Source organism: Rhodobacter sp. P1_C2 (assembly GCF_056406375.1).
On record NZ_JBFUAG010000005.1, the window covers coordinates 1 to 110,332 of the forward strand.

Annotated in this window: 107 protein-coding genes and 2 tRNA genes (1 of these 109 cut by a window edge); 51 read left to right on the top strand and 58 right to left on the bottom strand. The window is 67.2% G+C overall.

All coding sequences use genetic code 11. From position 1 onward, the window contains the following. Positions 1 to 69: 69 nt before the first annotated feature. Complete coding sequence (locus AC1DZT_RS09095) at positions 70 to 597, bottom strand: DUF2087 domain-containing protein (protein WP_478006305.1); 528 nt, start codon at positions 595 to 597, stop codon at positions 70 to 72. Positions 598 to 742: 145 nt separating this feature from the next. Continuing rightward, entirely contained in the window at positions 743 to 1,330 is a 588-nt protein-coding gene (locus tag AC1DZT_RS09100; RefSeq protein ID WP_478006306.1) for a DNA-3-methyladenine glycosylase I, read from the bottom strand. Between the two features lie 124 nt (positions 1,331 to 1,454). Between AC1DZT_RS09100 and AC1DZT_RS09105 the strand changes: the two genes are divergently transcribed. The 5 genes from AC1DZT_RS09105 to yddG all read left to right on the top strand — a co-directional run bounded on the left by AC1DZT_RS09105 (position 1,455) and on the right by yddG (position 6,723). Beyond that, positions 1,455 to 2,297, top strand: coding sequence for an EAL domain-containing protein (locus AC1DZT_RS09105; RefSeq protein WP_478006307.1), 843 nt, complete (start codon positions 1,455 to 1,457; stop codon positions 2,295 to 2,297). Between the two features lie 220 nt (positions 2,298 to 2,517). Then, a complete protein-coding gene (locus AC1DZT_RS09110) occupies positions 2,518 to 3,693 on the top strand; it encodes an acetyl-CoA C-acetyltransferase (protein WP_478006308.1) in 1,176 nt (391 codons plus the stop codon). 109 nt (positions 3,694 to 3,802) lie between these two features. Beyond that, complete coding sequence (gene phbB / locus AC1DZT_RS09115) at positions 3,803 to 4,528, top strand: acetoacetyl-CoA reductase (protein ID WP_478006309.1); 726 nt, start codon at positions 3,803 to 3,805, stop codon at positions 4,526 to 4,528. Between the two features lie 141 nt (positions 4,529 to 4,669). Then, positions 4,670 to 5,845, top strand: a complete 1,176-nt coding sequence (locus AC1DZT_RS09120) for a sugar-transfer associated ATP-grasp domain-containing protein (RefSeq protein ID WP_478006310.1) — start codon at positions 4,670 to 4,672, stop codon at positions 5,843 to 5,845. Continuing rightward, on the top strand, positions 5,842 to 6,723 hold the full coding sequence (gene yddG / locus AC1DZT_RS09125) for an aromatic amino acid exporter YddG (protein ID WP_478006311.1): 882 nt from the start codon (positions 5,842 to 5,844) through the stop codon (positions 6,721 to 6,723). Before AC1DZT_RS09120 ends, yddG begins: the two co-directional genes overlap by 4 nt. Here yddG and AC1DZT_RS09130 read toward each other — a convergent pair. The 3 genes from AC1DZT_RS09130 to AC1DZT_RS09140 all read right to left on the bottom strand — a co-directional run bounded on the left by AC1DZT_RS09130 (position 6,704) and on the right by AC1DZT_RS09140 (position 7,942). Further along, positions 6,704 to 6,868 (bottom strand): DUF465 domain-containing protein, encoded by a 165-nt coding sequence (locus AC1DZT_RS09130; RefSeq protein WP_478006312.1) that lies wholly within the window; start codon positions 6,866 to 6,868, stop codon positions 6,704 to 6,706. The two genes, yddG and AC1DZT_RS09130, sit on opposite strands and share 20 nt — an antisense overlap. A 100-nt stretch (positions 6,869 to 6,968) precedes the next feature. Then, complete coding sequence (locus AC1DZT_RS09135; protein ID WP_478006313.1) at positions 6,969 to 7,721, bottom strand: tRNA1(Val) (adenine(37)-N6)-methyltransferase; 753 nt, start codon at positions 7,719 to 7,721, stop codon at positions 6,969 to 6,971. Then, a complete protein-coding gene (locus AC1DZT_RS09140; RefSeq protein WP_478006314.1) occupies positions 7,718 to 7,942 on the bottom strand; it encodes a putative signal transducing protein in 225 nt (74 codons plus the stop codon). Before AC1DZT_RS09140 ends, AC1DZT_RS09135 begins: the two co-directional genes overlap by 4 nt. A 60-nt stretch (positions 7,943 to 8,002) precedes the next feature. Between AC1DZT_RS09140 and AC1DZT_RS09145 the strand changes: the two genes are divergently transcribed. After that, complete coding sequence (locus AC1DZT_RS09145) at positions 8,003 to 9,001, top strand: polyprenyl synthetase family protein (protein WP_478006644.1); 999 nt, start codon at positions 8,003 to 8,005, stop codon at positions 8,999 to 9,001. Between the two features lie 91 nt (positions 9,002 to 9,092). Here AC1DZT_RS09145 and AC1DZT_RS09150 read toward each other — a convergent pair whose 3' ends face one another. Then, complete coding sequence (locus tag AC1DZT_RS09150; protein WP_478006315.1) at positions 9,093 to 10,085, bottom strand: hypothetical protein; 993 nt, start codon at positions 10,083 to 10,085, stop codon at positions 9,093 to 9,095. 20 nt (positions 10,086 to 10,105) lie between these two features. Further along, complete coding sequence (gene greA / locus AC1DZT_RS09155) at positions 10,106 to 10,576, bottom strand: transcription elongation factor GreA (RefSeq protein WP_478006316.1); 471 nt, start codon at positions 10,574 to 10,576, stop codon at positions 10,106 to 10,108. A 246-nt stretch (positions 10,577 to 10,822) separates the two neighbouring features. Between greA and AC1DZT_RS09160 the strand changes: the two genes are divergently transcribed. The 3 genes from AC1DZT_RS09160 (at position 10,823) to AC1DZT_RS09170 (ending at position 15,243) form a co-directional block, all read left to right on the top strand. Further along, positions 10,823 to 12,475 (top strand): electron transfer flavoprotein-ubiquinone oxidoreductase, encoded by a 1,653-nt coding sequence (locus tag AC1DZT_RS09160; protein ID WP_478006317.1) that lies wholly within the window; start codon positions 10,823 to 10,825, stop codon positions 12,473 to 12,475. A 121-nt stretch (positions 12,476 to 12,596) separates the two neighbouring features. Beyond that, entirely contained in the window at positions 12,597 to 14,405 is a 1,809-nt protein-coding gene (locus AC1DZT_RS09165; RefSeq protein WP_478006318.1) for a tetratricopeptide repeat protein, read from the top strand. Then, positions 14,395 to 15,243, top strand: a complete 849-nt coding sequence (locus AC1DZT_RS09170) for a 4-(cytidine 5'-diphospho)-2-C-methyl-D-erythritol kinase (RefSeq protein WP_478006645.1) — start codon at positions 14,395 to 14,397, stop codon at positions 15,241 to 15,243. The genes AC1DZT_RS09165 and AC1DZT_RS09170 overlap by 11 nt, the downstream gene beginning before the upstream one ends. On the opposite strand, the gene AC1DZT_RS09175 is transcribed toward AC1DZT_RS09170, so the two are convergent. From AC1DZT_RS09175 to AC1DZT_RS09200, 6 genes are all read right to left on the bottom strand, one after another. Beyond that, entirely contained in the window at positions 15,240 to 15,884 is a 645-nt protein-coding gene (locus tag AC1DZT_RS09175) for a GNAT family N-acetyltransferase (RefSeq protein ID WP_478006319.1), read from the bottom strand. The two genes, AC1DZT_RS09170 and AC1DZT_RS09175, sit on opposite strands and share 4 nt — an antisense overlap. Next, the gene (mobA, locus tag AC1DZT_RS09180; RefSeq protein ID WP_478006320.1) at positions 15,881 to 16,486 is read right to left on the bottom strand and encodes a molybdenum cofactor guanylyltransferase MobA; all 606 of its coding nucleotides are present in this window, start codon (positions 16,484 to 16,486) and stop codon (positions 15,881 to 15,883) included. Before mobA ends, AC1DZT_RS09175 begins: the two co-directional genes overlap by 4 nt. Before the next feature lie 72 nt (positions 16,487 to 16,558). Continuing rightward, positions 16,559 to 17,185, bottom strand: a complete 627-nt coding sequence (locus AC1DZT_RS09185; protein WP_478006321.1) for a hypothetical protein — start codon at positions 17,183 to 17,185, stop codon at positions 16,559 to 16,561. Between the two features lie 65 nt (positions 17,186 to 17,250). Then, on the bottom strand, positions 17,251 to 17,385 hold the full coding sequence (locus tag AC1DZT_RS09190) for an aa3-type cytochrome c oxidase subunit IV (RefSeq protein WP_478006322.1): 135 nt from the start codon (positions 17,383 to 17,385) through the stop codon (positions 17,251 to 17,253). A 144-nt stretch (positions 17,386 to 17,529) separates the two neighbouring features. Beyond that, positions 17,530 to 18,564 (bottom strand): MBL fold metallo-hydrolase, encoded by a 1,035-nt coding sequence (locus AC1DZT_RS09195; protein ID WP_478006323.1) that lies wholly within the window; start codon positions 18,562 to 18,564, stop codon positions 17,530 to 17,532. Beyond that, on the bottom strand, positions 18,561 to 20,249 hold the full coding sequence (locus AC1DZT_RS09200) for an acyl-CoA dehydrogenase family protein (RefSeq protein WP_478006324.1): 1,689 nt from the start codon (positions 20,247 to 20,249) through the stop codon (positions 18,561 to 18,563). Before AC1DZT_RS09200 ends, AC1DZT_RS09195 begins: the two co-directional genes overlap by 4 nt. 108 nt (positions 20,250 to 20,357) lie before the next feature. On the opposite strand from AC1DZT_RS09200, the gene AC1DZT_RS09205 reads away from it, so the two are divergent. The 3 genes from AC1DZT_RS09205 (at position 20,358) to AC1DZT_RS09215 (ending at position 23,561) form a co-directional block, all read left to right on the top strand. After that, the gene (locus tag AC1DZT_RS09205) at positions 20,358 to 21,299 is read left to right on the top strand and encodes an L-threonylcarbamoyladenylate synthase (RefSeq protein WP_478006325.1); all 942 of its coding nucleotides are present in this window, start codon (positions 20,358 to 20,360) and stop codon (positions 21,297 to 21,299) included. A gap of 92 nt (positions 21,300 to 21,391) precedes the next feature. Beyond that, positions 21,392 to 23,389, top strand: a complete 1,998-nt coding sequence (locus tag AC1DZT_RS09210; RefSeq protein WP_478006326.1) for a hydantoinase/oxoprolinase N-terminal domain-containing protein — start codon at positions 21,392 to 21,394, stop codon at positions 23,387 to 23,389. Between the two features lie 95 nt (positions 23,390 to 23,484). After that, a tRNA-Met gene (locus AC1DZT_RS09215) sits at positions 23,485 to 23,561 on the top strand. Positions 23,562 to 23,808: 247 nt separating this feature from the next. Here the strand turns inward: AC1DZT_RS09215 and AC1DZT_RS09220 are convergent. Beyond that, the gene (locus tag AC1DZT_RS09220) at positions 23,809 to 24,720 is read right to left on the bottom strand and encodes a LysR substrate-binding domain-containing protein (RefSeq protein WP_478006327.1); all 912 of its coding nucleotides are present in this window, start codon (positions 24,718 to 24,720) and stop codon (positions 23,809 to 23,811) included. A gap of 103 nt (positions 24,721 to 24,823) precedes the next feature. Between AC1DZT_RS09220 and AC1DZT_RS09225 the strand changes: the two genes are divergently transcribed. Further along, complete coding sequence (locus AC1DZT_RS09225; RefSeq protein ID WP_478006328.1) at positions 24,824 to 25,981, top strand: acyl-CoA dehydrogenase family protein; 1,158 nt, start codon at positions 24,824 to 24,826, stop codon at positions 25,979 to 25,981. Between the two features lie 154 nt (positions 25,982 to 26,135). On the opposite strand, the gene AC1DZT_RS09230 is transcribed toward AC1DZT_RS09225, so the two are convergent. From AC1DZT_RS09230 to AC1DZT_RS09275, 10 genes are all read right to left on the bottom strand, one after another. Then, entirely contained in the window at positions 26,136 to 26,774 is a 639-nt protein-coding gene (locus tag AC1DZT_RS09230; RefSeq protein ID WP_478006329.1) for an NrsF family protein, read from the bottom strand. Next, a complete protein-coding gene (locus AC1DZT_RS09235; RefSeq protein ID WP_478006330.1) occupies positions 26,771 to 27,379 on the bottom strand; it encodes a sigma-70 family RNA polymerase sigma factor in 609 nt (202 codons plus the stop codon). The genes AC1DZT_RS09230 and AC1DZT_RS09235 overlap by 4 nt, the downstream gene beginning before the upstream one ends. Further along, on the bottom strand, positions 27,376 to 28,161 hold the full coding sequence (locus AC1DZT_RS09240; protein WP_478006331.1) for an HvfC/BufC N-terminal domain-containing protein: 786 nt from the start codon (positions 28,159 to 28,161) through the stop codon (positions 27,376 to 27,378). Before AC1DZT_RS09240 ends, AC1DZT_RS09235 begins: the two co-directional genes overlap by 4 nt. Then, on the bottom strand, positions 28,148 to 29,023 hold the full coding sequence (gene bufB / locus AC1DZT_RS09245; protein ID WP_478006332.1) for an MNIO family bufferin maturase: 876 nt from the start codon (positions 29,021 to 29,023) through the stop codon (positions 28,148 to 28,150). Before bufB ends, AC1DZT_RS09240 begins: the two co-directional genes overlap by 14 nt. A gap of 59 nt (positions 29,024 to 29,082) precedes the next feature. Then, positions 29,083 to 29,313, bottom strand: coding sequence for a BufA1 family periplasmic bufferin-type metallophore (locus tag AC1DZT_RS09250; protein WP_478006646.1), 231 nt, complete (start codon positions 29,311 to 29,313; stop codon positions 29,083 to 29,085). 236 nt (positions 29,314 to 29,549) lie between these two features. Then, positions 29,550 to 29,966: a thioredoxin family protein gene (locus tag AC1DZT_RS09255; RefSeq protein WP_478006333.1), complete on the bottom strand. Its 417-nt coding sequence runs from the start codon at positions 29,964 to 29,966 to the stop codon at positions 29,550 to 29,552. Between the two features lie 11 nt (positions 29,967 to 29,977). Next, a complete protein-coding gene (locus AC1DZT_RS09260) occupies positions 29,978 to 30,691 on the bottom strand; it encodes a cytochrome c biogenesis CcdA family protein (RefSeq protein ID WP_478006334.1) in 714 nt (237 codons plus the stop codon). Positions 30,692 to 30,799: 108 nt separating this feature from the next. Continuing rightward, entirely contained in the window at positions 30,800 to 31,345 is a 546-nt protein-coding gene (locus AC1DZT_RS09265) for a DoxX family protein (RefSeq protein ID WP_478006335.1), read from the bottom strand. Positions 31,346 to 31,692: 347 nt separating this feature from the next. Continuing rightward, positions 31,693 to 32,544, bottom strand: a complete 852-nt coding sequence (locus AC1DZT_RS09270) for an extensin-like domain-containing protein (protein ID WP_478006336.1) — start codon at positions 32,542 to 32,544, stop codon at positions 31,693 to 31,695. Next, on the bottom strand, positions 32,541 to 33,491 hold the full coding sequence (locus tag AC1DZT_RS09275) for a L,D-transpeptidase family protein (protein ID WP_478006337.1): 951 nt from the start codon (positions 33,489 to 33,491) through the stop codon (positions 32,541 to 32,543). The genes AC1DZT_RS09270 and AC1DZT_RS09275 overlap by 4 nt, the downstream gene beginning before the upstream one ends. Positions 33,492 to 33,729: 238 nt before the next feature. On the opposite strand from AC1DZT_RS09275, the gene AC1DZT_RS09280 reads away from it, so the two are divergent. From AC1DZT_RS09280 to AC1DZT_RS09290, 3 genes are all read left to right on the top strand, one after another. Further along, the gene (locus tag AC1DZT_RS09280; protein WP_478006338.1) at positions 33,730 to 35,052 is read left to right on the top strand and encodes an RsmB/NOP family class I SAM-dependent RNA methyltransferase; all 1,323 of its coding nucleotides are present in this window, start codon (positions 33,730 to 33,732) and stop codon (positions 35,050 to 35,052) included. Positions 35,053 to 35,387: 335 nt separating this feature from the next. Beyond that, on the top strand, positions 35,388 to 36,155 hold the full coding sequence (locus tag AC1DZT_RS09285; RefSeq protein ID WP_478006339.1) for a CatB-related O-acetyltransferase: 768 nt from the start codon (positions 35,388 to 35,390) through the stop codon (positions 36,153 to 36,155). Between the two features lie 101 nt (positions 36,156 to 36,256). Beyond that, entirely contained in the window at positions 36,257 to 37,111 is an 855-nt protein-coding gene (locus AC1DZT_RS09290; RefSeq protein ID WP_478006340.1) for a CE1 family esterase, read from the top strand. Positions 37,112 to 37,159: 48 nt separating this feature from the next. Here AC1DZT_RS09290 and AC1DZT_RS09295 read toward each other — a convergent pair whose 3' ends face one another. From AC1DZT_RS09295 to AC1DZT_RS09360, 14 genes are all read right to left on the bottom strand, one after another. Further along, positions 37,160 to 37,906 carry an SDR family NAD(P)-dependent oxidoreductase gene (locus AC1DZT_RS09295; RefSeq protein ID WP_478006341.1) on the bottom strand — a complete coding sequence of 249 codons (747 nt, stop codon included), beginning with the start codon at positions 37,904 to 37,906 and terminating at the stop codon, positions 37,160 to 37,162. A gap of 18 nt (positions 37,907 to 37,924) precedes the next feature. Next, positions 37,925 to 38,872, bottom strand: coding sequence for a carbohydrate kinase family protein (locus AC1DZT_RS09300; protein ID WP_478006342.1), 948 nt, complete (start codon positions 38,870 to 38,872; stop codon positions 37,925 to 37,927). A gap of 9 nt (positions 38,873 to 38,881) precedes the next feature. Continuing rightward, positions 38,882 to 39,865 carry an ABC transporter permease gene (locus AC1DZT_RS09305; RefSeq protein ID WP_478006343.1) on the bottom strand — a complete coding sequence of 328 codons (984 nt, stop codon included), beginning with the start codon at positions 39,863 to 39,865 and terminating at the stop codon, positions 38,882 to 38,884. Positions 39,866 to 39,879: 14 nt separating this feature from the next. Then, entirely contained in the window at positions 39,880 to 40,875 is a 996-nt protein-coding gene (locus AC1DZT_RS09310) for an ABC transporter permease (RefSeq protein WP_478006344.1), read from the bottom strand. After that, entirely contained in the window at positions 40,872 to 42,386 is a 1,515-nt protein-coding gene (locus AC1DZT_RS09315; RefSeq protein WP_478006345.1) for a sugar ABC transporter ATP-binding protein, read from the bottom strand. Before AC1DZT_RS09315 ends, AC1DZT_RS09310 begins: the two co-directional genes overlap by 4 nt. Before the next feature lie 113 nt (positions 42,387 to 42,499). Further along, positions 42,500 to 43,465, bottom strand: a complete 966-nt coding sequence (locus tag AC1DZT_RS09320) for a sugar ABC transporter substrate-binding protein (RefSeq protein WP_478006346.1) — start codon at positions 43,463 to 43,465, stop codon at positions 42,500 to 42,502. Positions 43,466 to 43,550: 85 nt separating this feature from the next. Then, complete coding sequence (locus AC1DZT_RS09325; protein WP_478006347.1) at positions 43,551 to 44,210, bottom strand: class II aldolase/adducin family protein; 660 nt, start codon at positions 44,208 to 44,210, stop codon at positions 43,551 to 43,553. A gap of 5 nt (positions 44,211 to 44,215) precedes the next feature. Beyond that, positions 44,216 to 44,995, bottom strand: coding sequence for an SDR family NAD(P)-dependent oxidoreductase (locus AC1DZT_RS09330; protein WP_478006348.1), 780 nt, complete (start codon positions 44,993 to 44,995; stop codon positions 44,216 to 44,218). 207 nt (positions 44,996 to 45,202) lie between these two features. Further along, a complete protein-coding gene (locus AC1DZT_RS09335; protein ID WP_478006349.1) occupies positions 45,203 to 46,045 on the bottom strand; it encodes a GntR family transcriptional regulator in 843 nt (280 codons plus the stop codon). A 26-nt stretch (positions 46,046 to 46,071) separates the two neighbouring features. Beyond that, on the bottom strand, positions 46,072 to 47,280 hold the full coding sequence (locus AC1DZT_RS09340; protein WP_478006350.1) for an MFS transporter: 1,209 nt from the start codon (positions 47,278 to 47,280) through the stop codon (positions 46,072 to 46,074). Between the two features lies 1 nt (position 47,281). Continuing rightward, a complete protein-coding gene (locus AC1DZT_RS09345; RefSeq protein WP_478006351.1) occupies positions 47,282 to 47,731 on the bottom strand; it encodes a MaoC family dehydratase in 450 nt (149 codons plus the stop codon). Continuing rightward, positions 47,731 to 48,150, bottom strand: coding sequence for a Zn-ribbon domain-containing OB-fold protein (locus AC1DZT_RS09350; protein WP_478006352.1), 420 nt, complete (start codon positions 48,148 to 48,150; stop codon positions 47,731 to 47,733). The genes AC1DZT_RS09345 and AC1DZT_RS09350 overlap by 1 nt, the downstream gene beginning before the upstream one ends. Next, positions 48,147 to 49,307 (bottom strand): thiolase family protein, encoded by a 1,161-nt coding sequence (locus tag AC1DZT_RS09355; protein WP_478006353.1) that lies wholly within the window; start codon positions 49,305 to 49,307, stop codon positions 48,147 to 48,149. The genes AC1DZT_RS09350 and AC1DZT_RS09355 overlap by 4 nt, the downstream gene beginning before the upstream one ends. Next, the gene (locus AC1DZT_RS09360) at positions 49,304 to 51,262 is read right to left on the bottom strand and encodes an acetoacetate--CoA ligase (RefSeq protein WP_478006354.1); all 1,959 of its coding nucleotides are present in this window, start codon (positions 51,260 to 51,262) and stop codon (positions 49,304 to 49,306) included. The genes AC1DZT_RS09355 and AC1DZT_RS09360 overlap by 4 nt, the downstream gene beginning before the upstream one ends. Before the next feature lie 95 nt (positions 51,263 to 51,357). Between AC1DZT_RS09360 and AC1DZT_RS09365 the strand changes: the two genes are divergently transcribed. Next, positions 51,358 to 52,539 carry an acetyl-CoA C-acetyltransferase gene (locus tag AC1DZT_RS09365; RefSeq protein ID WP_478006355.1) on the top strand — a complete coding sequence of 394 codons (1,182 nt, stop codon included), beginning with the start codon at positions 51,358 to 51,360 and terminating at the stop codon, positions 52,537 to 52,539. A gap of 6 nt (positions 52,540 to 52,545) precedes the next feature. Here the strand turns inward: AC1DZT_RS09365 and AC1DZT_RS09370 are convergent, their stop codons facing one another. Beyond that, positions 52,546 to 53,223: a DsbA family oxidoreductase gene (locus AC1DZT_RS09370; RefSeq protein WP_478006356.1), complete on the bottom strand. Its 678-nt coding sequence runs from the start codon at positions 53,221 to 53,223 to the stop codon at positions 52,546 to 52,548. A 415-nt stretch (positions 53,224 to 53,638) separates the two neighbouring features. On the opposite strand from AC1DZT_RS09370, the gene AC1DZT_RS09375 reads away from it, so the two are divergent. From AC1DZT_RS09375 to AC1DZT_RS09400, 6 genes are all read left to right on the top strand, one after another. After that, positions 53,639 to 54,481: an alpha/beta fold hydrolase gene (locus AC1DZT_RS09375; protein WP_478006357.1), complete on the top strand. Its 843-nt coding sequence runs from the start codon at positions 53,639 to 53,641 to the stop codon at positions 54,479 to 54,481. A gap of 193 nt (positions 54,482 to 54,674) precedes the next feature. Next, positions 54,675 to 56,009, top strand: a complete 1,335-nt coding sequence (locus tag AC1DZT_RS09380; RefSeq protein WP_478006358.1) for a c-type cytochrome — start codon at positions 54,675 to 54,677, stop codon at positions 56,007 to 56,009. Positions 56,010 to 56,021: 12 nt separating this feature from the next. After that, on the top strand, positions 56,022 to 56,507 hold the full coding sequence (locus AC1DZT_RS09385; RefSeq protein WP_478006359.1) for a (2Fe-2S)-binding protein: 486 nt from the start codon (positions 56,022 to 56,024) through the stop codon (positions 56,505 to 56,507). Further along, positions 56,504 to 58,720 (top strand): xanthine dehydrogenase family protein molybdopterin-binding subunit, encoded by a 2,217-nt coding sequence (locus AC1DZT_RS09390; protein WP_478006360.1) that lies wholly within the window; start codon positions 56,504 to 56,506, stop codon positions 58,718 to 58,720. Before AC1DZT_RS09385 ends, AC1DZT_RS09390 begins: the two co-directional genes overlap by 4 nt. Beyond that, positions 58,710 to 59,900, top strand: a complete 1,191-nt coding sequence (locus AC1DZT_RS09395; protein ID WP_478006361.1) for an HlyD family secretion protein — start codon at positions 58,710 to 58,712, stop codon at positions 59,898 to 59,900. Before AC1DZT_RS09390 ends, AC1DZT_RS09395 begins: the two co-directional genes overlap by 11 nt. Before the next feature lie 8 nt (positions 59,901 to 59,908). Further along, positions 59,909 to 61,480: an MFS transporter gene (locus tag AC1DZT_RS09400; RefSeq protein ID WP_478006362.1), complete on the top strand. Its 1,572-nt coding sequence runs from the start codon at positions 59,909 to 59,911 to the stop codon at positions 61,478 to 61,480. A 102-nt stretch (positions 61,481 to 61,582) separates the two neighbouring features. Here the strand turns inward: AC1DZT_RS09400 and AC1DZT_RS09405 are convergent, their stop codons facing one another. Then, on the bottom strand, positions 61,583 to 62,476 hold the full coding sequence (locus AC1DZT_RS09405) for a LysR family transcriptional regulator (protein WP_478006363.1): 894 nt from the start codon (positions 62,474 to 62,476) through the stop codon (positions 61,583 to 61,585). Between the two features lie 90 nt (positions 62,477 to 62,566). On the opposite strand from AC1DZT_RS09405, the gene AC1DZT_RS09410 reads away from it, so the two are divergent. From AC1DZT_RS09410 to AC1DZT_RS09420, 3 genes are read left to right on the top strand one after another with little or no spacing between them, the layout of a single operon-like run. Continuing rightward, positions 62,567 to 62,965 (top strand): VOC family protein, encoded by a 399-nt coding sequence (locus tag AC1DZT_RS09410; RefSeq protein WP_478006364.1) that lies wholly within the window; start codon positions 62,567 to 62,569, stop codon positions 62,963 to 62,965. Between the two features lie 13 nt (positions 62,966 to 62,978). Next, positions 62,979 to 63,650, top strand: coding sequence for an SDR family oxidoreductase (locus AC1DZT_RS09415; protein WP_478006365.1), 672 nt, complete (start codon positions 62,979 to 62,981; stop codon positions 63,648 to 63,650). An 18-nt stretch (positions 63,651 to 63,668) separates the two neighbouring features. Beyond that, on the top strand, positions 63,669 to 64,763 hold the full coding sequence (locus AC1DZT_RS09420; RefSeq protein ID WP_478006366.1) for an alkene reductase: 1,095 nt from the start codon (positions 63,669 to 63,671) through the stop codon (positions 64,761 to 64,763). Between the two features lie 23 nt (positions 64,764 to 64,786). Here the strand turns inward: AC1DZT_RS09420 and AC1DZT_RS09425 are convergent, their stop codons facing one another. After that, positions 64,787 to 65,581: a helix-turn-helix transcriptional regulator gene (locus AC1DZT_RS09425; RefSeq protein WP_478006367.1), complete on the bottom strand. Its 795-nt coding sequence runs from the start codon at positions 65,579 to 65,581 to the stop codon at positions 64,787 to 64,789. Positions 65,582 to 65,743: 162 nt separating this feature from the next. On the opposite strand from AC1DZT_RS09425, the gene AC1DZT_RS09430 reads away from it, so the two are divergent. Genes AC1DZT_RS09430 through AC1DZT_RS09460 form a run of 7 tightly spaced genes read left to right on the top strand, consistent with a single transcriptional unit; the run spans position 65,744 to position 72,595 of the window. Then, positions 65,744 to 67,240, top strand: a complete 1,497-nt coding sequence (locus tag AC1DZT_RS09430) for a sugar ABC transporter ATP-binding protein (protein ID WP_478006368.1) — start codon at positions 65,744 to 65,746, stop codon at positions 67,238 to 67,240. A gap of 18 nt (positions 67,241 to 67,258) precedes the next feature. Next, complete coding sequence (locus AC1DZT_RS09435; RefSeq protein WP_478006369.1) at positions 67,259 to 68,314, top strand: ABC transporter permease; 1,056 nt, start codon at positions 67,259 to 67,261, stop codon at positions 68,312 to 68,314. 56 nt (positions 68,315 to 68,370) lie between these two features. Further along, positions 68,371 to 69,483 (top strand): ABC transporter substrate-binding protein, encoded by a 1,113-nt coding sequence (locus AC1DZT_RS09440; protein WP_478006370.1) that lies wholly within the window; start codon positions 68,371 to 68,373, stop codon positions 69,481 to 69,483. 56 nt (positions 69,484 to 69,539) lie between these two features. Continuing rightward, positions 69,540 to 70,457, top strand: coding sequence for a polysaccharide deacetylase family protein (locus AC1DZT_RS09445; RefSeq protein ID WP_478006371.1), 918 nt, complete (start codon positions 69,540 to 69,542; stop codon positions 70,455 to 70,457). A gap of 51 nt (positions 70,458 to 70,508) precedes the next feature. Beyond that, positions 70,509 to 71,729 (top strand): L-2-hydroxyglutarate oxidase, encoded by a 1,221-nt coding sequence (lhgO, locus tag AC1DZT_RS09450; protein WP_478006372.1) that lies wholly within the window; start codon positions 70,509 to 70,511, stop codon positions 71,727 to 71,729. Continuing rightward, complete coding sequence (locus AC1DZT_RS09455) at positions 71,719 to 72,036, top strand: NIPSNAP family protein (RefSeq protein WP_478006373.1); 318 nt, start codon at positions 71,719 to 71,721, stop codon at positions 72,034 to 72,036. The genes lhgO and AC1DZT_RS09455 overlap by 11 nt, the downstream gene beginning before the upstream one ends. 16 nt (positions 72,037 to 72,052) lie before the next feature. Then, positions 72,053 to 72,595, top strand: coding sequence for a DsbA family protein (locus AC1DZT_RS09460; protein WP_478006374.1), 543 nt, complete (start codon positions 72,053 to 72,055; stop codon positions 72,593 to 72,595). Between the two features lie 9 nt (positions 72,596 to 72,604). On the opposite strand, the gene AC1DZT_RS09465 is transcribed toward AC1DZT_RS09460, so the two are convergent. The 3 genes from AC1DZT_RS09465 to AC1DZT_RS09475 form a co-directional block, all read right to left on the bottom strand. Next, entirely contained in the window at positions 72,605 to 73,723 is a 1,119-nt protein-coding gene (locus AC1DZT_RS09465) for an oxidoreductase (RefSeq protein ID WP_478006375.1), read from the bottom strand. Positions 73,724 to 73,725: 2 nt separating this feature from the next. Then, positions 73,726 to 75,264, bottom strand: a complete 1,539-nt coding sequence (locus AC1DZT_RS09470) for an aldehyde dehydrogenase (protein ID WP_478006376.1) — start codon at positions 75,262 to 75,264, stop codon at positions 73,726 to 73,728. Positions 75,265 to 75,325: 61 nt separating this feature from the next. After that, positions 75,326 to 76,405, bottom strand: coding sequence for an amidohydrolase family protein (locus AC1DZT_RS09475; RefSeq protein WP_478006377.1), 1,080 nt, complete (start codon positions 76,403 to 76,405; stop codon positions 75,326 to 75,328). Between the two features lie 330 nt (positions 76,406 to 76,735). On the opposite strand from AC1DZT_RS09475, the gene AC1DZT_RS09480 reads away from it, so the two are divergent. Together AC1DZT_RS09480 and AC1DZT_RS09485 are read left to right on the top strand one after the other, a co-directional pair. Continuing rightward, positions 76,736 to 77,980: an FAD binding domain-containing protein gene (locus tag AC1DZT_RS09480; RefSeq protein WP_478006378.1), complete on the top strand. Its 1,245-nt coding sequence runs from the start codon at positions 76,736 to 76,738 to the stop codon at positions 77,978 to 77,980. A gap of 39 nt (positions 77,981 to 78,019) precedes the next feature. After that, positions 78,020 to 78,691 carry a TetR/AcrR family transcriptional regulator gene (locus AC1DZT_RS09485; RefSeq protein ID WP_478006379.1) on the top strand — a complete coding sequence of 224 codons (672 nt, stop codon included), beginning with the start codon at positions 78,020 to 78,022 and terminating at the stop codon, positions 78,689 to 78,691. A gap of 42 nt (positions 78,692 to 78,733) precedes the next feature. Here the strand turns inward: AC1DZT_RS09485 and AC1DZT_RS09490 are convergent, their stop codons facing one another. From AC1DZT_RS09490 to AC1DZT_RS09500, 3 genes are read right to left on the bottom strand one after another with little or no spacing between them, the layout of a single operon-like run. After that, complete coding sequence (locus AC1DZT_RS09490; protein ID WP_478006380.1) at positions 78,734 to 79,966, bottom strand: FAD binding domain-containing protein; 1,233 nt, start codon at positions 79,964 to 79,966, stop codon at positions 78,734 to 78,736. Positions 79,967 to 79,981: 15 nt separating this feature from the next. Further along, positions 79,982 to 81,289, bottom strand: a complete 1,308-nt coding sequence (locus AC1DZT_RS09495) for a TRAP transporter large permease (protein WP_478006381.1) — start codon at positions 81,287 to 81,289, stop codon at positions 79,982 to 79,984. Between the two features lie 18 nt (positions 81,290 to 81,307). Beyond that, the gene (locus AC1DZT_RS09500) at positions 81,308 to 81,817 is read right to left on the bottom strand and encodes a TRAP transporter small permease (protein ID WP_478006382.1); all 510 of its coding nucleotides are present in this window, start codon (positions 81,815 to 81,817) and stop codon (positions 81,308 to 81,310) included. 127 nt (positions 81,818 to 81,944) lie between these two features. Here AC1DZT_RS09500 and AC1DZT_RS09505 point away from each other — a divergent pair, with 127 nt between their 5' ends. After that, the gene (locus AC1DZT_RS09505) at positions 81,945 to 83,036 is read left to right on the top strand and encodes a C4-dicarboxylate TRAP transporter substrate-binding protein (RefSeq protein ID WP_478006383.1); all 1,092 of its coding nucleotides are present in this window, start codon (positions 81,945 to 81,947) and stop codon (positions 83,034 to 83,036) included. Between the two features lie 59 nt (positions 83,037 to 83,095). Next, positions 83,096 to 83,530 carry a cupin domain-containing protein gene (locus tag AC1DZT_RS09510; protein WP_478006384.1) on the top strand — a complete coding sequence of 145 codons (435 nt, stop codon included), beginning with the start codon at positions 83,096 to 83,098 and terminating at the stop codon, positions 83,528 to 83,530. 209 nt (positions 83,531 to 83,739) lie between these two features. Here the strand turns inward: AC1DZT_RS09510 and AC1DZT_RS09515 are convergent, their stop codons facing one another. Continuing rightward, complete coding sequence (locus AC1DZT_RS09515; RefSeq protein ID WP_478006385.1) at positions 83,740 to 84,468, bottom strand: Crp/Fnr family transcriptional regulator; 729 nt, start codon at positions 84,466 to 84,468, stop codon at positions 83,740 to 83,742. Between the two features lie 130 nt (positions 84,469 to 84,598). Here AC1DZT_RS09515 and AC1DZT_RS09520 point away from each other — a divergent pair, with 130 nt between their 5' ends. Next, entirely contained in the window at positions 84,599 to 84,937 is a 339-nt protein-coding gene (locus AC1DZT_RS09520) for a hypothetical protein (protein ID WP_478006386.1), read from the top strand. An 89-nt stretch (positions 84,938 to 85,026) separates the two neighbouring features. On the opposite strand, the gene AC1DZT_RS09525 is transcribed toward AC1DZT_RS09520, so the two are convergent. Continuing rightward, positions 85,027 to 85,851, bottom strand: a complete 825-nt coding sequence (locus AC1DZT_RS09525; RefSeq protein WP_478006387.1) for a response regulator — start codon at positions 85,849 to 85,851, stop codon at positions 85,027 to 85,029. 95 nt (positions 85,852 to 85,946) lie between these two features. On the opposite strand from AC1DZT_RS09525, the gene AC1DZT_RS09530 reads away from it, so the two are divergent. From AC1DZT_RS09530 to AC1DZT_RS09550, 5 genes are all read left to right on the top strand, one after another. Further along, a complete protein-coding gene (locus AC1DZT_RS09530; protein WP_478006388.1) occupies positions 85,947 to 86,102 on the top strand; it encodes a NepR family anti-sigma factor in 156 nt (51 codons plus the stop codon). Continuing rightward, on the top strand, positions 86,102 to 86,683 hold the full coding sequence (locus AC1DZT_RS09535) for an RNA polymerase sigma factor (protein ID WP_478006389.1): 582 nt from the start codon (positions 86,102 to 86,104) through the stop codon (positions 86,681 to 86,683). The genes AC1DZT_RS09530 and AC1DZT_RS09535 overlap by 1 nt, the downstream gene beginning before the upstream one ends. Further along, positions 86,680 to 88,497 carry a histidine kinase dimerization/phosphoacceptor domain -containing protein gene (locus tag AC1DZT_RS09540; RefSeq protein ID WP_478006390.1) on the top strand — a complete coding sequence of 606 codons (1,818 nt, stop codon included), beginning with the start codon at positions 86,680 to 86,682 and terminating at the stop codon, positions 88,495 to 88,497. Before AC1DZT_RS09535 ends, AC1DZT_RS09540 begins: the two co-directional genes overlap by 4 nt. A 180-nt stretch (positions 88,498 to 88,677) precedes the next feature. Beyond that, positions 88,678 to 88,875 carry a CsbD family protein gene (locus AC1DZT_RS09545; RefSeq protein WP_478006391.1) on the top strand — a complete coding sequence of 66 codons (198 nt, stop codon included), beginning with the start codon at positions 88,678 to 88,680 and terminating at the stop codon, positions 88,873 to 88,875. Positions 88,876 to 88,884: 9 nt separating this feature from the next. Continuing rightward, positions 88,885 to 89,409, top strand: coding sequence for a pyridoxamine 5'-phosphate oxidase family protein (locus tag AC1DZT_RS09550; protein WP_478006392.1), 525 nt, complete (start codon positions 88,885 to 88,887; stop codon positions 89,407 to 89,409). 225 nt (positions 89,410 to 89,634) lie between these two features. Here the strand turns inward: AC1DZT_RS09550 and AC1DZT_RS09555 are convergent, their stop codons facing one another. Next, positions 89,635 to 90,018 (bottom strand): hypothetical protein, encoded by a 384-nt coding sequence (locus AC1DZT_RS09555; RefSeq protein ID WP_478006393.1) that lies wholly within the window; start codon positions 90,016 to 90,018, stop codon positions 89,635 to 89,637. A gap of 339 nt (positions 90,019 to 90,357) precedes the next feature. Between AC1DZT_RS09555 and AC1DZT_RS09560 the strand changes: the two genes are divergently transcribed. Beyond that, the gene (locus AC1DZT_RS09560; RefSeq protein WP_478001250.1) at positions 90,358 to 90,531 is read left to right on the top strand and encodes a DUF1328 domain-containing protein; all 174 of its coding nucleotides are present in this window, start codon (positions 90,358 to 90,360) and stop codon (positions 90,529 to 90,531) included. Between the two features lie 172 nt (positions 90,532 to 90,703). On the opposite strand, the gene AC1DZT_RS09565 is transcribed toward AC1DZT_RS09560, so the two are convergent. Further along, entirely contained in the window at positions 90,704 to 91,957 is a 1,254-nt protein-coding gene (locus AC1DZT_RS09565; protein WP_478006394.1) for a sugar phosphate nucleotidyltransferase, read from the bottom strand. Between the two features lie 285 nt (positions 91,958 to 92,242). Between AC1DZT_RS09565 and glgX the strand changes: the two genes are divergently transcribed. From glgX to AC1DZT_RS09595, 6 genes are all read left to right on the top strand, one after another. Next, entirely contained in the window at positions 92,243 to 94,297 is a 2,055-nt protein-coding gene (glgX, locus tag AC1DZT_RS09570; RefSeq protein WP_478006395.1) for a glycogen debranching protein GlgX, read from the top strand. Between the two features lie 229 nt (positions 94,298 to 94,526). Continuing rightward, complete coding sequence (locus AC1DZT_RS09575; protein WP_478006396.1) at positions 94,527 to 96,509, top strand: AI-2E family transporter; 1,983 nt, start codon at positions 94,527 to 94,529, stop codon at positions 96,507 to 96,509. Positions 96,510 to 96,703: 194 nt separating this feature from the next. Further along, the gene (locus tag AC1DZT_RS09580; RefSeq protein WP_478006397.1) at positions 96,704 to 98,311 is read left to right on the top strand and encodes an FAD/NAD(P)-binding protein; all 1,608 of its coding nucleotides are present in this window, start codon (positions 96,704 to 96,706) and stop codon (positions 98,309 to 98,311) included. Between the two features lie 193 nt (positions 98,312 to 98,504). Next, a complete protein-coding gene (locus AC1DZT_RS09585) occupies positions 98,505 to 99,914 on the top strand; it encodes a sensor histidine kinase (RefSeq protein WP_478006398.1) in 1,410 nt (469 codons plus the stop codon). Between the two features lie 31 nt (positions 99,915 to 99,945). Further along, positions 99,946 to 101,088 (top strand): sugar ABC transporter substrate-binding protein, encoded by a 1,143-nt coding sequence (locus tag AC1DZT_RS09590; protein WP_478006399.1) that lies wholly within the window; start codon positions 99,946 to 99,948, stop codon positions 101,086 to 101,088. Between the two features lie 81 nt (positions 101,089 to 101,169). Then, positions 101,170 to 101,985 carry a transglutaminase-like domain-containing protein gene (locus AC1DZT_RS09595; RefSeq protein WP_478006400.1) on the top strand — a complete coding sequence of 272 codons (816 nt, stop codon included), beginning with the start codon at positions 101,170 to 101,172 and terminating at the stop codon, positions 101,983 to 101,985. A 62-nt stretch (positions 101,986 to 102,047) separates the two neighbouring features. Here AC1DZT_RS09595 and AC1DZT_RS09600 read toward each other — a convergent pair. Then, positions 102,048 to 102,122: transfer RNA gene (locus tag AC1DZT_RS09600), tRNA-Glu, on the bottom strand. Positions 102,123 to 102,220: 98 nt separating this feature from the next. Beyond that, the gene (recJ, locus tag AC1DZT_RS09605; RefSeq protein WP_478006401.1) at positions 102,221 to 103,957 is read right to left on the bottom strand and encodes a single-stranded-DNA-specific exonuclease RecJ; all 1,737 of its coding nucleotides are present in this window, start codon (positions 103,955 to 103,957) and stop codon (positions 102,221 to 102,223) included. 116 nt (positions 103,958 to 104,073) lie between these two features. Here recJ and AC1DZT_RS09610 point away from each other — a divergent pair, with 116 nt between their 5' ends. Further along, complete coding sequence (locus AC1DZT_RS09610; RefSeq protein WP_478006402.1) at positions 104,074 to 106,008, top strand: hypothetical protein; 1,935 nt, start codon at positions 104,074 to 104,076, stop codon at positions 106,006 to 106,008. Between the two features lie 29 nt (positions 106,009 to 106,037). Here the strand turns inward: AC1DZT_RS09610 and glpX are convergent, their stop codons facing one another. The 5 genes from glpX to AC1DZT_RS09635 form a co-directional block, all read right to left on the bottom strand. Then, on the bottom strand, positions 106,038 to 107,015 hold the full coding sequence (glpX, locus tag AC1DZT_RS09615) for a class II fructose-bisphosphatase (protein ID WP_478006403.1): 978 nt from the start codon (positions 107,013 to 107,015) through the stop codon (positions 106,038 to 106,040). A 72-nt stretch (positions 107,016 to 107,087) separates the two neighbouring features. Further along, the gene (locus AC1DZT_RS09620; protein WP_478006404.1) at positions 107,088 to 108,215 is read right to left on the bottom strand and encodes a hypothetical protein; all 1,128 of its coding nucleotides are present in this window, start codon (positions 108,213 to 108,215) and stop codon (positions 107,088 to 107,090) included. Positions 108,216 to 108,264: 49 nt separating this feature from the next. After that, positions 108,265 to 109,563 carry a homoserine dehydrogenase gene (locus tag AC1DZT_RS09625; RefSeq protein WP_478006405.1) on the bottom strand — a complete coding sequence of 433 codons (1,299 nt, stop codon included), beginning with the start codon at positions 109,561 to 109,563 and terminating at the stop codon, positions 108,265 to 108,267. 82 nt (positions 109,564 to 109,645) lie between these two features. Beyond that, positions 109,646 to 109,861, bottom strand: a complete 216-nt coding sequence (locus tag AC1DZT_RS09630; RefSeq protein WP_478006406.1) for a hypothetical protein — start codon at positions 109,859 to 109,861, stop codon at positions 109,646 to 109,648. A gap of 85 nt (positions 109,862 to 109,946) precedes the next feature. After that, positions 109,947 to 110,332, bottom strand: the 3' portion of a protein-coding gene (locus AC1DZT_RS09635) for a pirin family protein (RefSeq protein ID WP_478006407.1). Its footprint extends 526 nt past the window's final position; only the last 386 of its 912 coding nucleotides appear in the window; its start codon lies beyond the right edge, outside the window; it ends in the stop codon at positions 109,947 to 109,949.

Genomic DNA, 110,332 nt, shown 5'->3' on the forward strand with positions numbered 1-110,332 from the left:
CCCCTGCCCAAGGGGAGGTGCGACCTCCCCTTGGAACCCCTGCGGGATATTTCAGCCAGTGTGAAAGGGTCAGGGGGTGAGGCGGGGGTGCAGGGACCGGATCAGGGCGCGGGCCTCGGGGGTCGGGGGGCGTTCGATCCGAAGGTATTCCGTGCTGCCGAGGCTGCGCGAGACGAGGTGAAGTTCGCAAAGGGTGCGGCGCAGGATCGCGGGATCGCCGAAGCGGTGCATCCGGGTCAGGTTCTGGCTGATCTGACCTTCGGTCATCGTCTCGCGCGGGAGGCGGGACCAGAGGGCCCAGAGGCAGAGGTGCTGGATGGCGGTGCGGGCGGGCCAGCTGGTCATCTGGCCGGAGGCGTCAAAGTGGCGCAGCGCGGCCTGGACGCGGGTCAGGTCGGGCGGTGGGCCGGCCGGTCGGGCGAGGCTGTCGCCGGCCTTCTGGCTTGCGCGCAGATGCTGGAAATTGCGAAAGCCCGAGGCGCGGGAGAGCATGTTCAGCAGGCTCAGATGGCCGGGCGGTTCAGGCAGTTCTGCGGCAAGGTGGCGGGCAAAGCCCGACAGGTCTGCGATGGGCAGGGCAATGGTGGTGCGGGTCATGGCATCCTCGGGGTCAGGCCCTGTCGTCTCGCGGGTCACCGGCTTGGCGGGCGGGCCAGGGGAGGGGAGCCTTGGCCTTGCGGGCAGGTTTAGCTGTCCTGTCGGACCGGTGACGCCTGGGTGAACTGCGGACCCATGCCCAAGGCTAGCCCTGGGCGGGCCGGCTGGCAAGGGCTGCGACGCGGGCCTGGGCCTCGCAGGTGACGAGGTGGTCATTGACCAGACCGCAGGCCTGCATGAAGGCATAGACGATGGTCGGGCCGACGAAGGTGAAACCGGCCTTCTTCAGCATCTTCGACATGGCCTGCGATTCTGCCGTCTCGGCCGGGATGTCGCGGCCGGTGGCGGGGCGGTTCTGCCGCGGGGTGCCATCGACGTAATTCCAGAGCAGGGCGGAGAAATCGCCCTTCTCCTGCAGGGCGAGAAAGGCGCGGGCGTTCTTCACCGTGGCCTCGATCTTGCCGCGGTGGCGGATGATGCCGGGATTGGCCAGGGTGGCGAGCACCTGAGGCTCGCCCCAGCTTGCGATGGCCTCGGGGTTGAAGCCGGCGAAGGCTTCGCGGAAATTGTCGCGCTTTTTCAGGATCGTGATCCAGCTGAGACCGGCCTGGAACCCGTCGAGGATCAGCTTTTCCCACAAAGCCCGCGCGTCCCATTCCGGCACGCCCCATTCCTCGTCGTGATAGGCGCAGTAGAGCGGGTCGGTGCCGCACCAGGGACAGCGTTCGGTCATCTCGGCCTCCAAGAACGTCGCATTTGGCGCAAATGCCAAAGTTCACCCGGGCTTTACCCTTTGCGGGCAGATTTGTCACCGGTGGGGCGGCATCCCCGCCGGATTTGGGGTCAGGGGAATTGTGATGCAGCCGGATTATGGCAAACCAAGGATCGAGGCGCGGGTCGGCCTCGCCAGCCCGCTGGGCGTGGCGATTTCGCAGGCCGATCAGGATACGATGCACCTGGTGCAGGAGGCGATCCGCGCGCGGCGGCTTGCGCTGGCCTATCAGCCCGTGGTGCTGGCGCGCGACCCCAAGCGGGTGGCCTTCCACGAAGGCCTGATCCGGGTGATGGAGGCCAATGGAAGGGTCATTCCCGCCGGCGATTTCATCGCGGCGATCGAGGGGCACGAGTTGGGGCGCGAGATCGACTGTGCCGCGCTGGAGATGGGGCTGAAGGCGCTGGTCCAGCATCCCGAACTGCGGCTGTCGATCAACATGTCGGCGCGCTCGATCGGCTATCCGCACTGGATGCGCATCCTCAATGCCGGGCTGGAAGGCGGTCCGACCGTTGGTGAACGTCTGATTCTGGAGATCACCGAAAACTCGGCCATGATGGTGCCGGAACTGGTCATCGCCTTCATGGACGAGATGCAGCGCCATGGCGTGGCCTTCGCGATGGATGATTTCGGCGCGGGTCCGCTGGCGATCCGGCATTTCCGCGATTTCTCCTTCGACATCCTGAAGATCGACGGCCAGTTCATCCGCAAGATCCAGCGCAATCCCGACAACCTGTCGCTGGTCAAGGCGCTGCTGGGCATCGGCAAGAACTTCGACATGTTCACCGTGGCCGAAAGCGTGGAAAGCCGGGAAGAGGCGGATTGCCTGCGCAAATTGGGGGTGGATTGCCTGCAGGGCTATCTTTTCGGCGCGCCGACCGTGCAGCCGCCCTGGGCGCCACAGGCGGCGCAGGCACGCTCGGCCTGAGCGGGCCGGGGCCAGGAGGACGGCCCGGGCGGGCGGCCTGGCGCTGTGCCCGCGGCGGCCGCATTTTGCACCATCGGCAGGCGACAGAACCGGGGCTGCGGCAATTTGATCGGGCGTGAGCGCGCTTCCGAAGTTGCTTTTTCGACCTTTCCCGTCTAGGCCAAACCCAAGAGCGGTGCGGGTGTTCTGCGCCGTGAGGGCATCTGAAAGGGCGAGGAAAATGACCAATGTCGTGATCGTTTCGGCGGCGCGGACCGCTGTGGGCAGCTTCAACGGCGCTTTTGCCGCGACGCCGGCGCATGACCTGGGCGCTGCCGTGATCGAGGCCGTTGTCGCCCGCGCCGGCATCGACAAGGCCGAGGTCAGCGAGACCATCCTCGGTCAGGTGCTGACCGCGGGTCAGGGCCAGAACCCGGCCCGTCAGGCCGCGATCAAGGCCGGTCTGGCCAAGGAAGCCAGCGCCTGGAGCCTCAACCAGGTCTGCGGTTCGGGTCTGCGGGCGGTGGCGCTGGGGGCGATGCATGTGCAGCTCGGCGATGCCGATGTCGTGGTGGCCGGCGGTCAGGAAAGCATGAGCCTGAGCCCCCATGTCGCCCATATGCGCGCCGGCACCAAGATGGGCGACATCGCCTTTGTCGACAGCATGATCAAGGACGGGCTCTGGGACGCTTTCAACGGCTATCACATGGGCCAGACGGCGGAAAACGTGGCCAACCAGTGGCAGATCAGCCGCGAGATGCAGGACCTTTTCGCGCTGGCCAGCCAGAACAAGGCCGAGGCCGCCCAGAAGGCCGGCAAGTTCAAGGATGAGATCATCCCCTTCGTCATCAAGACCCGCAAGGGCGATGTGACGGTGGATTCGGACGAATACATCCGCCACGGCGCCACGCTGGAATCGATGCAGAAGCTGCGCCCGGCCTTCACCAAGGACGGCACGGTCACCGCCGCCAATGCCTCGGGCCTGAACGACGGCGCAGCTGCCGTCCTGCTGATGTCGGAAGAAGAGGCGGCCAAGCGCGGGCTGAAGGTTCTGGCGCGGATCGCCTCCTATGCGACCGCCGGGCTTGACCCCTCGATCATGGGCGTCGGGCCGATCTATGCCAGCCGCAAGGCGCTGACCAAGGCGGGCTGGAATGCCGCCGACCTCGACCTGGTCGAGGCGAACGAGGCCTTTGCCGCCCAGGCCTGCGCGGTCAACAAGGACATGGGCTGGGACCCGGCGATCGTGAACGTCAACGGCGGGGCGATCGCGATCGGCCACCCGATCGGCGCTTCGGGCGCGCGCATCCTCAACACCCTGATCCACGAGATGGGCCGCCGCGACGCCAAGAAGGGCCTCGCCACGCTGTGCATCGGCGGTGGCATGGGTGTCGCCATGTGCATCGAGCGTGCCTGATTGCTGCGCTTGCGTAAAATTGCCGCATGAGCATGGTGCCGCGCAATAATCTTGCGCGGCACTTCTATTTTCGCTAACAGGTCTCTAAGGAAAGTCTAGGGAGGACGGAATGTCGAAAGTGGCTTTGGTGACGGGGGGCTCGCGCGGGATCGGCGCGGCGATCTCGATGGCGTTGCAGGCGGCCGGCTATACGGTTGCGGCGAACTATGCCGGAAATGATGAGGCCGCAGCAGCCTTTACCGCCCAGACCGGCATCAAGACCTATAAATGGTCGGTGGCCGATTACGACGCCTGCAGCGCCGGGATCGCGCAGGTCGAGGCCGAATTGGGCCCCATCGCGGTTCTGGTCAACAATGCCGGGATCACCCGGGACGCGATGTTCCACAAGATGACGCCGCAGTCCTGGAAAGAGGTGATCGACACCAACCTTTCGGGCCTGTTCAACATGACCCATCCGGTCTGGAACGGGATGCGCGACCGCAAGTTCGGCCGGGTGATCAACATCTCGTCGATCAACGGGCAGAAGGGGCAGGCGGGTCAGGTCAACTACTCGGCCGCGAAGTCGGGCGACCTTGGCTTCACCAAGGCCTTGGCGCAGGAAGGCGCGCGGGCCGGGATCACGGTCAATGCGATCTGCCCCGGTTATATCGGCACCGACATGGTGAAGGCGATCGACGAGAAGGTGCTGAAAGAGCGGATCATCCCGCAGATCCCGGTCGGCCGTCTGGGCGAGCCGGAAGAGATCGCGCGGATCGTGGTCTTCCTCGCCTCGGATGACGCGGGCTTCATCACCGGCTCGACCATCTCGGCCAATGGCGGGCAGTTCTTCGTCTGAGCCGTAGCACCGCGCAGCTTTCAACGCCCGCAGCTTCGGTTGCGGGCGTTTTGCATCTGACGCCCCTTGCGGATCATCGTTGCGCGATGCGGGTTTTGCGCGGATAACGTGCGAAACAACCAGATAAAACGGGCAGGTATCATGACGGCAGCAGGTGACACTCCCATCCTCGCGACGGCGGTGAACGAGGGGCTTGACCTTGACCCGGCCAAGCTGCGCATCGCGTGCCAGAAATCCGGGCGCGGCTCGATGGGGCTCGGGATCGAGATCATGCGGGCGGCGCGCGGCAAGACCAAGATGCTGCCGCTGGAATATCTGGGCTATGGGCTGTGGCGCAAGGAGCTGACGCCGGAGGCGAAGGCCACCTATGTCTCGCTGGCCGGGGTCAGCGGGGTGAACGAGCGGCTGACCAGTTCGGACGCCGACCGCATGGCTTTGCTGACGGTGGACAAGCAGTTCACCGCCTTCGTGCTGCAGGGCATGGGCCTTCCGACGCCCGAGGCGCGGGCGATCTACAGCCCGCTTGTGTCCTACGGGCCGGGCCTGCCGCGCCTGACGACGGTGGAGGCGCTGACCGACTATCTCCTGACGCCGGCGCATCTGCCTTTCTTCGGCAAGCCGGTGAACGGATCGCGCGCCCTGGGGGCGATTTCGGTGATGGCTTTGGGGCAGGCGCCGGGCAGCGTGGTGCTGGGCGATGGCCGCGCGGTCGATGCCGGCAAGCTTGCGCGCGAGATCGCCGCAGCCTTCCCGCGCGGCTGGATCATCCAGGAGCTGTTGCATAACACGCCCGAGATGGCGCGCCGCGCCGGGCCGGCGCTGGCCGCGCTGCGCTTTGTGACGCTCTGGCTGAAGGAGGGGCCGGCGCCCTTCTATGTCCTGTGGCGGATCCCGGCCTTGGGGGCGATGACCGATGGCGTGGTGTCGGGCACCAATATCCTGGCCGAGGTCGACCCTGCCACCGGCGTCATCCGCCGCGCGCAATATGGCGACCATCTGACCGGGCATCAGGTGACCAAATCCCTCGTCGATCCCGAGGCGGACCTCGTGGGCTTCGGCCTGCCGGATTGGGCGCGGGTGGTGGCGACCTGTGTCGAGGGGCACCGGGGCTTCCCCGGCCATGGGCTGCTGGGCTGGGATGTGGCGATCACGCCGCGCGGCCCGGTGGTGACCGAGATCAACACCAACCCGCTGCACACGCTTTATCAGCGCACCATCGACGAGGGCTTTCTCTCGCCCGCCCGCAAGGCAAAGCTGGAGGAGGCTGAGGCGGCCCTGAAGGCGCGGCTGGGGCTGTTTGCCGGGGCCAAGGCATGACGCGCGGCAGTGCCACGCTGATCGGGTTCACGGCGGTGCTGATGTGGGCGCTGCTGGCCTTCCTGACCATCGGCACGGCGCCGGTGCCGCCCTTGCAGCTGAACGCGATCTGCTTTGCGCTGGGCGGGGCGATCGGCCTGCTCTGGATGGGTTTCGGGCGCGGCTTCGGCGTGCTGCGCCAGGTCAGCTGGAAAGTCTATGCCTTTGGCACGCTAGGGTTGTTTGGCTACCACCTCTTGTATTTCTCGGCCTTCCGGATCGCGCCCTATGCGCAGACCGGGTTGATCGCCTATCTCTGGCCCTTGTTCATCGTGATCTGCTCGGGCCTGCTGCCCGGCGAAAGGCTGCGTCCCCTGCATCTGGCGGGGGCGGGTCTGGCCTTTGCCGGGGCGGCGGGGATCGTGCTGGCGGGCGGGCAGGGCATGGGGCCGGGGGCGGCGCTGGGCTTTGGCCTGGCCTTCCTCTGCGCGCTGACCTGGGCGGGCTATTCGGTCCTGTCGCGGCTGATGGGCGAGGTTCCGACCGAGGCGGTGACGGTGTTCTGCCTGATGACGGCGCTCTTGTCGGCGGTCACCCATCTGGCGCTGGAAGAGACGGTCTGGCCCGCTGCCACCGCGGGCTGGCTTTCGATCGCGGCGCTGGGCCTCGGCCCGGTCGGGCTGGCCTTCTTCACCTGGGATGTCGGGATGAAACGCGGGGATATTCAGATGCTTGGCACGCTGTCTTACGCAGCACCGCTTCTGTCCACGCTGGTTCTTGTCGCTACGGGCCATGCGGCCCTCAGCCCGGTTCTGGGCCTTTCGGCCCTGGCGATAACCGGCGGGGCAGCCCTCGCTGCCCGCGCCGGCGGTAAGGAGGTTACTGCGTCAGCCGGCTGATTTCCTCCTTCAGCTTCAGCTTCTGCTTCTTCAATTCGGCGATTTCCAGATCGTTCACCGCGGGACGGCGCTGGGCCGCTTCGACCGCGATCGAGAGGTGTTCGTGTTTGCGCTTCAGCTCAGTCACATGTGAAGCAACGCTCATGGGGAACCTCCTATGTCTGTTTCTAAGAATCCCAGTGCAGCACGATTTTTCGAGTCTGTCACGAAATCTTCACGTGAGGCGGGGCTTCCTTGCCGATAAATCAGTTAAACTCGGCGGAAACCGCCGCCCCATTGCGCAGAATGTCATTCGCCCTATGCGTGTAATTCTCGCGGTCGCCGTCATGGGCGGGGCCGTGGTGGATGACGAGGGGGGCGAGCAGCCGGAAAGCCGCCCGTCCGCCCTTCTTCGCCCGCAGAATCACCCGCAGCGCCGGCCGCCCCTCGCGCGCGGCCAAGGGCAGGACGGCGGCCGAGCCCATCCTGGTGCCCAAGGCGCCCAGAACCTCGGGCAGGCCATCGGCGCCGAGGATCATGGTCAGCCAGCCGCCCGGCTCCAGCCGCCGCGCCGCCGCGGTCACCCATTCCCCCAGGGGAAGTTCCGCACGCAAGGCCGTGTCGCGCCCGGCGACTGGCGAGGGCGAGCCGCCGCGTGGATACCAGGGCGGGTTGGCGATGACATGGTCGAAGCCAAGCTTCAGCGCGGCGGGCATGGCGGTCAGATCGCCGGTCACCACCTCCAGAGCCACGCCGTTCTCGGCGGCGTTGCGGCGGGCGAGGGCGGCGTAATCTTCCTGCAGTTCCAGCCCCCAGTGCTGCAGGCCGGGCACGCGGGCGGCGAGGCACAGCGAGGCCGCGCCCACGCCGCAGCCAAGGTCCAGCACCCGCTGCCCCGCCACGGCAGGGCAGGCGGCGGCCAGAAGGACGGCATCGGTGGCGGCCCGGTAACCCTTCCGCGGCTGCCAGAGGTGCAGGCGCCCGCAGAGGAAGGCGTCATGCGTCAGATCAAGCGTCATGCGGGCAGGCTGTCGGCGGGAAAATCGTTGTCGCGCAAGACGCTGCGCGCCACAAAGTGATCGCGGTCCGCCACCATCAAGCGGCGCGGCAGCAGAAAGCCCGAGCCTTCCAGGATGCTCATGTGGACGTCCATTTCAAAGGCCGTTATACCCTCGCCCGCAAGCAGGGCTTGGGCAAAGGCGATCAGGGTCGGGTCATTGGTGCGTAAAAGCAGGCGCATGGGCCAGATTTACGGTGTGCCGGGGCCCGTGTCGAGATGATAGGGAAAGCGATGAACGCGATGAACAAGGGTGTCGATCTGAAGCCGCAGGATGCGCTGGCCGAGGCTTTGGCCGCCGATATGGCGGCGGTCAACCTTCTGATCCGCGACCGGATGGCCTCGCGTCACGCGCCCCGCATCCCTGAGGTCACTGCCCATCTGGTCGAGGCCGGCGGCAAGCGGCTGCGCCCGATGCTGACCCTCGCCGCCGCCCGGATCTGCGGCTATGAGGGCGACAACCACATCAAGCTGGCCGCCACGGTGGAGTTCATCCACACCGCCACGCTTCTGCATGACGATGTGGTGGATGAAAGCACGCAACGGCGCGGGCGGCCGACGGCGAACCTCTTGTGGGACAACAAATCCTCGGTTCTGGTCGGTGATTACCTTTTCGCCCGCAGCTTTCAGCTGATGGTGGAAACCGGCACCTTCCGGGTGATGGACATCCTCGCCAATGCCTCGGCCACGATTGCCGAGGGTGAGGTCTTGCAGCTGACCGCAGCGCAGGACCTTGCGACCGACGAGAGCATCTATCTGCAGGTGGTGCGCGGCAAGACCGCCGCGCTTTTTGCCGCGGCGACCGAGGTTGGCGGCGTGATCGCCGGCGCGCCGGAGGATCACGTCAAGGCGCTGTTCGACTATGGCGACGCGCTCGGCATCGCCTTCCAGATCGCCGATGACATGCTGGATTACGGCGGCTCCTCGGCACAGATCGGCAAGAACACCGGCGACGATTTCCGCGAGCGCAAGGTGACGCTGCCGGTGATCAAGGCCGTGGCCAAGGCCAACGCCGAAGAGCGCGCCTTCTGGACCCGGGTGATCGAGAAGGGCGACCAGCGCGACGGCGACCTTGACCATGCCCTGACGCTGCTGGCCCAAAGCGGCGCGCTCGACGCCGCCCGCGCCGAGGCGCTGGACTGGGCCGCCAAGGCCCGCGCCGCGCTGACCACGCTGCCCGACCATCCGCTGCGCGGGGTCCTGTCAGACCTCGCCGATTATGTGGTCAGCCGGATAAAATAGAAAAACCGCGCCCCCTTTGCCCTCTGTGCAAGTACTCCACGGGGGTCCGGGGGTGTGAAACCCCCGGCGGCCGATGCCGCAGGCCAAGGCCTCAGTCAAAAGTCCCGGTCACCCGCCCGAACAGCATGAAGGCCCGCGCCGTGCGGGTGTCGGAGAGCATGCTCAGTTCCATGTCGCTGGCCCGGGCCTCGATCGCGGCGAGGGCCTTGTCGAAGCTGCGCAGGAAGTGGTGGGCGGCGTCGCGGAAAACCGTGTCCTCGCGCATCCTCGCCGCGGTGAGGGCGAGGCAGGAGCGGTCGCGCACCCCGCCGAGGCCTGCGATGGTACGGCCACGCTCGCCGGCGGCGAATTGGCGCCAAAGCTCAGGGCGGGCGCGGTCGGGGGCGAGGTCGTCCATGTAGATGCCCTCTTGCGCGAGGAGGGTCAGCACATCCTGCGCGGCGCGGATCAGCTTGGCCGTGGTGCGGTCGGCCAGGGCCATGCGCAGGGCGCGGAAGCCTTCGGTATCGTCGGGGCTTTCCGGGAAATGCAGGGCGCGCAGGAAATCGGCCATGGTCAGCGGCGCGGCCTCCACCTCCAGGGGCGTGCCGAGGGCGAGGCCGGGCTGCTCCTCGCCCGGGGCGGCGGGGCGGGGGGCGGCCATCACACTGCGCCGGTCGGCCGAGGCCTGGGTCAGGGCGCTGTTGCGGCGCGAGGCGAAGGCGCCGGCGCTGCCTTGCCGGTCGGGCGCCTCTTCGGGGCGCGGCGTGGTGCGGGCGACGGCGATCTGCTGCTGGGTCGCGGCATAGGAGACGCGCATCTGGTCGGCCGCCGATTGCAGGCGCGCGGCCTCGGCCCGCAGGGCGCGGATCGCCCGCAGGGAGCCCACCGCGAACCAGCAGAGGCCAAGCGGCAGCATCACCACCAGAAGCGTCATCAGGATGCCGACGAAGCCCGCGCCGCTGAGGCCGGACCAGACATAGATCCCGACCGCCAAGAGCCAGAACAGGCTGAAGGCCCCGCCAGCCCAATCGAGGGCATCAGGCCGCGCCGCACCCAGGGGCAGGCGCGTCAGGTCGGGAATCTCTGGTGCAGTATTCGGCATTCTTGCCCCGTATCGTCCGCTCAGACGAAGCGGACGCTCACGATTTCATAGCTCTTCTGGCCGCCGGGGGTCTTGACCTCGACGGAATCGCCTTCGTCCTTGCCGATCAGCGCCCGCGCCAGCGGCGAGCGGATGTTCAGAAGGCCGCGTTCCAGATCGGCCTCGACCTCGCCGACGATCTGGAAGGTCTTCTCCTCGCCCGAATCGTCGTCCGAGACGATGACCGTGGCGCCGAACTTGACCGAACCGGAGAATTTCGACGGATCTATGACCTCGGCCCGGCTCAGCACGGCCTCAAGCTCCTTGACCCGGCCCTCGATGAAGCTCTGCTTCTCGCGCGCGGCGTGGTATTCGGCGTTTTCCGACAGGTCGCCATGTTCGCGCGCCTCCGCGATGGCGCGGATCACGGCGGGGCGTTCCACCGACTTCAGTTGCTTCAGCTCGTCGTCCAGCAGGGTGAACCCTGCGCGCGTCATCGGAATTTTTTCCATCGGCCCACTCATTCAAAGAACAAGGTCACGGCCCTTTTCCCGGACCATGACCTTGCATAAGCTGTCTAGAAAGCCCGATCTCGCCCAGATTGCAAGGGGGCTGGCCGCGAATAAGCGGGGCATTGTCGCACAGGGGACAGAATCTTGCGGCTGCGCTGCAAGGTTTCAGGCATTCGTTGCGCTGCGGCGTTGACGGGTGGAACGCCTTCGGGCAAGGACACTTTGACGCTTTTGCAGGAGATGATCATGGCACAGGACATCGTGCGCGAAGAGATGGAATATGACGTGGTCATCGTGGGCGCAGGCCCCTCTGGCCTGTCGGCGGCGATCCGCCTGAAGCAGCTGGACCCCGATCTGTCGGTGGTGGTGCTGGAGAAGGGCTCGGAAGTCGGCGCGCATATCCTGTCGGGCGCGGTCTTGGACCCGGCGGGCCTGAACGCCCTCTTGCCGGAGTGGCGCACGATGGGCGCACCGATCAAGACCGAGGTGAAGGAGGACAATTTCTTCATCCTCGGGCCGGCGGGCCATATGCGGATTCCGAACTGGCCGATGCCGCCGCTGATGAACAACCACGGCAATTACATCGTCTCGATGGCCAATGTCTGCCGCTGGATGGCGACGGTGGCCGAGGGGCTGGGCGTCGAGATCTTCCCGGGCATGTCCTGTTCCGAGCTGGTCTACGGCGCAAACGGCGAAGTGCGCGGTGTGGTGGCGGGCGAGTTCGGAAAGAACGCCGACGGCACGCCGGGGCCGTCTTATGAACCGGGCATGGTTCTGGCGGGCAAATACGTCTTCCTGTCGGAGGGCGTGCGCGGTTCGCTCGCCAAGGAGGTCATTGCGAAATATGACCTGTCGAAGGGCAAGAGCCCGCAGAAGTTCGGCCTTGGCATGAAGGAAATCTGGGAGATCGATCCCAAGAAGCACCACGAAGGCCGCGTCACCCATACGATGGGCTGGCCCTTGGGCAAGAACGCGGGCGGCGGCAGCTTCATCTATCACCTTGAAAACAATCAGGTCTATGTCGGCTTCGTCGTCCACCTCAACTACGAGAACCCCTATCTTTACCCCTATATGGAGTTCCAGCGCTTCAAGCATCACCCGATGGTGGCCGAGCTTCTGAAGGGCGGCAAGCGGGTGGCTTATGGCGCCCGCGCCATCTCCGAAGGCGGCTGGCAGTCGATCCCGAAGATGGTGGCGCCGGGCGTGGCGCTTCTGGGCTGCACCGCGGGTCTGGTCAACGTGCCGCGGATCAAGGGCAACCACAATGCGATGCTCTCGGGCAAGGCGGCGGCAGAGGCGGCTTACGATGCCATCAAGGCCGGGCGCCGGGGGGATGAGCTTGCGGCCTATGAGACCGAGGTGCGCGGCGGCGCGATCGGGGCGGACCTGAAGAAGGTCCGCAACGTCAAGCCCCTGTGGTCGAATTACGGGCTGGTGGCCTCGCTTCTGGGCGGCGGGCTGGACATGTGGCTGAACACCTTCGGCCTGACCGCCTTCGGCACCCTGCGGCATCGCAAGACCGATGCGGCGGCGACCGGCAAGGCGATCAAGTTCAAGCCGATCGACTATCCCAAGCCCGATGGCGTGCTGTCCTTCGACCGGCTGACCAATATCTCCTTCTCGGCCACCAACCACGACCCGGACCAGCCGGCGCATCTGAAGCTGCGCGACCCCTCGATCCCGATCAAGGTCAACCTGCCGGAATATGACGAGCCGGCGCAGCGCTATTGCCCGGCGGGGGTTTACGAGGTGATCTCGGAAGCCGGCAAGGACCCGCGCTTCCAGATCAACTTCCAGAACTGCGTCCATTGCAAGACCTGCGACATCAAGGACCCGAGCCAGAACATCACCTGGACCACGCCGCAGGGCGGCGGCGGGCCGAACTATCCCAACATGTGAGCCGGGCGCGCGACCGCTTCACCGAAACGTGCGTGTGCGGCCCGGCGTGAATTGCGCCGGGCCGCATTGCCCTTCGGGCCGCAGCCCACTAGCTTGTAGTCCATCGCTGGAGGAGCCCCATATGCCGCGTCCGACCCTGAGCCTTGCCCTGATCCTTGCCATGGGGCTGGTCAGTGGCCCGATTGTCGCCGGGACCACCGCGAAAGAGACCCCCGCGCCGGCGGCTGATTCGGCCAAGGCTGCGGCGCAGGAGCTTCCCGATGGGGCCGGGGCCTATCTCGCCGCACGGCAGGCCGCCACGATGCACGATTTCAAGGCAGCGGCGGAGTGGTTCGCCCGCGCCCTGCAGAACGACCCGCAGAATGCCGCGATCCTCGAAGGGCAGGTCACCTCGCTGATGGCGCTTGGCGATCTGGAGGGGGCGGCCAAGACCGCCGCCGCGCTGCAGGCGACCGGGGCCAAAAGCCAGACGGCGGCGATGATCCTTTTGACCGCCGCCGCCCAGAAGGGCGATTTCGCCGAGGTCCTGCAGGATCAGGCCAAGGGCATGACCATCGGCCAGCTGATGGACGGCCTCGTCAAGGCCTGGGCCGAGGTCGGCACCGGCAAGATGTCCGAGGCGCTGACCAGTTTCGACAAGATCATCGCCACCCCGGGGATGGAGGCTTTCGGGCTCTACCACAAGGCCCTGGCCCTGGCGCAGACCGGCGATTACGAGGGGGCGGAAAAGCTGCTCGACGATCCGCGGGCCCAGGCGGTCAACGGGCTGCGGCGCGGCATCCTCGCCCATGTCGAGATCCTGAGTGCCTTGGAGCGCGGCCCCGATGCGGTGGCGCTGATCGACAAGGTCTATGGCCCGGTGCTGGACGATGGTCTGGCCGATCTGCGGATGAAGCTGTCCGCCGGGGCGCCGCTGCCCTTCGACGTGGCGCGCACCCCGCAGGAGGGGCTGGCCGAGGCCTTCTTCACGCTGGCGACGGCCCTCGCCGATCAGGCGGATGACACTTTCACCCTTCTCAATACCCGCGTCGCCACCGCGCTCAGGCCCGACCATGCCGATGCCCAGCTGATGACGGCGCGGATCTTCGAAAAGCTGCGGCAATACGATCTGGCCGTGGCCGCCTATGCCGAAGTGCCCGAGACCGATGCCGCCTATCCGACGGCAGTCGTGGGTCAGGCCAGCGCCTCGCTCTCGGCCGGGCGGGTCGATGAGGCGGCGGCCCTGCTCAAGGCCCTGGCCGAGAAACGCCCGAAGGACAGCGCGGTCCTGTCGGCCTACGGCGATGTGCTGCGGCGGCAGGATCATTGCGACCTCGCCATCCCGGTCTATGGCCAGGCGATCGCCCTGATCGCCAAGCCGGGCCAGGCCGACTGGCCCTTCTGGTACCGGCGCGGCAGCTGCGAATTTGCCCAAGGCAACTGGCCCGCCGCCGAGGCCGATTACAAGGCCGCGCTGAAGCTGGCCCCGAACGAGCCGCGCCTCTTGAACGAGCTGGGTTACGGCTATGTCGATCGGGGCGAAAACCTCGATGCGGCGCTGGCGATGATCCAGAAGGCGGTCGCCACCGCCCCCGATCAGGGCTTCATCATCGACAGCCTCGCCTGGGCCTATTTCCGGATGGGCCGCTACCAGGAAGCGGTGGAGCCGCAGGAGAAGGCCTCGCTTCTGATGCCGGTCGATCCGGTGGTGACCGACCATCTGGGCGATGTCTACTGGATGGCGGGCCGCAAGCGCGAGGCGGAATACCAGTGGCACCGCGCCCTGTCCTTCCACCCCGAGGACAAGGACGCCGCCCGCATCCGCCGCAAGCTGGAGGTCGGGCTGGACAAGGTCCTGGCCGAGGAAAAGGCCAATCCGCCGGCCGTGGCCCCCGCGCCGGTCAAGGCGCCCGATGCCACGCCTGCGCCTGCGGACGGCAATGGCGGCTGAGGGGTTCTGCGCGCGTCCGGCGCGGGCCAAGATCAACCTCGCGCTGCATGTCACCGGGCGGCGGGCGGATGGCTATCATCTGCTCGACAGTCTGGTGGCCTTCGCCGATTTCGGCGACCTGATCACGGTGGAACCGGCAGAGGGCTTAAGCCTGCGCCTGACCGGGCCGATGGCGGCGGGGCTGAGCGACGGGGCAGACAACCTGGTGCTGCGGGCGGCTGCGGCCTTCGGGGCAGGGCAGGGCGCGCGGATCACGCTGGAGAAACATCTGCCGATCGCCTCGGGCATCGGCGGCGGTTCGGCCGATGCGGCGGCGACGCTGCAGGCGCTTTCGGCGCTGTGGGGCTGTCCCTTGCCGGAGCCGTCGCGGGTGCTGGAACTGGGCGCCGATGTGCCGGTCTGCCTCTCCGGTCGCCCGGCGCGGATGGCGGGGATCGGCGAGGAGATCACGCCCCTGACCCTGCCCGAGGTGCATGTGGTCCTCGCCAATCCCGGGATCGGCCTTGCGACGGCAGAGGTCTTTCGCGCCCTGCAGCGGCGCGATCATCCGGCCTTGCCCGAAGCCCCACCAGAGTGGCGCGATGCCGCGGCTCTTGCCGGCTGGCTGCATCACTGCCGCAATGACCTGGAGCCGCCGGCACGGGGCCTTGCCCCGGTGATCGGCGCGGTGGTGGCGGCGCTGGCGGGGCAGCGGGGCTGCCTTCTGGCGCGGATGTCGGGGTCGGGCGCCACCTGTTTCGGGCTTTTCGCCACTTCTGCCGAGGCGGCGGCTGCGGCTGCGGCGCTTCAGGCCGCAGAGGGCGGCTGGTGGGTGCGGGCCGGGGCGCTGGCGGGTTAGACCCCGCGCAGCATGGTGATGGCGGCGGAAAAGCCGAAGACCGGGCGCAGAAGGCCGATGCTCTGCCGCCGCGTCTCGACAAAGCCGAGGCGGCGGTAGAGCGCCTGCGCCCGCCAGTTGGTATCGACCACATCCAGCCGCACATTGGCATAGCCGCGCGCCCGCGCCTCGGTGCAGACCGCCTGCATCAGGGCGGTGCCAAGGCCAAGGCTGCGCAGATCGGGCTGCACGCAAAGCCCGTCGAGCAGGAAGTTCTCGTCGTCGATCTCATGCGACAGCAGCGCCATGAGGTGGCTGCGCCAGAAGCCGCCGAAATCGCCGTAGACGCGGCGCATCTGGCGGGCGCCACCTGCGGCAAAGCTGCCCTGCGGCGTCTTGAACCCGGCCAGCCCCAGAAGCCGCCCCTCCTGCGAGATGGCGTAAAGCGCATGGTCGGGCCGCATCGCCTGCGCAAGGTAGTCCAGCGCCCGCCGCTCCGGCCCCATGACCAGCCCGAGCTTGCCGCCGAAGGCCTGCCAGTAAAGCCGCCCCGCCTCGGGCATCAGTTCGGCGGGCAGGCCGAGGTGGATGCTGTAGCGGATGCGCTGCGCCTCGCCGCCCGCGCCCGTTCCCTCGGGCCCCGGGCTTGCCGGCCCGCTCACGCCCGGCCCGCCAGCGCCGCCTCGATCCGGGCGAGGTCTTCGGGGCTGTTGGCATTGGTGAAACTGCCGGCGGGAAAGCTTGCAATGCCGGCGTGATGGCGGCGGGCGAAATCGCGGACCCGCGGCACCTCGCCCGAGGCGAGGAAGGCAGCCAAGGGGTCCAGCAGGGCCACGGGCCAAAGCGCATAGGTTGGGTGCAGATCCGCCCCGCTTTGCGCCAGCGCCGGCAGGCCGCCCTCACCGGCCAGAAGCAGGCGCGGCACCAGATCGGGCGGCAGGAACGGGCCGTCGCAGGGGACAGAGACCAGCGCCGTGGCCCCGCGCGGCGCCGCCCAGCGCAGGCCCGCGAGGATGCCCGCAAGGGGGCCGCGCCGTTCGGCCATCGTTGCATCGGGCGCGGCGTCATCGGGCAGGACGGGCAGGCCCAGATCGGCAAAGCGGGAGGGGTCGCCATTGGCCGAGAGGGCCAGCTCTTCGACCTGGGGGGCGAACCGTTCGGCCACCCAATGGACCAGCGGCTTTCCAGCCAGCGGCATCAGCGCCTTGTCAGATCCCATCCGACGCGCCTCGCCTCCTGCCAGAATCACGCCAAAGATCCGCAAGCGCCTGTCCTTATCCTGAGGCCCGTCCGGCCCTCGGGGCCGCGACCTGGTCTTTGACCCCGCCGTTCCGCCTCAGTTCGTGCGGGGCGGCAGGCCCACGGTGGAATCCACGCCGCGCACGACATTTGCGTCGGGCGAGATCGTGCCTTCGACCACGCTGCGCTGCACGCCCGGCAGCTTGGCAAATTCGTTGGCCAGGGCCTTGGGGAAGAAGGTGGTCTTCAGGCTTTCGAAGCCCGGCAGACCCTGCAGCAGGGTCGAGATCGAGTTCGAGCAATAGGCCTTCGGGATCGAGCCCTTCTCGATCGCCGCGGCAATCGCCTGATCGGCCTCGGCCTGGCTGACCAGCACGGTCTGCTCGATCACATAGAAGACGCCATTGGCCTGGAAGGCGCGGTAGGCCTCCAGCACCGGGGGGGTCATGCCGTAATGCAGGTCGTTGCGTTCCGGGGCGAGGCCGTTGGTGACCTCCCAGGTGCCGGCGGGATCGTAAAGCACGCGCTGGCTGCCGTTGATCAGAAGCGCGGAATGCGCGCCCGAGCCGGTGCGGCCGTTGATCGAGGTGATCAGCGTGATGGACGAGGGCGGGCCGGGCGCATAGACGGCGCGGGCCACCTCTTCATCGCTGGCCCATTTGTGGTCGGCCCCGCAGGCAGCCAGAAAAGCCACCGCGACAAGGGGAAAGAGGCGGCGCAGCATGAGGTCACCCGTGTAAATCTGTGATGCGGAGAATAGGGGGGCCGGACGGCCCCGCCGTGAAATGCTTAGGCGTCGGCCAGCGCCATGATGATCAGGACCAGAATCGCGATCACGGCCCCCCAGGAGACCATGCGGATGAAGCCTGCAAAGGTCTTTTCCTGCGCGCGGATGTCCATCTTGCCCGGAACGTAATCGCTCATCTTCCCAGTCCTCACCCTGTCAAACCGTTGATGGTCCTCAGACCTTTCCCCTGCCATTAGCCGATAAGTGCGGGCCTGTCACGAGGTCACGTTGCCTTGTGGCCGGATCTGCGCGGCCCTGGTGCGGCGCTGCCTGTTCGGGCGTCACAGCCCGGTGCTGCGCCAGAGCCAGGCCCCGGCGGGCGACATGTCCCGGCTGACGCGGCCCTGGGTCATCAGGCAGTTCAGATGGGCCATGGTCTCGGCCAGGGCGAGGCTGAAATCCTCGGGCCCAAGTTTGCGGCGAAACATCGTGGCAAAGCAGTCGACCGCGGTGGCGGGGCTGGCCAGATGTGCTTCGAGCCGGTCGAGCGCCCTTTCATGGGCGGCGATCACCTCCTCCAGCCGCAGGGGCAAGCCAGTGAAGGGCAGCTTGTGGCCGGGCAGGACCAGATCGCCCTCCTTCGCATGGGCCTGAAAGCCGCGGCAGGAGGCGAGCCATTCGCTCAGGGGGTCGGCCTCGGGTTCGGTCGGGTAGACGCCGATATTGGGGGTGATCGTGGCGAGGAACTGGTCGCCGCCGAGGATCACCGGGTCATCGAGGCTCCAGAGTGTCGCATGGTCGGGCGCATGGCCCTGGCCCAGCCGCACCAGCCAGCGCCGCCCGCCGGCCTTCAGGATCGTGCCCTCGCTGATCCGGGTGAAGCCGAGCGGCATCGGCGCCACCACGTCGCAGAAGTTGAAGGGCCGTTCGCGGGCGCGGGTGGCCATCGCCCCGGGGTCGACGCCGGCGCGGATCTGGAACTGCAACCCCTCGGGCGAATGCTGGCGCTGTTCGTCCAGCGTCAGCATCCGGGCATAAAGCCAGGCGGTGCGCGAGATGATCAGCTCCACCCCCTGGGTCTGGAACCAGCCGGCAAGGCCGATGTGGTCGGGGTGGTGATGCGTCACGATCAGCCTTGTGACCGGCTTGCCCAGAAGGGTGACCGCCATCAGCCCCTGCCAGATCGCCTTGGTGCGTTTCGAGGAGAGGCCGGTATCGACCAGGGTCCAGCCGTCCGCGTCTTCCAGCGCATAGACATTGACATGGTCCAGGGCCATCGGCAGCGGCAGCCGCATCCAGCGGATGCCGGGGGCGACGAGGACGGATTGAAACTCACCCGGGGCTTCGGGGAAGGGATAGGCGATGGGGTCGCTCACGCGAGAAGGGCCTCCGGGGTCAGATCGTAGAGGTCAGCCGCGCCTTCGCGCGCCTCGGCCAGCCAGGCGGCGTGGCGCGGCAGAAGCCGGGTCACGGCGAAGCGGGCCAGGGGCAGGCGGGCGGGGTCCAGGCCCGCCGCACGCGCGTGGAAATGCGCGCCGAGCACTTGGGCAAAGGCGCGCTGATAGGCCACCGCCGCACCGCCCCGGTTCAGGCTGTCCTGCGCCAGCAGGGCCTCGGTGGCGCTGCGCAGGGCCGTTATCGCCGCCAGCAGCGGCGCGGCAAGTGCGGCGGGCGCGTCCTTGGCCGCTGCTGCCATCTCGTCCAGCAGGGTGAAGGCCATGGCGCCGTCATCCATCATCTTGCGGCCGACGAGGTCGAGCGCCTGAATGCCATTGGTGCCTTCGTAGATCGAGGTCACCCGCACGTCGCGGGCGAATTGCGCAGCGCCGGTATCCTCGATGAATCCCATGCCGCCATGGACCTGGATGCCAAGCTGCGCCACCAGATGGCCGGTGTCGGTGCCGTAAGCCTTGGCCAGGGGCGTCAGGAAGGCCGCACGGGCCTGCCACGCCGCCTCACCCGTAGCACGGCCCATGTCGATGGCCACCGCGCAGGCCAGACCGATCGCCCGGGCGGCGAAGGTTTCGGCCTTCATCTCCATCAGCATCCGGCGCACATCGGCATGGCCGATGATCCCCGCCTCACCCGAGGCGGTGCGGCCCTGCCGGCGTTCCTGCGCGTAGGTCAGCGCCTGCTGAAAGGCGGCTTCCGCACAGGAGACGCCCTGCATGCCGACGCCGAGCCTTGCGTTGTTCATCATGGTGAACATGGCCGCCATGCCCTTGTGCGGCGCGCCGATCATCCAGCCCTTCGCCCCTTCAAAGGCCATGACGGCGGTGGGCGAGCCGTGCAGGCCCATCTTGTGTTCCAGCCGCACCACCTTCAGGCTGTTGGCCGCACCGGGTTTGCCCGCCGCATCGGGCAGGTATTTCGGCACGAGGAAGAGAGAGATGCCCCGCGTCCCCTCCGCCCCGTCGGGCAGGCGGGCGAGGACGAGGTGGCAGGTGTTGGTGCAGAAATCGGTATCGGCCCAGGAGATGAAGATCTTCTCGCCCGTCACCGCATAGGTGCCATCTTCCAGCGGTACGGCCTGGGCGCGGAGTGCGCCGACATCCGAACCCGCCTGCGCCTCGGTCAGGTTCATCGTGCCGTTCCAGGCGCCGGAGATCAGGTTGGGGATGTAAAGCGCCTGGATCTCGGGGCTGGCGTGGTGTTCCAGCGCCTCGATCTGGCCTTGGGTGAGAAGGGGGTTCAGCTGCAGGGCGAGGCAGGCCGAGCCGGTCATCTCGTTCACGCAGGTGGCCAGCGTGATCGGCAGGCCCATCCCGCCATGGGCCTGCGGGGCGGCCATGCCGATCCAGCCGCCCTCGGCCAGGGCGGCGAAACCCTGCGCGAAACCGGGCGAGGTGCGCACCACGCCATTCTCCAGCCTTGCGGGGTGCAGATCGCCCGCGCGGTTCAGGGGGGCGAGCACGGTTTCGGAGAGGCGCGCCGCCTCGGTCAGGATGGCGTCGACCGTGTCGGGCGTCGCCTCGGCAAAGCGTTCGGTCGCGGCGACCCGGTCGAAGCCCATCAGATCGAGAAGCAGGTGATAGTCGGCGAGGGGGGCTTTGTAGGACATGGGCGCTTTCTCCGGTTCGGCTTCACAAGGCGGGCTGCGCGGGGTATGGCAGCACTGGTTTACGCTTACCCCCGCCCGGCTTACCAGCAAGAAAGACGCTGCGTCACGATGGAGACGACCGAGATCCTTTCCCCCGATGCCACGGGCATCGCGCGCGCGGCAGGCCTGCTGGCCGAGGGGCGGCTCGTCGCCTTTCCGACCGAGACGGTCTATGGGCTGGGCGGCGACGCGCGCTCCGATCTGGCGGTGGCGCGGATTTACGAGGCCAAGGGAAGGCCGCGCTTCAACCCGCTGATCGCCCATGTCTCCGACATGGAAATGGCGCGCAGCCTCGCGGTGTTCGATGCGCGGGCCGAGGCTTTGGCGGCGCGGTTCTGGCCCGGCCCCCTGACGCTGGTCCTGCCCCTGCTGGCCGAGGCGGGGCTGTCGCCCTATGTCACCGCCGAACTGCCGAGTGTGGCGATCAGGATGCCGGCGCATCCGGTGGCGCGCGCGCTGATCGGGGCCTTTGGCGGGCCGATTGCCGGGCCTTCCGCCAACCCCTCGGGACGCATCTCGCCCACCCGCGCCGCCCATGTGGTGGAGGGGCTTTCGGGCCGCATCGCCGCGGTGATTGATGGCGGCGCCTGCACGGTGGGGGTGGAAAGCACGATCCTCGGGGTCTTCGATCAGGTCGAGCTTCTGCGCGCCGGGGGCGTGCCCGTCGAGGCGATCGAGGCTTTGACCGGGCCTTTGACCTTGGGCGGCCACGGCCCGAAACCCAATGCGCCGGGCCAGTTGTCCAGCCACTACGCCCCCGAGGCGCCGGTGCGGCTGGAGGCGGCAGACCCGCGGCCGGGCGAGGTGCGTCTGGGCTTCGGCCCCGGGCCTGCGGACCTCAACCTTTCGGCCACAGGTGATCTGGTCGAGGCGGCGGCCAACCTCTTCCACATGATGCGCGAGGCGGACCGGCTGGCGCAGGGCCGCATGATCGCCGTGGCCCCGATCCCGGAAAGCGGCCTCGGCCGGGCGATCAACGACCGCCTGCGCCGGGCGGCGGCGCCGCGATGAGGGCGCTCGCCGACCTTTCGCGTCGCCTTTGGGCCTGTGCCCCGGCCTGATTGGCTTTACCCTTTTCTCTGACCTGATACGGGAATGCGCGAATGGCCTACCTTCTGGGCGTCGATACCGGCGGCACCTATACCGATGCGGTGATCCTTGACGAGACCGCCGATGCGGTGATCGGCAAGGCCAAGTCCTTGACCACGCGGGCCGATCTAGCCATCGGCATCGGCAAGGCGGTGGATGCGGCGCTGGAGGCGGCGGGGGTGGCCCCGGCGCAGATCGCGATGGTCTCGCTCTCGACCACCTTGGCCACCAATGCGCTGGTCGAAGGGCAGGGCGGGCGGGTCGCGCTCATCTTCATCGGCTTTGACGCCGATGATCTGGAACGCGGCGGCCTGACCGAGGCTTTGAAGGGCGATCCCGTGGTGCGGCTGGCCGGTGGCCATTCCCATGCCGGGGGCGAGGCGGCCCCCCTCGACATGGCGGCACTGGAAGAGGCGGTGAGCCGGCTTTCGGGCGATGTGATGGGCTTTGCCGTGGCCAGCCGCTTTGCCACCCGCAACCCGGCACATGAGGTCGCCGCCCGCGACCTGATCCGCCGCATCTCCGGCCGGCCGGTGACCTGCTCGCACGAGTTGTCGGCCAAGCTGAACGGGCCGAAGCGCGCCCTGACGGCGGTCCTGAACGCGCGGCTGATCGGGATGATCGACCGGCTGGTCGCGGCCTGCGAGCGGCATCTCTCTGCCGTGGGCATCGCCGCCCCGTTGATGGTGGTGCGCGGCGACGGGGCGCTGATCTCTGCCGCGATGGTGCGCGAAAGGCCGATCGAGACGATCCTCTCCGGTCCCGCCGCCTCCATCGTTGGCGCGCGCTGGCTGACCGGGGTGCCGGATGCCCTGGTCAGCGACATCGGCGGGACGACGACCGATGTGGCGCTTCTGCGCGGCGGCCTGCCCGAGATCGACCCGGAAGGCGCCCGCGTCGGGGGCCTGCGCACCATGGTCGAGGCGGTGGCGATGCGCACCACCGGGCTTGGCGGCGACAGCGAGGTGCATCTGGTGACCTCCGGCCTGACCGGCGGCCTGCGTCTGGGGCCAAGGCGGCTGATCCCGGTGGCGCTTCTGGCGGTGGAGCATGGGCCGATGGTCCATGCCGCATTGGACCGCTGGCTGTCTTCGGACACGTCGGGAGAGTTCGATGGCCGTTTCGTCTTGCCGATGGCGGGCCAGACCGGCGGGCTTTCGGCGCGCGAGGCGACGGTGCTGGCCCGGGTGACCCAGGCCATGCCGATCTCGCAGGCGCTGACCTCGCGGCTGGAGGTTGCGGCGATGGAGCGGCTGGTGGCGCGCGGTCTGGTGATGATCGCGGGTGTCACCCCTTCGGATGCCAGCCACGCTTTGGGCGGCCTGGCCTCCTGGGATGCCACGGCTTCGGAGAAAGCCCTGAAACTCTTGGCAAAACGCCGCAATGGCGCGGGGGAGCGGATCGCGGCGGATGGCCTCGTCCTCGCCCGCGCCATCGTGGACCAGTTGACGGCGCAGACCGTGGAATGCCTGCTGGAAGCCGCCTTCGACGAAGACGGCGGCTTTGACGAACCCGCCGAGACGCTGGCCCGCCACCCCCTGACCCAGGCCGGCCTTTCCCAGCACCGCGGCGTGGTCGAGGTGTCCTTGCGGCTCGGCGTGCCGGTCGTGGGCCTCGGCGCCTCGGCCCCGAGCTATTATGGCGCGGTGGGCGAAAGGCTCGGCTGCCGGATGATCCTGCCCGAACATGCCGGGGTCGCCAATGCGATCGGCGCCGTGGTGGGGCAGGTCAGCCAAAGGGCGCAGGGCCTCGTCTCCAGCCCCGGCGAGGGGCGCTTCACCGCGCATCTTCCCGAGGGTCTGCAAAGCTTCACCGACCGCGACGCCGCCCTTGCCGCCCTGGAGGCCGCCCTGGTCGCCGAGGCCAGCGCCCGCGCCCGCAAGGCCGGGGCCGAGGATCTGCGCGTGACCACCGCGCGCGACATCCGCGAGGCGATGGTGGAGGGCAATCCGATGTTCATCGAGGCCACGGTGACCGCCACCGCCTCGGGAAGGCCAAGGGTGGCGCATTGAGACCGGCCCCGGCGCAGGGCGCTGCGGCCCCCGCGCCTTTTCCTGTCGATTTCGCCTTGACGCCAAATGCGCGGTCCAGTACCTCCCCGCTCGTTGGCTAGGTAGCTCAGTTGGTTAGAGCATGCGACTCATAATCGCAGGGTCGGGGGTTCGAGTCCCCCCCTCGCCACCACTTTCCCTCTCTGAAATCATCCTGTGACATGCGCCGTCGAGCGCTGGAATTTTTCCGATGCTCTATGGAGTGAACAGTTGAGGTCCCTTTGGTCTGGAGAGGGAGCGCGTTAGGATCTCAGCCGTCGCTTCGGACCTGTCAGTCTATCTGGCGCTCAGTCCTCGCATTTCCGCCGTTCGGGAGGGGAGAGACGCGGAAAATCGGGTCATACCGGCGATGGGACCAAGTGCATCTGCAGCGACGGGCTTCACGCGGAGGCTTGGCTCTGCATCCAGCGCAGCAGCGTTTCCAGGGCACGGCGCCGGGGGTGGTCGGCCCGGTAGACGAAGTGAAAGCCGTAGCCGGGCAGAACGATGTCGCTGACCCGGCGCAACCGGCCGTCGCGAAGTTCGCGCGCGACGAGCACGTCGCTGCATAGCCCAAGACCCTGTCCTGCGAGGATCGCGTCGATCCCATGGTGCTCTTCGTGGAAATACAGCTGGGGTGGCCGGACGATGCCGCCGATCCGGTGGCCCGCCGCCCGCGCTGTGGTCTCCCAGTGGCGCCATGTCGGCGCGGCAAGGTCGCTCAAGGGCCAGCCGACCTCGACCCTTGGCAGGTCGAGGATCGCCTGCGGCTCCATCATCCCGGCGCTTTCCGTCAGAAGCGACGGCGCTGCAACGACGTGGAAGCGATCGCGCAAGAGCTCCACCGCGAGTCCGTCCGTGGGGGGCTGGCGGGCGTAGCGGATCGCAACGTCGACTTCGCCGGTGCGCAGGTTCAGCACCGTGTCGGTCCCGACGAGGTCGAGCGTCGCACCCGGACTTTCCGCGCGCCAGCTTTCCAGACGCGGCAGCAGCCATCGCGCGGCGAAGGCGCTGGTGGTCGTCACCCGCAGATGTCCGATCCCGCTGCCGGGTGTCAGGCGGGCCAGTTCATCCGAGATCGCGAGGAAAGCATCGCGCACCACCGGCAAAAGCTGCATGCCCGCCGGGGTCAGCCGCAAGGGCCTTGGCTGGCGTTGAAAAAGCGGCTGACCGCAATGGGATTCCAGCAGCCTGATCTGGTGGCTGACGGCGGTGGGTGTGACCGACAGCTCCTCGGCCGCCTTCTTGAAGCTGAGAAGGCGGGCGGCGGCTTCGAAGACCTGCAGCTCTCGCAGGGGCGGAAGGCGGTGCATCGGTCGATATCCAGATGAATTGAACTCACCTTAACCGGAATTCTTTGCTGTTGCCACGAATCTGGTCGCGGCCGACCATTTGGTCACTCTGGAGGGGGACATCATGCTGGACGGACACTCCGCGGCGACCGCTGCCATCCTGATCGAAAGGCTTGAACGGATCCGCCCGCTGCTGGTCGCGCAGTCCGCGCGGCTGGACGCGGAGCGCAGGCTGTCGGACGAGGCCTTCGCCGCCTTGAGCGAGGCCGGGTTCTTCCGCCTGTTGCTGCCCGTGCAACTGGGCGGATGCGGGCTCTCGCCGCTCGACTTCATGACCGTGGTCGAGCATGCCGCCGCGCTTGACGGCACGATCGGCTGGCTGGTTGGCAACGGGGGCGGCATGGCGCGCGCGGGTGGCTATCTGCCGGTCGAGGCCGCGGTCGAGGTGTTCGGGAAACCATCGGCCTTCGTCGCATCCAGCACCGCCGCGATCGGCACGGCACTGCCCCATGGGGACGGGTACCGCATTTCCGGCCGGTGGCCTTTTGCCAGCGGCGCCCCCCATGCCACGCGCTTTGCCGCCCTTTGCGAGGTGAGCGAGGGTGGCGATGGCAAGGGGCGCATCGTTCTGGCCTTCCTGCCACGCGAGGCTGTCACACTGACCGACAACTGGCATGTGTCGGGGATGAGAGGCACGGGAAGCTGGGACTTCGCGGCGAACGACCTCTTCCTGCCCGCGGACTTCGTCTGCGACTTGCAGCCGGCGCCGACGCAGCCGGGGATCGTCTATCGTCTTCCGGGCCGTTCCGCCTTTGTCTGGACGGTGGCCACGGTGCCTTTGGGGATCGCAAGGGGTGCCATCGCTGCGCTGGTGTCGGTCAGTGGCGGTCACCGTCGCCTTGGCATCACCCTGCCTTTGGCAGAGCGAGAGCTGGTTCAGGCCGAGGTCGGGCGGTGCATTGCGCAAATCCATGCCGCTGCCGCCTATATGCGGTCGGCGATGTCGGCCCTCTGTGCATCGGTCGAAAGCGGGGGGGCTGATCTCATTGCCGCCCGCATCGACTACCGGCTGGCCTGTTCCCACGCGGCGGAGGTCGCGGTGGCGGTCGTGCTGAAGGTGAACGATCTGATCGGGGCCCGGGCCCTTGCCGAGAGCCAGCCCTTCGAAAGGCGCGAGCGTGACGTTCGTGCCGCGGCCAAACATGTCGCCATGAGTGCCGAACAGTTCGTGATCGGTGGCCGCCATGCCCTGGGCGGCGACATCAGCGGCGCAAGCTTTTGACGAAGGTGGCACGCCTGTCCCGATGCAACCTCGCCGCGCGGCTCGGGCAGGGGGGGCGGCGGAGCCGTTTAATCTTCCGCGGCAGTTGCGCAATCCACTATGCCCTTTGGTCTTTCCTGACCGCCGTCCTTCCGGGCTCGCGGATCACCCCTGCCTAGCGGCGGACCGCCGCGCCAAACGCCAGTCCGGCGCCGATGAAGGCGGCGGTCGTCACCAGATTGAAGACGAGGATCAGGGCCGAGGCATCGAGGGCGTGAAACAGCGTCATGGCAAAGGCCGTGATGCCGGACACCGCCAGGCTTGCGAGGAAGGCCACGCCCGTCGTCTCGAAATGCCGGGCGTGGCGCAGCATCAGATGCGCGGTCAGGCCGAGCGGCAGGCTGATGATGACCAATGTGGCAAAACAGTCGGCCGTCTCGCCCGCGCTCATGCCCGCCGGGCCGATGGCCACCCAATGGGTGAGGCATTGGTAGCCGATATGGGTGACCCAGATCGCAGCCGTCGGAACCGGCAGCAGCAGCCACAGCCGCGACCTTCCCGGGATGCTCAGGGCGAAGGCTCCGATCGCCGCCAGCACGCCGGTGGCGGCACTGGCAAGAAGGCGCAGCTGAAAGGCCGGGTCCTGCATCTGCGCACCGAGATCCGGGCGCAGTGGATGGCTGACCGCCAGCACGAGCAGAACCAGCCCTGCGAGCGAAAGCCAGCCGAGGCTGCGCAGAAGCGGGGGGGCAAGCCGGCGCACCGGTTGGGGATGGGCGGCAAGGGTGGCAATCAGGTCGGGGGTCCTGGTCATTTTCTGGCACCTGACGTGAAGGCGTGGCGCAGCCGCGCAATCGCGCGATGGGTGGAAACCTTCAGCGCCGCAATCGACAGCCCGCTGGCGGCGGAGGCTTCGTTCAGGGAAAGCTCGTTCAGTTTCAACAGGCGGATGGCCTGTTTCTGACCTTCGGGCAAGGCATCGATCGCGGCGGCGAGGCGGGCGTGATCGGCGGTCTCCTCGCGTGCGGCCACGGCGTTGGAAGCTGTCTCGTGTTCGGGCATCAAGGGCGTTTCCATCATCCGGTGGCGCGATTGCCGCCGGATCCGGTCGATCAGGCGGCGGTTGGCGATGGCCACCAGCCAGGGGCCGAAGGGTCGCGCCGGGTCATAGGTCGCCCGGATGGCGTGGACGGTCAGAAGGATGTCCTGCACGGCATCCTCGATATCGCAGGCCTCGCGTTGCCGTTTGGAGGCCAGTGCCCGCAGGTAGGGGGTGATCTCGGTCAGAAGCCGGGCATAGGCGGCAGCATTGCCGTCCTGTGCCCGCGCCATCAGGATCGACCAATCGACCTCGCGCAGCGCCGGATCATCGCGGCGCGGCGCAGGGCTGGACACGAGGGTCAGATGGGGCCGCGTCATGGCCCCGCGCCCGCCTGCGCCGGGCCCTGCCAGCCCACCACGGCGCCGGAAAGCAAGAGCGTCGAAAGATTGGCCGCGAAATCGAAGGAAGGGTCCTCGGCAATGCCCCTGGCTGCGGCCTGCATGATCGTGCCGCCCTCTTGCAGCGAAGCGAAGAAGGCAAGGCCGCCGAGGGTGAGTCTTTGCACCAGAACCGACTGGAGCGGGCGCAGGATCAGGGCGGCTTCCGCGCTCGCCAGTTCGACCGGGGCGGGGGTTTGGCCGGGCTGATGGCTTTGCCAGATGGTCAGGGCGGCAAAGCGCGATGCGATCAACCGCAGCGAGGGGTGCAGGCTGACCCGCACCGCACCCAGCACGGCGGGAGGCAGCGTCAGGAGCGGTGTGACCTCGGCCGGGGTCTGGTCGGGCGCGTGATAGGCTTCGACCCAGGCGCGTTCGATCCGGGCCACGTCGGGCAGGTAGGGCAAGGACTTGACCGGGGGGAAGCTGGCCAGAAAGCGGGGAAAACCGGCACCATAGGCCAAGAGGATCGGCGATTGCGGCGGGTGCTTCGTGACATAGGCCGCGGCCATGGCGCGGAAGAACGCGAGGCCGACGAGGCGCAGCACCACCGGATAGGCCTCGCCCAGGGCGGCAATCAGCCCGGCCACCACATTGTTGCGGTAGACGTCGAAACGGCGCGGGCTTGGCTGGCCATCCGGCCCGACCAGGCCTTCGGGCGCCGGCCGTCCGGCATCCAGCAGGGCCAGACCGAAGTCATGCTGGCGGTCAGCCAGCCGCATGGTGCCGCACCTCGGCCATCAGAGCCTCGGCCCGCTGCACCTCGGCGAAAAGCTCCGGCCAGTCGGGCACATCGGCGTCCCATTCGATCAGCGTGGGCCTTGGCCCGGTCAGCCGCAGCGCATGGGCGTAAAGCGCCCAGACCTCGGCATCGACGGGGCGGTCGTGGGTATCGATCAGCAAGGGCCGGCCCAGGTCATCCGCCTCGGGCGCAAAGCCCGCCAGATGGATCTCGCCGACCCGCGCCAGGGGATAGCGGCTGATGTAATCGAAAGGGTCCCATTGCTGGTTGACGGCCGAGATATGGACGTTGTTCACATCCAGAAGCAGGCCACAATCGGTGCGGCGGGCGACTTCGGCGATGAAGTCGATCTCGCTCCAGCTGCTTTCGGCGAAAGCCAGGTAGGTCGTCGGGTTTTCCAGCAGCATCCGGCGGCCCAGCGTGGTCTGGACCTGATCGATGTGGGCGCAGACCCGGATCAGGGTCTCGTCCGTGTAGGGGAGCGGCAGCAGGTCGTTGAGAAACCCCGCCTCGTGGCTGGACCAGGCCAGATGTTCGGAAAAGAGTCCCGGCTGATAGCGGTGGACGAGGTCGCGCAAGCGGTGCAAATGGTCCTTGTCCAGATCGCGGGCCGCGCCGATGGACAGGCCCACGCCATGCAGCGACAGGGGATAATCCCGCCGGATCGCGGTCAGCCAGGCATGCGGCGGCCCGCCGGCCCCCATGTAATTCTCGGCATGCACCTCGAAGAAGCCGATGTCGGGGCGGCTTTGCAGGATCGTCTGACAATGCTGCGCCTTCAGGCCAACGCCAGCCCGGGGCGGCACCGGCATTGGTCGTTCGAACGGGGCCGTGCCATCCATGGTCGCGCCTTTCGCAGGGAGGGGCTGTGGGCGGCAGGGGCACCGCCGCCCAAAGGGTCTTACATCTTGGCGGTCAGCGAGCCCTTGCCGTTCGGCGTGTCGATGGTCACGCAGGTGCCGGCGGGGACCAGCTTGAACGCGTCGCCCTGATAATCGACATGGCTGGTACCGGCGCAGGTCGTGCCGGCCCCCGCCTTGCAATCGTTCTGGCCCTTCAGCGCCACGCCGAAGCACTGTTCGAACTTGCCGGTCTTGACCTGTGCCATGGTCATTTCCTGCGCCTTCATCATCTCGTCTTCCGTCATCATCTTCATGGCGGTGTCGGCATGGGCCGTGGAAAGCCCGCCGGCAGCGGTGACGAGGGCGGACATGAACGCGGTGGTCAGCATCGGTCTGGTCATGGAAATCCTCCTGTTGTGGGGTCGGCGGGGCAGGGCGCCGCGCGGGAACAGGCTTTGTCGGGCCTGTAGGGAAAGGTTCGCTGGACAGGGAAAAAGGTTACGGGCGACCGGTGAATTTCTGTGGCTCAGGCGGCGGCGAGGGCCTTGTCCAGCAGGGCTTTGATGTCGGCAGGCCCGGTTGCGGCGACCAGGCGGCCAAGCTCGGCCTTGCCTTTCAGCGCCACGAGGGTGGAGCGGCGCGGGATCTGCAACGCCCTCGACAGATCGCCCTCGGCATAGACATCCCAATCCACCGTGATGAAGGTGATCGCCTTGTCATAGGCCGGGTTCCCCGCGCGAAACCCAGTCATCACGCGGTCCTGCGCCGCGCAGGTCGAACACCAGTTGGTCCAGAAGTCGAGCAGGATGACCTTGCCATCCGCCATCGCCTTCTCGGCCAGACCGGGGGCATAGAAGGTCCGCTCGGCGGCCTGCGCCGGGCCGAAGAGCATCGGCAGGGCAAAGCCCGCACCGGCGAGGCTGAGAAAACGGCGTCGTTGCATCGGATATCCTTTCAGAGGGTGACAGAAAGATCGACCAGCCAGCCCGGCATGATGGAAAGGAGCCAGGCCTCGATCGGGCGGTTGAGGTGGAAGAACAAGAAGGCGCCGACCAGCAGGAAGGCCGCGCCCATGACCGGCTTGGCCGCTTCGGAGACGCGCCGGAGCGCCGCCCTGTTGCGCGGCAGGGCCAGGCGGGCGCCATAGGCGATGGCGAGGATCAGGGTCGAGACACCCAGCGCAAAGGCCAGCATCACCGCACCGGCCCGGCCGAGGCTTTGCCCCTGCGCGGCCAGACCGATCGCCGCACCCAGCGTCGGGCCGATGCAGGGGCTCCAGACCGCGCCGAGCAGCGCACCGCCCAGAAACTGGCCCGGAAGACCGGCCCCGGCGCTGGCCGCGATGCCCGCATCGGCGCGGGCCGAGAACCCCGCCGTCGCCGTCGCGAAGGTCCCGCCCAAGGAGGGGATCAGCATCGCCAGCCCGAAGGCCATCATCATGAGGGCGGCCACCTGTGCGACGACTTCCTCCCCAAGGCCAAGGGCCGGGCCGAGTGTCGCAACCCCCAGCCCCAGCACGACGAAGCTGGCGCTCATCCCCAAGGCCAGCAGCACCGGCGCACGGCGGTCGGCCCGCAGGCTGGAGCTGAGCACGATGGGCAGGATCGGCAGGACGCAAGGGTTGATCAGCGTCAGCAGCCCCGCGAGATAGCCAAATATCAGGTCCATGCCAGCCTCCGGCCTTTGCGGGTGGCGGGGGCAGCGGCTGCAAGGCCCGCGCGCGCGGCGCTGGCCTTGTGCGACAGGGAACCCGGCGCGGCACAGGAGCTGAAAGGCTCACGCATCGGACCACCGCCGCAATCCCCGCGACACCGCCGCATCCAAGGAGACCGCTCCACCCCCGGTGACCGCCAGCGCGGCAAGGATCGTCACCCAAAGCAGCCGCTGATCGGCGATCACGGCATAGGGATCGCCATCGAACAGGGCGCCGATGGTCTGGGCGTCGACGCCGTGGCCATAGATGTCGGTCAGGCTCATCACCGCGACGAACCCGATCATCGCCAGGGCCGCGACCCTTGTGGCAAGACCCGTCACCACAGCCCAAGGCAGGACCAGTTCGGCCAGCGTTCCGGCCAGAACCAGCAGATGCCAGGGCCAGGACAGGGCCGAGCTGTCATAGCCCAGCGCCGCGATCTGTTGCGGGACGATCTGGGCATAGGCGCCGATGGTCAGGCTGAACCCGTCCACCTTGGTCAGGAAGGAATGGAAGAAGAACGGCAGCAGGACCGACGCGAAGGCGCCCCGCAGGAGGAGCGACAGCGCCGAGCCCGCCGAAGCGGAAACCGCCGCACGGTCAGAGAACAGCAAGGCGGGCAAGGTCATGTCGTCTTTCCTCCAGCCGGATGCGCAGGAAAGGGCACCCATGGGAGCAGTTCGTCGGAAAGGCGAAAAGGTTACACTTCGCGCGCACAAAGGCAGGGCCAAGGGCGGAAATTTTCCGCTCGGGCGCCGGCCTAGGCCATGTCGCGAGACTTCCGGCCAGCTACGGCCTGCGGTTGGCGGGGCTTGCCGTACAGGCGAAGAGACAGTTCTTAGTGGTCAGGATCGCCATGCGCGACCGCGCCCCGGGGTTCCGCTGGCCCGGGAGTTTCTCCACCAGCCCAGCGCCGCGCTGAAAAGGGAGGGCCGGCTGCCTTGCCTCCGTCCTGCCAGAGGCGGCGAGGCGCAAGCTATTTCAGCGTGCCCTGCAACTCACACAGGCGGTAGCCATTGGTCCGCGCCATGATGTCCAGATGCAGGTGGTTGGCATGTTCCGCGTTCGATCCCGGCCCGAGGACGGTCGTGAAGTCGAGGCAGGCCGCCGCCCGGACGGCATCGACGAAGGCCTGATCCATGGCTTCCTGCACGATGTCGGGGCCGATGATCAGGGCCGGGCCCTTGGCAAAGCCGAAGCCCATCACGTCGAAGGCATTGCCGAAGGCGTGTTCGGACACATCGCCTTCGGTCGCGCTGTTGCGCTTGCGGCAGATGTAGTCCGAGCCGTTCCTGATCTCGGTCAGAGCGCCGCGCCCGGCCAGGCGGGTGGCGGCGGGCTGGACGAAATCCTTCACCCATCCGGCCAGGGCGCGCGCCGTCGGGCAGCGCATCACGGCGGGCGGGGTCACGTCGATGCTCGGCGCGATCCGGCTGACCTTCAGGGGCTGGAGGATGCCGCAGTCGGGGTCATCCGCGGGAAGGATCGGCGCGATCTCTGCGAAGACCACCGACATGCCGTGCAGGTCGGCGAGGCAGGCGGCATTTTCCGCCTCGTCGAGGCGGAGGAGGTCTCTTTTCCCTTTCGTGGGGGCAGCCGCAGCGTCGGTCTTGCCGGGGTCAGGCTGTGGCGCGACCGGTTCGGGAGCGGGAGCGGGAGCGGGAGCGGGAGCGGGAGCGGGGTCAGGGGCAGGGTTATTGACGGGCGGCACAAGCGGCGCCTCCGGGCGGGGCAGGGGGCGCAGGCTGGTCCGGGGTGCGGTCTCCTTCGCGCCTGCGGGCAGGGTGGCGGCCAGGACCGCCACCATCAGGGCCAGCCGCCGGATCATTGCAGAAATTCCACCGTCGTGCCCGGCTTGACCAGATGGGCCAGTTCCGTCACGTCCCAATTGGTGAAGCGCACGCAGCCGTGGCTGACCGATTGGAACAGCGCCGCCGGCGTGTCGGTGCCGTGCAGGCCATAGGTCGGCTTGGACAGGTCGATCCAGACCGACCCCACCGGGCCATTCGGGCCGGGCGGCAGGATCAGGCCCTCGGTCACGCCATCGGCGACGAAATTGGTGTCGGGCAGATAGCTGTAGGTCGGGTCCATCGCGACGGCGACCACCTCCACCGTGCCTTCGGGCGAGGGTGTCGCGGTGGAGCCGATCGAGACCGGGTAATTGGCCAGCATCCGCCCTGCGGCGTCAAAGGCCACGGCGCGGCGGTCGGTCTTGCGGATCTCGATCCGGGTCACCTCGCCCGCCAGCGGGGTGCCGGTGTCGGCGACTGTGATCTCCTCGCCCGCGGCAAAGGTGGCGTCGGGGTTCAGGGCTTTGAGGAAATCCTCGTCCATGTGGAAACGCTCGGCCAGACGCTCGCTGACGCGCAGATAGCCAAGCCTTGCGAGCTTGGCCTTCTCGGCCACGTTGTCGGGGATCGCTTCGGTCAGGTCGGTGACGTCTTCGGGGGTGATCAGATAGGGCATCAGGACCGGCAGCGCCTGGGTCCCGCCAAGGGCCGACCAGACCTCTGCATCGAGGATGCCATCGACCGCAAGGCCCTGCTGCTCTTCGAACCCGCGCAGGGCGCTTTCGCTCATCCCGCCCTTGAAGCCGTCCACCACGCCGGGGGAAATGCCGGCGCGGTCCAGAAGGACCTGCAGCTTGACGCTGAGGCCGGATTGGCCGTCGGGCAGATCCTGACCGTCGAACTGGGCGGTCTCGATCTCTTCCGGGGTCAGGGCGAAAGCGGGGCTGGACAGGAAGATGAGGCCGCAGAAGACTATGTTTCGCATGGAACCCTCGTGTTGTACCCCTGCTAACGCGCGAGACGGGTTTTGGTTCGCGAGGGGGGCGATGATTTGCCGGCCAGCGGGCCGGGGCGCGGGGCAGGGCGGTGGTGAATGACGGTTTCCAAAACCCGATCTTCCGGCTAAACCGCCTCGCGTGCCGCAAGGCATCGGGGGCAGGGCCATGCGCTGCTGTCAGCCCCCGGATGCCCGCCCCTCAACCCTGTGAGCCTGACCTCTGACCGTGCCCTCCGCCCTGAGCCTGCCATCCACCCTCGACCTTCTCTCTGACGTCGAAAGCGCCGCGCGCCCGGCGGATGCCGTGACATCGGCCTTCTTCCGCGCCCGCCGCGACATCGACGAGCGCGAGCGCGGGCTGATGCTGGAACTGGTTTACGCGCTGCTGCGGCACCGCGCCCGGCTGGGCTGGTGGCTGGAGCGGGAGGGGCAGGGCGACAGCCCGCGCGCCCGGCTGCTGGTCTGGCTGGCCCTGGCCGAGGGCAGAACGCCCGCAGAGATCGCCGGGCTTTTCGACGGCGCGCGGTCCGGCCCCGCCGCCCTGACCGCGACGGAACAGGCGCTGCTGACCCGCCTGCGCGGCGCCCCGCTGCTGCATCCCGACATGCCCGACACGGTGCGCTTCGAATGCCCGCCCTGGGCGCTTGCCCCGCTGCAGCGCCGCTTTGGCGCGGCCTTCGCGGCCGAGATGGACGCGACCCTTGCGCCGCCGCCCCTGGATCTGCGGGTCAACCCGGTCAAGACCACGCGCGAGGCGGCGCTGCGCGGGCTGAAAGCTCAGGGCCTTGCGGCGCAGGTGACGCCGCTTTCTCCCCTCGGCCTTCGCATTCCGGAGCGGGTCTCTCTGGCGCGGCTGGGGGGGCTCAAGACGGGCGAGATCGAGATCCAGGACGAAGGCTCGCAGTTGGTGGCGCTGCTGGTCGATGCAAGGCCGAAGGACCGCGTGGTGGATTTCTGCGCCGGAGCGGGCGGCAAGACCCTGGCCATCGCCGCCCAGATGCAGAACAAGGGCCATGTCGCGGCCTGCGACATCAACGAGGCCCGGCTGAAACGCTGTGCCGAGCGCCTGCGCCAGGCCGGTCTGCACAATGTCGAAACCCGGCTTCTGTCCAGCGAGACCGACCGCTGGGTCAAGCGCCACAAGGGCGGTTACGACCGCGTCCTCGTCGATGCGCCCTGCAGCGGCACGGGCACCTGGCGGCGCAATCCCGATGCGCGCTGGCGCGCCCCGGCGGAGGATGGTCTGGCCGCGCTCATCGCGCTGCAGGCCCGCATCCTCGCCAGCGCCGCCCGCCTCGTGAAGCCCGGTGGGCGGCTCGTCTATGCCACCTGCTCGATGCTGCCGGAAGAGAACGAGGCACAGGTCGCGGCTTTTCTGCGGGCAAATCCGGCCTTTCACGTCCTGCCGCTGCCACTGGCGGCCCCGACGCTCGCAGGGGCGGCGGAGGGGGATTACCTGTCGCTGACCCCCGCCCGCCACGGCACCGATGGCTTCTTCGCCGCTGTGCTGCAGCGCGAAATCCCGGTGGTGGAAGGGGCGGCGTCCTGACCTGCGGGTCCTTTGCGCTGCGGGCTTGGCCTGACCCTGGGTCCAAACGGCAGGATCCCTGAGTTTTCCTGCTCCAACTCGGAACCGTATGATCCCTCAGGGGTTGTGCTTGCGCTCGCTCCCGCAGGGAGAGGCGCAGGATATCCGCGGACTGGCCTGCGGATGGGCGATCCTTCTTGGCAAGCCGCCGAATGCAATCGCTCAAAAGCTGCGGAGGCGCAATCATACTAATCCGAGGGTTGCGGATCGCGCGATCACAACTATGTTGATACCTCAAGGCATTACGGGCGTTTCGACGGCGTGCAAGATGTCGATATCAAGGGAACAGTGCGGTAATGCTGGGTGTGAAGATCGGTGCGGAAGAGGCCTCATTCCTCGACGACATGAAAATCGGGCAATTCGGGAAGGGACGCCGGATCAGGATCAAGCCTGATGTCGTCCTCAAGGCCCGCTCGGGCGCACGGGTGGAGGCGATGACCCGGCACAGCCCGGGCATGCTGATCAACCTCGGCTCCTTTTCCTATGTGGTGGAAAGCAATCCCTCCCTCGTCAAGATGGATGTCGGGCGCTATTGCAGCATCGCCACGGGCCTGCGGATCCTGGACGGGCACCACCCGATGCACGCGGTCACGACCAGCTCTTACATCTATGACGGCTACCACAATGCCAGAAACATTGATCCGGACCTCGTCTACACCGGGCCGCGCGAAAGCTTCGACAAGAGCTATGGCAATGTCACCATCGGCAACGATGTGTGGATCGGCGCGCATTGCACGATCCTTGCCGGCACGACGATCGGCAATGGCGCGGTGGTGGCGGGCGGCGCGAATGTCGTGTCGGACATCCCGCCCTATGCCGTCTATGGCGGCAACCCGGCGCGGCTGATCAAATACCGCTTTCCGGAAGAGATCTGTGCGCGTCTGGTTGCGCTGGAATGGTGGAACATTGCGCCGACGATGCTGCGCCAGTTCAACATGTATGACCCGGAGGCCTTCTGCGAGGGGCTGGAGAGGCGGCTTGCGCTGGACGGCGGTTTTGAAAGCTTTGCGCCGGATTATCTGACGGTGACCGAGGACGGGCTGCTCTCCGGCGCGCTGTCCTGAACGGAGGGTGGCGGGGCGGGGCCGCGGCCCTGCCTTGCGATGACGAAGGACCTGCCCGGGCCTCTCCGGACCGGTCGGCACCAAGCAACAGGGTTGGCCCGATGAAGCGCCTCTTGATGACCTTTGCCTTTGCAGCCCTCGCCGGGGCAGCCTCTGCGGAAACCAGAACCGTCGCCCTTGGCGATCGGTCCTATGTGGCCGACCTGCCGGCGCAGGCCAGCGGGGCCATGATCCTGGCCCTGCACGGCGCCGGGGAGAACCCCGACGCCTTCAGGAAGAACGCCAATCTCTCGGCCCCCGCGCTGGCCGAGGGCTATACCGTCCTTTACCCCGCAGGATCGGGAGAGAACAACCGCTTGACCTGGAATGCCACCTATTGCTGCGGCTATGCGGTTGCCCAGAAGGTCGACGACATGGCCTTTCTGGATGCGGTGATCGCCGATGCCACGTCACGGTTTTCCCTTGACCCGAAAAGGGTTTACCTTGCGGGCATGTCCAACGGTTCGATGATGGCAGAGACCTATGCCGCGCGGCGCGCGGGCAAGGTCAAGGCGGTTGCCGGGGTGTCGGGGCCGCTCGATCTGGCGGAAACGCCGGCGGCGGCGGTGCCGCTTCTGCACATCCACGGCCTCGCGGATGAGGTTGTCCCCTATGACGGCGGCTATGGCCGTGTGCGCAGCCAAGCGCCCTTCACCGCCGTGCCGGACCTGATCCGCGCCTTCGTGGCCGCCGAGGGGCCGTTGCAGAAGCAAACCCGGGTCATCGATCCGGCGGCAGATGGCATGTCGGTCACCGAGGATGACTATGTGGATGCCGCGGGCCTTTCCCAGGTGCGGCTTTTCACCATCGCGGGCGGGGTGCATGGCTGGCCGGGCGGCGTCAGGGGCAAGAGCGGGCTGACCGAGGATATCTCTGCCCCGACCGAAATCCTGAAGTTCTTCGACCTGCACCCCTGACCTGCCCCCCTGGCCCGCCGGACCACCGGGCCGCGCCCCGGGGGCGTGTCAGTGAAAGTAGATGCCGCCGCAGACGTTGAGCGCCTGGCCGGTCACGAAGGCCGATTGCGGCGAGGCGAAGAACAGGACCGGCCCCACGATATCCTCGGGCGCGCCGAGGCGTTTGAGGGCCGCGACCTCGGCCCAATGCCGGATCGCGGCTTCTGACCCGAGGTTGTTCTTGCCCATCTCGGTCAGGATGATGCCGGGGCAGATCGCGTTGACGGTGATGCCATCGGCGCCGACCTCCTGGGCCAGAACGCGCGTCAGGGTGATCACGGCGGCCTTGGTCGCGGCGTAATGGCCTTGGGTGGCCACCCCCTGCCGCCCGGCGATCGAGGCGATGTTGATGATCCGCCCCGCCTTGCGCGCCCGCATCCCCGGCAGCACGGCCTGACAGCAGAACAGCACGCCGCGCGCGTTCACATCCATATGGGCATCCCAATCCTCGGCCGAAAGATCCTCCAGCGTCGAGGGTTTGAGGATGCCTGCATTGTTGACCAGCACGTCGATGGCGCCGGCGGCCCCCTCGATCTCGGCAAAGGCGCGGGTGACATCGGCCTTGTCGGCCACGTTCATCAACGCGACATGGGCCTTGCGCCCCATCGCCTCGATCGCGGCGCGGGTTTCGGCGAGGCCTGCGGCCTGGGACGGCAGGTCGATGATCGCCACGTCATGCCCCGCCTCGGCAAGGCCGAGGGCCAGGGCGCGGCCGATGCCGCGTGCGGCGCCGGTGACGGCGGCTGTCTTGGTCATGGTCAACATCCTTTCAGATCAGCTGCGCAGGGGCAGGGTGTTCATGGCTTCCAAGGTCGCATCGAAGGAGGTGAGCTTGCCGTCCGATCCCAGCCCCATCGCGACCTGCGCCGCGACGGCCCCGGCAAAGCGGCAGGTCTGGCGCAGGTCCCAGCCCTTGAGAAGCCCCACGATCACCCCGGCGGTGAAACTGTCGCCGCAGCCGGTGGTGTCGACGACCTGGATATCATGGGCGGGCAGGGTGAAATCCGCGCCCTGCTCGGGCGAGACATAGACCCCGTCGCCGCCCATCGTCAGCACCGCGTTCCTGACGCCGAGGTCCTTGAAGAACCGGGCGGTGGTGGCGGGGTCCTGGCTGCCCGCCATCTCACCCGCTTCTTCGATAGAGGGGACGAAATAGTCGATATAGGCCAGGCAGGGTTTGACGAGGGCGAAGGTCTCGGGCGTGGCCTGGATCAGGTCGAAGGTGGTGATGCGCCCAAGCTCCTTGGCGCGTTTCAGGGTGGCGACGGTCGGCGCGCCGTCGAAGGCTTTCAGAAGGCCGGTGCCGCCGACATGGATCACCCTGGCATCGAGGGCCGCGTCCAGCTTGCCCTCGGGGATCCGGAAGGTGGCGGCGGTGCCCGGCACATGCAGCGCGGGCCGCTCGCCATTCGGGCGGACCGGCAGGATGGTGGAAGAGGTCTGCACCGTCGCATCCCGTTCCACCATGCCGCAATCGACGCCGAATTTCTGCATCTTGGCGATCAGGAAATCGCCCATGTCATCGGCGCCCACCGTGGTGACCATCTGGGTGCGCAGCCCCAGGATCGCACAATCGACCGCCGTCGCCGCCGCCGTGCCGGCCACGGTCATCCGGATCTCCTCGATATAATCGGCGCGCCCGCCTTCGGGGATTCGCGTGACCGGGCGGCCGAGGATGTCCAGAACGGCAAAGCCGATCGCGCTTACGTCAAAACCTGTCATGTTCCTGTCCTATTCCGCGTGCTTGCGCAAACCGAAGCTGAGGGCGAGCACGAGGAAGACCAGCACCCCGATCCCGACCTGCTGCCAGAAGAAATTCCAGCCCATCAGAAGAAGCCCGTTGCGCATCACCGCCAGCAACAGGACCCCCAGCAGGCTGCCGATCACCGAGGGCCGCCGCTCGGCGCTGATCGCGGTGCCGATGAAGGTGGCGCCGATGGCATCCAAGAGGAAGGCATCCCCCGCCAGAGGCACATAGGACCGCACGGTAGAGGAGAGGAGGATGCCGGTGACCCCGCACAGCGCCGCGCAGGCGACAAAGACCGCCGACAGCTGCACCGGCACCCGCACGCCCGAATACCAGGCCACCCCCGGCGTGGCACCGAGCGCCGCGACATAGCGGCCGAAGACCGACCGGTGCAGCGCCAGATAGACCGCCCCGGCACAGATCAGCATCACGATGATCGGCGTCGGTATGCCGAACAGGGCCGTGCGGGTGATGGCATCGAAGGGGGCGGCATATTCCGCCCGGGTGAGGTAAATCGGCGTGCCGCCCTGGGTGGCCAGCTGCTGCGCCGACTTGCCGATGAAAAGCACGCCCAGCGTCGCGAGAAAGGGGTCGATCTTCAGCTTGTTGATCAGGATGGCATTGACCAGCCCGACCCCCGCCGCTGTCAGCACCCCGCCCAGCACCGCGACAAGGCCGGAATGCCCGCCCTGGATCAGCATGATGAAGGCCATCGAGGAGAGGTCGATCGCCACCCCGACCGACAGGTCGATGCCCCCGGCGGCAATCACGATGGTCATGCCAAGGGCGACAATCGCCAGCAGCACGACCTTGTTCGACACGAGGTTGAACAGGTTCTCGGGCGCAAGAAAGCCCTTGGCCGCGACCGCGAAGAAGACCAGAAGCCCCGCGAAGGCAATATAGACCGCATAGTCCGACAGGGAGGCTCCTCCCCGACGCGGAACCGCGGCCATGGTTTTGGACGACATCGGACCGCTCCCTTTCAGATTTTCTTGGCAAAGGATGTCAGGGCCACGACCGTCAGGATCAGCACGCCCTGCACCCCGTTGACCCAGTAGGAAGAGACGCCCAGCAGCTGGAAGCCATTGGCCAGAAAGCCGATGAAAAGCGCGGCCAGCAGGGTGCCCCCGATGGTCGGCACGAAGCGGCGGGAAAACACCGTGCCCAGAAGCGAAGCGGCAAGGATCGGCAGCAGCAAAAGCCCGGTGCCCGGGGTCGAGGCCGACAGCCGCGAGACGATCAGGATCGCGGCCACCCCCGCCGCAAAGCCGGAAAAGACATAGCTGCCCCAGACAAAGCGCCCGACATTGATCCCCGCGGCCCGCGCCGCCTCGGCATGGCCGCCCACGGCGTAAAGCCTGAGGCCCAGCCGGCTGCGGTGGATCACCAGCATCATGGCGACCGAGGCGAGGATCAGGCACCAGGCCAGCGCGCTGATGCCAAGGAAACTGGCGGAATTGAGCAGCGTCAGCACCGGCGAGGTCGCGCTGACCACGGTGTTCTCGGTCACGGCCAGCTCCAGCCCGGCGGCGATGTTCATCACCGCCAGCGTGGCGAGAAGCGGCATGATGCGCAGTTGGACGACCGCGAGCCCGTTGACAAAGCCGACCCCCAGCCCGGTGCCCAGCGCCGCCGGGACCGCGACCAGATCGCCGTAGCCTGCGCGCAGGGTGACGGCATAGACAGCGGCGCAAAGCCCGGCATTGGCCGCGATGGACAGATCGATCCCGCCCTTCTGCACATCGGTCCCGGTGCCGATGAAGACCACGGTCATCGCATAGGCCATGACCGCAAGGATCGCCGATTGCTCGACCACCAGCATCACGTTGAACGGCGTCATGAAGCCGCGCGCGGTGGCTGCGAAATAGATCAGGATGCAGGCAAAGCCGGCAAAGGCGCCAAGCCGGATCAGAAGCGAGGTCGCATCGCGCAGACCCTGACCGCGCGGGGCGGTGGCTGTCAGAGGCATCGTGGTCATGCGGTCTTCCTTTCGGCATGGGGGTCGGCCCCCGAAGCGGCCGCCAGCAGCTGTTCGGAATCGATCTCGCCCCGACGATAGGTGCCGATGATCCTGCCGCGGTGGATGACGAGGACCCGGTCGCACATCTCGACGATCTCCTCGAGGTCGGAGGAGACGAAGACCTGCGCCTTGCCCTCGGCGGCCAGCCGGTTCATCAGGGCATAGATCTCGATCTTGGCGCCCACGTCGACGGCCACGGTCGGCTCGTCCAGAAGGTAGACGCGGCTGTTGCGCGACAGCCATTTGGCCACGACGACCTTCTGCTGGTTGCCGCCCGACAGGTTGCGCACCAGCGTGTCGCGCGAGGGGGTCTTGATGCCCAGCTCGGCGATCATCTCGTCCACGATCCGGTCCTCAACCTTGGTCTGCACGAAGCCCGCCTTCGACATCCGGTCCAGCGAAGCGAGGGCGATGTTCTCGCCCACCGTCAGGCCGGTGGCCACGCCATGGGCGCGGCGGTCCTCGGGGATCATCGCGATGCCCTGCCTGACCGCCTGGACCGGGGCACGAAAGCGCATCTCCTGCCCGTCGATCCGGATGCGGCCGGCATCGGCGCGGCGCTGGCCGAAGATCGTCTTCAGAACCTCCTTGTCGCCCGAGCCGAGCAGGCCGGTCAGGCCGACGATCTCGCCGGCATGGACGGTCATGGTCACATCCTCGAAATGCCCGGCGAGGGTCAGCCCCTCGACCTCGAGCACCGGGGGGCCGAGGGTGACGGCGCGGCGGGGATACATTTCGGAGGTGTCGCGGTTGGTCATCATCTCGACGATACGGCCGATGCCCACCGCGCGCGGATCGACCACGCCGACGTTCTCGCCATTGCGCAGCACCGTCACCCGGTCGCAGATCTCTGCGATTTCAGACATGTAATGCGAGATGAAGATGATCGCCATGCCCTCGGCCTTCAGGCGGCGCAGCACGGCGAAGAGGCTGTCGACCTCCTTGTCGACCAGGGCCGCGGTCGGTTCGTCCAGCACCAGCACGCGGGCCTTGCGGGCCAGGGCGCGGGTGATCTGGACGATCTTCTGCTGGGCGGTCGAAAGCTCCGAGATCAGGCTTCGCGGGTCAAGGTCGAGCCCGAAATAGCCGCGGAGCAGTTCTGTGGCCTCGCGGTTCATCCGGCGGTAGCTGACGAAGGGGCCGAAGCGCGGCTCGTTGCGCAGGAAGATCGCCTCGGCCACGGTCGCGGTGGGCACGAGGAGGCGGTCCTGGTGGATGAAATGCACACCGCGCTCTTCGATGGCGGCGGGGGTGATCCCCTCGATCGGCCGGCCATCGACCGCGACGCTGCCCGAACTGCGGCGATAGATCCCGGCCAGCACCTTGATGATGGTCGATTTCCCGGCGCCGTTCTGGCCGACCAGGCCGTGAATCGTGCCCGCCTCGACCAGAAGATCGGTGTTGGTCAAGGCTTTGACCGGCCCGAAGGTCTTGGTGATGTTGCGCATTTCCACTGCGAAGGGTGGCATGGCGTCCTCCGACGTTGGGGAAGAGAGGCCCCGGCGGGTTTGCCGGGGCCCCGCTGATTTTGGGGCGATAGCCGGGCCCAAGTCTTGGGCCAAAACGACGCCGGGGGCCGGAATCACTGCTTCGGCATGAAGTCTTTTGCGGTCTCGGCGGCATTGGCCTTGGTGATCAGGACGGCGGGCACCATGGTGAAGGAGGGGACCGTCTTGCCGCCGAGGTAATCCGCGACGTTCTGCGCCGCCTGCTTGCCGATCTCATAGGGCTGCTGGGCTGCGACGGCGCCGGCGGCCGAATCCTTGTTGGCGACCATCTCGACGAAATCCGGGCTGCCATCGACGCCATAGGTCAGCACGCCCTTGCGGCCGGCCGCCTCGATCGCCTGGGTGGCGCCGACCATCGGCACGTCCCAGCAGGCCACGACCGCCTTGAGGCCCGACTCCGGGCCGAACTTGGTCAGCATGTCGGTCATGTCCGAATAGGCCTGCTGCACGGTGTTCGGGATCACGTCGCGCAGGATCGGCTCGACGATCTCGACATTGGGGAAGTCCTTGATGACATAGCGGATCTGGTCCATCCGGATCTTGCAGACCGGCACCGAGGTGAAGCCGTCGAACATGACGATCTTGCCGGTGCCGCCCATGTCCTGCACCATCTGCAGCGCAAGGTTGGCGCCGATGTTGTAATTGTTGGACGTGGTGTTGTTGAGCGCGAGCGGCGTGGCCGTGTCGACCGTGAAGAGCGGGATGCCCGCGTCCTTGATCTTCTGCAGCCAAGGGGTCAGCACTTCGAGGTTGCCCAGCTGCTCGATGATCGCATCGGGTTTCTGGGCGATCAGCGTCTGGATCTGGCTGATCTGGGTCTGGTCGTTGCGCCCGGCATCAAGCGCGATGACCTCGGCGCCAAGCGCCTTTAGCTGGTCCACCTGGCCCTGATAGGCCTTCAGGTCCCAGTCGTGGTCGGTGCCGATCACGGTCACGCCCACCGTCTTGCCGGCCAGCGGCTTGTCCTGCGCCAGGGACGGGCCGAGGCCTGCCACCAGCGCCATCACTGCGGTCATCGATGCAAGTTTCATCTTCGTCATTTGGTCCTCCCTGACCACCGGATTTACAGGCCCGGCCTCCCCGTCGACAGCCGGACCCCGGGGCCCGGCACTCCTCCACCGGGCCTCAGCCCTGATGGCCGTAACTTCCCGCGACCTTGTCGGCCACATCCTGGATCTGCTGTTCGCTCAACAGCCGTGGCGTGCCGATGGCCAGACAGCCATGGTACTGGCGCGCCAGGGTCTCGATCTCGATCGCCATCCACATCGCGCGCGGCAGCGAGGTGCCGACCGCGATCAGCCCGTGATGTTCCAGCAGGCAAGCATCGCGCCCCTGCAGTGCCTGGACCGCGTTGCGCGACAGCTCTTCGGACCCGAAGATCGCATAGGGCGCCACCCGAATGTTCGCCCCGCCCGCCAGCGCGATCATGTAATGGATCGGCGGGATTTCGAGGTTCATGATCGACAGGATCGTGCAATAGGTCGGATGGGCATGGACGATGCCGTTCACATCCGGCCGGGCCAGCATGATGTCGCGGTGAAAGCGCCATTCCGAGGAGGGCGCGTGCCGCCCCTGCGCCGTGCCATCCCTGTGCAGATAGACGATATCCTCGGGCTGCATCCCCTCATAGGGCAGCGAGGTCGGCGTGATCAGCAGGCCCTCGCCATGCCGCATCGAGATATTGCCCGAAGTGCCCTGGTTGAGCCCGGTCCGGTTCATCTCAAGGCAATGCGCGATGATGAGGCGGCGCTTGTCCAGATCGGTCATGTCGTTGTTGTTGTTCATATCTTTCACCAGACCGTATAACCGCCATCGACGGCAAGAATGGCACCCGTGACATAGCTTGCCGCGGGCGAGGCGAGAAAGAGCGCCGCCGTGGCGATCTCGGACGGGGTGCCGCAGCGCCCCATCGGGGTCATGTCGAGCCAGGTGTCGAAAAGCTCGGGACGGTCGCGCATCTTCAGCGTCATCTCGGTTGCGACATAGCCGGGGGCGAGCGCGTTGACGCGGACCCCCCGGGCGGCCCATTCGGCGGCGAGCGCCTTGGTCATCATGTGGACCGCGCCCTTAGAGGTCATGTAGCTTGCGGCATGTTGCGGGCGGTTGATGATCGTGCCCGACATCGAGCCGAGGTTGACGATGGCCCCCTTGCCGCGGGCGACCATCGCGGCGCCAAAGGCGCGGCTGGCCCAGAACATCCCGTCGACATTGACCGCCATCACCGCGCGCCAGGTCTCGTCCGTCGTCTCCAGCGCCTCGTGCAGGCGGGCGATCCCGGCCGAGTTCACCAGGATCGAGACGGGCCCCGCCTCGGCCTCGGCCCTTTGGGCGGCGGCGGTGACGGCGGCGGGATCGGTGACATCGGCCACCAGCGACAGGACCCTGCAGGCGGGGGCCCGCGCGGCGATCCCTTGGACCGCGGCGGCAAGATCGGCTTCGCTGCGGTCGATCATCACCAGATCCGCCCCCGACGCCGCGAAGGCCGCGCAGATCTCGCGTCCGATGCCGCTGGCCGCCCCGGTGACGGCCGCGCAAAGCCCATCGAGGCGAAAAGCCGCCTGATAGTCCATCTGATATCCTCCCTTCGCACGTCCCGCATCCTGAAGCGCCTTGCACTTTTTAGGGGGGTCACACCTGCGTCACGTCGGCTGATTTTTCTAGTTGTTACCAGAAAGATTACGCAGAGATTCGCGACCTGTCAATCTGGTTATGCGCAGAAATAAATGCTGCACATGCACGGTGCAAGCCCTTGAAAACCGGGGGAAGTCGGGGCTGGGTCAGTGGCCGATCTGGTCGGTGGCAATCCGGATCGGCGCCATGTCCGAATTGTAATAGGCCCGGTAATATTCCAGCGCATTGCCGTCATGGTCATAGGCAGAAGATTCGATGAAAATCATCGGACTGCCCGCCGGAAGACCCATCCTCTGCGCCGCATCGGCGGGCAGCGAGGCCGCCTTCAGCAGGCGGTCGGCGCGCGACACGGTCAGGCCGTAAAGCTCGCGGATCGTGCCGAAGATCGACTTGCCCTCGATGTCCAGCTTCTCGAACCCCGGCAGGCGGTGCGCGGGCAGCGAGATATGGGTGTGGGTGAAGGGCACTTCATTGGCGAAATAGGTGCGCAGGATGCGAATCACCTGAAAGCCGTCCGGCAGCTGGAAGACCCGGCGCTCTTCCTCGCTGGCGTCATGCAGGCCGAAGGCATGGGTCTTGACCGAGACCTTGTAGCCCTTGGACAGAAGGTCGTCGAAAACCCCGAGCGGCAGGGTCATGATATCGACCCTCGGCAGGCGCGGGGCCACGAACATGCCCTTGCGCGGCTGCTTGATGACGCGGCCCTCGGTCGACAGGCCCTGCAGGGCGGCGCGGATCACCGGGCGCGACAGGTCGAAGATCTCGCACATCGCCTGTTCGGAGGGCAGGCGCGAGCTTTCGGCCAGGGCGCCGGAGACGATGCCCTCCTCGATCGCGTTCTTGAGCTGAATCCACAGGGGGCTTGCATCCTTGCGGTCGATCTGGATCGACTTGGCAAAGGTCAGGAAGCTGGCCGCGCTGTGCTGGTCTTCGATGTCATAGCGCGGGCGACCACGGCTGCGGGTTTCCTCCGTCCCAACCTGAGCCAATCGCTGTTCCCCCGGATTCCTAGGCCTCACCGCAGGCCATGCGCCATCGCACGCGCCTGCGGCATTCTGCGCAATGCCAGCATGGCGAATACGCCGACTGCTGGCCCCGGAGCAAGAAGAAAGAAAACCCAGCGCCAGCCGAAGGCCTCGCCCAGAAAGGGCACCAGCTGGATCGTCACGATGGTCAGCGCAAAGCCGACCCCCATCTGGAAGGCCAGGGCCGAGCCTACGGTTTCGGGCGGGGCAAGCTCGGTCACCGCGGCCGAGAACTGGGCGGAATCGGCGATGACGGTAAAGCCCCAGAGGCAGGCGATCAGGCACAAAAGCCAGAAGGGCCCGGTGAAGACAAAGCCGATGCCAAGGGCGCAAAGCCCCGAAATCCCCATCATCAGCGCCGTCGTGTGGCAGCGCCCGATCCGGTCGGACAGAAGCCCGCCGCAGATGCAGCCCGGAACGCCGGAGGCGACGACGAGGAAGGTCAGAAGATACGCATTGCCGGAAGGCCCCCCCGCCGCCTCCGCCGCGCGCAGATAGGCGAGGAACCAGCCCCACATCGCGTAAAGCTCCCACATATGGCCGAAATAGCCGAAATTGGCGGCCATCACCGGGCGGTTGCGCAGGATGGCGCCGATCTGGCGCGCATCCACCCTGGCGCCGCGGGCAAAGGGAAAGGGCCCCTCGCGCAGGACAAGGCCGAAGATCGCGGCGCTGGCGAGGCTCATCAGGCAGGCGGCGAGCAGGACCATCCGCCAGTCGAGATTGCCGCCGATCCCGCGCACCAGATAGGGCAGGGCCGAGCCGAGGGTCAGGGCCGCGATCAGGCAGCCCAGCGCCAGCCCGCGCCCGCGGCGGAACCAGGTGGCCATCAGCTTGATCGACGGCGGATAGACCCCGGCAAGGCCCAGCCCGGTCAGGATGCGCAGGCCGATTGCTGCGGCCAGGCCCGGCTCCACCAGCAAAAGCCCGGTCGCGGCTCCGGCCAGAAGGGCCGAGGCCGACATCAGCCTTTGCGGCGCGATCCGGTCGGGCAGGCCCAGATAGCTCGAGATCAGCGCCCCGGTCACGAAGCCCGCCTGCACCCCATTGGTCAGCCAGGCCGCCGCCGCGTGACCAAGCTGCCAGCGCGCGACGAGTTCGGGCATCACGGCGGTGGCCGAGAACCAGGTGGTCAGCGACAGAACCACCGCGAGGCAGGCCAGCGCGAGGAAGGACCAGCGTCCGGCGGCCTCTTCCATCCTAGAGGCCGGTCAGCGGCATCGTGTAGGTCGTGGCGGTGCCGGTCAGGCACAGATCGCCCGCGGCATCGCGCACCTCGGTGCGCAGCTTGCAGATCGGCTTGTCGGCGCGCACCTCGGTCACCTCCACCCGGCCGGTGATGGTCTCGTCGATGCCGACGGCCTTGACGAATTTCCATTCGACGCCCAGAAACACCGTCCCCGGCCCCGGCAGGTCTTCGGCCACCACGGCGTTCAGGATGCCGGTGGTGACGCCGCCCTGCACGATCAGCTTGCCGAAGGAGGTCTTTTCGGCCAGGGCCTTGTCGTAATGCACCGGGTTGCGGTCGCCGGTCATCGCGGTGAAGGCGATGATATCCTCCATCCGCGTCGTCCGGCTGCGTTCGGCCGCCTGACCGACCGAGGGGCGCCCCTTGATCGTTCCCGCCCAGCCATCCTTGGTCTCGGTCATCACAAATCCTCCTCTATGCAAAACGCGGGCAATATCTGGCCGCCGATCCTGGTGGGCGTCATGGCAAGACTTGCGCCGACAGCCGGGGCCCTGCCGTTGCACAGGATGTTGCTGAGCATGGTAGGGCCTTCGGCAAGGCGGCACAATCCGACGACATAGGGCGCGGCGGGGGCCCAGCCGGGGTGGCCGGGCTTGTGGACGATGGAGAAGGAGATGAGCCGCGCAGCGCCCGAGGCCTCTTCCCAGCCAAGCCGGTCCGACCAGCAGGCGGGGCAGATCGCACGGGGGTAAAGATTGGCGCCGCCGCAGTCGGGGCAGCGCTGCACCAGCAGCCGGCCCGCGGCCGCTGCCGCCCAGAAGGGCCGGGTCAGGGCGGTGATCGTCGGGCCGGGGACCTTCAACTCTGCCAGATCGCTCATGCTTCCGCCCCCAGGACCAGCGCCACCGCCTCGGACATCGTGGCGCCATTGCCGGTGACCAGGGCCGAGGTCGCCTGCGGGATCTGCCGCCCTGTCGCCGCACCGCGCAGCTGGCGCACCGCCTCGACCACATGGGTCATCCCGCCGGCAAGGTCGGGTTGGCCGAAGCCCAGCTGCCCGCCATGGGTGTTGAGCGGATAGGCCCCGTCGTGCCCCAGACCCGCATCGCGCAGGAAGGCGCCGAACTGACCCGGCGCGCAGAGCCCCGCATCCTCGATCGTGATGGCCACCATGATCGTGTAGCAGTCGTAAAGGGACAGAAGCCGCATGTCCTGCGCCCGCATCCCGGCTTGCGCCAGCGCCCGCGCCATCGCGGGTTTGAGCGGGCCCGAGGTCAGCGACGGCGCCTGGCTGACGGCGCGGTGGGTGACCTTCTCGCCCGCGCCCAGCAGGCGCACGGGCTTGTGCCGTCCCGCCGCGGCCCTTTTGCCCGAGGTCACGATGACGGCTTCGCCCCCGGCGACCGGCATCACGATCTCGTAAAGATGCAGGGGCGCCGCGATCAGGGGCGAGGCCAGCACCTCGGCCACGCTGGCCGGCTTGCCGTGAAAGATCGCCGCAGGGTTCCGTTGCGCATTGGCCCGCGCGGCGGCGGCGATGGCGGCGTAATCCTCCGGGCGGGTGTCGTGGGCCGCCATATGGGCCTGCATCAGCAGCGCGTAGGACAGGTTCGCCCCCGAGGCGCCGAAGGGCACGTCGAATTCGCGGATCGGGTTGCGGTTCGGGCTGCGCGGGGCCGCGTCGTCGCGGTGATTGGCGAGAACGCAGAGCACGGTCTCGCACATGCCCGCCTCGATCGCCGCCGCCGCGCGCCAGATCATCCCCGGCCCCGAGGCGCCGCCCAGGTCGACCACATTGGCCATCGTGGGCTTCAGGCCGAGATATTCGGCCACCGTCGCCGGCACATGCTGCGGCGTCTCGCCGACCTGGGGGCCGACGAGCAGCCCGTCGATCTCTTGCGGGGCGATGCCGGCATCGCGCGCGGCCAGCCGGGCGACTTGCGCGATCAGTTCCAGCGTGGTCACGCCTTCGGTCCGGCGCTGCGGGGTCAGCTCGCCGATGCCGCTGATCGCGGGGGCGCAGGAAAGGTGCCTCACAGCGCCTCCTCCCGGCGCAGGGTGGCGTATTCGGCCAGACAGGCGGGATTCTGCAGCGAGCCGAGGTTCTTGACCACGCCACCGGCAGCGGCGGTGCGGGCCGCACCTTCGACCCTTTTGCCATTGATCGTCATCGGCACGTCAGCCACCAGATGCACCCGGGCCGGCACGTGGCGCGGCGAGACCTCGGCCCGGATGCGGGCGCGGATCTCGGCCACGGTCTGGTGGCCGATCGGGGCGGCGGGCTTGATACAGAGGACGACCTCCTCGTCGCCGTCATGGACCGCGCCGAAGACCACGCAATCGGCGATCTCGGCGAAGGTTTCGCAGACGGCATAGATCTCGGAGGTGCCGATCCGCACGCCGCCGGGCTTCAGCGTACTGTCCGCCCGGCCATGCACGATGCCGCCGCCGGTCACGGTCAGTTCGGCCACATCGCCATGGGTCCAGATCTGCGGGCGGTCGGCGAAATAGGTGGCGTGGTACCGCGCATCGCCGTCCTCGCCCCAGAAAGTCAAAGGCATCGAGGGGAAGGGCTCGGTGCAGACCAGCGCCCCCCGCCGCCCGATCACCGGCGCGCCGCGGTCGTCCAGCACCGCCACGGCATGGCCAAGGGCCGGCACCGTCAACTCGCCCCGCCGCACCGGATGGAGCGGCGAGCCGAGAAGGAAACAGCCGAGGATCTCGGTCCCGCCCGAGATCGAGGCGAACATCATGTCGGATTTCACATGGGCATAGATCCAGTCGAACTGCTGCGGCATCACCGGCGCCCCGGCGGACAGAAGCGCGCGCAGGCGGCTCAGGTCGTGGCGGGCGCCGGGGTAGTAGCCCTCTGCCGCCAGGGTCGACAGGTATTTCGGGCTGATGCCCAGATGGGTGACGCCGACCGCCTCCACCGCCGTCCAGAGCGGCGTGCAATCCAGCCCCGCCGCCGTCTTCAGGATCGGGGCGCCGTCGTAAAGGACGACCGCCGCCCCGCAGCCGAGGACCGAGACCATCCAGTGGTACATCATCCAGGCGGTGTTGGTGTACCACAAAAGCGCATCCCCCGGCCGCACGTCGCCATGCAGGACATGTTCCTTCACATGCTGCAGGACGACCCCGCCCGCGCGGTGCACGATCGCCTTGGGCGCGCCCGTCGTGCCCGAGGTGTAGAGGATATAAAGCGGATGGTCGAAGGGCAGGCGGGTGCACTCCAGCGCGCCCGGGGTGCCGAAATCCGCCTGCCGGCACAGGGGGATGGGGCGGTCCAGCGCGGGGTCTGCGCCAGCGGCGCCGAGGATCACCGCCTCGATGCTGCCGATCTGGGCCAGGATCTCGGTCAGCCGGTCGCGGATGTCGTGATCCTTGCCGCCATAGCGATAGGAGGCGGCGGCAAAAAGCACGCGCGGTGCGACCTGGCCCAGCCGGTCCACCACCGCGGTGGTGCCGAAATCGGGTGAGCATGTGGTCCAGACACCGCCCACCGCCGCGGTGGCCAGCAGCGCCACCAGCGCGTCGATGGAATTGGGCAGCATCCCGGCGATCCGGTCTCCCGGCGCGATCCCCAGCGCGCGCAGGCCCCGCGCCACCCGCGCCACCCGGGCGCAAAGCGCGCCGCGGGTCAGGCTTTCCAGCGCGCCGGTTTCCGCGACGGCGTGAAGGACGACCTGATCCGCCGCACCCCGCAGCATGACCTCGGCGAAGTTGAGCCGCGCCTGCGGGAAGAACCGTGCGCCGGTCATCCAGGCGGCTTCGTCGGGGGCGAAGGCGACCGCGCCCTTCTCGCCCGGGATGCCTGTGAAATCCCACAGCGCCGACCAGAAGGCGCCGGGGTCGGCGACCGACCAGGCGTGCAGGCCGGGGTAATCGACCCGCGCCGGGTCCGGCGCAAAGCCTTGTGCCTGCGCAAAACGTGCCAGGGCCGTGGCCGCCGCGGCAGAACCGTCGGGCGACCAGAGGATATCGGAATTCATCGCAACCTCCCCTGCCTGCGGGCGTGAAGCGCCTTGCGCGGGCAGTGCTTTTTCGCTAGATTATTGGTAATGACCAGAATGTCAAGCGGGGAAGAATGACCGGGGTTTACATCGCTGCCGCCGCCAGGACGCCGGTGGGAAAGCTGGGCGGGGCGCTGCGCCATCACAGCGCGGCCGAGCTTGGCGCAACCGTTCTGAAGGCGGTGACCGAGGGCATCGGGGTCGATCCTGCGATGGTGGACGAGGTTATCCTCGGCCAGGTCCTGACGGGCGGCGCGGGGCAGAACCCGGCGCGGCAGGCGGCGATCCGGGCGGGCTTTCCCGTCACCATCCCGGCGATGACGGTGAACAAGGTCTGCGGCGCCGGGCAGAAATCCATGCATCTGGCCGCCCAGGCCATCCGCTGCGGCGATGCCGAGGTGATCGTGGCGGGCGGGCAGGATTCAATGAGCCAGGCGCCGCATCTGCTTTATGGCGGGCGTGCGGCGCGGTACTTCGGCGCCACCGCGCTGCAGGATTCGATGATCGTCGATGGGCTTTGGGACGCGTTCCACGATGTGCATATGGGGGTGACGGTGGAGGCGCTGGCCCGCCGCTACCAGATCCCGCGCGAGGCGCAGGACCGCTTCGCCCTCGCCTCGCAGCAAAAGACCGCCGCGGCCCTGGCCGAGGGTCGCTTTGCCCGCCAGATCGCCCCTGTGACGGCCAAGGAGGTGCGGGGCGCTGCCGCCGGCGCCATCACGACGGACGAGCATCCCAATCCCGCAACCACGCTGGAAAGCCTTGGCCGCCTGCGTCCGGTCTTCGATGCCGAGGGGACCATCACCGCCGGCAATTCCTCGGGCCTCAATGACGGCGCGGCGGCGGTCCTGATGGGCAGCCCGCGCGGGCTGGACCGCATCGGTGCCGCGCCCATCGCCCATATCCGCGCCTATGCCGCGGCGGCGCTGGCGCCGATGGACATGGGGCTTGGCCCGGTCCTGGCCGCCCGCCTTGCGCTGCAAAAGGCGGGATGGCGCGCCCACGATCTGGAGGTGATGGAGATCAACGAGGCCTTCGCCGCCCAGGCCATCGCGGTGAACCGCGAAATGGGCTGGGACCCCGACCTGATCAACCTGTCGGGTGGCGCGATTGCGCTTGGCCATCCGCTGGCGGGGTCCGGCGCCCGGATCGTCGTGGCGCTGGTCCATGAGATGATCCGCAAGGATGCCAAACGTGGCCTTGCGGCGCTGTGCATCGGGGGCGGGCAGGGGGTCGCGATCTGTCTGGAGCGTTAGGCCGCGTCAGAGCCCCGCCTCGGGCAGGGCGGCGACCTGGCGCAGCGTCTCGGCGATGACCTCGGGCGGCTGGGCGCCGCTGAACAGCGGCATATCCGCGCAGATCACGCTGGGCACGCCCCTGATCCCGACCCGCCGCGCCGCAAGATCCTCGGCCGCGACCCGGGCGCGCAGGTCGGGCAGGGCGGCGGGGTCGTGGTCAAACCCGGCCTCGCGGGCGATCTCGCGCAGCACCTCGGCCCGACCGACATCGCGGCCTTGGGTGAAATAGGCCTGGAACAGGCTTTCCACCACTTGGTTCTGCAGCGCGCTCCCTCCGGCCTGCAGCGCCTCGGCCACCAGAAGGTGCGAGGCCAGCGTGTTGGGTGTCCGCCGGATCAGGTCATAGCGAAAGCCGATGCCGAGGCTGGCGCCGATCTCGGTCAGCTGCCGGTCCATCGCATCGCTCTTGGCCGAGGAGCCGAACTTCGCCGCCCGGTAGGCCCTGCGCTCCATGCCGCCCTCGGGCATGTCGGGATTGAGCTGGTAGGGGTGCCATTCGACCGCGAAGGCCAGCCCCTCAGCTGCCAGCAGGGCCAGTGCCGCCTCCATCCGATATTTGCCGACGAAACACCAGGGGCAGATCGTGTCCGAGATGACGGTGATCTTGCGGGTCAGCGACGGGGGCTTCCGGGACGCGGTCATGCGAAACTCCTCTGCGGTGGGGCGGTGCCGGTGGGCAGACCTGCGAAGGCTCTGGCACGGCGCGCAAGGGCGGGGCGGCAGGGCCAGCATAGGAGGGTTTTGCCCTCTGCGAAACCGGGCACGTGCGGCAGGCGTGGCGGGGTGCTGTGGGAGGAAGATATCCTGTCTTGGCGGTGCGTGCCACGGTCTGGCCGCCCCGCCTGCGGGGATACTGCCGCTGCACAAACGTTCGTATAGTTCCGGACAAGGCCGCCTCCGCCTAGTTTGAGGACAACACCAAGGCATCGGCAAAGCGCCGGGGCGGCGGGGCCGTCTTGCCGAGCGGATGTGCTTGTCTGGCCGGCAGGACGATGATCAAAAGCAACGATCGGCCCGGCCTCCGCCGCAGCCGACCCAACACGACAGGAGAAGACGAATGTCCAGCGGATTTGTGAAGACCAAGGACGGTGTGGAGATCTACTACAAGGACTGGGGTCCCAAGGACGCACAGCCGATCGCCTTTCACCACGGCTGGCCGCTGTCCTCGGACGACTGGGACACCCAGATGCTCTACTTCCTCGGCAAGGGGTTCCGCGTCGTGGCGCATGACCGCCGCGGGCATGGCCGGTCCTCCCAGGTCGACAGCGGCCATGACATGGACCATTACGCCGCCGATGCCTCTGCCGTGGCCGAGCATCTGGACCTGAAGAACGCCGTCCATATCGGCCATTCCACCGGCGGTGGCGAAGTGGCCCGCTATGTCGCGAAATTCGGCGAGCCGCAGGGCCGCGTCGCAAAGGCCGTGCTGGTCAGCGCCGTGCCGCCGATCATGGTGAAGACCGACACCAACCCCGAAGGCCTGCCGCTGGAGGTTTTCGACGGTTTCCGCGCCGCGCTGGCCGCCAACCGGGCGCAGTTCTTCCTCGATGTCGCCGCGGGGCCTTTCTACGGCTTCAACCGCCCGGATGCCAAAGTCTCGCAAGGGGTCGTCAACAACTGGTGGCGCCAGGGCATGATGGGCAGCACGGTCGCCCATTACGAGGGGATCAAGGCCTTCTCGGAAACCGACCAGACCGAGGATCTGAAGGCGATCACTGTGCCGACGCTGGTCCTGGCGGGCGATGACGATCAGATCGTGCCCTACAAGGATGCCGCCGAAAAGCAGATCAAACTGCTGAAGAATGGCGAGATGAAGATTTACAAGGGCTATCCGCACGGCATGCTGACGACCGATGCCGATGTGATCAACGCCGACCTTCTGGCCTTCATCAAGAAGTAAGACACGACCCAACGGCGCCTCGCACGGCGCGCGGACCCGCTCCCATCCGCCCCCCGTGCCCGCGACCGCAGGGAGGGGGATCGTCCGGAGGCACGCAATGTGCTCCTCCCCCCGGACGCCCCCTCCCGCCCCAATTCCCCCCTCACAGATCTGACCCCCGGGCGTGCCATGCCGCCCGCCGCAGGAGGCTTTTGTGAAACGCTCCCCGCTTTTTCCTACCCTCGCGGTGCTTGTGGCCCTGGGTGCCGTCGCCGGTGCAGGGGCGCTTTGGTACGCCTGGGAACCGGCGCTGCCGCCGATTGCCCCACCCAAGGCGGATGAATTTGCCCCCGACCTCGTGGCCAGGGGCGCGCAGCTGGCGCTTCTGGGCGATTGCCGGACCTGTCATTCCCCGCCGGGCGGGCAAAGCTTTGCCGGCGGGCTGCCGCTTCTGACGCCTTTCGGCGCGATCTATGCAACCAACATCACGCCAGACCCCGAAACCGGCATCGGCACCTGGTCGCAGGAGGCCTTCGACCGCGCGATGCGGCAGGGCGTGGACCGGGCGGGGGCGCATCTTTACCCGGCCTTTCCCTACAACCATTTCACCCTGATCACCGACGAGGATCTGCAGGCGCTTTACGCCTATCTCATGACCCGTCCGCCCGTGGTCCACACCCCGCCGCCGAACGATCTGCCCTTTCCGGTCAACATCCGCCTCGTGCTGGCGGGGTGGAACCTTCTCGCCTTCCGTGACGCGCGCTTCGTGCCCGATCCGTCCCGGGACGCGCAGTGGAACCGCGGCAAGTACCTTGTCGAGGGCCTCGGCCATTGCGGCGCCTGCCACACGCCGCGCAATCTGGTCGAGGGCGAGAGTGCGGGGCAGGCGTTCGCCGGCGGCCAGGCCGAGGGCTGGGACGCCATCCCGCTCGGCCGCCATTCCACCGCAAGGGTGCGCTGGACCGAGGCGGCGCTGACCCAATATCTGACCACCGGCCACCATCCGGATCACGGCGTGGCGCTGGGCCCGATGGGGCCGGTCACCGAAAACCTGGGCCAGGCCCCGGCCGAGGATGTGGCGGCGATCGCCCATTACCTCGCCACGCTGGACGACCGCCCGGCCGAGGCGCCGGTGACGCCCGCAGCCCCGCGCGCCAATGCGCCGCAATCGGCGGGATGGCAGGTCGCGGTGCCAGAGGCCGGGGCGACCGAGCGCGGGCAGAGGGTCTACCGGGACACCTGCGCCAGCTGCCACGAGGCCGGCCGCCCCCTTCCTTTGGGCGGGATCGATCTGGCGCTGTCGAGCACGATGACCAATGCGCAACCCACCAACCTGATCCGGCTGATCCTCGGCGGTATTCCCGCCAGGGACACCGACCCCGCGCCGGTCATGCCGGGCTTTGGCGCGGCGATGAATGACGCAGATCTTGCGAGCCTCGTCGCTTTTCTGCGCCAGGCCAAGGGGGCGGCGCCGCCCTGGGCGGACCTGCCCGGCAGCATTTCCGGCGTCAGGCAAGCGATGGCTGCGGCCAGGGCTTCGGACCACTGAAAGGGGCATGAGATGACCACATTCTCGCTGAACGGCGCGGCGACGACGATCCTGTCGGATCCTGATACGCCGCTGCTCTATGTGCTGCGCGATGAACTTGGCCTGAACGGCGCGAAATTCGGCTGTGGCCTTGGCCAATGCGGCGCCTGCACCGTGCTCGTCGATGGCGATGCGACCTTCGCCTGCATCACCCCCGTCTCCTTGCTGGAGGGGCGCAGCATCACCACGGTCGAGGGGCTGGGCACGCTCGACACCCCCGGCCCCCTGCAACAGGCCTTCATCGCCGAACAGGCGGCGCAATGCGGTTATTGCATCGCGGGGATGATGATGCGGGCCGAGGGGCTGCTGCGCCGCAACCCCCGGCCCAGCGAAGCCCAGGTCCGTGACGAGCTGGAGCCCAATCTCTGCCGCTGCGGCACCCATATGCGCATCCTGCGGGCGGTGATGCGCGCCTCCGGTCAGGCGGTGACCCCGGACGCAGGGAGGCAGGCACCATGACCACGATCCTGACCCGTCGCAGCGTTCTGGCCGGGGCTGGCGCGCTGATCGTCTCCTGGCGGCTCGCCGCGGCGCGCAGGGCCGGGGCCCAGACGGAGACCGGCGTCGCTGCCTCGGCCAGCCTTCCCGGCGATCTGCCCGCCGCCCCCTGGCTTGACGCCTGGCTGCGGATCGATGCCTCGGGCACGGTCACCCTCTTCACCGGCAAGGGCGAGTTGGGGCAGGGGCTGAAGACCGCGCTGTTGCAGATCGCGGCCGAGGAGCTGAAGGTGCCGATGGCCGTGATGCAGATCGTCACCGCCGATACCGCGCGGACGCCGAACGAGGGCTATACCGCCGCCAGCCATTCGATGTCGGATTCGGGCACCGCGATCCGCCATGCCGCGGCGCAGGTCCGTGTGCTTTTGATGGCAGAGGCGGCGCGGCGCTGGAACCTCGACCCGTCGCAGGTGACGGCGGCGGAGGGGCATGTGCTGGCCGGTGCCAGCCACAGCATTCCTTACGGCGAACTGGTCAGCGACACCTTCCTGCATGTCGCAGCCGCGCCGACCTCGACCCTGACCGACCCTTCCGATTTCACCCTCTTGAACCATCCCGTGCCGCGCGTCGACATCCCCGCCAAGGTCACCGGCGGCGCGGCCTTCATCCAGGACATGCGCCCGCCGGGGATGCTGCATGCCCGCGTGGTGCGCCCGCCGAGCCTGGGCGCCACGATCACCGCGATCGACACCGCCCCGGTGGAGGCGATGCCGGATGTCGTCCGCGTGGTGCAGAACGGCAGTTTCCTCGCCGTGGTGGCGGAAAAGGAATGGAGCGCCATCCAGGCCATGCGCCGCCTCTCCGACCTTGTGACCTGGGCCGAGGTGGCGAGCCTGCCCGACGAGGCGACCCTGGCGGAGTATCTTCCCACGCTCCCCTCGCAGGACCAGACGATCCTGGCTGCGGGTGAGGTGCCCGAGGTTTTCGGTCCTTCGCAGTCCTTCTTTCGGCCCTATCTTGCGCATGGCTCGATCGGGCCGTCCTGCGCCCTGGCGCTGTGGCAGGACGGGGCGCTGACGGTCTGGTCGCATTCGCAGGGCGTATTCCCCCTGCGCAATGCCATCGCCCAGATGCTCGGCCTTTCGCAAGACAAGGTGCGCTGCATCCATGCCGAGGGGTCGGGTTGCTATGGCCACAACGGTGCCGACGATGCCGCGGCCGATGCGGCGCTGATCGCCCTGGCCGTGCCGGGCCGCACCATCCGCGTGCAATGGATGCGCGAGCAGGAACATACCTCGGAACCCTTCGGCCCCGGCATGGTGACACGGATCGCGGCGGCGCTCGGCCCCGATGGCGCCATCGCCTCCTGGCATCACGAGGTCTGGAGCCAGTCGCACATGATGCGCCCCGGTCCCGCCGGCACCCTTCTGGCCGCGCGCGAAATGGAAAACCCCGCCCCACCCGCGCCGCCCGTGCCGCTGCCGCAGCCCGAGGGCGGCGGCGACCGCAACGCCATTCCGCTTTATGTCTTCCAGAACGCGAGGGTTATCTCGCATTTCCTGCCGGAGTTTCCCTTGCGCGGCTCCTCGATGCGCTCGCTTGGCGGCTATCTCAATGTGATGACCATCGAAAGCACGATGGCCGACCTCGCCCGCGCCTCGGGGCAGGACCAGGTGGAATTCCGGCTGCGCCATCTGCAGGACCCGCGCGCCCGCGCCGTGGTGGAAAAGGCCGCCGAGGCCTATGGCTGGGACAGGCGCCGCACCGGTCCCGGCCTGGGCCATGGCTTTGCCTTTGCCCGCTACAAGAACCTCGAGGCCTATTGCGCCGTGGCGTTGGAGCTGACCATCGACCCCGACACCGCGGCGCCCGCGATCGGCCGGGTGGTGGCGGCGGTCGATACCGGCAGCATCGTCAATCCCGACGGCGTGCGCAACCAGGTCGAGGGCGGCATCATCCAGTCGGCCAGCTGGACCCTGTTCGAGAGGGTCCGCTTTGACCGCACCCGGGTGACCACCTCGGACTGGTCGAGCTATCCGATCCTGCGCTTTGCCAATGTGCCGGCCTCGATCGAGGTGCATCTGATCGACCGCCCGACCGAGGCCTTCCTCGGCGCGGGCGAGACGGCGCAGGGCCCGACCGGGGCCGCGCTGGCCAATGCGATTGCCGATGCCACCGGCCTGCGCCTGCGCGCCGGCCCGATGACGGCGGAGGCGATCCGCCGTGGACGATAAAGCCAAACCGGCCGAGGTTCCGCCCCCTGCCGCAGCCCCGCCTGCCGCAGCCCCGCCTGCGCCCGCCCCCTCTGTCCCCGCCCCGTCTGCGCCTGAGGAGGGGATCTGGCTGCGCCTTCTGCGCCACCCGGTGCTGCATATCGGCATCGTCGCGGCCTTTGTCTTCGGCGCCTGGCTGATCGCCGGGCAATGGGACAGCTGGACCAGCGGCAACCGCATCCAATCCTCGGACGATGCGAGCCTTGCGGGTGATGTCCTTCCCCTGTCGGCGCAGGTCGCGGGTTATGTGAAGAATGTGGCGGTCGACGATTACCAGGCGGTCCATGCGGGCCAGATGATCCTGGAACTGGACCCGACCGATGCCCAGGCGCAGCTGGATATCGCCACGGCCCAGGTCGCCGTAGCCCAGACCGCGCTTGACCAGATGGCCGCGAAACGGGCGATCCAGCAGGACCAGATCCGCGCCGCCGAAGCCTCGAGCGCGGTGGCCAAGGCCCAGACCGAACTGGCGCAGATCACGCTTGACCGGCAGGGCCGGTTGACCAGATCCGGCATCGCGGGCAGCCAGGCCGACCTCGACAATGCGGTGGCCGCCCTGCAGGAGGCCCAGGCGCAATATGATCTGAGCCTGACCCAGATCGACCAGCAGAAGGACCAGCTGGCGCTGCTTGACCCCGCCGAGGCCAGCCTGCGCGCGGCGCTTGCCGCGGCGCAGGGGCAGGCGCGGCTGGCCAAGGCCAATCTCGGCTATACCAGGATCACCGCGCCGGGCGACGGCACGCTGGGCCTGCGGCTGGTGCGTCCGGGCCAGTATCTGGCCGCAGGCACCCCGGTCGCCCCGCTGGTCCTGGCCCAGGGCCTTTGGGTCAATGCCAATTTCAGGGAGACCCAGATCGCCCATATGCAGGTGGGCTCCCCCGCGACGGTCACCCTCGATGCCTTTCCAGGGCTGGTGCTTCAGGGCCAGATCGCGCGGATCGCCCCGGCGACGGGCAGCACCTTTGCCCTGCTGCCGCCCGACAATGCGACCGGCAACTTCACCAAGGTGGCGCAGCGCCTGTCGGTCAAGGTCGCCCTGAAGCCGGTGGAGATTGCCGGCAAGGCCCTGGCCCCCGGCATGTCGGCCACGGTCCGCGTCGATACCGGGGCTGCGCCCTTGCCCGAACTGGCCGCGCCATGATGTCCCGCATGATGGAGGCCCCAGCGGCGACGGCGCCCGCCTCGGGGCCCTTGCAGGGATGGCGGCTTTACCTCGGGCTCTTCGGGGTGCTTCTCGGCTCGATGATGGCGGTGCTGGCGACGCGGGTCACCAGCGCGGGCCTCGCCGATCTGCGCGGCGCGCTGGGCGTGGGCTTTGACGAGGGCGCCTGGATCACCACGGTCTTCGGGATCGGTCAGCTCGTCTCGGGCATTTCCTGCCCCTATCTGGCGGCGATCTTCGGCACGCGGCGCCTGCTGCTTCTGGGGATCGTGCTGTTCTTCACCGGCAGCCTTCTGGCGCCGCTGTCGCCCAACCTCGACGCCTTTCTGGTGGCCTATGGGCTGGCCGGCCTCGGCTCCGGCAGTTTCATCCCGCTGACGGTGATGTTCATCGTTCGCAGCGTGCCCAGGAACCTGACCCTCTTCGGCATCGCGGTCTATGCGGTCAATTCCGAGTTCTCGCAGAACATCGGCACCTCGATCGAGGGGTTCTATCTGAACAATTTCAGCTGGCACTGGATCTTCTGGCAATATTGCCTCGTCCTGCCGGTGATGTTCCTCTGCCTGACCGTCGCGATGAAGCGCGACCCGGTCGATTGGGAGAAGCTGCGCCATAGCGACTGGACCGGGCTACTGCTGGCCTGGGTCGGGTTCTCGTTCCTCTATGTGGTGCTGGATCAGGGCAAGCGGCTGGACTGGATGAGCAGCGGCCTGATCGTCGGGCTGAGCGTCTTCGGCGTGCTGGCGCTGGTCTGTTTCGTGGTGCATGAGGTGACAGCCCGCGCCCCGGTGATCCGGTTTGCCACGCTGGCGCAGCTGCCCTTTCTGGTGCTGTTCGCTCTTCTGGCGGGTTACCGCTTCTTCATCCTGTCGACGGCTTATGTGATCCCGAATTTCCTGACCGTGGTGCAGGGCTACCGCAGCCTGGAAATCGGCCATGTCCTGCTTTGGATCGCGCTGCCGCAGATCCTCTTGATGGCGCCCCTGGCCTTTGTCCTGGCCCGGATCGACCCGCGCTGGACGCTGGGCGCGGGCACGGCGCTGATCGCGGTGGCCTGCATGATGGCCGGCCAGCTGACCGGGGTCTGGGCCACGCCGGATTTCCTTTATTCCCAGGTGCTGCAGGCCGTGGGCCAGTCCTTCGCCCTGACCAGCCTTGTCGTGCTGATCACCAGCTCGATCGCGCCGGAGCAGGCGGTCACCGTCGGCTCCTTCATGCAGACCAGCCGCCTGATGGGGGGCGAGGCCGGGGTTTCCTTCATGCAGACCTACCTTGCCCGGCGCGAGGAGATTCATTCCAACCTTCTGGGCCTGCATGTCACGGCGCTTGGCCCCGATACCGCCGCGCGCCTGCAGCTTTACACCGCGGCGCTGAAGTCGCGGGTGGCAGGGGCGGGTGCCACGACGGATGCGGCGCTGACGCTTCTGTCCACGGCGATCCGCAAGCAGGCGACGGTTCTCGCCTCGGCCGATGCCTTCCACGCGGCGGCGGTGGTGGCGGTGATCTGCTGGTGCCTGGCCGCCCTGATCCCGCCCCGCAAAGCCAAGGCGGGGGGATGAGAGGATTTTGGGCCACCTCGGGGCGGGAGGCCTTCCTCTGAGCCGGATTTGCCTGCCCCGTCCCGGGTAGCGCGCCCTTACGGCATAGGCCCACGTCAGGCCTCACCCCGCCTGTTCGGCAAAGGCGGCGGCGATCGTGTCGATCAGGGCTTTGACGCGGCGCGGTTGCTGGCGGTTGCCGGGCCAGACGAGTTGCAGGCGCAGCGGGGCCGCCTCGAAGTCGCGCAAGAGGGCGGTAAGGCGGCCGGCGGCCAGATCCTCGGCGATGTCCCATTGCGATTTCCGGACGATGCCGAAGCCCGCCAGCGCCCAGCGGCGCACGAGGTCGCCGTCATTGGCGATGCGGTCGCCGCGCACCATGACCCGGCGCGTCCTGCCCTCGCGGACAAAGGGCCAGTCCTGGTCCACATCGGCGCCAAAGCGCATCAGGATGCAGTTGTGCTGCGCTAGATCCTCGGGCACCAGCGGCGTGCCGCGGCGGGCGAGATAGGCCGGCGCCGCACAGATCAGCCGCGGGCTTTGCGCGATCTGCCGGGCGATCAGCGTGCTGTCGGCCAGATCGCCATAGCGCACGGCAAGGTCGAACCCGGTGGCGGTGAGGTCGGTATAGCCATCGCCGAGGTGCAGATCGATGCTCACCTCAGGGTTGTTTTCGACAAAACGGTCGAGGATCGGCGCGATCCGGTTGCGCCCAAGGTCCGAAGGCGCGCTGAGCCGGATCGGCCCGGCGATCCGCGCGGCACCAAGGCGGATGCGGGTTTCAAGCTCCTCCGCCTCGGCCAGAAGGTGCTGCGCGCCCTTCACCAGCGCGCGGCCCTCTTCGGTCAGGCTGATCTTGCGCGTCGTCCGGTTGATCAGCTTGGCGCCGTAATGCGCCTCGAGGGCGGTCAGACGTTCCGAGACGGTGGCCGGCTGCAGCCCCAATTCACGCCCGCCCGCCGCCAGCCCGCCCTTTTCGACGATGCGCAGGAAAAGGGTAAGATTGTTCAAGAGCATTCTTCGCCCTTTCCGCAATGTCTATTCAGAATGGTCCCAATTCTGCCGCCTGGCCGCAAGCTCTATCTGTGCGGACAGGAAGGATATGCCATGCACCTCGATCACGTCACGCTGCGCACCCGCAATCTGAAAGCGACCCGCAATTTCTTCATCGGGCTCTTCGGGCTGACCGAAGGCCCGCGCCCCAAGGCGATCCAGCGCATTCCCGGCCATTGGCTGTACGAGGGCGATGCGCCGATCGTGCATCTGATCGGGGCGCAGGGCCAGGGCTTCGACCACGCGGCGGAGGCCTGGGACCATGTGGCCTTCCGCCTGTCGGGCCATGCCGCCTTTCGCGCGCGGCTCGAGGCGCTGGGCCTGCCTTACAGCCCGATGGAACTGCCCGAACTGGGCGAGCAGCGCCTGTTCTTCCGCGCCCCCGGCGGCCCCCTGATCGAAGCGGTCTTCCGCGCGGAGGGCCCCGAGACCGATACACAATCCCAGACCTGAAAGGACAGCGGCCATGCCGTTTCACGACCAGACCACCAGCATCATCATCGGCGGCACCTCGGGCATTGGCCGGGCGGTGGCGGATGCCCTGTCCCTGCGCCCCGGCAGGGTGATCCGGGCGAGCCGCTCCACCGGGCTTGACGTGGCAAACCCGGCGGCCCTGCGCACCTGGTTCAACGCGCAGGGGCCTTTCGATCACCTGGTCTTCACCGCTGGCTCGCAAGCGCCGGGCGGCGCCTTCACCCGGCTCGACCTGGCCGAGGCGAAGGCGGGGTTCGACACCAAGTTCTGGGGCTCGGTCCAGGCGGCGCAGGCGGCGGCGGGCCTGTTGCGCTCCGGCGGCACGATCACCCTGACCAGCGGCTTTCTGGCCCGGCGCACCGTGCCCGGCACCTTCACCAAGACGGCGATGAATGCGGCGCTGGAGGCGGTGGCGAAACTGCTGGCCAAGGAATTGGCCCCGCTGAGGGTCAATGTCGTCAGCCCGGGCATGACCGAGACCGAGGCCTATGAGGGCATGGACCCCGCCGCCCGCCGCGCCATGCTGGAAAGTGCGGCGGCCCGTTTGCCGGCAGGAAGGGTGGCCCAGCCGCAGGATGTGGCGGCGGGCTACCTCTTCGCCATCGACACGCCCTCTGTCACCGGAGCCGTCATCGACATCGACGGCGGCGCCCTGATCAACTGAACCGGAAAGAACCCGAAGATGACCACGCTTTTCGAACCGCTCACCCTTGGCGCGCTGGAGCTGCCCAACCGCGTCGTGATGGCGCCGATGACACGCTGCCGCACCGATCAGCCGGGCAATGTGCCCAATGCGCTGATGGCCGAATATTACGCCCAACGCGCCTCGGCCGGGCTGATCGTGACCGAGGCCACCCAGATCAGCCCGCAGGGCCAGGGCTATTCCTTCACCCCCGGCATCCATACGCCCGAACAGATCGCAGGCTGGCAGGGCGTCACCAAAGCCGTCCATGCCGCAGGCGGGCGGATCGTCAACCAGCTTTGGCATGTCGGAAGGATGAGCCTGCCGATGTTCCAGGACGGCGGCCTGCCGGTGGCGCCCTCGGCCCTGGCGCCGGAGGCTTCGGTCTGGGTGGTCGATCCGGTGACGGGGCAGGGCGGCATGCAGCCTTGCCCGGTGCCCCGCGCCTTGGCTTTGCCCGAGATCGCGGGCATCGTGCAGGACTATGCCACCGCCGCCCGCAATGCCCGCAGCGCAGGCTTTGACGGGGCCGAGATCCACGGCGCCAATGGCTATCTGGTGGACGCATTCCTGCGCGCCTCCTCCAACCAGCGCAGCGATGGCTATGGCGGCAGCGCCACCAACCGCCTGCGCTTTGCCGTCGAGGTGGCCGAGGCCGTGGCGGGCGAGATGGGGGCCGACCGCAGCGGCATCCGCTTTTCGCCCTTCATCACCCAGCGTGGCATGGATGACCCTGCCGCCCCCGCCACGATCCTGCAGCTTGCCCGCGAGCTGGACCGGATCGGGCTGGCCTATATCCATCTGGCCGAGGCCGATTGGGACGATGCGCCGGAAACCCCGCTGGCCTTCCGCAAGGAGTTGCGGGCGGCCTTCGGCGGCAGGATCATCGCAGCGGGTGGTTTCAGCCCCGAGAAGGCGCAGAAGCTGCTGAGCGCCGGTCTGGTCGATGCCGTGGCCTTTGGGCGGTCCTTCATCGCCAATCCCGACCTGCCGCGCCGGTTGCACGAAGGCCTGCCGCTGGCAAGCTTTGACGGCGCCGCGCTGTTCGGCGGCAAGGCCGAGGGCTATTCCAGCTATCCGGCCTGGGGGGCATGACCCCGCCCGCCGACCTCGCCCGCCTACCTTGCCCGCGCCCCGGCGAAGGATTTGGCATAGGCCGAAGGACTCTTGCCGACATACTCCATGAACGCACTGGCAAAGGCAGAGGAGGAGGAAAATCCCACCTCGAACGCCGTTTCGGTGACCGAGCGGCGTTCGGCGCGCAGCATCTGCATCGCCCGGTTCATCCGCAATTCGCGGATGAAATCGCGCCAGCCCTGGCCAAGTTCGGTCTGCAGATGGCGGCGCAGGGTGCGTTCGGACATGCCGACGTGATCGGCCACCTCGGGCAGGGTGACCGCGGGCCCGCGCGCCTGGGCAAAGTCGATGACGCGCTGGATCGCACCGTTTTCGGCATAGGGCGTCCAGTTGATCCGCTCGTGGCAGAACCAGCCGGGGATCATCTCGCCCAGGGTCACGAAGAAGGCCTGGGCCTGGCGATTGCCGGCGGCGGTGTCTGCATCCCATTTGTCGGCATAGTCGATCAGCGCGCCCGCCATATCCCCCACCGGGCCAACCCAGCAGCCATCGTGCCGCCAGGCGACCTCGTTGCGGCCGAAGTGGATCGTGACACCGGAGGAGGGCGTGCGCGCCCAGATGCGGAACATCCGGTGCGGCGGGATATAGACCATGTGCCCCTCGGGGATCACCCATTCCCCGGCATGACCGCAAAGCCCCAGCTCGCCCTTGGTGCAGCGCACCAGCTGGCCGCCCGCCTCGCCCTCGCTTTCGACGCTGAACCGCAGGGGGCCAAAGCTGCGCGACTGGCTCGCCGCATCGGCGGTGACATGGAAGGCAGGGCAGGCGCTTTGCATTTCGGTCTCCGGGTCAGGCCGCGCTTTGGCCGAATATAGACGAAATGTGGCCGATTGTCGAATGCAGGACAAGCCCCTTTTGCAGGAAGATGAACCCATCGCCGCAGCGGTCAGCGGGCGATCAGGAAGGGGAGGTCCTGCGCCATGAAAGATCGAGATTCCATGAACGCAGAGGTCGTGCTGTGCCTGCAGGGCATCTCCAAACGCTTCGGCGGCACGCAAGCGGTCAGCGGCGTGGGCTTCTCCGTCCACCGGGGCGAGATCGTGGCGCTGCTGGGTGAGAACGGCGCGGGCAAGTCGACGCTGATCAAGATGCTCGCCGGGGTCCATGCCGCCGACGGCGGCAGTTTCAGCTTTGCCGGCGCAAAGTTCGACCCCCGAGTGCCGCATCCTGGGATTGCCTTCATCCATCAGGATCTGGGTCTGGTCGACTGGATGTCTGTGGCCGAAAACATCGCCATGCTGCACGGCGCCTATCCGCGCCGTTTCGGGCTGATCGACTGGGCGGGCGCGCGGCGGCAGGCGCTGGCGGCGCTGGCCGAGGTGACCGACAGCATCGACCCCGATGCCCGCGTGCAGGACCTGACCCGGACCGAGAAATCCCTTGTCGCCATCGCCCGCGCTTTGGCGCGCAAGGCTGAACTTCTGGTGCTGGACGAACCCACCGCCAGCCTGCCGCAATCGGATGTCGAGATGCTGCATGGCGTGTTGCGCCGCCTGCGCGGTTCAGGGGTGGCGATGATCTATGTCTCGCACCGGCTGGACGAGGTCTTTGCCATCGCCGACCGCGCCGTGGTGCTGCGCGACGGTTATCTGGTTGGCGATGTCGCCATCGCGGGGCTGGCGGGGGATAGCCTGATCCGCCTGATCATCGGCCGCGATCTGGAGGAGGTCTTCCTGCGCCCGCCCGCGCCGCAGGGCACGCCGGTGATGCTGCGGGCCGAGGGCCTGTGCAGCGGCGCTGTCGGCCCGGTCGATTTCACCCTGCGGCAGGGCGAGGTTCTGGGTCTGGTCGGATTGCGCGGCGCCGGGCAGGATGCCGTGGGCCATGCCCTGTTCGGCCGCGCGCCGATCACGGTGGGCCGCGCCCTGCTGGCCAGTGGCAAGGCCCTGACCTGCGGCCACCCGGAGGAGGCTATCCGTCAGGGCATCTGCATGGTGGCGGGCGACCGCAACGCCGAATCCGTCGCACAGGGCCTGAGCATTCAGGAGAACCTGTTCCTCAACCCCGCCCTCACCGGGCGCGGCCTGACCCAACTCCGCAAGCCAGGCACCGAAACCGCCGCGGCCCGCGCCCTGGGCACCACCTTCGACATCCGCCCCAATGACCCGACTGCCGCCATCGAAACCCTGTCGGGCGGCAACCAGCAAAAGGTCGTCATGGCGCGCTGGATGAGCGTGGGCGGCGATGTGCTGATCCTGGAGGACCCGACCGCCGGGGTCGATGTGGGCTCCAAGGCCGAGATCTATGCGCTTTTGGCGCAGGCTTTGGCCAAGGGCCTCGCCGTGCTGCTGATTTCCACCGATTTCGAGGAGGTGGCCGCACTCAGCCACCGGGCCTGCGTCTTTCAGAACGGAAAGATCGTCGCCGAACTGACGGGCGAGGGCCTGTCGGTGGCGGGCCTGCTCACCGCCGCCTCACTGACCGCTGCCGCTTGAACTGGGGGAGGAAACCAGATGCAATCGCTTCAATCCAATGCCTTGGAGCCGACACGGGCCGACCTGCGCGGCCTGAACCCGGGGGCAAGGGCCCTGCGGCTTCTGCCGGTCTATGGCCTGCCTATCCTGACCCTGGCGCTGATCGTCTTCTTTTCGATCCTGATGCCGCAAACCTTTCCGACCTACCTGAACCTGCGCGCCATCCTGGGCGAGAAGGCGGTGATTGCCCTGCTGTCACTCGCCGCGATGATCCCGATGATGACCGGGCGAATTGATCTGACGGTGGGCTACGGCATCGTCATCTGGCACGTCCTGGCGATCAGCCTGCAGACGGTTTACGGCCTGCCCTGGCCCATCGCCGTGGTCATCGTCCTTGCGGGCGGCGCTTTGCTGGGCCTGATCAACGGCATTCTGGTGGAAATCGCCCGGATCGACAGTTTCATCGCGACGCTGGGCACCGGGACGATCATCTATGCCCTGGCCCTGTGGCACACCGGCGGCCGCCAGATCATCGGCCTTCTGCCTGCGGGTTTCACCAACCTTTACACCGCCACGCTCTTCGGCCTGCCGATTGCCGCCTTCTATGTGCTGGCGCTGGCGCTCGTCCTCTGGATCGTCGCGGAATACCTGCCGATCGGCCGGGCTTTGTATGCCATCGGCGCCAATTCCCGCGCGGCAGAGCTGAACGGCATCCGCACCGGGCGCTATGTGATCGGGGCCTTCGTCGCCTCGGGCCTGATCGGCGCCTTTGCCGGGATCATCCTGGCGGCCAAGCTGCGGATCGGGCAGGGCAGCGTCGGGCTGGAGTTCCTTCTGCCTGCGCTTGTCGGCGCCTTTCTCGGCTCCACCACGATCAAACCGGGGCGGGTCAACGTCTGGGGCACGATGATCGGCGTGATCATCCTGGCGGTCGGCATCTCCGGCATCCAGCAGATGGGCGGCGCCTTCTTTGTCGAGCCCTTGTTCAACGGCGCCACCCTGCTCATCGCCATCGGGATTGCAGGCTATGCCCAAAGGCGGCGCGGCTCGGTCCGGGTGGCGCGCAGGCCCTTGCCCGAGACGCCCGCCACCTGACCCGACCCTGCACAGCTTTACCGAACCCTGACCCTTTCTTGAGGAGGAGAGAGATCATGCCGAAACTTCGCCAGACCACCGCCCTTGTGGCCACGGCCTTCGCCATTCTGCTGGGCGGTGCCAGCCTCGCCGCTGCCGATGCGGTGGCCGATGCCAAGGCCTATGTCGCCCAGATCACCAAGCCCAACCCGCCCTGGACCGGCCCCACCACCGGCCCCAAGGCGCAGACCGGCAAGACCATCGTCTATGTCGCCGCCGACATGAAGAACGGCGGGGTGCTGGGCGTGTCGAAGGGGGTGGAGGAGGCCGCCGCCGCCATCGGCTGGACGGTGCGGGTGATCGACGGGCAGGGCTCGGTCTCGGGCCGCTCGGGGGCCTTGCAACAGGCCATCGCGCTCAATCCGCAGGGGATCATCCTGGGTTCGGTCGATGCCAAGGAACAGGCAGAGCTGATCAAGCAAGCCTCGGATGCCGGGATCACCATCGTCGGCTGGCATGCCACGGCCAAGACCGGTCCTGCGCCCGACCAGCATATCTTCACCAATATCACCACCGATCCCCTGGAAATCTCTCGCGCCGCAGCCTCTTTCGTGGTGGCCGACAGCGAGGGCAAGGCCGGGGTCGTGATCTTCACCGACTCGGTCTATGAAATCGCGATTGCGAAGTCGGATGCGATGGCTGCGGTCATCAAGGCCTGCGCGGGCTGCAAGATCCTGTCGGTCGAGGATACGCCCTTGGCCGAAGCCTCCACCCGCATTCCGCCGCTGACCAACGCGCTGATGCAGCGCTTTGGCGACGACTGGACCTATTCGCTGACCATCAACGACCTGCCCTTCGACTTCATGGCCCCGGCCTTGCAAGCGGCTGGCAAGGCGGCGGACGGGTTCCCGCGCAATGTCTCGGCCGGGGACGGGTCGGAAGCGGCCTTCCAGCGCATCCAGACCAATTACTACCAATACGGCACCGTGGCCGAACCCCTTTCGATGCATGGCTGGCAGGCGGTGGACGAGATGAACCGCGCCTTCGCGGGCGAAAAGGAGTCCGGCTTCGTCGTGCCCGTCCACCTGTTCCTGCCGCAGAACGTGACCGAGGACGGCGGCGCCAGCTTCACCTTCGACCCCGGCAATGGCTACCGCGAGGCCTACAAGGCGATCTGGGGCGTCAAGTGACCCGCGGGCGCGGATACTCCCCCGCGCCCCCTTCCAACCCACAAAGGAGACTGACCATGGCCAAGACCTTCTGGCCCGACGATATCCGCCTGGTGATTTCCCTCTCGATGCAGTTCGAGGCGGGTGGCGAGGCGCCCTATGGGCCGGGCGGCCCCTTCTCGGGCTTCATCGACATGGACCCGGGCTATCCCGATTTCCCGACCAAAAGCTGGTATCGCTATGGCTATGTCGAGGGGTTGCAGCGGATGATGGACCTTTGGGACAAGCACGGCGTCAAGGTCACCTCCCACATGGTGGGCAGTGCGGTGGACCGCAGCCCCGCCGTCGCCAAGGAGATCGTCGAGCGTGGCCACGAAGCCGCAGCCCACGGCCGCGACTGGATCCTGCAGGTCAACCTGCAAGAGGCCGAGGAGCGCCGCTTCATCACCGACAACGTGGCCTCGATCGAGCGTGCCACCGGGGTGCGTCCGGTGGGCTACAACGGGGCCGCGATGCGCGGCACGATCAACACGCTGAAAATCCTGCAGGATGAAGGCTTTCGCTACCATATCGACGATGTAAGCCGCGACGAACCCTTCCTGATCCCGGTGCGCGGCAAGGATTTCGCCGTGGTGCCCTATTCGGTGACGCTGAACGACATCATCCAGTTCGAAGGCTACAAGTTCACCACCAGCGAATATGAACGCCAGCTGCAGGACGAGTTCGACCTGTTGTACGAAGAGGCCGGCCAGCGCCGCCGGATGATGTCGATCTCGACCCATGACCGGGTGCAGGGGCGGCCCTACCGGGTCAAGTCGCTGGACCGGTTCCTCAGCTACGCCCTGAAGCACAAGGGCGTCGTCTGCCTGCGCAAGGATCAGATCGCCGATTTTGCCTATACCGCGCCCGACATCATCCACGATATCAACGCCCATGACGAATGGGCCGCGTGGGAGAGGAAGCACGGCAATCAGCTGATCACCCCCATCGCCTGAGTGCCAGTTCCGGGGGGCCGTCCTGGCCCTCCGGCCCAGAATGAGGACGCCATGACAGACCTGACCCTGATCGGCGGCGGCATCGTCGGCATCGCCACGGCGCTGGAGATCGCCCGCGCCAACCCCGGCCTTTCGATCCGGGTGCTGGAAAAGGAAACCGCCCTGTCGCGCCACCAGACCGGGCGCAATTCGGGGGTGATCCATGCCGGGATCTATTACGCCCCCGGCAGCCTGAAGGCGCGCTTCTGCCGCGAGGGGCTGCAGGAGACGCTGAAATTCTCCCGCGAACACGGGATTGCGGTGGACCAATGCGGCAAGCTTCTGGTCGCGACCTCGCCCGAGGAGGTCACCCGTCTGAACGCCCTTCAGGCCCGCGCACTTGAGAACGGCCTCGATGTTCAACCCGTGACCGCCGCCGAACTGCGCGAACGCGAACCCGATATCACCGGCCTTGCAGGGCTTCTCTCGCCTGCCACCGGGATCGCCGACTATCCCGCCATCGTGCGCAAGATGGCCGAACTTCTGCGCGCGGCGGGGGCGGAGATCACCCTTGGCGCCGAAGTCATCGCGATCGAGGAGGGCGAGAATGCCGTCACCCTGCGCCTCGCCTCGGGGGAGGTGATCACCACGCGCCACCTGATCGTCTGCGCGGGCTTGCAGGCCGACCGTCTGGCGCGGATGTGCGGGCTTGGCGACGATTTCGCCATCGTGCCCTTCAAGGGCGAGTATTTCCGGCTTGCCCCGCGCCATGACCGGATCGTGCAGCACCTGATCTACCCGGTGCCCGACCCCGCCTTGCCGTTTCTGGGCGTCCACCTGACCCGGATGATCGGCGGCTTCGTCACTGTCGGCCCCAATGCCGTCCTGTCGCTGTCGCGTGAGGGCTATGCGAAACTGGCGCCGAGCTTTCGCGACATGGTGGCGATGGCGGGCTTCCCCGGCTTCTGGCGCACGATGGCCGCGAACCTCGCCACGGGGCTGGGGGAGGCCGCCAATTCCGCCTTCCGCAGCCGCTATCTGCGGCTCTGCCAGCGCTATTGCCCCTCGCTGACGCTGGAGGATCTGTTGCCCCATCCCCCCGGCATCCGGGCGCAGGCCGTGATGCGGGACGGGTCGCTGGTGCATGATTTCCTGATCCGCCAGACCGCGCGGACCATCCATATCTGCAACGCGCCTTCGCCTGCGGCCACCTCGGCCATCCCGATTGCGCGGCATATCCGTGACCTCGCCAGCACCGCCTTCCAGCTGAAAGGCCAGACTCATGCTTTATGACCTGCGCACCTATCGCTGCCGGCCTGGCACGGTGGCCAGACAGCTGAAGCTTTACGCAGAGCGGGGCTATGCCGCGCAATGCGCCCATCTGGGGGCGCCCCTGTTCTATGGCACGGTCGAGACGGGGGATGTGAATGCCTATGTCCACCTTTGGGCCTACCGCGATGCCGCCGACCGCGAGGCGCGCCGCGCCGCACTTTACCGCGATGCCGACTGGCTTGATTACCGCAGCCGGGGTGCCGATCTGGGCTATCAGACCGAACAGAGCAACACCCTGCTGAAGCCGGCCGCCTTCTGGCTGCCCTGACCCGAAAGGACACGCCATGAGCTGGACCGCCGATCCCCTGCACTGGGGCCAGGGCCCCGCGACCTTCGAGGTGTTTCTGGAGCCGACCTGCCCCTATTCCGCCCGCGCCTTCGCCAAGCTGCGCGACTTTCTGGCGCTGGTCGGGGCAGAGCGGGTGACGGTGAAGATCCGCCTGCACTCGCAGCCCTGGCACATGTTTTCCGGGGTGATCACCCGGGCGATCCTTGCCGCCTCCACCACGCCGGGCGGGAAGGAGGCGGCCTGGGCGGTGATGGCGGCGGTCTATGCCGACCGCGAGGGCTATGAGTTCACCCACCACGCCACCGGCCCCAACATGACCGAGACGCCGAAAGGCATCCTGCGGCGGATCGAGGCTGCGACCGGGCTGGCCCTGCAACAAGCCTTCGATCTGCCCGATCTGGACCGCGAGATCAAATGGCACTGCAAATATGGCCGGCAGAACGGCATCCATGCCTCGCCCAGCTTCATGGTCAACGGCCTTGTCGCGGCCAAATTGGGCAGCGGCGATGCGGTCGAGGATTGGGCCAGGGCGCTGTGACGGGGGGCCTCAGCCCCCCATCCGGCGGCGCCAAGCGGCGTCATTGTCGAGCGTGGCATAGGGGGTGAAAATCTCCGGGCTGAAGGGCAGAGGTTCCACCCCCGCCGCAATCTTCTGCGGCCAGGCCGGATCGGCCAGCGCGGCCTTGCCCAGCGAGACGAAATCCGCCTGACCCGAGGCGAGCAGGCTTTCCGCCATCCCCTCCTCGTTGAGCTTGCCATTGGCGATGACCTGATGGCCCGAATAGCGCCGCGCCAGCCCGGCGAGGCTGAACCCGGTGCCGAACACCGGGGCGCAGCCGGTGTGGGAGCTGACATGGATATAGAGGCCCGGCACCCGGCCGAGCGCGGTGAAGATCGCCTGCGCATCCGCCACCCCGCCGGGCCAGGTGGCTGTGAAATCATTGACCTTGGATTGCGAGATGCGCACGCCAAGGATCCTGTCGGCGGGCACCACTTCGCGCAGCGCGCTCATCACCTCCAGATGAAAGCGCTGGCGGTTTTCCAGGCTGCCGCCATAGGCATCCTCGCGGTGGTTGGTGGCGGCAGTCAGGAACTGATCGGGCAGATAGCCATTGGCGCCGTGCAGCTCCACCCCGTCGAAGCCGACCTGCATCGCCCTGACGGCGGCAAGGGCGAAGGCCTCGACGATGCCGGAGATCTCCTCCCGCGTGATCTCGCGCGGCAGGGGGAAGCGGCCTTCGCCCTTGTAGCGCGGCGCCATCTCGCCCACGGGTTGGATTGGGGAGGGGGCCAGCGTGGCATGGCCCCAGAAGTTGCCCTGGCTCAGGGCCCCGGCATGCGACAGTTGCAGGACGATCCGCCCGCCCGCGCCATGCACCGCCGCCACCACCCGGGCCCAGGCCGCCATCTGGATGGAATTGGCCATACCCGGCTGGTTGAGGTAGCTTTGCGAGCTGAGGCGGTCGACATAGGTCGATTCCGCGATCACCAGACCCCAGCCCAGTTCGGCATAGGTCCGGTAGTAATCCGCCATCTGCTGGGTCGCCTCGCCTGAGGCGGTGGCACTGGTCCGGGTCAGCGGTGCCACGACGCAGCGGTTTTTCAGCCGGGTCCGGTTCAGATTGCCGGGCGAGAACAGGGTGGGAAAGCGCGGGGCCCGATCCATCCTCAGTTCAGCCGCACGGAGGCGTCCTCCATATCGTACCAGTCGAAGACCTCTTCGCTGCGGTTGACCATCACGGCCTTGGTCTCGAAATACGCGTTGAAGGCTTCCTCGCCGAACTCCCGCCCGATGCCCGACAGTTTGAACCCGCCCCAGGGCGAGGCGGCATCGACCCGGTGATGGTCATTGATCCAGACGATCCCCGCCTCGACATCACGGGCAAAACGGTGGGCGCGGGCGACATCGTTGGTGTGGACGGCTGCGGCGAGGCCGTAGGGCGAGTCGTTGGCGATGGCCACCGCCTCGGCCTCGGTCTCGAAGGGGATGACGACGGTGAAGGGGCCGAAGACCTCTTCCCGCGCAATCCGCATCTGCGGGGTGACATCGGCGAAAACCGTAGGCTCCACGAAGAACCCGCCGGAGTTGCCCAGATGTGCCGGGATGCCGCCGCCCGCCACCAGCGTCGCGCCATCGTCATGGCCGGCCTGGACATAGCTCAATACCCGCTCGCGCTGCCGGGCCGAGATGACCGGGCCCATCTGTGTGGCCGGATCGAAGGGATCGCCGACGACGATCGCCTTGGCGCGGGCGGCGAGCTTGGTGACGAATTCGTCATAGATGCTCTTCTGGACGATATGGCGGGCCGCGCAGACACAGGTCTGCCCCGCGCCGACGAAGGCGCCGAAGGCGGCATAGCGCACGGCGCGGTCCACGTCGTAATCCTCGAAGACCGCGACCGGGGTCTTGCCGCCCAGTTCCAGCGTCTGATGGGCAAAGTTGCGCGCCGCCGCCGCCCCGGCGAGCCGCCCTGATTCCGTGCCCCCGGTCAGCACCAGCTTGTTGATGCCAGGATGTTCGGACAAGGCCTTGCCGGTGGTGGCGCCAAGGCCGGTGACGATGTTGAAGACGCCGGGCGGCAGGCCGGCTTCGGTGAAAATCTCCGCCAGCCGCAGCGTGGTCAGCGGCGTCATCTCCGACGGTTTGACCACCGTGGTGCAGCCCGAGGCGAAGGTGGGCGCAAGGTTGCGGCAGGCGATGAGCAGGGGATGGTTGAAGGGCGTGACATTGGCCACCACCCCCAGTGGCAGGCGGTTGGTATAGGTCAGATAATCCCCCTCGACCGGGATCACCGCATCGCGCCGCGCCATCGCGAGGCTGGCGTTATAGCGGAACAGATCGGGCACCCGGCCGATCTGGGCCCGGGTCTCGCGGATCGGGCGGCCGTTGTTAAGCGTCTCCAGGAGGAACAGCTCCTCCAGATGCGCCTCCATCACATCGGCGAGCTTGTTGACCAGACGCGCCCGGGTGCGGACAGACATCTTCGCCCAGTCGGGGCTGACGAAGGCCCGCCGCGCGCTGGCAATGGCGGCATCGACATCGGCGGCGGAGGCATGGACCACATGGGCAATCGCCGCGCCGGTTGCTGGCGCCACGATCGCCAGCGTCTCGCGCCCGGCGGTCTCGGTGAAGGCGCCGTCGATGAACAGGCCGATGGTCTTGGGCGGCGAGGGTTTGCCGTCCTCGACGGAAATGATGGCGGACATGATCTCTCCTCTCCCCCGCGGCGCTTGGCCGGGGGCTCATGTGAACAGCGGGGCTCCGGCGTCAGGCGATACCGAAAAGGCGGCGCGCATTGCCGCCGGCGATGGCGTTCAGGGTCGTATCGCTGAGGTCGGCAGCAAGGACATGGCCGAGGGGGTCGTATTCGGCCATGTCATAGGGGTAGTCGGTGCCCATCAAAATCTGGTCGGGGCCAAAGACCTTGACCAGATATTCCAGCTGATGGGTGGTGAAGACCACCGTGTCGAAATGGATCTTCCGCAGGTAATGCGTCGGCGGTTTGGGCAGGGCACCCCTCACGTCGCTGCGCGCGCCCCAGGCATGGTCCATCCGGCCGGAATAGCTCGCCAGATAGCCGCCGCCATGCACGGCGATGATCTTCAGGTCCGGATGCCGTTCCAGCACGCCGTCAAAGATCAGGTAATGCAGCGCCATCGTGGTGTCCAAAGGGTTGCCGATGACATTGTTGAAGTAGAACCGCGCCATGCGGCTGGCTTCGGTAAAGCCGTTGGGGTGGAGGAGGACAACCGCCCCCAACGCCTCGGCCCTGGCCCAGAAGGGGGCGAATTCGGGGTCCGACAGCTCCTTTCCCGCGACGGAGGTCAGGATCTGCACGCCCTTGAAGCCAAGCTTGGTCATGCAATGCTCCAGCTCCTCCGCCGCGGCCTGACCGTTCGACAGGGGCACGCTGCCAAGCGCAGTGAAACGGTCGGGGCGGTGGTCGCGGAAGGCCGCGACGCCCTCGTTCACCATCCGCGTGCCCCTTTGCGCGATGTCGAGCGGCATGGCGTAATAGCACTGGAAGGGGGTCGGCATGATGACCTGATGGTCGATGCCGAAGCGGTCCATCTCGGCCAGGCGCAGCTGCACATCGAGCATGAGGGGGCGGCGCTCCCGGTCCTGTTTCTGGTTCAGCGCCCTTGTGGTGGGGGTCGAGAAATGCGCCAGCGGGATCGTCGACAGGTCCAGATGCGGGGCGACGAATTCCGCCGCTTCCGGCACCGTGACATGGGAATGCATATCGACCGTCAGGCCAGTGATGCGATTTTTGTCCAGCTCACTGCTTTGCGCCCGCGCCGCCGTGATTCCATAGCGGTTGGTTTCCGTCAGGGCATCCTGTGTCATGCCATCCCTCCCAATTCCCGCACATGTGGTCCTTCGCGGTTGGCATCGATCTTTGCATCGAATTTGGCGGGGCCGTCAAGTTAAATAATCAAATGATAATTTAATCGAGCGCAACTTTTCGCCGATATACGCCCGGAGCCGAAGGGGAATAACCGTTCCGGCACCAGGCAGCTTGTGGGCGCTGCCATAACGATGCGCAAGTCGGCACGGGACGAGAATCGCCGACGCGGCCCTGCGGGTCCGTGCGGGGTGCGCGATGCGTGCGGGCTTGACCTCGGCACTTTCCCGCATTATTTATCAAACGATAATTTAACTGCGGGAGGGCAGAGGATGAAAGGCAAGGCGATTGTCATCGGCGGGTCCATCGGCGGGCTGTTTGCGGCCTGCCTGTTGCGGCGCAGGGGCTGGGAGGTCGATGTCCATGAACGCGTCGGGGTCGAGCTTTCCGGGCGCGGCGCCGGGATCGTCACCCATGCGGCCCTGATCGAGGCGCTGCGCGAGGCTGGCGTCTCCACCGACGCTCTGGGCGTCATCAGCGGCCACCGCGTCGCCTATCACCGTGATTCGTCCGAGGCGGCGCGCTTTGCCTTTCCGCAGCTCGTCACCTCCTGGGACCGGCTGCAGGGCCTGTTGCGCGCGCAGGTCCCGGACGAAAGCTATCACCTCGGCCATGTGCTGGACGGGTTCGAGACGGTGGAGGGCAAGGTCCGCGCCCGGTTCAGCAATGGCCATGTCGCCGAGGCGGATGTGCTGATCGGCGCGGATGGCTTCCGCTCCACCGTGCGCCAGGCGCTTTTCCCGCAGGTCCAGCCCGCCTATGCCGGCTATGTCGTCTGGCGCGGTCTGGCCGACGAGGCGGATCTGCCGCAGAAGGCGCGCGACGAGGTGTTTGAAAACTTTGGCTTCTTTCTGCCCGAGGGCGATGGCGAGGTGATCGGCTATCCGATTGCCGGGGCCAACAACGACATCGCGCCGGGGCGCCGGCGCTATAATTTCGTCTGGTACCGCGTCGTGCCGGCCGAGACGCTCGACGACCTTCTGACCGATGCCAGCGGCGTGACCCATGCCATCTCGATCCCGCCGCCGCTGATCCGCCCCGCGGTGCTGGAGGGGGTGAAGGCCGCCGCCCGCGCGAAACTGCCGCAGAACTTCGTCGATATCCTGGACCGCGCCACCTCGCTGTTCTTCACGCCGATCTATGACCTCGCCTCGCCCCGGATGAATGTCGGGCAGGTGGCGCTACTGGGTGATGCGGCCTTTCTGGCACGCCCGCATATCGGCGCGGGGGTCACCAAGGCGGCCGAGGATGCCGTGGCCCTGGCCCGGGCGCTGGGGCAGGCGGGTTCGGTCACGGCGGGGCTTGAGGCCTATAACAGCGCGCGGGTGGCGCGCAACCGGATGGCCCATGCCCGCGGTCAGCACATGGGCGAATACCTGATCCCGCGCTACCGGACCGAGGCGGCGCGGCAGAAATGGCTGGCCGAGCACAATCTTTCAACCATCATGCGCGACACCGCGGTGCTGAATTTTTATGAGGCGGAACAGGCGAAGCCTCTGTTCGGAACCGATCAATAAGGATAGGCTGGGCCTAAAGATCCGAACCGCAAGGCGGCCATGACCGAGAAGCCCATCCCAACGCCGCGCAAGCGCCTGTCGCCCGAAGACCGGCGCAAAAGCATCGTGACCGGCGCCATCGCCTTTTTCGCCGAACACGGGCTGGATGGCTCCACCCACCAGCTGGCGAAATATCTGAATGTCACCCAGCCGCTGATCTATCAATATTTCCCCAGCAAGGAGGATTTGATCGACGCAGTCTATGAGGATTTGTTCCAGGGCCGCTGGAATGACAAATGGGACACGATTTTAGCCGACCGCAGCCGCACATTGCGCGATCGGCTGATCGATTTTTACGGCCAGTATTTCCAGGTGATGCATGCGCCGGAATGGATTCGCATCTATCTCTATTCCGGCCTGCGCAATCTTGAATTGAACCGGCGTTATAATCCGATCATCGAGGAACGGGTGATCCGCCGGATCTGCATCGAAATCCGCGACAGTCTGAACCTACCCGGACTGGACCGCGCCGCCCTGACCGAGGCCGAGTTCGAGGCGGTCTGGACGCTGCACGGCGGTCTCTTCTACTACGGCGTGCGGCGCTATATCTACAAACTCGCCACCTCGCGCGACACCGATGCGGTGATCCGGGGCGGGGTCACCTGTTTTCTGGCCGGGATGGCGGCGCTGGCCGAGGAGATCGGCCTGAAAGAAGCGTCAACGGGCGGCTGAGTGCCGCGTGGAAGAGGCCGATTGCGGCCTCCTCCCAACTTGTCAGACCAAGGCCAGAAAATCGGCGGTGGCGGTTTCGGTCATCACCGCCTCGGGCGAGCGGTGGCGTTCGGCGGCGCGGCGTTCGCCCTCGGTCAGGATCTGGGCCTGCATATAGGCGCCAAGCGCGCGGGCGTGGGTGACGACTTTCATCCCGATCGGCTGGCGCGCGGCGTCGAAGGCGGTCAGGGCGGTGGCAACCTCGGGATGGGCCGCGAGCGTCCGGGCGAGGGTGCGGGCATCCTCCGCCGCCTTCGTTACCCCCATGCCGCAATGCGGGCGGCCGACAAAGGCCGCATCGCCAAGCAGGGCCACCCGTCCTTCGGCCATCCTCTCCACCGTCAGGTCATAGATTGGCTGCAGGAAGGGCTGGGCGGTCTTGGCCACCAGTTCGGCAAACTGCGGCGATAACAGGCGCTTCGCTGCGGTCCGCATCCCGTCGATCACCTCGGGACGGATCATGTCGGGCGCGATCGAGACGCCATTGTTCTGCCCCCTGGTATCGGTCAGCAGCCAGGGCAACTGGCTTGCCGTATCGGCGGGGCGGTACCAGACGAAGTTGTAGCGGCGATGACCGGGGCGGATGTCGTTGTTCTCTCCCGCGACCGGATAGCCGAGGATCTGCTCGCCCTCCGGCAGGCAGAAGGTGAAATAGGGAAACATCTCGGCCCTGGCGCGGGCGGAGAGGTCGGCCTCGTTCACCATGCCGCGCCAGGCGACATAGCCGGCATAGTCCGGCTGGGCCTTCGGCAGCATCTGCGCCCGCACGGCAGAGCGGAAGCCATCCGCGCCGATCAGCAGATCGGCCCTTACCGAAAGGCCACCCGCAAACTGCGCCGTCACCCCCTCGGCGTCCTGGGTGTAGCTTTCGAAGACCTGCCCGCGCAGATAGCGCTCGGGCGGGAAATGCGTGCCGAGGATCTGGTAGAGCCGCCCCCAGGAGGTGAGGATCTGCGGCAGATCGCGCGCCGCCGCGCGGGAGCCGTCCTTGTTGAAGATCACCCGGCCCGGGGTTGCCACGCCGATCCCGTCATCGGCGGGAAGGCCCACCTCGCGCAGCGCCTCGAACAGGGCGGGGTGGGTGACGATCCCCGCCCCGCGCCCCGACAATTCCACCGGGACGCGTTCATGGATCGTCACATCCCAGCCTCGCCGCAACAGGTGCAACCCGCAGAACAAGCCGCCCACCGAGCCGCCAACGATCACCGCACGTCGTGCGTTCTGGTCCATCTTCATGGCTTTCTCCAAATTTTACATGTGGTTGGGCAGATAGGTGACCAGCGTGGGCACCATCAGGACCAGAATCCCCGCCACGCAGATCAGGATCCAGTAGGGGACCGCGCCAAGGAAGACCTCGCCGATCGAGACCTCCTCCGGCACCGATCCCTTGACCACGAAGACCAGTAGCCCGAAGGGCGGCGTCAGCAGGCCCGCCTCGATGATCAGGATGCCGTAGATCGCAAAGACCAGCGGGTCATAGCCGAAGGTCTGGGCGATGGGCGCGAAGATCGGCACGGTCAGCAGGATGATCGAGGTCGAATCGAGGATCATCCCCATCGCGAGCCACACCACCGTCATCGCGACGATCAGCGTGACCGGGCCGAAGCCCGCGCCCTGAATCCAGTCGGTCATCACTGTCAGCGCCCCGCTGGAGACGAGGAAGCGCGAATATTGCCCCGCCATCAGCAGAAGGAACATGATCGGCGCCGTGCTCAGGCCCGAGGAGATGACGCAATCCAGCAGGCCGCGCGGCGTCACCCCCTTCATCAGCGCCACGACCAGCGCCCCCAGCGCGCCGACGCCCGCCGCCTCGGTCGGGGTGAAGAAGCCGCCCCAGATGCCGCCCAGAACCAGACAGATCAGTCCGGAGATGCCGAGGCCGGAGATGAGCGTGCCCCGGCCGATTTCCTCATCGCCGGCCTTGGTGGCGCGGGTATTCTCGGCGAGATAGGGGGCCTTTTCGGGATGCCGAAGCGCGGTGATCACGAGGTAAAGGATGAAAAGGGCTGCCACCACGATGCCCGGAAGCACGCCGGCGACGAAAAGCTTGCCGATCGACACCTCGGTCAGCACGCCCCAGAAGATCAGCAGGATCGAGGGGGGAATCAGCATCCCCAGCATGGCGCTGCCCGCGACGACGCCGAGGGCGAGGGGCCGGTGATAGCCGTAGCGGCGCATCTGCGGGTAGGCCACCCGCGAAAAGGTCGCCGCCGCTGCCACGCTGACGCCAGAGATCGCCGCGAAGACCGCATTGCCCAGCACGGTCGCCACCGCCAGCCGCCCCGGCACCCGCTTCATCGCGCGGTTCATCAGCGTGAAGAGATCGGCCGCAGCCCCCGAGGTGCCGATGAAATTGCCCATGATGATGAAGAGGGGGATCGTCGCGAAGACATAGTCGCGCAACATGCTGAAGGCGACGCCGCCCGCCGAGGCCATCGCGACATCGACGCTGCCGAAGAGAAAGTAGAACCCGGCCAGCGACACCGCCCCAAGCGCAATGCCGATCGGCACGCCCAGCAGGGTCAGAAGAATCATCGCGGCCAGGGTCAGAAGGGTCATGAGGGAGACATCCATCGCTCAGACCTCGCCTTCGAAGGCTGCGGCGACCGGGGCCGCGCCCCGGGTGAAACGGCGCCAGATCAGATGGGCATAGCCGGCGACCGCGATCAGGCTCATCGTGAAGATCACCGCCCGCACCGGATAGACCGGGACGCGCAGCGCGCCTTCGCCTTCGAATTCATGGATGCGGAAGCCGGTGATCATGTCGTCATAGCCGCCAAGCGCCATGGCCAGAAACAGCGCCGCGCCAAAGAGATGCGACATGACGTCGATCCCGATGCGTCCCCATTCCGGCGCACGGTCGTAGATCAGCGTGGCGCGCAGGAAGGTGCCCCGCTCGATCGCCAGCGGGAACTGCAGGAAGACGATGGCGACGATGGAATTGGCGACAATCTCCACCGTGCCCTGGATGGCAAGACCGAAGAGCCGCCCCACCACATCGCTCAGGATCACGAAGGCCAGGGCAAAGGCCCATAAGGCCGCCATCGCATTGAGGAGCCCGACGCTCCAGGTCGTAACTTTTGTCATTTTTTCCTCCCTCCTGTCGGCGCAGAGCCTGCGCGAGACAGCCTTGACAAAGGTTCATCTGCTCGCTTAATTATCATCTAATAAATAACGAAGCAACCCATATCAGACCCGCTCAGGGAGGAGTGACATGATGGACCAGACAAAATCCGCATCGGTTCGGGGGGGCCTTGCCGGTGCCACCTTTCTGGCCGGCATGGCGTTTTGCGCCGCCGCCTCTGCCGATACGTTCGTGCTGCGCATCGGCTCCGGCCATCCGCTGGGGCCGGTGACTTACGTCAATACCTCGCATTCCTTCCTCGTCCCCGAGATCGAGCGTCGGGTGAAGGCCGAGACCACGCACGAGGTCAAATTCGTCGAGGCCTATGGCGGGACGGTCGCCAAGCTGGACGAGACGCTGGAGGCGGTCCAGAAGGGGCTTCTGGACATGGGCCATGTCTGCTTCTGCTTTGAACCTTCCAAGGCTGCGGCACAAAACTTCAATTATTTCATACCCTTCTCGACCCCCTCTGCGGTCACGCAGCTGGAGATCACCCGCAAGGTCTATGAGCAGTTTCCCGCACTCGCCACCAGCTTCTCGGACAATTACAACGAGACGCTTCTGGCGATCACCGGCTATGACAATTACAATGTCGGGACCAAATTCCCCTGGGAGAAGTTCGCGGATCTGGCAGGCCACACGCTGGGCGGGGCGGGGCCGAACCTGGTCTGGCTGCAGGGGTCGGGTACCACCGTGGTGCAGACCGGCATCCCGGATTACTACACCAGCCTGCAGACCGGCGTGATCGAGGGCAACGTGCTTTTCCCCTCCAGCTACTTCGGTCTGAAGCTCTACGAGGTGGCGCCGAACTACAAGATCGTCAACCTTGGCGCGATGATGGTCAATGGCTTGCTTATCAACAACACCACAGCCGCCAAGCTGCCGCCCGAGGTGTTGAAGATCATCAAGGAGGTCTCGATCGAATATGGGATGGTGACCGCCAAGGCGCTGGACGCCGATCAGGCGGCGGGCATCGAAAAGCTGAAAGCCGCCGGCGCCACCATCACCACCCTGTCGGAGGAGGAGCGCAGGCAATGGGCCGAACGCCTGGCCGATCTGCCCAACCAGAAGGCCAAGGAGTTCACCGCGATGGGCTATGACGGGCCGGGCATCTTCAAGGCCTATATGCAGGCCGCCAAGGAGGCTGGCTACAGTTTCCCGGTGGAATACCGGATCGAATGACCGCCTCAAGGGCGCCGCAGAGGGCGGCGCCTTTCCTCCTCTCAGCCAAGGGATTTCCCATGTCAGCACCCCAGGATGATGCCGCCTTTGTCCCCGACCCCAGCGCCTTTGACTGGAACGAAGAGCTCAAGACCGAATTTCGCGCCGCGGGCAGCAATGGCTGCGTCGGAAAGATCCTCGTTTCGGAAAGTGACCGGGTCCGGGTCTGGTCGCTGCACCTCGCGCCGGGCGAACGGATCGGCTTTCACAAACATGTCCTCGATTATTTCTGGACCGCCGTGACCCCGGGCCGCGCCATCTCGCATATGGATGACGGCACGACGGTCGAGGCCAGCTATCACGCAGGCGCCACCCGGCATCACCATTACGGGCCGGGGGATTTCAAGATCCACGATCTTGTCAATGTCGGCAGCACCGATCTGGTCTTTACCACGGTGGAGTTTCTGGACAGCGCCAATCCCCCCCTGAGCCTGCCGCAATCGGTGCGGCTTTAAGGGTGGGGCAGGGGGCTGCAAAAAACCTGTAGGCCCCGCCAACTTTTTTCAGATGAGCGTGGAACCGCCGTCCGGGTCTGGCGTTACATCCCCGATACGCGAGCTGTCCCCTCGTTCGGTGTCACCGCTCCCGCCGCGAGCCTGTCGCCGCTGGAGTGCCTGTCTCTAACTGCGCCGATGAGCCTTTCCCCCTGCTCATCGGCGTTTTTTCATATCAGGGGGCGCTTTTCCAAAGGCTCCGGGGCGGTCCCGGCATAATCGGCCAGGGCCTGACGGTCCGGGATCGAAAGCTGCCCCGCGCTCCACTGCGCCAGACCCAGATCGCGCAGCCGGGCGAGGGTCTTGTTCGTATGGACCAGCGACAAGCCAAGCGCATCGGCCAGATCCTGCTGGCGGAAGGACAGGGGAACGGTGGTCTTGTTGCCCAGACCCACGGCGCGCAGCCGGTGGTGCAGGCGCAGGAAGGCCCAGGCGACCCGTTGCCCCGCATCGCGCTGGCCGAGGGTGGCGATGGTCTCGCCCAGGAAATGCTCCTCCACCGCGGCGATCCAGGTCACGTCATAGGCGCGTTCGGGATGCGATTTGAAGATGTTCCAGATGTCCGAGCGGTTGAAGACGCACAGCACCATCTGCGTCGTCGCCTCGACCGAATGTTTCATCTCGCCCATCAGGGCGGCCTGCAACCCGGTGAAATCGCCCGGGAAGAGGAAGTTGATCACCTGCCGCTCGCCGTTCTCCAGCGTCTTGTAGCGGGTGCCGGTGCCCGAAAGCACGGTGTAAAGCTGCGGGCTGTTGGAGCCTTCCATCAGCAGCGTGGTGCCCGGTTCGACCGACAATTCGCCGACCTTGAAGGTCAGCATGAAGGCCAGTTCGGCCTCGGTGAAGGGGGTGAAATATTCGCAGCGGCGCAGCGGGCAGTCGGTGCACGTGATCTTCATCAATCTCCCCTTCGGATATGTCGCAGTTTAATGCACAGAACGGCAAAGCAATCCATAAGGATTTAACGCGCGGGGATCTCCGGCGCCTGTCGGAGGGACGCGCGTGAAAGATTGTTCAAGGATATCAAGGATGGGCGCCTATCTGATCGTCGTAAGTGACGTGATTGTGGGCCAGGATCTGGCGCAGACGATCAGTGACGAACACCCCGACGCCGAGATCATCGTGGTGACCACGCTGGACGCTGCCGTCACTGCCCTGGCTGCGGTGCCTTTCGTCGGCGTCGCCTTCATCGCCGCCGATCCCGAGCGGCTGGCGCGGTCGCAGCTGAACCGGATTCTGGCCGGGCAGGGCGCACAGGTCGTGCTGATGGGGCTTTGGACCGATCAGGCGCCCAAGGTCGCGGGATGGAAGCTGTTGCCCTTCCCCTTCACCACCGAAACCGTGCGCGGGCTTCTGTCCAACGCCTGAGCGGGCGCGCCCCCGCCGCCCCCGCAGGAGATGAACATGAAAAAGCCCCGGCCTTTCGGTCCGGGGTTTTTTCAGCGTTGCGGCAGGTGTCAGGCGTGCAGCGTCTCGGTGCTGGTGAAGAACATCGCCTGGCTGACGGCCGAACGCACCTGGTCTTCCGAATAGGGCTTGGTGATCAGGAAGGCCGGTTCGGGGCGCTCGCCGGTCAGCATCCGCTCGGGGAAGGCGGTGATGAAGATCACCGGCACGGAATCGAACATCTTGAGGATGTCGTTGACCGCATCGATGCCCGAGGATTTGTCGGCCAGCTGGATATCGGCCAGGATCAGGTCGGGGCGTTCGCGGGCGGCCAGGGCATTGGCCTCGGCCCGCGTGCTGGCGATGCCGGTGATCTCGTGGCCCATCTCGCCGACGATGGCGGCGATATCCATCGCGATGATCGCCTCATCCTCGATGATCATCACGCGGCCCGCGATCGAGGCGGCCATTTCCTGCACAGCGAGGTCGATCAGATGCGCAACTTCTTCCGGTTCGATCTGCATGATGGCAGCAATCTCTTTCTGGTTGAAACCTTCGATCGAGTGCAGAAGCAACGCCTCGCGCGATCCGGGGGTGAGGGCTTCCATATGGCCCTGGGCAATGGCGGAGAAGCGGCTGTCGGCTTCACCGGCCGGGGCGCCGGCGCTGGCCCAGACCAGATGGAAGGCCGCAAAGAGCGCCACTTTCAAGGAGTCGCTGGCCTCGAGGATGGCGGTGTCTTCCAGCACGGCCTCCAGCGTTGCCGCGGCATAGCGGTCGCCGGTGTCCTGGCTGCCGGTCAGTGCGCGGGCATAGCGGCGCAGGTAGGGCAGGTTAATGCCGATCTCCGAAGCAAGGTCGCGCGGTTCCATTTCGGCCGTTTTCCTGTTGGGCATTTTTTTCCCCTCCATCTCGTTTTTCCGGGAACCGAACGCGTGGATCGGTGTTTGGTTCCGTGTATATAGGCAGCAGGCAAAAAATGTTCGGTTCCATGACCCAAGACAACTCAAAGTCCCGCTTGCAAGAGCAGATAGATAAAAATCTGAAGCGCGTCTACGAAGACGCGCTGAAAGAAGAGATCCCTGACCGGTTCAAGGATCTGCTCGCGCAGCTGCGTCAGAAGCAGGAAAAAGGCGGGAACTCGTGATGGGACAGGTGCTTCAAGGCGACGTCCGTGGTGACCCGCGCGATGAACTGGTCACGCATCTGCCGGCGCTGCGCGCCTTTGCCATCAGCCTGACCCGGAACGTGACCGCCGCCGACGACCTGGTGCAGGACACGATCGTGAAGGCCTGGACCAATATCGACAAGTTCGCCGTCGACACCAACCTGCAAGCCTGGCTCTTCACCATCCTGCGCAACACCTTCTACTCCGACCTGCGCAAGAACCGCCGTGTCGTGGCCGACCCCGAAGGCATCCATGCCAGCGGCCTCTTCGTGCGCCCCGACCATGACGGCAAGCTTGCCTATGCCGAGTTTCAGGTCGCCTTCGACCAGCTTTCCCCCGAACACCGCGAAGTGCTGATCCTCGTCGGCGCCTCGGGGTTTTCCTGCGAAGAGGCGGCGCAGATGATGGGTGTGGCGGTCGGCACGGTCAAAAGCCGCACCAACCGGGCCCGCAAGCGTCTGAGCGAGCTCATGCATCTGGCCGATGGCGAGGATGTGTTGTCGGGCCATGACGGGATCACCCTGTCGGTCATGGGGCGCTCCGGCATTCAGGCAGCATGATCGCAGGCAGGGGCCCCGCCGCACAACCGGGGTGGGTTCGCAGAAGCGTCGAACGGCTGAACATCCGCTTTGCCCTGGTGCTGGCGGTGGCGCTGTTGCCTTTGGGCGTGGTCTCGCTGATGCAGACCCGCGTCCTGCAGCGCGAGATCCAGCAGCGCACCGAAGCGGCCCTTCTGGGCGAGACCCTGCGCTCTGCCTCGGGCGAGATCGGCACGATCCGCAACACGCAAGGCGTGATCGCGGGCCTCTCCGCGGCCTTGGCCGAGATGCCTGCGCCCGAGACCTGCGCCACCCTGATGAAGGCCGCGTTGAAACAGCTGCCCGATGCCTCCTTTGTGGCCTATGTGCCCAAGGATGGCATGATGACTTGCTCCTCCACCGGCACGCCGCGCAATTTCGCGGATGACCCGCATTTCCAAAGCATCCTGGCCGCCAAGGCGCCGAATTTCATCGTGAACCGCAACGGGCCGATGTCCGGCACCTCGATCCTCGTCGTCTCCAACCCGGTCTGGGATGCGGCGGGCAGCTATCAGGGCTTCGTCTCGGCCTCGCTGCCCCATACCGCCCTGCAAAGGCTGGATGCCTCCGCCCCGCGGGACCTGGTCGGCGTTTCCGCCGCGATCGAGTTCTGGACCTTCGATCAGGAGGGCGAGGTGCTGACCGCCAGCAGCGGGCTGGACAAGGTGGTGGCGCAGATGCCGCATGACCATGTCCTGACCGCCTTCGCCGACGAGGCGGAACATGTCTTCCAGGACGTCTCGAACAGCGGAAACCGGCGGACCTATGCCGTGGTGCCCATCGTCAAGGGCCAGCTTTACCTGATGAGCAGTTGGGACCAGCAAGGTGCCGGCGCCCAGAACGACACCTTCGTTTCGCCCTATCTGCCCGCGATCACCATGTGGATCGCGGGCCTCATCGTTGCCGCCCTCGCCTCGGAACGGCTGGTGACGCGCTATATCCGCACGCTGCACCGGTCGATCCTGCGCTTTGCGCGCGGCAACCGCGGGCTGGAGAAGGCCAATCTCAAATGGGCCCCGGTCGAACTGCGCGAGGTGCATGTGGCCTTCGAAAGCATGACGAGGGCCATCGCCCAGGGCGAGACCGAGCTGGAGGATTCGATCCACCAGAAAGAGGTTTTGCTGCGCGAGGTGCATCACCGGGTGAAGAACAACCTGCAGCTCATCGCCTCGATCATGAACATCCAGATGCGCAAGGCCATCGCCCCCGAGGCGAAGGTCCTGCTGCGCGGATTGCAGGACCGGGTGATGAGCCTCGCCACCATTCACCGCGGGCTCTACCAGACCAGCGGCCTCGCCGATGTGCGCGCCGACGAGCTGTTCCGCGACATCGTCCGCCAGATCGTCACGATGGGCAGCACGCCGGGCCTGAAATTCGACCTGTCGCTCGACATGGACGAATTGCACCTGCCGCCCGACCAGGCGGTGCCCCTGTCGCTTCTGCTGACCGAGGCGATGACCAATGCACTGAAATATGCCGGCACCATACCCGGCGAACCGGTCGAGATCATGGTCCGCCTGAAACACGAGGCCGATGGCATGCAGCTGATGCAGGTGATCAACACCCTGCCCGAAAGCTCGATCGCGCCCGATGCGGAACCGGTGCAGCGCAAGCTCACCACCAGCACCGGCCTTGGCGATCAGCTGCTCAAGGCCTTTTCGCAGCAGATCGGCGGAACCCTGACGCGTGAGGTGAGCGACCGCCGCTTCAAGCTTTCGGTCCGCTTCAAGGTGCAGTCGCTGGCCGTGGCGGAAACGCCCGACGACGAAGAAGGCCCCGCGCCGGAAATCGCCTGACCCCTGAAATCGCCTGACCGCAGCGGCGCGCAATTCCAGGACCCATGGGCGGCTTTCCGCCATGATCGCGCGTCGGGCTGGCTTTCCTGCCACATTTCGGAACCAATTGCGCAGGAGGGGCGTTGACCTCTCAGGTGCCGTCAGTTTGGCGGACTGGTATTTTGTGAATTGGAGTGTGTCATGAATTGGGATCAAATCGAAGGCAAATGGAAGCAATACAAGGGCAAGGCGCGCGAGCAGTGGGGCAAGATCACTGACGACGACTTCGACCGTGTTGCCGGCAAGCGCGAACAGATGATCGGTCTGATCCAGGAAAAATATGGCCATGCCAAGGCAGCTGCCGAGCGCGAGGTCGATGACTGGTCCGACAAGCTCTGAGGTCGCATCATGTCCTATCAGAAAGCTGTATCCGAAAACCCGCGCGCGGCGCTCTTCGATGTGATGGAGGGCACCCGCACCGGGATGCTGGGTCTCAACGGCAGCGCCTCTGGCCTGCAGCCGATGACGCATTTCGCCGATGAGGAGGCGGGCCTGATCTGGTTCATCTCCGCCTCGGACACCGATCTGGTCCGCGAGCTTGAGGCGGGCTTCGGCGCCTCGAAGATGGCCGATTATGTGCTGGTCAGCGCCGATCACGATGTGCATGCCAGTGTCCGGGGCACGCTGTCCCGGGTCAAGGACGAGGCCAAGCTTGACGCGCTCTGGTCGCCGCTGATCGGCGCCTGGTTCCAGGGCGGGCGGCATGATCCGCGCGTGACCCTTCTGTGCCTTGCACCCGAAGTGGCAGAGATCTGGGCCTCGACCACCTCGACGCTGAAATTCGGCTTCGAGATGATCCGCGCCAACCTCTCTGCCGAGCACAGCCCCGATGTCGGCTCGCACGCCGTGGTGAATTTTCGCACCGAGGCCTGAGCCGGCGCGGGGGTAACCTGTCGCAATCACCACGAAAAGGCGCGCAGATCCTGCGCGCCTTTTGTCATTGGGGGTTGTCGAGCGGGGGGGGGCACCATTGCGCCCGGGACGGAAAAAAGGGGGCAATCTTTCGATTGCCCCCGAAACAAAAAAAGGGGGCAATCTTTCGATTGCCCCCGGGGTCTGCAGTATAACTTGCTTGAATGACTCGTTAACGCGGTGGACTTACTTGTACTTCGACTTGGACGAACGCAGCCAAGTCACCAGGCTGATGCCGACGATGGCGGCGAGCGCCGAGCCTGCGATCAGCACTTCGGGCTTGCGGCGGGCAAAGCTGCGGACGTTGGAATCGGCCAGACGCAGGCTGCGCACGGCGATATCGGCAAAGTCGGCGGCAAGCTCGCTGCCGCGCTGGGTGGCGGTGCTGCCCAGCTCTTCGGCGCGCTTCTGGACCTGACGCGCGGTCTCACCGGCGACATCCCTGGCCTTCAGCGCATTCTGCACCAGCTCGTCCGTGGCCGGAGCGATCACATTCTCGACGACCGAAGCGGCGCTGGCGCGCAGGGATTTCACGGTCTCGGAATTCTCGATGGATTTCTGCAGGGTCATGATGTCTTCCTCTATCGGTTCGGGGTTTCGGCGCGGTCGTGATGCGCCTTTCGCAAAGGGGCGAGGGGGGAGCGGGCCTTCTGCAACAGGGGCGGCCGGGCCGCTTTCCCTTGGCTGCAGACGGGTCGTACCGTCTCTCCACATCGCCGGGACTATGCAGGAATAACGCCGGCCAAGCCGTTCTGGTTCCAAGAAACTTTGCCTTCGAGGCGCTAAATAGCCGGCCTGGATCGCGCGTTTTAATCGGCGTCCCTCGGGAACCGAAGACCAGCCCAGGCGTTGATGCTGCATAAGGTGGCAGGCGTGCGCGCCCCACATTTCATCTGAAGGAGTATCGTTATGCTTGGATGGGCTCTTACCTTTCTTGTCGTCGCTCTGATCGCGGCTGCTCTGGGCTTTGGTGGCATCGCCGGTGCCTCCGCCGGGATCGCCCAGATCCTTTTCGTCATCTTCCTCGTGCTCTTCGTCGTGGCGATGATCGCCCGTGCGCTGCGCGGCCGTCCCCCGGTGTGAAGAGGCGAACCTGGCGGCCCCAAATCGGGGCGCGCCTGACAGACAGGGCGCTTCGACCATCGGTCGGGGCGCCCTTTCCTTTGGGCACTGGCGCAGCGCCGGTCGAAGGATCGCCCCAAAGAAAAACGCCCCGCAGGATCTGCGGGGCGTTCTGTCGTCGTGGCGACCTGGTTCAGGCGCGCAGGCCGAAGGCACTGGCGGCCAGCTGCTTCATCGAGAAGGGCGTCTTACGCCGCGCCGCGCGGCGGGCGATCATCGCGGTAGTGATCAGCGTCGTGCCATTCGGCGTGACGCGGAACCAGCGGGCGTCTTCCTCGGGGTCTTCGCCCACCACCAGCCCATCGGGCAAGGCGGTGGCCGGTGCCACGATGCAATCGGTCAAGCGCACCCCGGGCGAGACCCGCGCCCCCGGCATCAGCACCGAGCGGTCGAGCATCGCCCAGCGGGCCGGGTTGTCGGCATGCAGCACCGGCGACAGGATGCGGATGCCGCCGGTGTTCAGCTCGGCGCCGAAACGGCTGCGCAGCACGGTCACATCCGGGGCAAGCCGATGGGTCAGGCTCGGCGGCAGGGGGCGGGCACAGGGCGTCTTGCGCCCGGCAAAATCCAGCGAGGCGAGGCGGAAGGCATCCAGCGTGCCGACATCGCGCCAATAGGGCGTCCGCCCCCCTGCATCGCGCCAGACATAGACATCCGCCATGCCCTGCGCCACGGCATAGGGCAGCACATCATTGCCGAAGTCGTGCATCGTTGCGCGCTGGGTCAAAAGCTCGCGCAGCCAGCGCCAGGAAAAGACATAGACCCCCATGCTGGCGAGGGCGAGGTCCGGCTCGCCGCGCAGACCGACCGGCGCGGCCGGCTTCTCTTGAAAGGCCGCGATGCCGCCCGAAAGGCCGGGGGTGATGACGCCAAAACTGCTGGCCTCTTCCAGCGGCACCGGAATTGCCGCCACGGTGACCCGCGCGCCCGAGGCGCGGTGTGCCGCGATCATCGGGGCATAATCCATCTGATAGATGTGATCCCCCGACAGGACGAGCACCTCGCGCGCCTCCATCGCATCCAGCGCCGCGATATTGGCGCGGATCGCGTCCGCCGTGCCGAGATAGCCGCGGTCGCCCACCACATGCCGCGCCTCGCGCAGGACAAGGCCCGCATCGGGGAAGGCGGGCAGCCAGACCAGGTTCAGATGCCGCGATAGGGTGCCGGGCTGGTACTGGGTCGCCACCAGCATCCGCTTGATGCCCGAGGCCACGGCATTGGCCATGGTGAAATCGACGATCCGGTGCATCCGGCCGAAATGCAGGGCCGGCTTGCACTCTGACTGGGTCAGCTCGTGCAGGCGCGCGCCCTGGCCGCCGGCCAAGAGAACGGCCACGGTCTTGGACAGGTCAATCTCGGGAAAAGCAGAGGAGGACACGGGCAGCATGATCGAAATCCTTCAGCTTGGCATCTGGCGAACAAACCCTCCAATCGCGCAAAGGTTCCCGTGGGCACGCCACATCTTGCGCCTTGTCGTGCATTTGTGATCGACCCGGCGGCCTTGCGCCGAGGCCACTCCCGAAGGCGCTGTCCGCCGCCCCGCCTGCCGTGGCAATCTTTGTTCCGGCGCGGAACCGCTCTCCGCGCCGTGACGTTGATCTTGCGAATTCCCGGGCAGCACGCCGATCCGCACGAGGATCGGCCCCTTCCGGCAGCAGCAAGGATCTTCGCCATGCCCGACAGCAGTTTCGCCCCTTTCACCATCGACCGCGCGGCCTCCCGGTCCGATACGCTCGGGGCGGATTACGATGGGGAAGGGGTGAACTTCGCCCTGTTCTCCGCCCATGCCACGCGGGTGGAGCTGTGCTTTTACAGCGAGGATGGCAGCATGGAGATCGGCCGCGTCGATCTGCCCCTGCATGAGGGCGAGATCTGGTTCGGCTATGTGCCGGGTATCGCGCCGGGGCAGGTCTATGGCTACCGCGTCCACGGCCCGCATGAGCCTGAGGCGGGGCACCGCTTCAACCCGGCGAAGCTGCTGCTCGATCCCTATGCGCGCGAGTTGCGCGGCCCGCTGGTCTGGGACGATGCGCTGTTCGGCTATCAGGTCGGCTCGGACGATCTCAGCCTCGATGACCGCGACAGCGCGCCCTTCATGCCCAAGGCCGTGGTCGTCGATCCGGCCTTCGACTGGGAGGTGGAAGATACCCTGCGCACCCGCTGGGAAGACAGCGTGATCTATGAGGCCCATGTCAAAGGCCTGACCAAGCGCCACCCCGCCGTGCCCGAAGCGGTGCGCGGCACCTTTGAAGGCCTCGCCCACCCCGAGGTCATCGCCCATCTGAAACGCCTTGGCGTGACCGCGGTGGAGCTTTTGCCGATCCACGCCTTCGTGCAGGACCGTCATTTGCTGGAGAAGGGCCTGTCGAACTACTGGGGCTACAATTCGCTCGGCTTCTTTGCGCCCCATGCCGATTACCTCAAATCCGGCTCGGTGCGCGAGGTGAAGGAAGCGGTGAAGCGCTTTCACGCCGCGGGCATCGAGGTGATCCTCGACGTGGTCTACAACCACACCGCCGAGGGCAGCGAGATGGGGCCGACCCTGTCCTTCCGCGGCATCGACAACGCCTCCTACTATCTTCTGTCGCCGGAAAACCCGCGCCACAGCTTCGACACCACGGGCTGCGGCAATACGCTGAACATCGACCATCCGGCGGTCTTGCGCATGGTGCTCGACAGTCTGCGCTACTGGGTTCAGGTCTGCCATGTCGACGGCTTCCGCTTTGACCTGGCCGCGACGCTGGGCCGGGAATCCTATGGCTTCGAACGCGAGGGCACCTTCTTTGCCACGATGAAGCAGGACCCGATCCTGTCGACGGTCAAGCTGATCGCCGAGCCCTGGGACATCGGCGAGGGCGGCTATCAGGTCGGCGGCTTTCCCTGGCCGTTCCGCGAGTGGAACGACAAGTTCCGCGACGACACCCGCGCCTTCTGGCGCCGCGATCCCGGCCTTCTGCCCGCGCTGCCCGAGCGGCTTCTGGGCTCGCCGGTGCAGTTCGACCATTCCGCCCGGCCCGCGACCTCTTCGGTCAACTTTCTGGCCGCGCATGACGGTTTCACCCTGTGGGACACCCTGTCCTACAACGACAAGCACAACGAGGCGAATGGCGAGGGCGGGGCCGATGGCCATGACAACAACCTGTCGCACAATCTGGGCGCCGAAGGCCCGAGCGAGGATGAGGGCATCCTCACCGCGCGTCTGCGCCGGGCGAAGGCCATGCTCGCCACGCTGATGCTGTCGCAGGGCGTGCCGATGCTGCTGGCCGGGGACGAGTTCGGCCAAAGCCAGCAGGGCAACAACAACGCCTATTGCCAGGATAACGAACTGGCCTGGCTCGATTGGTCATCCGCAAGGGAAGGCCTGACAGAGGCGGTCGCCGCCCTGACCGCGCTCCGCCGCGAGACGGGTCTGTCGCAGGCGCAATTCGGCGACGGCACCCCGGGGTCAGAGGCGCCCACGGCGCGCTGGCTGCACCCCGAGGGCCGCGAGATGGCCGAGGGCGACTGGCAAAGCCCCGAAGCGCGCTGTCTGGGCCTGCACCTGTCGCTTGCAACCTGCGATCTGCTGATCCTGATCAATGCCGGCGACGACACCGGCTTTGCCCTGCCCGAGGGCACTTGGCAGGCGCTGATCGACACCGCCGCCGATGACATCAAGGCCTCAGGCACCGCCGAAGGCCAGGTCGACCTCGGCTGGCAGTCCGTAAAGGTCTTCAAGGCGGGCTGACCGCCCCTCTGCTTTCGTTTGCGCCTTCCCTCGCCCCCCGGTTTCCCAACCAACTGGCCCCCCGCAACTGGAGACGACAGACCATGCCCGCCCTTCTCGCCCCCTTACCGCTGATCCTTGCGACCCTCTTCTGCGCCGCCTCGGGGTTCGGGCGGGTCGCAGCGCTTCGGCCCGCCCGCCAGCTTGGCAAGACATCGGCCCGCCGGTGTGATCTGTGACGCGGCCTGCCATGGAAGAGGCTGATTTCACCCCCATGCAGACCGCGCGCCAGCAGATGGTCGCACCCGAGACCGAATTGCCTGGCTGGCGGGCGCGCAAGATCACCTTGCCGACGCTCGCCACCATCGCCGCCGTCATCGCGGCAGTCTATTTCGCCAAGGATGTCGTGCTGCCTTTGGCCATCGCGACGCTGATCGCCTTTGCCCTGTCGCCGCTGGTCTCGCGGCTGCGCAAAAGCGGGATGCCCAACATCCCCTCGGTGCTGATGGTCGTTCTGGTGGCCTTCGTCGCCATCGCGGTCTTCATGCTGATCGTGGGGTCGCAGCTGACCTCGCTGGCGCAGAACCTGCCGACCTTTCAGGCCAATATCATCCAGAAGCTCGACAGCCTGCGCGAGGCGGGCGGGCATAACAGCATCGTCGGCCGCATCGGGCAGATGATCACCACGATCAACAACGAGGTGGGCGGAGGCTCGACCGCCGCCGTCACCCAGCCGACCGGCAGCACCGCCCCCGCAGCCCCCGCGCCGATGGCGGTGCAGATGGTGGATTCGCAGCGCCCGCTGACCATCCTGCGCGATGTGCTGCTGCCGCTGCTCAGCCCGATCGCAACGGTGGGTCTGGTCATCGTCGTGGTGATCTTCATGCTGCTGGAGCGGGACGAGCTGCGCGACCGCTTCATCCGTCTGGTGGGGTCCAACGACCTGCACCGCACGACCCAGGTACTCAGCGATGCGGGCGACCGGGTGGCGCAGTACCTGCTGGTGCAGCTTCTGGTCAATGTGATTTACGCGCTGCCCATCGGGCTTGGCCTGTTCCTGATCGGGGTGCCCAATGCCGTGCTCTGGGGGCTTCTGACCCTGGTCCTGCGCTTTGTGCCCTATATCGGGTCCTTCCTTGCCGCGGCCTTCCCCTTGTTCCTGTCCTTCGCCGTCTCGCCCGACTGGTCGGCGGTGCTTTGGACCATCGCCCTGTTCGGCGTGGTCGAACTGGTCACCAGCAACGTGATCGAGCCCTGGCTCTATGGCTCGCGCACCGGGATCAGCCCGCTTGGCATCATCGTCTCGGCTGTGTTCTGGACCTGGCTCTGGGGGCCGCTCGGGCTGGTCATGTCGACGCCGCTGACGGTTTGCCTCGTGGTCCTGGGCCGCCACATGCCGCAGTTCGAGCTGTTCGACATCCTTCTCGGCGACGAACCCGCCCTTGCCCCGCATTCGCGGCTCTACCAGCGGCTTCTGGTCGGCGATGTGGCCGAAGCCGCCGTGCTGGCCGAAGAGGCGCTGGAGACGCAGTACCTGGCCGAGTTCTACCGTGACACCGGCATTCCCGCGCTGCAGATCGCCCAGCATGACCATCTGCGCGGCGTGTTGAAGGCCGAACAGCAGACCCGCCTTGCGACGGCCGTGCAGCAGATGGTGGCCGATCTGTCCGACGCCGCCGAGGAAGAGGTGGTCGAGGCGCAGAAGGCCGATGCCGACCCCGAGGGCACGCTGCTGGATGGCGCGGGCTACCGAGTGCTCTGCATGGGGGCGCGCAGCGATCTGGACGATGCCGCCGCCGCCATGCTGGCGCAGGTGCTCAAGACCCATGGTGCCGCGGCCAGCTTCCAGACCCACCACGATCTGACCCTCGCCAATTTCGAGGCCCTCTCGGCCGCGGCGCTCAACTGCGTGATCTTCAGCTTCCTCGATACCGAACCTTCGCGTGCCTCTTTCCTGCACATCCGCCGCATCAAGCGGGCCATGCCCGCGCTGCGCGTCGGCGTGGTGATCTGGGAGGATCTCTCCGAAGCGTCGGAAAAGGGCCAGGACAGCGGCATGCTGCCGCCGGTGACCGAGGCCACCCTGCAACAGGCGCGCGAGATCGGTGCCGATTTCGCCGTCCGCTCGCTGGAAGCCGCCTGCAAGGAGGCCTTCACCAAGGCCGAGGCCGTGCCGCTGACCCCGCGGCCCAAGCGCGCCGCGCTGTCCTATGGCGCGCGTCCTGCCGCCTGAGACGACCTGTCCGGCGGCCGGGCCAAAAGCCCTGCCGCCGGGCGTTTCGATCTGAAGATGTGTCGCGCCGGGAAGTTTCGCGCAAAAGGGAACCCTTCGCCTTCGAAATTGTTTCCTTCGGTGATCAACCAGAAGAGGCAGGCCCGCAGGTGAACGCAGAGAAAAAGCCAGAAGGTGCCACGGGAGCGGTGGCGATGCCCTTGCCGTCGGACAGCTGGGGCATCATCGGCTCGGGCCCCATGGCGATCTACCTGCTCAAGCACCTGATCAATGCCGCCGACGCGCTGGAGCGCGACACTTTCCTTGAAATCACCGTGCTGGAGGCCAGCGACAGCCCTGGCACCGGCATGCCCTATCGCCCTGAAATGAATGCCGATTTCATGCTCGGCAATGCCTTCAGCCGCGAGATCCCCTCGGTCACCCAGCCGCTTCTCGATTGGCTTCTGGGGTTGAGCGATGCCGAGCTTGCCCGCTGGAACCTGACACGGCGAGATCTGACCACCCGCAGCTTCTATCCCCGCCTGCTGCTGGGCGCCTATTACGCTGCCGAGTTCGAGACGCTTTGCACGGCGGCCCGGGCGCGTGGTCATGGCGTGCGCGTCCTGCCACGCCACCGCGTCACCGACATCCTCCCCGGCACAGCGTCCAGCACCTGTTTGGTCGAGACCCCCGCCGGCACGCGGCGTTTCACCTTCGGCACCGTGGTGATCGCAACCGGGCATCATTTCGAAGAACACCCGCGGCTCGGCACGGCAGAGCTTGTCTCGCCCTGGCCCGCCACCCGGCTTGCGGCGCTGCCGGCCGGGCGGATCGGCATTCTCGGCTCCTCGCTTTCGGCGATCGACGTGGCGGTGGCGCTGGGTCAGATGCATGGCAGCTTTCAGGACGAGGGCGCGCAGATGCGGTGGTTCCCGCATGACACCGCCAGCGATCTGCGCCTGACCATGGTGTCACGCCGCGGCATCATGCCCGAGGCGGATTTCTACTACACCTACCCGCACGCCCCCTTGCGCCACCTGACCGAAGAGGCCGTGGCGCGCGAGGTGGACGCGGGCGCCGAGGGCCTGCTCGACCGGGTCTTTGCCCTGCTTCTCGCCGAACTGCACGACGCCGATCCCACCTATCTGGAAGGTCTGGGCCCGGAGGCCGCTACGATTCCGGGCTTTGCCGAGGCCTATTTCGCCCGCCGTCAGGCGCTGGGCGGGCTGCGGTCGTTGCGCGAGACCCTGGCCGAGGCGCGCGAGACTATGCGGCGCAAGACCACCGTGCCGCACCGCTCGGTCCTGCTGCGCGGGCACGAGGCCTTCGATGCGGCCTTGCGCGTGCTGACCCCGCAGGATTGGGAGAGCTTTTCCACCCATCTGATGCCGGTCTTTGCCGATTGCTATGCGGCGGTGCCGGATCTTTCGGTCTCCCGCGTGCTGGCGCTGTTCGAGGCGGGCGTGCTGGATCTTGTCGGCACTGGCGACGCCGAGGGCGCCATCGCCGCAGCACCGGGCGGCGGTATCACCCTGACCCTGCCCGACGGGCAGCGAGAGCTCGATCTGATGATCGACGCGCGCGGCCAGCCGGCAGAGCCGCTGTCCGACCTGCCGTTCCCCGGGCTGGTGGCGGCGCTGGCCGATCCGCAGGGCGCGCTCGAGGCGCCCTTCCGTCTGGCGCTGGCGGGGCAGGAGGGCGCGGGCCCGGCGATCTATTGTCTTGCCATGCCGCAGGTGATCGCCCGGCATCCCTTCTCGCAGGGCCTCGCCAATTGCGCCGATCTGTCCCGCGCGGTCGCGGCAGCGGCGCTGTCCAACTGATGGGGCAGGCGCGCTTTCCCCGGCGCGCCACGCAACCCTGCCGCGACCAAGGCTTTCCTGCCACAGCGCGGGATCGTCTTTCCCCTGCGTCCATCCCGGAAGTCCTGTGCGGAAAGCATGTTTTCGGCCGCTTCGGCGCGAAAGAGCATGTTGGCAAGTGCAGGCAGTATGTTACCGTGATAGGGCGGCAGCCATGATGGCGGACAAAGGGACGGTCGGTGCAGCGCAACAAGGCGGCGGTGAAGAGATGGCGGGAATGCCGGCCCAGATCATGAAGCGGGCCAGGCGGACGCGGCGCATCGCGGCCTTGCTGATGGTGATCGGCTTCGTCGCCTTGACGCTGATGGTGGCCTTGACCTTCCGTCTGGCTCAGCGGGCGCAATCCGATTTCGACCTTGGCGTCCAGTCGCGCGACATCGCCTCGGCGGCCTCTGAACTGCGCTATGGCATCCAGGCCGCGGAATCGAGCCAGCGCGGCTTTCTGATGAACGGCAACGAGATCTATCTTGCCCCGTTCGGCACCGCCAAAGTCCGCTCCTTTCAACAGCTTGCCAAGCTCACCCTGCTGTTGAGCGCCGACAGCGGCGCGCAGCTGGTGCTCAAGCGGCTTGACCCGCTGGTGCAGGAGAAATTCGAAGAGCTGGACCGGACCATCGCCCTCAAGCGCGAGGGCCGGGGGGATGAGGCCCTGGCGATCCTGCGCACCAACCGGGGCAAGGCGCTGATGGACGAGGCCAATGTCTTCCTCTCCAGCATCGAACGCCATGCCAATGAAAAGCTGAACGACAACATGGCCCGGCAGAACGAAGGCCTCCACCAGCTGAGCCAGATCATCCTGGCCGCAGCGGTGCTGATCCTTCTGGTGGTGGCGGCGACCGGTCTGGTCATCCGCGGCTTCGTGCGCAGCCTGCGCCGGGCGCAGGACAATGTCATCGCGGCCAATGCCGGGCTTGAACAGCGGGTGAACGAGCGGACAGCCGAACTGACCATGGCGCGCGACCGCGCCCAGGTGCTTCTGGCCGAGGTCAATCACCGCGTCGCCAATTCGCTGTCGCTCGTCGCCTCGATGGTCAGCCTGCAGGCCCGCGCCTCCGACAACCCCGAGACCCGCGCCGCCCTGACCGAGACGCAGAACCGGATCAGCGCCGTTGCCGTGGTCCACAAGAAGCTTTACACCTCGGGCGATGTGCAATCGGTGGAACTGGGGGATTTCCTGCCCAGCCTGCTGTCGCAGCTGGAAACCTCGATGCGCGCCAGCGGCCACCAGTCGTTCCTGAAGCCCGAGATCGCCCAGCTGTCGCTGCCGACCGACAAGAGCGTCAGCCTTGGCATCATCGCGGCGGAATGGGTGACCAATGCCTTCAAATACGCCTACCCCAACGGCAAGGGCGAAATCCGCGTGACCCTGACCCAGGCCGAGGGCGGTTCGGCCGAGCTTCGGGTCGAGGATGACGGCGTCGGGCGGGCGGCGGACCCGGTCCTGCAGGGCACCGGGCTTGGCACCAAGCTGGTCAATGCCCTGGCCGCGAGCCTTGGCGGGCGGGTCGAATATGCGATGCGCCAACCCGGCACCTCGGCCCGGCTGATCCTGCCGGCCGCCTGATCACAGACCCCGACACCAGGATGGGATGACGATGCGCAAGTTCACGACCGCACAACTGGCAGCCGCCGTGATCTGCCTTGGCACCGCAGGCGCCCTGCCTCCAGCTTGGGCCCAGGACCGGGGCGAGGGGATGACCAAGCCGGTCGTCCTGCCGCCCTTCGACGCGACAGCCGCGGCCTGCACCCCGCCGCCCGGCCTCGACAAGGTCCTGGCCTTCGACAGCGACAATGACCGCGACTTCATGAAGGGCATCGGCCGCGGCCTCGAGATTGCCGCGCAGGAGACCGGCCTCGCCTTTCAGAAGGCCAGCGCGGACAATGACCCTGCGGCGATGGCGGCGGTGCTCGATGGCCACCTTGCCGCCCATGTCGGCGCCGTGGTGGCAGCCCCGATCGACGCGGCGGCGCTCGCCCCCCACAGCAAGGCGCTGATCTGGTCGGGCGCCTATCTCGGCACCATCGTGGCACCACCCGCCACCACGATCCTCAACGCCCCGCAATATCTGACCGGCAAGACCCTCGGCGATGCCGCCGCCGACTATATCAACCGCCATCTCGGCGGCAGGGCCAATGTCGTGATCCTGACCCATGACAGCCTGGGCTTCCTCGCCCCGCGCTTCGCCGCGATCCGCGCGGCACTCGACAAGGTGCCGGGGGCGGTGATCGTGGCCGACATCTCGCCCGAGACGGTGAACAACGCCGGCGGCTATGCCACGATGCAGACCATCCTTCTGGCCGAGCCGCGGATCGACGTCGTGCTCGGCGCCGATACCGTGGTGATGGGTGCCCTGGCCGCGATGCGCGATGCGGGCCTTGCTCGGCCCGACCAGTTCTTCGGCGGCATCGACGGCGAGGCGGATGCCGTCTCCGAGCTGCGCCGCCCGAACAGCCCCTACAAGGCCAGCATCAGCCTCGCCGCCTCGGTCTTCGGTTATGCGATGGGCCGCCATGCCGCCGACTGGCTGGCCGGGCGCAGCATCCCCCAGGCGATCGACATCCTGCCCATCGCCCTGACCGCCGAAAGCCTGCCGCGCTATGAGGCCGACATCGCCGACCCCGCCGCCGTCTATGCCGATCCGGCGCGCCGCGACACCTATCTGCGCTTTTACGGCAATATCTGCTATGACAGCCGGGCCAATTTCCTGAACTTCCCCTGGTCGTCCGAGGGGCAATAGGCGCGGAATTTCCGGCCCGCGCGGGAACCATTCGGCCTCTCAGGTCTTATTGGGGCAACCCTTTCAGAAACGAGGCCCCCCATGAAGATCCAGATCGGATTCGACATCACGATCCAGCGCTACGGCGCAGCCCCCCTTCTCCTCGGCCTGAGCCTGCGCCCGGAAGAGGAGGCGCGGCTCATCTCCCAATCCGACCTGATCCTCAGCCCGTTTACCGGCTTCACCTCCTTCATCGACGATTTCGGCAACCGCCGCCTGCGCGTCGCGGCGGGGGAGGGGCCCTTGCGCCTGCAATGGCAGGGCACGGTGGAGGATGACGGCCAGCCCGATTTCCTCGACACTTCCGCAAGGATCGCCCCGGTCGAAAGCCTGCCGAACGAGGTGCTGCAATTCCTCGCGCCCAGCCGCTATTGCCAGTCGGATGTGCTGATGGCCGAGGCCTGGGCGCGCTTTGGTCATCTGCCCGAGGATTGGTCGCGGGTGCAGGCGGTGCTGGATTTCGTCCATGGCCACATCAGCTTTGGCTATGGCTATGCCAGCGCCTTCAAGACCGCGCAGGATGCCTTCAACGAAAGGCAGGGCGTCTGCCGCGACTTCGCCCATCTGACGATCACGCTCTGCCGGGCGCTGAACATCCCGGCGCGCTATGTCAGCGGCTATCTCGGCGATATCGGCGTGCCCTATGCCGGGCCGGGCGATTTCTGCGCCTGGGTCGAGGTCTTTGTCGGCGGCCGCTGGTGCACGATCGACGCCCGCCACAACACGCCGCGCATCGGGCGGGTGAAGATGGTCGAGGGTCGCGATGCGGTGGACGTGCCGATGATCACCTCCTTCGGGACCATCGCCATCACCCATTTCGCGGTGAACTGCGACGAGGTCCTGTCGGCTGCCGCCTGAGCGACCCAACAGCCCGAAGGGTCGGCAAGAGCCGATTTGACGCATCAGGATCAGGGGGAAGGTGGCAGCCCGTAGGGGAGTCGAACCCCTCTTACCTGGTTGAAAACCAGACGTCCTAACCGATAGACGAACGGGCCACGCTTTGTGCGGCGGTGTCTAATCAAGCCTGCAGCGGCGCGCAAGAGGAAATTTGCGCGCAGACGCATGAACTTGGGGGCATGAACTTGGGGACAGCTCACGCCTCGGCCGCATCCTCCAGCCGGAGCTGGGGTTTGGAGCGGCCGTTCCAGTGGTTGATCTCCAGCCTGCCGGCCAGGTGAAAGCTGCGGTGGCCGGGGTTTTCCAGGGCGGCGCCAAGGGGCGTGTCGAAGGCGTTGAAGGCCACGGCCTCGATCCGGGCGCCCTCGGCCTCGCCGAAGGTCAGGCGCAGATGCGCCTCGCCGATGCGGCGGGCGGTGACACGCTGGCTGGCGAAGGCGAATCGCGGGGCGGGGGCTGCGGCGCCGAAGGGGCCGGCCTCCTCGATCTGTTCGATCAGTGCCGGGGTCGCGGCGCTGGGCATCAGAAGCGAGGAGATCGCGAGGTCCCCCGCGCCGCCCTGGCCCGCGCCCTGTTTGGCGAGCAAGACCTCCAGCCGCTCCATCGCGGGCAAAAGCTGCGCCCGGGTCAGCGTCAGGCCCGCCGCCATCTTGTGACCGCCGCCCTTTTCGATCAGCCCTTCGGCGGCCAGCCGCTGGATCGCGGCACCGAGGTCGACGCCGCTGACCGAACGGGCCGAGCCTTTGCCGATGTCGCCCTCGAAGCCGATCACGACGGCAGGGCGGTGGGTCGCCTCTTTCACCCGTGCCGCGACGATGCCGACCACGCCGGGGTGCCAGCCATCCTCGGCAGCCCAGGCAAGGCCGCCCTCCGGCCCATGCGCCTCGACCTGGGCCAGGGCCAGTTCGCGCACCCGTGCCTCGATCTCGCGCCGCTCGGTGTTGAGCGCATCGAGCCTTGCAGCCAAAGCAGTGGCCTCGGCGGGGTTGTCGGTGGACAAAAGCCGCGCGCCGAGGTCGGCCTGACCGATGCGGCCCCCGGCGTTGATGCGCGGCCCGAGGACGAAGCCAAGCGCATAGGCCGAGGGCGCCTGATCCAGCCGGGCGATGTCGGACAGGGCGCGCAACCCGATCCGATCGCGCCGCGCCATGACCTTCAGCCCCTGCCGCACGAAGGCGCGGTTGACGCCGAGGAGCGGCGCCACGTCGGCCACGGTGGCGAGGGCCACAAGGTCGAGCATCGCCATCAGGTCCGGCCCCTGTTCGCCCTTCAGGCGCAGGCGGCGGTTGGCCTCGACCAGCAGCAGGAAGACGACCGAGGCGGCGCAAAGATGGGCCAGCGTGCCCTCCTCGTCCTGGCGGTTGGGGTTCACCACGGCCAGCGCGGGGGGCAGGGTCTCGCCGCCGAGGTGGTGGTCCAGGACCACGACATCGCAGGTTGCCGCGGCGATGGGATCGTGGCTCAGCGTGCCGCAATCGACGCAGAGGATCAGGTCATGCGCCGCGCCCAAGGCGGCCATCGCCGGCACGTTCGGGCCATAGCCCTCGTCGATCCGGTCGGGGATATAAAGCGTCGGCACCAGGCCGAAATGGCGCAGCCAGATGATCAGCAGCGCGGCAGAGGCGCCGCCATCCACGTCGTAATCGGCAAAGACCGCGATGCGCTGGCGGCGCGCCACGGCTTGCACAAGCCGATCAGCGGCGGCCCCCATGTCGCGCAGGCTCATCGGGTCGGGGAGCAGATCGCGCAGGGCGGGCGCGAGAAAGGCCTCCGCCCCCTCGGGCGCCACGCCGCGCGCGACGAGGGTCTGGCAGAGCGCCTGCGGCAGGCGGGTGCGCTGCGCCATGGCCTCGGCCAGCCGGGCCGCCTCGGGGGTGGGGCCGGACCAGCGGCGTCCGGTGAGCGACGATTCGACGTTGAGAAATGCGGTCATGGCCCGGGGATGCACCGCCCGGCGCGGCCATGCAAGCCCGGCGCTTGCCAGCTTGGGATTCGAGTGGCAATGTGGCGGGATTAAGTCCCCCCACATTTAGCAGGAAAGCGTTTGACATGACCGATGTTGTGCTTGGCCCCGGCCCCGACAATGTGACGGCTTCCGCAGCGGGCGACCGCATTTATGGCGGCGATGGCGCCGATACGCTGACCGCCGTTGCGGGGGGCGACGAGCTTTACGGCGACCGCGGCGATGATGTGCTCAACGGCGCCTCGGGCAATGATGTTCTGAACGGCGGCAGCGACATCAACATCGTCGAGCACAATGTGATGCATGGCAATGGCGGCGATGACCGGATCATCTCGGCCTCGCAGGGCGACGAGATCTTCGGCGGTTCGGGCAATGACACGGTCCAGGTCTCGGCGATCCGCACCGGGCAGGTGGTGGATGGCGGCACCGGCAGCGACACGCTTTACCTGCTGGCGCTGACCGGGTTTTCGGAGACGATCAGCATCACCATGGGCTCGACCTTCCAGCCGATCGTCGGCGGGGTGAACGGCGCGACCTATATGAACTTCGAAACCCTCTATGTCGTCGGCGGCAGCGGGTCGAACCTGATCACCGGCGGCGCGGGCAATGACACGATCCTTAATTCCTACAGCAATGTGTCGAGCTTTCAGGGCGGGGTGCTGAAAGGCGGGCTCGGCAATGACGCGATCACCTTCTACGGCCTGCCGGTCACCGGCAGCGGCGCGATGCAGCTGGATGGCGGCAAGGGCAGCGGCGACAGTCTGACCTGGGGCAATGGCTTTGCCTCTTTCGGCGCGCTGCTGATCGATATCGCCGCCGGGACCATGACGGCGGACGGCACGATCTTTGCCAATTTCACCGGCTTCGAGGCCTACAAGATCCAGACCTTCTCGGGCACCAGCGGCACGGTCACCTTCACCGGCGGGGACGAGGTCGACACGCTCGACCTTTATTCCGGCGGGGCCACGCTGGACACGTCGGGCGGCAATGACGTGATCAACCTGCGCTCGGGCGACACCACGCTGCGCGCCGGGCTGGGGGATGACGTGGCCCGGGTCGATTTCTCCAACGGGGCGCAGCAGAACCTCCTGGGCGAGGGCGGCAATGACATGCTGGTCGGCGGCACGGGGCAGGCCACCCTGTCGGGCGGCGACGGCAATGACACGCTGTCGGCCTACAATGGCCGCAGCCTGATCAACGGCGGCGCCGGGGATGACACGCTCTACATGACCAGCACCTATTCGATGGCCGGCACCGGACCGGCGGTGATCAACGGCGGCGCCGGACGCGATGCGCTGACGTTGGAGCTTTCGGCCTTCACCGGCGCCTTCAAGGCCAATTTCAGCGCGGCGAGCGTGGTTCTGGCCGATGGCACCAGGGTCAACGGGGTCGAGGCGGTGAGTTTCGTCTCAGGCTCCGGCAATGACAGCCTGACCGCCTCGAACGACGCGCTCGGCTATACGGCGAACAAGCTGTCGAGCCTGGGTGGCAATGATACGCTGACCGCCGCCAATGCCGGGGCGAGCCTCGATGGCGGTTTCGGCAATGACCTGCTGATCGGGGCGGATGGGGTGGATTACCTTAACGGCAACAACGGCGACGACATCCTGCGCGGCGGGGCGGGGGCGGATACGCTGCTGGGCGGTTATGGCCGCGATCTGATGCGGGGCGGTCTGGATGCCGACCGCTTCGTCTTCAGCGCCGCGACCCATTCGGGCAAGGATGCGGCAACCCGCGATGTCATCGTGGATTTCAGTCAGGCCGAGACCGACCGCATCGACCTGTCGGCCATCGACGCCGATGGCAATTTCGGCAATGGCAAGACGGCCTTCACTTTCATCGCCAACAGCGGCTTTCACAACGTCGCGGGCGAGCTGCGCTTTCAGAGGCTCAACCCCGCCGGCACCGCTCATGATGTGACCATCATCTCGGGCGACATCGACCACGACGGTGTCGCCGATTTCCAGATCGAGCTCAAGGGCCTCTTCACCCTGCATCTGGGAGATTTCGTGCTGGTCTGACCGCTGCCAGACCAGCCCGCAGGCCCGGCTTACTTCACCGGGCTGCGATAGCTCATCCGCCGCACTGATCCGGTCTTGGAGCGCATCAGGATGGTTTCGGTGGTGATATGGCTCGGCTCGCGCTTGATCCCCGACAGAAGCGAGCCGGAGGTGACGCCGGTCGCCGCAAAGATCACATCGGCGCGCACCAGATCGTCGCGGGTATAGACGCGGTCGAAATTGGTGATGCCGGCCTTGCGGGCGCGGCCCTTCTCGTCGTCGTTGCGGAAGATCAGCTTGCCGAAGAACTGGCCGCCCATGCATTTCAGGGCCGCTGCCGCCAGCACACCCTCCGGTGCGCCGCCCGAGCCCATGTACATGTCGATCCCCGTCACCTCGGGTTCGGCGCAGTGCATCACCCCGGCCACATCGCCATCGGTGATCAGCCGGATCGAGGCGCCGGTCGAGCGGATCTCTTCGATCAGCGCCTCGTGGCGCGGGCGTTCCAGCACGCAAACGGTGATGTCATGGGTCGAAACCCCCTTGGCCGCCGCAAGGGCCGAGACGCGTTCGGAGGGCAACATGTTGAAGGTCACCGTGCCGGGTTTGAAGCCCGGGCCAATGGCGAGCTTTTCCATGTAGACATCGGGCGCATGCAGCATGGTGCCGCGCGGCGCCATCGCGATCACGGTCAGGGCGTTGGGCATGTCCTTGGCGGTCAGGGTGGTGCCCTCCAGCGGGTCAAGCGCGATGTCCACCGCCGGGCCCTTGCCGGTGCCGACCTCCTCGCCGATGAAGAGCATCGGCGCCTCGTCACGCTCGCCCTCGCCGATCACCACGACGCCGGCGATGTCCAGAAGGTTCAACTGGTCGCGCATCGCGTTGACGGCGGCCTGGTCGGCGGCCTTCTCGTCGCCCCGCCCGATCAGATGGGCCGAGGCCAGCGCCGCCGCCTCGGACACGCGGGCAAGGCCGAGGGACAAGAGACGGTCCTGAAACTCCAGAACTCCAGCGGGGGCGGTGGGCATGGGAATATCCTTTTGCGGCGGGGCTTTCTGCCCGATTAGCCGGGTGTCCGGCTTGCCGCAAGGATGATTGCGCTAACCGTCCTGCTTGGCCTGCGGGAAGGGGCTCAGGGCGCGCGTGACCCCGGCTGCAAAACAGGCATCCTGCTGGCTGATGGCGGCGAAGGCCGGGGTCTTGGCAAGCCCGGCGGCGGGGGCGGGCGACTGGTCAAGGTCCAGATGATGCAGCGCCGCGGTGCCGAGCAGAACCTGCTCGCCACGCGGGGTGGCGAAGAAATCCTCCGTGTCCATCACCTCGGCCGGCGGCGTCAGCGCCGTCGTCGCCGCCCGCGGCGCGCCGAGGAGACCGGCAAAGGCCGCGGCGCAGGATTGCGGGTCCTCGGGGCAGCGCGCCGCGCAATAGGCGCGGACCGGGGCATATTGCGGGCGGGGCAGCAGGTCCTGCAGCACCATCGCCACCTCGTGCGGGGCGAGCGGGCGCGGCGTCTGGTCGCGCCAGAGCAGCGCCATCGCGCGGCGGCCATCCTCCAGCCGCCCGGCATGGTCGGGGGCGTCGCCAAGACCCAGGGTCAGCGCCCGGCCCGGACTGCCGGGGTAATGGTCGGTGACCTCGGCCAGCACCATCCAGCCCTCGATCCGGTCCTGATCCAGCCAATGCTGCAGCACGGGCAGGGCGGCGTCCTCGCCCTTGGTCAGGTGCCGCAAGAGGATCAGGGCCTTGAGCAGCGGGGCGGCGGGCAGATCGGCAAGGCCCTCGGGCAGGGGGGCCGCAAGGGGCATGTGGTTGACCCAGGCCTCAAGCAGGGCATCGCCCTTGCGCGCCTCGCCCAGCTTGTACAGCCCCAGGGCCCGGTCAAGCTGATCCGGCATCCGGGGCGAGATTGCCCCGCCCTGCCACAGGGCCACCACCGGCGAGGCCGCGCTGGCGAGGTCAGAGGTCCAGCGCCCGCCGATCTGGCGCTGCGCCAGACGCTCCGGCATCGGGCCGGTAAAGGGCCACCAGGCCTCGACCACCGGCAGGGCCACGAGGGCGGCGGCGTTTCCGGCGGCGGCCTGGGCGTGGAGCGCCTGTCGGGCCTCTGCGTCATCGGATCGGGTGACCGCGGTCAGGGAAGCGCGAAAGCCGGGGTCATCGGCCCCGGGCAAGGGGTCTGCCACGGCAGGACCGGTCATGCACAGACAGAAGAAGACTCGCAGCCACATGATGCGCCTCCCCGAGGGAAGGGTCCGCCTGTGGCCGCGTCATGTCAAGTCAGACCTCTTCGATGCGCAGCGCGACCGGGGCGCCCACCAGAACGCCGGTGGCGGCAAAGCGGCTCATCGCGTGGTCGATGTCGTCGCGGGTTGCCTTGTGCGTGACGATCAGCACCGGGGCATTGGCGCCGGAATGGCCGTATTGGCGCATCTGGTCGATGGAGACCCCGGCCTCACCCAGACAGGTGGCGATCTTCGCCAAGGCGCCGGGCTTGTCGAGCAGCGTCATCCGCATGTACCAGGCCGCAGGCGTCGCGGTCTTGGCGGCGACCGGGGTGGCAAGGGTGGCGGCGGGCTGGCCGAAGGTCGGCAGACGCAGGCCGCGCGCCAGGTCCAGAACGTCCGACATCACCGCACTCGCGGTCGGGCCTTCGCCCGCGCCGGGGCCGCGCAGCACGATCTGGCCGGAACTGTCGCCCTCCAGCACCACCATGTTGGTGCCGCCCTGCAACTGGCCAAGCGGGCTGTCGGCGGGGACGAGGCAGGGCGTCATCCGCTGTTCCAGCCCGCGGCCGGTGACCTGCGCCACGCCGAGAAGCTTGATGCGGTAGCCCATGTCGGCGGCAAGGTTGATGTCGTCGATCGAAATGGCGCCGATGCCTTCCAGTTCCACCGCGTCGAAGGAGACCTTGGTGCCAAAGGCGATGGCGGCCAGAAGGCTCAGCTTGTGGCCGGCGTCGATGCCCCCGACGTCCAGGTTCGGGTCGGCCTCGAGATAGCCCAGCTGGCGCGCCTCTTCGAAGACCGTCTCATAGGGCAGGCCAGCCGATTGCATCCTTGTCAGGATGTAATTGCAGGTGCCGTTCATCACGCCCATGACGCGGCGCAGCTGGTTGGCGGCGAGGCCCTCGGTCAGGGCCTTGATCACCGGGATGCCACCGGCGACAGCGGCCTCGAAGCGGATCACCCGGCCCGCGGCCTCGGCGGCGAGGGCCAGGGCCTGGCCGTGGTGGGCCAGAAGCGCCTTGTTGGCGGTGACCACATCCTTGCCGGCGGCGATGGCGGCCTCGGTGGCCAGACGCGCCGGGCCTTCATGGCCGCCCATCACCTCGATGAAGACATCGACATCCGGGCGGCGGGCAAGGGCCACGGGATCGACCTCCCAGGCATAGCCCGACAGGTCGGCATCGCGGTTCTTCTTGGGGTCGCGGGCCGAGACGGCGACAATCTCCACCCGGCGGCCGGTGCGCGCGGCGATCAGGTCGCCATGGCGCTGCACGATCTTGACCACGCCGATGCCGACGGTGCCAAGGCCAGCCAGACCGATGCGAAGGGCGGGGAGTTGGTTCTGGCTCATCTGGGACCTCGTCTGACTGCTGCACAGCCTGTTAGCCGTTTCGCAAGCGCAGCGCAACGCGGCGGCGCGTCCCGGCGCGGCCTTACTGCACCGGCGGAGGCCGCGAGGCCGCCCAATTGCGCAGGCCCCCGGCACGCCCGGCCAGCGCCGGGCCGGGGTCGGTGGCGGCCGGGGCGGGCAGAAGCTCGGACTGCGGCAGAAGCCGGGGCGCCGGGACCGTGCCCGACCCTGCGGGCCAGTCGATCTTGGGATGGGCCGTGCAGGCCGAAAGCATCAGGGCAAGGATTACATAACGCATGAGCCCTTCTAGCGCCCCTTCGCAGGCTTTGCACCCTTTGCGCGCAGCTTGGGCGAAGTTCTTCGCATCCGGGGCGCGCGGGCCCTCAATGTTCGGGCCGCACGAAGGTGCCGTTGCGCAGCTCGGTCATGGCGCGGCGAATCTCGGCTTCGGTGTTCATCACGATCGGGCCGTGCCAGGCCACCGGCTCCTTGATCGGCTTGCCCGAGATCAGCAGGAAGCGCACCCCCTGCGGCCCGGCCTGCACCGTCACCTCATCCCCCGCGCCGAAGGTGATCAGCGTCCGGTTGCCCGACAGGTCGCGGATATTGACCTCCTGGCCGTTGACCTCCTTCTCCATCAGCACGCCGCGCGGGCGGCTGGCGTCGCGGAAGGTGCCGGCGCCTTCGAAGATATAGGCAAAGGCATTGCGGCGGGTGTCGACCTTGAAGGTCTTGCGGCGCCCCTCGGGGACAAAGATGTCCAGATACT

Coding starts and splice junctions, on each gene's coding strand:
- AC1DZT_RS09320 (WP_478006346.1), bottom strand. CDS start 43,465: ATGACGAAGATGAAACTTGCATCGATGACCGCAGTGATGGCGCTGGTG.
- AC1DZT_RS09365 (WP_478006355.1), top strand. CDS start 51,358: ATGACCGGGGTTTACATCGCTGCCGCCGCCAGGACGCCGGTGGGAAAG.
- AC1DZT_RS09455 (WP_478006373.1), top strand. CDS start 71,719: ATGCTTTATGACCTGCGCACCTATCGCTGCCGGCCTGGCACGGTGGCC.
- AC1DZT_RS09630 (WP_478006406.1), bottom strand. CDS start 109,861: ATGCGTTATGTAATCCTTGCCCTGATGCTTTCGGCCTGCACGGCCCAT.
- AC1DZT_RS09135 (WP_478006313.1), bottom strand. CDS start 7,721: ATGACGCTTGATCTGACGCATGACGCCTTCCTCTGCGGGCGCCTGCAC.
- AC1DZT_RS09190 (WP_478006322.1), bottom strand. CDS start 17,385: ATGAGCGATTACGTTCCGGGCAAGATGGACATCCGCGCGCAGGAAAAG.
- AC1DZT_RS09565 (WP_478006394.1), bottom strand. CDS start 91,957: ATGCTGCCCGTGTCCTCCTCTGCTTTTCCCGAGATTGACCTGTCCAAG.
- AC1DZT_RS09545 (WP_478006391.1), top strand. CDS start 88,678: ATGAATTGGGATCAAATCGAAGGCAAATGGAAGCAATACAAGGGCAAG.
- AC1DZT_RS09105 (WP_478006307.1), top strand. CDS start 1,455: ATGCAGCCGGATTATGGCAAACCAAGGATCGAGGCGCGGGTCGGCCTC.
- AC1DZT_RS09140 (WP_478006314.1), bottom strand. CDS start 7,942: ATGCGCCTGCTTTTACGCACCAATGACCCGACCCTGATCGCCTTTGCC.
- AC1DZT_RS09420 (WP_478006366.1), top strand. CDS start 63,669: ATGACCACGCTTTTCGAACCGCTCACCCTTGGCGCGCTGGAGCTGCCC.
- phbB (WP_478006309.1), top strand. CDS start 3,803: ATGTCGAAAGTGGCTTTGGTGACGGGGGGCTCGCGCGGGATCGGCGCG.
- AC1DZT_RS09295 (WP_478006341.1), bottom strand. CDS start 37,906: ATGACCAAGACAGCCGCCGTCACCGGCGCCGCACGCGGCATCGGCCGC.
- AC1DZT_RS09350 (WP_478006352.1), bottom strand. CDS start 48,150: ATGAGCGATCTGGCAGAGTTGAAGGTCCCCGGCCCGACGATCACCGCC.
- AC1DZT_RS09330 (WP_478006348.1), bottom strand. CDS start 44,995: ATGGACTATCAGGCGGCTTTTCGCCTCGATGGGCTTTGCGCGGCCGTC.
- AC1DZT_RS09505 (WP_478006383.1), top strand. CDS start 81,945: ATGATGGACCAGACAAAATCCGCATCGGTTCGGGGGGGCCTTGCCGGT.
- AC1DZT_RS09265 (WP_478006335.1), bottom strand. CDS start 31,345: ATGACCTTGCCCGCCTTGCTGTTCTCTGACCGTGCGGCGGTTTCCGCT.
- AC1DZT_RS09475 (WP_478006377.1), bottom strand. CDS start 76,405: ATGACACAGGATGCCCTGACGGAAACCAACCGCTATGGAATCACGGCG.
- AC1DZT_RS09120 (WP_478006310.1), top strand. CDS start 4,670: ATGACGGCAGCAGGTGACACTCCCATCCTCGCGACGGCGGTGAACGAG.
- AC1DZT_RS09240 (WP_478006331.1), bottom strand. CDS start 28,161: ATGCGGCTGGCTGACCGCCAGCATGACTTCGGTCTGGCCCTGCTGGAT.
- AC1DZT_RS09575 (WP_478006396.1), top strand. CDS start 94,527: ATGGAAGAGGCTGATTTCACCCCCATGCAGACCGCGCGCCAGCAGATG.
- AC1DZT_RS09130 (WP_478006312.1), bottom strand. CDS start 6,868: ATGAGCGTTGCTTCACATGTGACTGAGCTGAAGCGCAAACACGAACAC.
- AC1DZT_RS09435 (WP_478006369.1), top strand. CDS start 67,259: ATGCAATCGCTTCAATCCAATGCCTTGGAGCCGACACGGGCCGACCTG.
- AC1DZT_RS09275 (WP_478006337.1), bottom strand. CDS start 33,491: ATGCGAAACATAGTCTTCTGCGGCCTCATCTTCCTGTCCAGCCCCGCT.
- glgX (WP_478006395.1), top strand. CDS start 92,243: ATGCCCGACAGCAGTTTCGCCCCTTTCACCATCGACCGCGCGGCCTCC.
- AC1DZT_RS09620 (WP_478006404.1), bottom strand. CDS start 108,215: ATGTGGCTGCGAGTCTTCTTCTGTCTGTGCATGACCGGTCCTGCCGTG.
- AC1DZT_RS09345 (WP_478006351.1), bottom strand. CDS start 47,731: ATGACCGAGACCAAGGATGGCTGGGCGGGAACGATCAAGGGGCGCCCC.
- AC1DZT_RS09590 (WP_478006399.1), top strand. CDS start 99,946: ATGCGCAAGTTCACGACCGCACAACTGGCAGCCGCCGTGATCTGCCTT.
- AC1DZT_RS09205 (WP_478006325.1), top strand. CDS start 20,358: ATGGAGACGACCGAGATCCTTTCCCCCGATGCCACGGGCATCGCGCGC.
- AC1DZT_RS09440 (WP_478006370.1), top strand. CDS start 68,371: ATGCCGAAACTTCGCCAGACCACCGCCCTTGTGGCCACGGCCTTCGCC.
- yddG (WP_478006311.1), top strand. CDS start 5,842: ATGACGCGCGGCAGTGCCACGCTGATCGGGTTCACGGCGGTGCTGATG.
- AC1DZT_RS09550 (WP_478006392.1), top strand. CDS start 88,885: ATGTCCTATCAGAAAGCTGTATCCGAAAACCCGCGCGCGGCGCTCTTC.
- AC1DZT_RS09300 (WP_478006342.1), bottom strand. CDS start 38,872: ATGACAGGTTTTGACGTAAGCGCGATCGGCTTTGCCGTTCTGGACATC.
- AC1DZT_RS09375 (WP_478006357.1), top strand. CDS start 53,639: ATGTCCAGCGGATTTGTGAAGACCAAGGACGGTGTGGAGATCTACTAC.
- AC1DZT_RS09495 (WP_478006381.1), bottom strand. CDS start 81,289: ATGACCCTTCTGACCCTGGCCGCGATGATTCTTCTGACCCTGCTGGGC.
- AC1DZT_RS09170 (WP_478006645.1), top strand. CDS start 14,395: ATGGCGGCTGAGGGGTTCTGCGCGCGTCCGGCGCGGGCCAAGATCAAC.
- AC1DZT_RS09625 (WP_478006405.1), bottom strand. CDS start 109,563: ATGAGCCAGAACCAACTCCCCGCCCTTCGCATCGGTCTGGCTGGCCTT.
- AC1DZT_RS09305 (WP_478006343.1), bottom strand. CDS start 39,865: ATGTCGTCCAAAACCATGGCCGCGGTTCCGCGTCGGGGAGGAGCCTCC.
- AC1DZT_RS09405 (WP_478006363.1), bottom strand. CDS start 62,476: ATGCTCTTGAACAATCTTACCCTTTTCCTGCGCATCGTCGAAAAGGGC.
- AC1DZT_RS09145 (WP_478006644.1), top strand. CDS start 8,003: ATGAACAAGGGTGTCGATCTGAAGCCGCAGGATGCGCTGGCCGAGGCT.
- AC1DZT_RS09520 (WP_478006386.1), top strand. CDS start 84,599: ATGGGCGCCTATCTGATCGTCGTAAGTGACGTGATTGTGGGCCAGGAT.
- AC1DZT_RS09610 (WP_478006402.1), top strand. CDS start 104,074: ATGACCGATGTTGTGCTTGGCCCCGGCCCCGACAATGTGACGGCTTCC.
- AC1DZT_RS09160 (WP_478006317.1), top strand. CDS start 10,823: ATGGCACAGGACATCGTGCGCGAAGAGATGGAATATGACGTGGTCATC.
- lhgO (WP_478006372.1), top strand. CDS start 70,509: ATGACAGACCTGACCCTGATCGGCGGCGGCATCGTCGGCATCGCCACG.
- AC1DZT_RS09585 (WP_478006398.1), top strand. CDS start 98,505: ATGATGGCGGACAAAGGGACGGTCGGTGCAGCGCAACAAGGCGGCGGT.
- AC1DZT_RS09100 (WP_478006306.1), bottom strand. CDS start 1,330: ATGACCGAACGCTGTCCCTGGTGCGGCACCGACCCGCTCTACTGCGCC.
- AC1DZT_RS09490 (WP_478006380.1), bottom strand. CDS start 79,966: ATGAAGATGGACCAGAACGCACGACGTGCGGTGATCGTTGGCGGCTCG.
- AC1DZT_RS09270 (WP_478006336.1), bottom strand. CDS start 32,544: ATGATCCGGCGGCTGGCCCTGATGGTGGCGGTCCTGGCCGCCACCCTG.
- AC1DZT_RS09285 (WP_478006339.1), top strand. CDS start 35,388: ATGCTGGGTGTGAAGATCGGTGCGGAAGAGGCCTCATTCCTCGACGAC.
- AC1DZT_RS09220 (WP_478006327.1), bottom strand. CDS start 24,720: ATGCACCGCCTTCCGCCCCTGCGAGAGCTGCAGGTCTTCGAAGCCGCC.
- AC1DZT_RS09225 (WP_478006328.1), top strand. CDS start 24,824: ATGCTGGACGGACACTCCGCGGCGACCGCTGCCATCCTGATCGAAAGG.
- AC1DZT_RS09370 (WP_478006356.1), bottom strand. CDS start 53,223: ATGACCGCGTCCCGGAAGCCCCCGTCGCTGACCCGCAAGATCACCGTC.
- AC1DZT_RS09430 (WP_478006368.1), top strand. CDS start 65,744: ATGAACGCAGAGGTCGTGCTGTGCCTGCAGGGCATCTCCAAACGCTTC.
- AC1DZT_RS09500 (WP_478006382.1), bottom strand. CDS start 81,817: ATGACAAAAGTTACGACCTGGAGCGTCGGGCTCCTCAATGCGATGGCG.
- AC1DZT_RS09210 (WP_478006326.1), top strand. CDS start 21,392: ATGGCCTACCTTCTGGGCGTCGATACCGGCGGCACCTATACCGATGCG.
- AC1DZT_RS09580 (WP_478006397.1), top strand. CDS start 96,704: ATGCCCTTGCCGTCGGACAGCTGGGGCATCATCGGCTCGGGCCCCATG.
- AC1DZT_RS09360 (WP_478006354.1), bottom strand. CDS start 51,262: ATGAATTCCGATATCCTCTGGTCGCCCGACGGTTCTGCCGCGGCGGCC.
- AC1DZT_RS09385 (WP_478006359.1), top strand. CDS start 56,022: ATGACCACATTCTCGCTGAACGGCGCGGCGACGACGATCCTGTCGGAT.
- AC1DZT_RS09560 (WP_478001250.1), top strand. CDS start 90,358: ATGCTTGGATGGGCTCTTACCTTTCTTGTCGTCGCTCTGATCGCGGCT.
- AC1DZT_RS09150 (WP_478006315.1), bottom strand. CDS start 10,085: ATGCCGAATACTGCACCAGAGATTCCCGACCTGACGCGCCTGCCCCTG.
- AC1DZT_RS09485 (WP_478006379.1), top strand. CDS start 78,020: ATGACCGAGAAGCCCATCCCAACGCCGCGCAAGCGCCTGTCGCCCGAA.
- AC1DZT_RS09530 (WP_478006388.1), top strand. CDS start 85,947: ATGACCCAAGACAACTCAAAGTCCCGCTTGCAAGAGCAGATAGATAAA.
- AC1DZT_RS09165 (WP_478006318.1), top strand. CDS start 12,597: ATGCCGCGTCCGACCCTGAGCCTTGCCCTGATCCTTGCCATGGGGCTG.
- AC1DZT_RS09230 (WP_478006329.1), bottom strand. CDS start 26,774: ATGACCAGGACCCCCGACCTGATTGCCACCCTTGCCGCCCATCCCCAA.
- AC1DZT_RS09525 (WP_478006387.1), bottom strand. CDS start 85,851: ATGCCCAACAGGAAAACGGCCGAAATGGAACCGCGCGACCTTGCTTCG.
- AC1DZT_RS09200 (WP_478006324.1), bottom strand. CDS start 20,249: ATGTCCTACAAAGCCCCCCTCGCCGACTATCACCTGCTTCTCGATCTG.
- AC1DZT_RS09595 (WP_478006400.1), top strand. CDS start 101,170: ATGAAGATCCAGATCGGATTCGACATCACGATCCAGCGCTACGGCGCA.
- glpX (WP_478006403.1), bottom strand. CDS start 107,015: ATGCCCACCGCCCCCGCTGGAGTTCTGGAGTTTCAGGACCGTCTCTTG.
- AC1DZT_RS09310 (WP_478006344.1), bottom strand. CDS start 40,875: ATGACCACGATGCCTCTGACAGCCACCGCCCCGCGCGGTCAGGGTCTG.
- AC1DZT_RS09255 (WP_478006333.1), bottom strand. CDS start 29,966: ATGCAACGACGCCGTTTTCTCAGCCTCGCCGGTGCGGGCTTTGCCCTG.
- greA (WP_478006316.1), bottom strand. CDS start 10,576: ATGGAAAAAATTCCGATGACGCGCGCAGGGTTCACCCTGCTGGACGAC.
- AC1DZT_RS09470 (WP_478006376.1), bottom strand. CDS start 75,264: ATGTCCGCCATCATTTCCGTCGAGGACGGCAAACCCTCGCCGCCCAAG.
- AC1DZT_RS09410 (WP_478006364.1), top strand. CDS start 62,567: ATGCACCTCGATCACGTCACGCTGCGCACCCGCAATCTGAAAGCGACC.
- bufB (WP_478006332.1), bottom strand. CDS start 29,023: ATGGATGGCACGGCCCCGTTCGAACGACCAATGCCGGTGCCGCCCCGG.
- AC1DZT_RS09510 (WP_478006384.1), top strand. CDS start 83,096: ATGTCAGCACCCCAGGATGATGCCGCCTTTGTCCCCGACCCCAGCGCC.
- AC1DZT_RS09315 (WP_478006345.1), bottom strand. CDS start 42,386: ATGCCACCCTTCGCAGTGGAAATGCGCAACATCACCAAGACCTTCGGG.
- recJ (WP_478006401.1), bottom strand. CDS start 103,957: ATGACCGCATTTCTCAACGTCGAATCGTCGCTCACCGGACGCCGCTGG.
- AC1DZT_RS09290 (WP_478006340.1), top strand. CDS start 36,257: ATGAAGCGCCTCTTGATGACCTTTGCCTTTGCAGCCCTCGCCGGGGCA.
- AC1DZT_RS09415 (WP_478006365.1), top strand. CDS start 62,979: ATGCCGTTTCACGACCAGACCACCAGCATCATCATCGGCGGCACCTCG.
- AC1DZT_RS09465 (WP_478006375.1), bottom strand. CDS start 73,723: ATGGATCGGGCCCCGCGCTTTCCCACCCTGTTCTCGCCCGGCAATCTG.
- AC1DZT_RS09535 (WP_478006389.1), top strand. CDS start 86,102: ATGGGACAGGTGCTTCAAGGCGACGTCCGTGGTGACCCGCGCGATGAA.
- AC1DZT_RS09110 (WP_478006308.1), top strand. CDS start 2,518: ATGACCAATGTCGTGATCGTTTCGGCGGCGCGGACCGCTGTGGGCAGC.
- AC1DZT_RS09250 (WP_478006646.1), bottom strand. CDS start 29,313: ATGATGAAGGCGCAGGAAATGACCATGGCACAGGTCAAGACCGGCAAG.
- AC1DZT_RS09185 (WP_478006321.1), bottom strand. CDS start 17,185: ATGCTGCGCCGCCTCTTTCCCCTTGTCGCGGTGGCTTTTCTGGCTGCC.
- AC1DZT_RS09540 (WP_478006390.1), top strand. CDS start 86,680: ATGATCGCAGGCAGGGGCCCCGCCGCACAACCGGGGTGGGTTCGCAGA.
- AC1DZT_RS09480 (WP_478006378.1), top strand. CDS start 76,736: ATGAAAGGCAAGGCGATTGTCATCGGCGGGTCCATCGGCGGGCTGTTT.
- AC1DZT_RS09325 (WP_478006347.1), bottom strand. CDS start 44,210: ATGAACAACAACAACGACATGACCGATCTGGACAAGCGCCGCCTCATC.
- AC1DZT_RS09400 (WP_478006362.1), top strand. CDS start 59,909: ATGATGGAGGCCCCAGCGGCGACGGCGCCCGCCTCGGGGCCCTTGCAG.
- AC1DZT_RS09445 (WP_478006371.1), top strand. CDS start 69,540: ATGGCCAAGACCTTCTGGCCCGACGATATCCGCCTGGTGATTTCCCTC.
- AC1DZT_RS09555 (WP_478006393.1), bottom strand. CDS start 90,018: ATGACCCTGCAGAAATCCATCGAGAATTCCGAGACCGTGAAATCCCTG.
- AC1DZT_RS09260 (WP_478006334.1), bottom strand. CDS start 30,691: ATGGACCTGATATTTGGCTATCTCGCGGGGCTGCTGACGCTGATCAAC.
- AC1DZT_RS09515 (WP_478006385.1), bottom strand. CDS start 84,468: ATGAAGATCACGTGCACCGACTGCCCGCTGCGCCGCTGCGAATATTTC.
- AC1DZT_RS09340 (WP_478006350.1), bottom strand. CDS start 47,280: ATGGAAGAGGCCGCCGGACGCTGGTCCTTCCTCGCGCTGGCCTGCCTC.
- AC1DZT_RS09425 (WP_478006367.1), bottom strand. CDS start 65,581: ATGCAAAGCGCCTGCCCTGCCTTCCATGTCACCGCCGATGCGGCGAGC.
- AC1DZT_RS09390 (WP_478006360.1), top strand. CDS start 56,504: ATGACCACGATCCTGACCCGTCGCAGCGTTCTGGCCGGGGCTGGCGCG.
- AC1DZT_RS09460 (WP_478006374.1), top strand. CDS start 72,053: ATGAGCTGGACCGCCGATCCCCTGCACTGGGGCCAGGGCCCCGCGACC.
- AC1DZT_RS09235 (WP_478006330.1), bottom strand. CDS start 27,379: ATGACGCGGCCCCATCTGACCCTCGTGTCCAGCCCTGCGCCGCGCCGC.
- AC1DZT_RS09095 (WP_478006305.1), bottom strand. CDS start 597: ATGACCCGCACCACCATTGCCCTGCCCATCGCAGACCTGTCGGGCTTT.